At 39.7% G+C, this 115,343-nt stretch carries 99 protein-coding genes (2 of these 99 running past the window's edge); 52 read left to right on the top strand and 47 right to left on the bottom strand.

Annotated elements, in window-relative coordinates:
- From L2567_RS14950 to L2567_RS14935, 4 genes are all read left to right on the top strand, one after another.
- A protein-coding gene (locus tag L2567_RS14950; RefSeq protein WP_235298607.1) for an RNA polymerase sigma factor crosses the window boundary here: on the top strand, positions 1–118 show its 3' end. 452 nt of this gene lie to the left of the window's left edge; the window shows 118 of its 570 coding nt (coding positions 453–570); its start codon lies off the left edge, out of view; the stop codon is at positions 116–118.
- A complete protein-coding gene (locus tag L2567_RS14945; protein WP_235298606.1) occupies positions 108–809 on the top strand; it encodes a tetratricopeptide repeat protein in 702 nt (233 codons plus the stop codon). The genes L2567_RS14950 and L2567_RS14945 overlap by 11 nt, the downstream gene beginning before the upstream one ends.
- Before the next feature lie 83 nt (positions 810–892).
- A complete protein-coding gene (locus L2567_RS14940) occupies positions 893–1,345 on the top strand; it encodes a protein-disulfide reductase DsbD domain-containing protein (protein WP_235298605.1) in 453 nt (150 codons plus the stop codon).
- Positions 1,346–1,355: 10 nt separating this feature from the next.
- Entirely contained in the window at positions 1,356–3,854 is a 2,499-nt protein-coding gene (locus tag L2567_RS14935; RefSeq protein ID WP_235298604.1) for a protein-disulfide reductase DsbD family protein, read from the top strand.
- 56 nt (positions 3,855–3,910) lie between these two features.
- Here L2567_RS14935 and L2567_RS14930 read toward each other — a convergent pair whose 3' ends face one another.
- Positions 3,911–4,927 carry a hypothetical protein gene (locus L2567_RS14930; protein ID WP_235298603.1) on the bottom strand — a complete coding sequence of 339 codons (1,017 nt, stop codon included), beginning with the start codon at positions 4,925–4,927 and terminating at the stop codon, positions 3,911–3,913.
- Positions 4,928–4,980: 53 nt separating this feature from the next.
- Between L2567_RS14930 and L2567_RS14925 the strand changes: the two genes are divergently transcribed.
- Positions 4,981–5,955 carry a polyprenyl synthetase family protein gene (locus tag L2567_RS14925; protein WP_235298602.1) on the top strand — a complete coding sequence of 325 codons (975 nt, stop codon included), beginning with the start codon at positions 4,981–4,983 and terminating at the stop codon, positions 5,953–5,955.
- A gap of 19 nt (positions 5,956–5,974) precedes the next feature.
- Here L2567_RS14925 and murA read toward each other — a convergent pair whose 3' ends face one another.
- From murA to L2567_RS14900, 5 genes are all read right to left on the bottom strand, one after another.
- Positions 5,975–7,291 (bottom strand): UDP-N-acetylglucosamine 1-carboxyvinyltransferase, encoded by a 1,317-nt coding sequence (gene murA / locus L2567_RS14920; protein ID WP_235298601.1) that lies wholly within the window; start codon positions 7,289–7,291, stop codon positions 5,975–5,977.
- A 165-nt stretch (positions 7,292–7,456) separates the two neighbouring features.
- On the bottom strand, positions 7,457–8,116 hold the full coding sequence (locus L2567_RS14915) for a DUF4290 domain-containing protein (protein WP_235298600.1): 660 nt from the start codon (positions 8,114–8,116) through the stop codon (positions 7,457–7,459).
- 27 nt (positions 8,117–8,143) lie between these two features.
- Entirely contained in the window at positions 8,144–9,982 is a 1,839-nt protein-coding gene (gene glmS, locus L2567_RS14910) for a glutamine--fructose-6-phosphate transaminase (isomerizing) (protein ID WP_235298599.1), read from the bottom strand.
- A 7-nt stretch (positions 9,983–9,989) separates the two neighbouring features.
- Positions 9,990–11,363, bottom strand: a complete 1,374-nt coding sequence (locus tag L2567_RS14905; protein WP_235298598.1) for a DUF4270 family protein — start codon at positions 11,361–11,363, stop codon at positions 9,990–9,992.
- Between the two features lie 36 nt (positions 11,364–11,399).
- The gene (locus L2567_RS14900; RefSeq protein WP_235298597.1) at positions 11,400–12,230 is read right to left on the bottom strand and encodes a glycogen/starch synthase; all 831 of its coding nucleotides are present in this window, start codon (positions 12,228–12,230) and stop codon (positions 11,400–11,402) included.
- 248 nt (positions 12,231–12,478) lie between these two features.
- Here L2567_RS14900 and L2567_RS14895 point away from each other — a divergent pair, with 248 nt between their 5' ends.
- Together L2567_RS14895 and L2567_RS14890 are read left to right on the top strand one after the other, a co-directional pair.
- A complete protein-coding gene (locus tag L2567_RS14895) occupies positions 12,479–14,431 on the top strand; it encodes a beta-galactosidase (RefSeq protein WP_235298596.1) in 1,953 nt (650 codons plus the stop codon).
- Positions 14,432–14,448: 17 nt separating this feature from the next.
- Positions 14,449–15,894 (top strand): sodium:solute symporter family transporter, encoded by a 1,446-nt coding sequence (locus L2567_RS14890; protein WP_235298595.1) that lies wholly within the window; start codon positions 14,449–14,451, stop codon positions 15,892–15,894.
- Between the two features lie 4 nt (positions 15,895–15,898).
- Here L2567_RS14890 and L2567_RS14885 read toward each other — a convergent pair whose 3' ends face one another.
- Positions 15,899–17,281 (bottom strand): DUF819 family protein, encoded by a 1,383-nt coding sequence (locus L2567_RS14885; protein ID WP_235298594.1) that lies wholly within the window; start codon positions 17,279–17,281, stop codon positions 15,899–15,901.
- A gap of 84 nt (positions 17,282–17,365) precedes the next feature.
- Here L2567_RS14885 and L2567_RS14880 point away from each other — a divergent pair, with 84 nt between their 5' ends.
- A complete protein-coding gene (locus L2567_RS14880) occupies positions 17,366–17,752 on the top strand; it encodes a YkvA family protein (RefSeq protein ID WP_235298593.1) in 387 nt (128 codons plus the stop codon).
- Here the strand turns inward: L2567_RS14880 and L2567_RS14875 are convergent.
- Complete coding sequence (locus tag L2567_RS14875; protein ID WP_235298592.1) at positions 17,742–18,350, bottom strand: hypothetical protein; 609 nt, start codon at positions 18,348–18,350, stop codon at positions 17,742–17,744. The genes L2567_RS14880 and L2567_RS14875 overlap by 11 nt on opposite strands.
- A 217-nt stretch (positions 18,351–18,567) precedes the next feature.
- Here L2567_RS14875 and L2567_RS14870 point away from each other — a divergent pair, with 217 nt between their 5' ends.
- Together L2567_RS14870 and L2567_RS14865 are read left to right on the top strand one after the other, a co-directional pair.
- The gene (locus L2567_RS14870; RefSeq protein WP_235298591.1) at positions 18,568–19,770 is read left to right on the top strand and encodes an aspartate aminotransferase family protein; all 1,203 of its coding nucleotides are present in this window, start codon (positions 18,568–18,570) and stop codon (positions 19,768–19,770) included.
- Positions 19,771–19,901: 131 nt separating this feature from the next.
- A complete protein-coding gene (locus L2567_RS14865; RefSeq protein ID WP_235298590.1) occupies positions 19,902–23,354 on the top strand; it encodes a pyruvate carboxylase in 3,453 nt (1,150 codons plus the stop codon).
- Positions 23,355–23,381: 27 nt separating this feature from the next.
- On the opposite strand, the gene L2567_RS14860 is transcribed toward L2567_RS14865, so the two are convergent.
- The 8 genes from L2567_RS14860 to L2567_RS14825 form a co-directional block, all read right to left on the bottom strand.
- The gene (locus L2567_RS14860; RefSeq protein WP_235298589.1) at positions 23,382–23,852 is read right to left on the bottom strand and encodes an acyl-CoA thioesterase; all 471 of its coding nucleotides are present in this window, start codon (positions 23,850–23,852) and stop codon (positions 23,382–23,384) included.
- The gene (locus L2567_RS14855; protein ID WP_235298588.1) at positions 23,852–26,551 is read right to left on the bottom strand and encodes a helix-turn-helix and ligand-binding sensor domain-containing protein; all 2,700 of its coding nucleotides are present in this window, start codon (positions 26,549–26,551) and stop codon (positions 23,852–23,854) included. The genes L2567_RS14860 and L2567_RS14855 overlap by 1 nt, the downstream gene beginning before the upstream one ends.
- A 30-nt stretch (positions 26,552–26,581) precedes the next feature.
- Positions 26,582–27,082 (bottom strand): dihydrofolate reductase, encoded by a 501-nt coding sequence (locus L2567_RS14850; protein WP_235298587.1) that lies wholly within the window; start codon positions 27,080–27,082, stop codon positions 26,582–26,584.
- A complete protein-coding gene (mrdA, locus tag L2567_RS14845; protein WP_235298586.1) occupies positions 27,083–28,939 on the bottom strand; it encodes a penicillin-binding protein 2 in 1,857 nt (618 codons plus the stop codon).
- Positions 28,940–28,941: 2 nt separating this feature from the next.
- The gene (locus L2567_RS14840; RefSeq protein ID WP_235298585.1) at positions 28,942–29,463 is read right to left on the bottom strand and encodes a rod shape-determining protein MreD; all 522 of its coding nucleotides are present in this window, start codon (positions 29,461–29,463) and stop codon (positions 28,942–28,944) included.
- Complete coding sequence (mreC, locus tag L2567_RS14835) at positions 29,456–30,268, bottom strand: rod shape-determining protein MreC (RefSeq protein WP_235298584.1); 813 nt, start codon at positions 30,266–30,268, stop codon at positions 29,456–29,458. Before mreC ends, L2567_RS14840 begins: the two co-directional genes overlap by 8 nt.
- A gap of 48 nt (positions 30,269–30,316) precedes the next feature.
- Positions 30,317–31,348 carry a rod shape-determining protein gene (locus tag L2567_RS14830; protein ID WP_235298583.1) on the bottom strand — a complete coding sequence of 344 codons (1,032 nt, stop codon included), beginning with the start codon at positions 31,346–31,348 and terminating at the stop codon, positions 30,317–30,319.
- 135 nt (positions 31,349–31,483) lie between these two features.
- Entirely contained in the window at positions 31,484–32,755 is a 1,272-nt protein-coding gene (locus tag L2567_RS14825; protein ID WP_235298582.1) for a M16 family metallopeptidase, read from the bottom strand.
- 99 nt (positions 32,756–32,854) lie between these two features.
- On the opposite strand from L2567_RS14825, the gene dnaN reads away from it, so the two are divergent.
- The 7 genes from dnaN (at position 32,855) to L2567_RS21340 (ending at position 39,567) form a co-directional block, all read left to right on the top strand.
- On the top strand, positions 32,855–33,970 hold the full coding sequence (dnaN, locus tag L2567_RS14820; protein ID WP_235298581.1) for a DNA polymerase III subunit beta: 1,116 nt from the start codon (positions 32,855–32,857) through the stop codon (positions 33,968–33,970).
- A 13-nt stretch (positions 33,971–33,983) separates the two neighbouring features.
- Positions 33,984–34,556 carry a nicotinate (nicotinamide) nucleotide adenylyltransferase gene (gene nadD, locus L2567_RS14815; protein ID WP_235298580.1) on the top strand — a complete coding sequence of 191 codons (573 nt, stop codon included), beginning with the start codon at positions 33,984–33,986 and terminating at the stop codon, positions 34,554–34,556.
- A gap of 9 nt (positions 34,557–34,565) precedes the next feature.
- On the top strand, positions 34,566–36,905 hold the full coding sequence (porZ, locus tag L2567_RS14810) for a type IX secretion system anionic LPS delivery protein PorZ (RefSeq protein WP_235298579.1): 2,340 nt from the start codon (positions 34,566–34,568) through the stop codon (positions 36,903–36,905).
- Between the two features lie 50 nt (positions 36,906–36,955).
- A complete protein-coding gene (locus tag L2567_RS14805; protein WP_235298578.1) occupies positions 36,956–38,038 on the top strand; it encodes a lysylphosphatidylglycerol synthase transmembrane domain-containing protein in 1,083 nt (360 codons plus the stop codon).
- On the top strand, positions 38,035–38,811 hold the full coding sequence (locus L2567_RS14800; RefSeq protein WP_235298577.1) for a nitrilase family protein: 777 nt from the start codon (positions 38,035–38,037) through the stop codon (positions 38,809–38,811). Before L2567_RS14805 ends, L2567_RS14800 begins: the two co-directional genes overlap by 4 nt.
- A 52-nt stretch (positions 38,812–38,863) precedes the next feature.
- A complete protein-coding gene (locus L2567_RS14795; RefSeq protein WP_235298576.1) occupies positions 38,864–39,076 on the top strand; it encodes a hypothetical protein in 213 nt (70 codons plus the stop codon).
- Positions 39,077–39,336: 260 nt separating this feature from the next.
- Positions 39,337–39,567 carry an IPTL-CTERM sorting domain-containing protein gene (locus L2567_RS21340; protein ID WP_406626699.1) on the top strand — a complete coding sequence of 77 codons (231 nt, stop codon included), beginning with the start codon at positions 39,337–39,339 and terminating at the stop codon, positions 39,565–39,567.
- A gap of 33 nt (positions 39,568–39,600) precedes the next feature.
- Here L2567_RS21340 and ddlA read toward each other — a convergent pair whose 3' ends face one another.
- Positions 39,601–40,683 carry a D-alanine--D-alanine ligase gene (gene ddlA / locus L2567_RS14790; protein WP_235298575.1) on the bottom strand — a complete coding sequence of 361 codons (1,083 nt, stop codon included), beginning with the start codon at positions 40,681–40,683 and terminating at the stop codon, positions 39,601–39,603.
- A 111-nt stretch (positions 40,684–40,794) separates the two neighbouring features.
- On the opposite strand from ddlA, the gene L2567_RS14785 reads away from it, so the two are divergent.
- A complete protein-coding gene (locus L2567_RS14785; protein ID WP_235298574.1) occupies positions 40,795–43,035 on the top strand; it encodes an efflux RND transporter permease subunit in 2,241 nt (746 codons plus the stop codon).
- A 34-nt stretch (positions 43,036–43,069) separates the two neighbouring features.
- A complete protein-coding gene (gene amaB, locus L2567_RS14780; protein WP_235298573.1) occupies positions 43,070–44,599 on the top strand; it encodes an L-piperidine-6-carboxylate dehydrogenase in 1,530 nt (509 codons plus the stop codon).
- Positions 44,600–44,646: 47 nt separating this feature from the next.
- Here the strand turns inward: amaB and L2567_RS14775 are convergent, their stop codons facing one another.
- A complete protein-coding gene (locus L2567_RS14775; RefSeq protein WP_235298572.1) occupies positions 44,647–45,066 on the bottom strand; it encodes a hypothetical protein in 420 nt (139 codons plus the stop codon).
- Positions 45,067–45,153: 87 nt separating this feature from the next.
- Positions 45,154–45,402 (bottom strand): hypothetical protein, encoded by a 249-nt coding sequence (locus L2567_RS14770; protein WP_235298571.1) that lies wholly within the window; start codon positions 45,400–45,402, stop codon positions 45,154–45,156.
- A 181-nt stretch (positions 45,403–45,583) separates the two neighbouring features.
- On the opposite strand from L2567_RS14770, the gene L2567_RS14765 reads away from it, so the two are divergent.
- From L2567_RS14765 to L2567_RS14755, 3 genes are read left to right on the top strand one after another with little or no spacing between them, the layout of a single operon-like run.
- On the top strand, positions 45,584–48,595 hold the full coding sequence (locus L2567_RS14765; RefSeq protein WP_235298570.1) for a DUF1553 domain-containing protein: 3,012 nt from the start codon (positions 45,584–45,586) through the stop codon (positions 48,593–48,595).
- Entirely contained in the window at positions 48,592–50,022 is a 1,431-nt protein-coding gene (locus tag L2567_RS14760; protein ID WP_235298569.1) for a DUF1501 domain-containing protein, read from the top strand. Before L2567_RS14765 ends, L2567_RS14760 begins: the two co-directional genes overlap by 4 nt.
- Before the next feature lie 37 nt (positions 50,023–50,059).
- On the top strand, positions 50,060–51,406 hold the full coding sequence (locus L2567_RS14755; protein ID WP_235298568.1) for a c-type cytochrome domain-containing protein: 1,347 nt from the start codon (positions 50,060–50,062) through the stop codon (positions 51,404–51,406).
- Between the two features lie 58 nt (positions 51,407–51,464).
- Here the strand turns inward: L2567_RS14755 and L2567_RS14750 are convergent, their stop codons facing one another.
- Complete coding sequence (locus L2567_RS14750; protein WP_235298567.1) at positions 51,465–54,608, bottom strand: hypothetical protein; 3,144 nt, start codon at positions 54,606–54,608, stop codon at positions 51,465–51,467.
- A gap of 224 nt (positions 54,609–54,832) precedes the next feature.
- On the opposite strand from L2567_RS14750, the gene L2567_RS14745 reads away from it, so the two are divergent.
- The 3 genes from L2567_RS14745 to L2567_RS14735 all read left to right on the top strand — a co-directional run bounded on the left by L2567_RS14745 (position 54,833) and on the right by L2567_RS14735 (position 57,349).
- The gene (locus tag L2567_RS14745; RefSeq protein ID WP_235298566.1) at positions 54,833–56,365 is read left to right on the top strand and encodes a GH3 auxin-responsive promoter family protein; all 1,533 of its coding nucleotides are present in this window, start codon (positions 54,833–54,835) and stop codon (positions 56,363–56,365) included.
- Positions 56,352–56,681, top strand: coding sequence for a hypothetical protein (locus L2567_RS14740; protein ID WP_235298565.1), 330 nt, complete (start codon positions 56,352–56,354; stop codon positions 56,679–56,681). Before L2567_RS14745 ends, L2567_RS14740 begins: the two co-directional genes overlap by 14 nt.
- 122 nt (positions 56,682–56,803) lie before the next feature.
- Positions 56,804–57,349 carry a tetratricopeptide repeat protein gene (locus L2567_RS14735; protein ID WP_235298564.1) on the top strand — a complete coding sequence of 182 codons (546 nt, stop codon included), beginning with the start codon at positions 56,804–56,806 and terminating at the stop codon, positions 57,347–57,349.
- 42 nt (positions 57,350–57,391) lie between these two features.
- Here the strand turns inward: L2567_RS14735 and L2567_RS14730 are convergent, their stop codons facing one another.
- Together L2567_RS14730 and dinB are read right to left on the bottom strand one after the other, a co-directional pair.
- Positions 57,392–58,210 (bottom strand): hypothetical protein, encoded by an 819-nt coding sequence (locus L2567_RS14730; protein ID WP_235298563.1) that lies wholly within the window; start codon positions 58,208–58,210, stop codon positions 57,392–57,394.
- A gap of 149 nt (positions 58,211–58,359) precedes the next feature.
- Positions 58,360–59,598, bottom strand: a complete 1,239-nt coding sequence (gene dinB / locus L2567_RS14725) for a DNA polymerase IV (RefSeq protein WP_235298562.1) — start codon at positions 59,596–59,598, stop codon at positions 58,360–58,362.
- Positions 59,599–59,688: 90 nt separating this feature from the next.
- Between dinB and L2567_RS14720 the strand changes: the two genes are divergently transcribed.
- Entirely contained in the window at positions 59,689–60,471 is a 783-nt protein-coding gene (locus L2567_RS14720) for an XRE family transcriptional regulator (protein ID WP_235298561.1), read from the top strand.
- A gap of 91 nt (positions 60,472–60,562) precedes the next feature.
- Positions 60,563–62,026: a M20/M25/M40 family metallo-hydrolase gene (locus L2567_RS14715; protein ID WP_235298560.1), complete on the top strand. Its 1,464-nt coding sequence runs from the start codon at positions 60,563–60,565 to the stop codon at positions 62,024–62,026.
- Between the two features lie 27 nt (positions 62,027–62,053).
- Here L2567_RS14715 and bshA read toward each other — a convergent pair whose 3' ends face one another.
- A complete protein-coding gene (bshA, locus tag L2567_RS14710; RefSeq protein WP_235298559.1) occupies positions 62,054–63,193 on the bottom strand; it encodes an N-acetyl-alpha-D-glucosaminyl L-malate synthase BshA in 1,140 nt (379 codons plus the stop codon).
- Positions 63,194–63,318: 125 nt separating this feature from the next.
- Between bshA and L2567_RS14705 the strand changes: the two genes are divergently transcribed.
- Together L2567_RS14705 and L2567_RS14700 are read left to right on the top strand one after the other, a co-directional pair.
- On the top strand, positions 63,319–64,209 hold the full coding sequence (locus tag L2567_RS14705; RefSeq protein ID WP_235298558.1) for a MerR family transcriptional regulator: 891 nt from the start codon (positions 63,319–63,321) through the stop codon (positions 64,207–64,209).
- Positions 64,210–64,279: 70 nt separating this feature from the next.
- Positions 64,280–64,945 (top strand): YceI family protein, encoded by a 666-nt coding sequence (locus L2567_RS14700; protein WP_235298557.1) that lies wholly within the window; start codon positions 64,280–64,282, stop codon positions 64,943–64,945.
- A 433-nt stretch (positions 64,946–65,378) separates the two neighbouring features.
- On the opposite strand, the gene L2567_RS14695 is transcribed toward L2567_RS14700, so the two are convergent.
- Together L2567_RS14695 and L2567_RS14690 are read right to left on the bottom strand one after the other, a co-directional pair.
- Positions 65,379–67,187 carry a glycoside hydrolase family 2 protein gene (locus L2567_RS14695; RefSeq protein WP_235298556.1) on the bottom strand — a complete coding sequence of 603 codons (1,809 nt, stop codon included), beginning with the start codon at positions 67,185–67,187 and terminating at the stop codon, positions 65,379–65,381.
- A gap of 115 nt (positions 67,188–67,302) precedes the next feature.
- The gene (locus L2567_RS14690; protein WP_235298555.1) at positions 67,303–67,845 is read right to left on the bottom strand and encodes an HD domain-containing protein; all 543 of its coding nucleotides are present in this window, start codon (positions 67,843–67,845) and stop codon (positions 67,303–67,305) included.
- A 293-nt stretch (positions 67,846–68,138) separates the two neighbouring features.
- On the opposite strand from L2567_RS14690, the gene L2567_RS14685 reads away from it, so the two are divergent.
- Positions 68,139–68,318 (top strand): hypothetical protein, encoded by a 180-nt coding sequence (locus tag L2567_RS14685; protein ID WP_235298554.1) that lies wholly within the window; start codon positions 68,139–68,141, stop codon positions 68,316–68,318.
- Positions 68,319–68,418: 100 nt separating this feature from the next.
- Here the strand turns inward: L2567_RS14685 and L2567_RS14680 are convergent, their stop codons facing one another.
- Positions 68,419–69,954 (bottom strand): hypothetical protein, encoded by a 1,536-nt coding sequence (locus L2567_RS14680; protein WP_235298553.1) that lies wholly within the window; start codon positions 69,952–69,954, stop codon positions 68,419–68,421.
- Between the two features lie 584 nt (positions 69,955–70,538).
- Positions 70,539–70,892, bottom strand: a complete 354-nt coding sequence (locus L2567_RS14675; protein WP_235298552.1) for a four helix bundle protein — start codon at positions 70,890–70,892, stop codon at positions 70,539–70,541.
- A 59-nt stretch (positions 70,893–70,951) separates the two neighbouring features.
- Here L2567_RS14675 and L2567_RS14670 point away from each other — a divergent pair, with 59 nt between their 5' ends.
- On the top strand, positions 70,952–72,412 hold the full coding sequence (locus tag L2567_RS14670; protein WP_406626708.1) for a sulfatase: 1,461 nt from the start codon (positions 70,952–70,954) through the stop codon (positions 72,410–72,412).
- A gap of 199 nt (positions 72,413–72,611) precedes the next feature.
- On the opposite strand, the gene uvrA is transcribed toward L2567_RS14670, so the two are convergent.
- The 5 genes from uvrA to recO all read right to left on the bottom strand — a co-directional run bounded on the left by uvrA (position 72,612) and on the right by recO (position 80,098).
- The gene (gene uvrA / locus L2567_RS14665; RefSeq protein ID WP_235298550.1) at positions 72,612–75,434 is read right to left on the bottom strand and encodes an excinuclease ABC subunit UvrA; all 2,823 of its coding nucleotides are present in this window, start codon (positions 75,432–75,434) and stop codon (positions 72,612–72,614) included.
- 20 nt (positions 75,435–75,454) lie between these two features.
- On the bottom strand, positions 75,455–76,276 hold the full coding sequence (locus tag L2567_RS14660; protein ID WP_235298549.1) for a purine-nucleoside phosphorylase: 822 nt from the start codon (positions 76,274–76,276) through the stop codon (positions 75,455–75,457).
- A 16-nt stretch (positions 76,277–76,292) separates the two neighbouring features.
- Positions 76,293–76,700: a DUF5606 family protein gene (locus L2567_RS14655; protein WP_235298548.1), complete on the bottom strand. Its 408-nt coding sequence runs from the start codon at positions 76,698–76,700 to the stop codon at positions 76,293–76,295.
- Positions 76,701–77,377: 677 nt separating this feature from the next.
- Entirely contained in the window at positions 77,378–79,372 is a 1,995-nt protein-coding gene (locus tag L2567_RS14650) for an alpha-ketoacid dehydrogenase subunit alpha/beta (protein ID WP_235298547.1), read from the bottom strand.
- A complete protein-coding gene (recO, locus tag L2567_RS14645; RefSeq protein WP_235298546.1) occupies positions 79,373–80,098 on the bottom strand; it encodes a DNA repair protein RecO in 726 nt (241 codons plus the stop codon). It abuts the gene before it with no gap.
- Positions 80,099–80,368: 270 nt separating this feature from the next.
- On the opposite strand from recO, the gene L2567_RS14640 reads away from it, so the two are divergent.
- The 5 genes from L2567_RS14640 (at position 80,369) to gldD (ending at position 84,535) form a co-directional block, all read left to right on the top strand.
- On the top strand, positions 80,369–80,899 hold the full coding sequence (locus L2567_RS14640) for an RNA polymerase sigma factor (protein ID WP_235298545.1): 531 nt from the start codon (positions 80,369–80,371) through the stop codon (positions 80,897–80,899).
- 74 nt (positions 80,900–80,973) lie between these two features.
- On the top strand, positions 80,974–81,996 hold the full coding sequence (gene mutY / locus L2567_RS14635) for an A/G-specific adenine glycosylase (RefSeq protein ID WP_235298544.1): 1,023 nt from the start codon (positions 80,974–80,976) through the stop codon (positions 81,994–81,996).
- A gap of 22 nt (positions 81,997–82,018) precedes the next feature.
- A complete protein-coding gene (locus L2567_RS14630; protein ID WP_235298543.1) occupies positions 82,019–82,510 on the top strand; it encodes a single-stranded DNA-binding protein in 492 nt (163 codons plus the stop codon).
- A gap of 34 nt (positions 82,511–82,544) precedes the next feature.
- A complete protein-coding gene (gldE, locus tag L2567_RS14625; protein WP_235298542.1) occupies positions 82,545–83,954 on the top strand; it encodes a gliding motility-associated protein GldE in 1,410 nt (469 codons plus the stop codon).
- Positions 83,951–84,535, top strand: a complete 585-nt coding sequence (gene gldD, locus L2567_RS14620; protein WP_235298541.1) for a gliding motility lipoprotein GldD — start codon at positions 83,951–83,953, stop codon at positions 84,533–84,535. The genes gldE and gldD overlap by 4 nt, the downstream gene beginning before the upstream one ends.
- Here gldD and L2567_RS14615 read toward each other — a convergent pair.
- Positions 84,532–85,992: a carotenoid oxygenase family protein gene (locus L2567_RS14615; RefSeq protein ID WP_235298540.1), complete on the bottom strand. Its 1,461-nt coding sequence runs from the start codon at positions 85,990–85,992 to the stop codon at positions 84,532–84,534. The genes gldD and L2567_RS14615 overlap by 4 nt on opposite strands.
- 96 nt (positions 85,993–86,088) lie before the next feature.
- Here L2567_RS14615 and L2567_RS14610 point away from each other — a divergent pair, with 96 nt between their 5' ends.
- Complete coding sequence (locus tag L2567_RS14610) at positions 86,089–87,834, top strand: thiamine pyrophosphate-dependent enzyme (RefSeq protein WP_235298539.1); 1,746 nt, start codon at positions 86,089–86,091, stop codon at positions 87,832–87,834.
- A gap of 51 nt (positions 87,835–87,885) precedes the next feature.
- Here the strand turns inward: L2567_RS14610 and L2567_RS14605 are convergent, their stop codons facing one another.
- Complete coding sequence (locus L2567_RS14605; RefSeq protein ID WP_235298538.1) at positions 87,886–88,770, bottom strand: diacylglycerol/lipid kinase family protein; 885 nt, start codon at positions 88,768–88,770, stop codon at positions 87,886–87,888.
- Positions 88,771–89,117: 347 nt separating this feature from the next.
- Positions 89,118–90,029, bottom strand: a complete 912-nt coding sequence (locus L2567_RS14600; RefSeq protein ID WP_235298537.1) for an XdhC family protein — start codon at positions 90,027–90,029, stop codon at positions 89,118–89,120.
- A gap of 201 nt (positions 90,030–90,230) precedes the next feature.
- Between L2567_RS14600 and L2567_RS14595 the strand changes: the two genes are divergently transcribed.
- The 4 genes from L2567_RS14595 to L2567_RS14580 are packed head-to-tail and all read left to right on the top strand — an operon-like array spanning position 90,231 to position 93,333.
- A complete protein-coding gene (locus L2567_RS14595) occupies positions 90,231–90,491 on the top strand; it encodes a MoaD/ThiS family protein (RefSeq protein WP_235298536.1) in 261 nt (86 codons plus the stop codon).
- Positions 90,484–91,500 (top strand): WD40/YVTN/BNR-like repeat-containing protein, encoded by a 1,017-nt coding sequence (locus tag L2567_RS14590; RefSeq protein WP_235298535.1) that lies wholly within the window; start codon positions 90,484–90,486, stop codon positions 91,498–91,500. The genes L2567_RS14595 and L2567_RS14590 overlap by 8 nt, the downstream gene beginning before the upstream one ends.
- A 10-nt stretch (positions 91,501–91,510) precedes the next feature.
- Complete coding sequence (locus L2567_RS14585) at positions 91,511–92,086, top strand: nucleotidyltransferase family protein (RefSeq protein WP_235298534.1); 576 nt, start codon at positions 91,511–91,513, stop codon at positions 92,084–92,086.
- A complete protein-coding gene (locus L2567_RS14580) occupies positions 92,083–93,333 on the top strand; it encodes a hemolysin family protein (protein WP_235298533.1) in 1,251 nt (416 codons plus the stop codon). Before L2567_RS14585 ends, L2567_RS14580 begins: the two co-directional genes overlap by 4 nt.
- 1 nt (position 93,334) lies before the next feature.
- On the opposite strand, the gene L2567_RS14575 is transcribed toward L2567_RS14580, so the two are convergent.
- The 6 genes from L2567_RS14575 to L2567_RS14550 form a co-directional block, all read right to left on the bottom strand.
- The gene (locus tag L2567_RS14575; RefSeq protein ID WP_235298532.1) at positions 93,335–93,973 is read right to left on the bottom strand and encodes a CatA-like O-acetyltransferase; all 639 of its coding nucleotides are present in this window, start codon (positions 93,971–93,973) and stop codon (positions 93,335–93,337) included.
- A complete protein-coding gene (locus L2567_RS14570; protein ID WP_235298531.1) occupies positions 93,970–94,662 on the bottom strand; it encodes an HAD family hydrolase in 693 nt (230 codons plus the stop codon). The genes L2567_RS14575 and L2567_RS14570 overlap by 4 nt, the downstream gene beginning before the upstream one ends.
- A 5-nt stretch (positions 94,663–94,667) precedes the next feature.
- Positions 94,668–95,819 carry a PQQ-dependent sugar dehydrogenase gene (locus tag L2567_RS14565; RefSeq protein ID WP_235298530.1) on the bottom strand — a complete coding sequence of 384 codons (1,152 nt, stop codon included), beginning with the start codon at positions 95,817–95,819 and terminating at the stop codon, positions 94,668–94,670.
- A 9-nt stretch (positions 95,820–95,828) separates the two neighbouring features.
- Positions 95,829–96,446, bottom strand: a complete 618-nt coding sequence (locus L2567_RS14560) for an NUDIX hydrolase (protein WP_235298529.1) — start codon at positions 96,444–96,446, stop codon at positions 95,829–95,831.
- A gap of 160 nt (positions 96,447–96,606) precedes the next feature.
- Positions 96,607–97,398: a uroporphyrinogen-III synthase gene (locus L2567_RS14555; protein ID WP_235298528.1), complete on the bottom strand. Its 792-nt coding sequence runs from the start codon at positions 97,396–97,398 to the stop codon at positions 96,607–96,609.
- A 12-nt stretch (positions 97,399–97,410) separates the two neighbouring features.
- Positions 97,411–98,406 (bottom strand): DUF4271 domain-containing protein, encoded by a 996-nt coding sequence (locus L2567_RS14550; RefSeq protein ID WP_235298527.1) that lies wholly within the window; start codon positions 98,404–98,406, stop codon positions 97,411–97,413.
- Between the two features lie 125 nt (positions 98,407–98,531).
- On the opposite strand from L2567_RS14550, the gene L2567_RS14545 reads away from it, so the two are divergent.
- From L2567_RS14545 to L2567_RS14535, 3 genes are read left to right on the top strand one after another with little or no spacing between them, the layout of a single operon-like run.
- Positions 98,532–99,785 (top strand): sensor histidine kinase, encoded by a 1,254-nt coding sequence (locus tag L2567_RS14545; RefSeq protein ID WP_235298526.1) that lies wholly within the window; start codon positions 98,532–98,534, stop codon positions 99,783–99,785.
- Between the two features lie 2 nt (positions 99,786–99,787).
- Positions 99,788–100,483, top strand: a complete 696-nt coding sequence (locus L2567_RS14540; protein WP_235298525.1) for a response regulator transcription factor — start codon at positions 99,788–99,790, stop codon at positions 100,481–100,483.
- Complete coding sequence (locus L2567_RS14535; protein ID WP_235298524.1) at positions 100,484–101,452, top strand: hypothetical protein; 969 nt, start codon at positions 100,484–100,486, stop codon at positions 101,450–101,452.
- A gap of 8 nt (positions 101,453–101,460) precedes the next feature.
- Here the strand turns inward: L2567_RS14535 and L2567_RS14530 are convergent, their stop codons facing one another.
- Genes L2567_RS14530 through dtd form a run of 4 tightly spaced genes read right to left on the bottom strand, consistent with a single transcriptional unit; the run spans position 101,461 to position 104,391 of the window.
- Entirely contained in the window at positions 101,461–102,843 is a 1,383-nt protein-coding gene (locus L2567_RS14530; RefSeq protein WP_235298523.1) for a Gfo/Idh/MocA family protein, read from the bottom strand.
- Positions 102,840–103,604 (bottom strand): creatininase family protein, encoded by a 765-nt coding sequence (locus L2567_RS14525; RefSeq protein ID WP_235298522.1) that lies wholly within the window; start codon positions 103,602–103,604, stop codon positions 102,840–102,842. The genes L2567_RS14530 and L2567_RS14525 overlap by 4 nt, the downstream gene beginning before the upstream one ends.
- Positions 103,601–103,939, bottom strand: a complete 339-nt coding sequence (locus tag L2567_RS14520) for a nucleotide pyrophosphohydrolase (protein WP_235298521.1) — start codon at positions 103,937–103,939, stop codon at positions 103,601–103,603. Before L2567_RS14520 ends, L2567_RS14525 begins: the two co-directional genes overlap by 4 nt.
- Positions 103,939–104,391 (bottom strand): D-aminoacyl-tRNA deacylase, encoded by a 453-nt coding sequence (gene dtd, locus L2567_RS14515; RefSeq protein WP_235298520.1) that lies wholly within the window; start codon positions 104,389–104,391, stop codon positions 103,939–103,941. The genes L2567_RS14520 and dtd overlap by 1 nt, the downstream gene beginning before the upstream one ends.
- Positions 104,392–104,520: 129 nt before the next feature.
- Here dtd and L2567_RS14510 point away from each other — a divergent pair, with 129 nt between their 5' ends.
- Positions 104,521–105,507 (top strand): hypothetical protein, encoded by a 987-nt coding sequence (locus L2567_RS14510; protein WP_235298519.1) that lies wholly within the window; start codon positions 104,521–104,523, stop codon positions 105,505–105,507.
- Between the two features lie 2 nt (positions 105,508–105,509).
- Here the strand turns inward: L2567_RS14510 and L2567_RS14505 are convergent, their stop codons facing one another.
- Both L2567_RS14505 and L2567_RS14500 read right to left on the bottom strand, forming a co-directional pair.
- A complete protein-coding gene (locus L2567_RS14505) occupies positions 105,510–106,043 on the bottom strand; it encodes an aminotransferase class IV (protein WP_235298518.1) in 534 nt (177 codons plus the stop codon).
- A gap of 46 nt (positions 106,044–106,089) precedes the next feature.
- On the bottom strand, positions 106,090–107,052 hold the full coding sequence (locus L2567_RS14500; RefSeq protein ID WP_235298517.1) for an aminodeoxychorismate synthase component I: 963 nt from the start codon (positions 107,050–107,052) through the stop codon (positions 106,090–106,092).
- Positions 107,053–107,197: 145 nt separating this feature from the next.
- On the opposite strand from L2567_RS14500, the gene L2567_RS14495 reads away from it, so the two are divergent.
- From L2567_RS14495 to recA, 7 genes are all read left to right on the top strand, one after another.
- On the top strand, positions 107,198–110,869 hold the full coding sequence (locus tag L2567_RS14495) for a family 16 glycoside hydrolase (RefSeq protein ID WP_235298516.1): 3,672 nt from the start codon (positions 107,198–107,200) through the stop codon (positions 110,867–110,869).
- Positions 110,870–110,928: 59 nt separating this feature from the next.
- A complete protein-coding gene (locus tag L2567_RS14490; RefSeq protein ID WP_406626707.1) occupies positions 110,929–112,062 on the top strand; it encodes a Gfo/Idh/MocA family protein in 1,134 nt (377 codons plus the stop codon).
- Positions 112,063–112,132: 70 nt separating this feature from the next.
- A complete protein-coding gene (locus L2567_RS14485) occupies positions 112,133–112,609 on the top strand; it encodes a DUF4920 domain-containing protein (protein ID WP_235298514.1) in 477 nt (158 codons plus the stop codon).
- Positions 112,606–113,217 carry a trimeric intracellular cation channel family protein gene (locus L2567_RS14480; RefSeq protein ID WP_235298513.1) on the top strand — a complete coding sequence of 204 codons (612 nt, stop codon included), beginning with the start codon at positions 112,606–112,608 and terminating at the stop codon, positions 113,215–113,217. The genes L2567_RS14485 and L2567_RS14480 overlap by 4 nt, the downstream gene beginning before the upstream one ends.
- Positions 113,218–113,361: 144 nt before the next feature.
- Positions 113,362–113,703, top strand: a complete 342-nt coding sequence (locus L2567_RS14475; RefSeq protein ID WP_235298512.1) for a hypothetical protein — start codon at positions 113,362–113,364, stop codon at positions 113,701–113,703.
- Between the two features lie 225 nt (positions 113,704–113,928).
- Positions 113,929–114,459, top strand: coding sequence for a dihydrofolate reductase family protein (locus L2567_RS14470; RefSeq protein WP_235298511.1), 531 nt, complete (start codon positions 113,929–113,931; stop codon positions 114,457–114,459).
- A gap of 272 nt (positions 114,460–114,731) precedes the next feature.
- Positions 114,732–115,343: the 5' portion of a recombinase RecA gene (recA, locus tag L2567_RS14465; protein WP_235298510.1), read on the top strand. Its footprint extends 423 nt past the window's final position; only the first 612 of its 1,035 coding nucleotides appear in the window; its start codon is at positions 114,732–114,734; its stop codon lies off the right edge, out of view.

Here is a 115,343-nt window from a genome sequence, read left to right as displayed (position 1 = left end):
TATTGAAGCGCTCATGCATGAGCTCGATTATAAGAATGAGAATGTTGTAAGAAGTCATAAGTCGCGATGTCTCAGAAGCCTAAAAGAATTAATAAAGGGTTATGAAAATGGAGGATAAATTTCCTTTGATAGACGCGTATCTCACGGGTCATATCTCCGACAAGGAAAACCAAGAATTAAACGAGCTTAGGAAAATTCCTGAATTCGAACAAGAATTTCAATTTCGTCAAGATGCATTTCTGACTGCTAAGGCCCTGGGCCGTAGAGAACTTAAATCCAGATTGCAAAGCCTGGATCAACCAGCTAAAGTAATTCGGTTCAGAAATTGGTGGGCTTTAGCTGCTGCGATGATCCTGCTACTTCTGGCTGTACCATTTCTATTTGATCATTCCCCTTCGGATAAACTGTATGCAGAGTTCTATAGCACACTTCCTAACAAAATAGACCCAATCACCCGGGGAGAAAGTACCAAATCTGAACTTAGACCTGCCTTAATTGAATATGAGAGAGCAAATTATACCACAGCCCGACAACTTTTCGAGGAAAAGAGAGAACTCAACCCTGATGTGGAAGTATATATAGCAATAACTCATCTCGAAGAAGGTCAATTTAATGAGGCCATAAAGATACTTCAACCCATATCTGAAAACTCTGGAGCCAGGTTCCGGCAGGAGGCCAAATGGTATCTTGCGCTTGCCCATTTAGGAAATTCTAATAAAGACCAGGCAACTGCCCTGCTTCAAGAGATTTCTAAATCTCAAAGTATGTATCAAAATAGGGCCAAGGAACTACTTGCTAAATTGTTGTGATTGAGTTGTTAATAATCAATTAAAAGGCAATCTCCAAAGGCTTTATAAGGTTTTAATCATTATTTTTGCAGGAAATAATGAATATGAGAGCCTTTGCTATACTTTTAATTTTTGGGTTTTTTGGCAATGCCAATGGGCAGTCAGACATGCCTGACCCGGTTAAATGGACATTCGAAGTTGAAAAAGTCAGTGAGAATGAATACAAATTGTTATATAAAGCCGATATAGAACAAGGTTGGGCCATTTATTCCCAACATATAGAAGAAGGTGGACCTATTCCCACCAGCTTTACTATTGAGGAACAAGATGGTGTAGAACTGGTAGGGGCAGTCGTGGAACCCGCCGAAGTAGAAAAGAAATTCGACGATATTTTTGAAATGGACTTGATCAAAATAAATGGCCCCGCTATCTTTTATCAAATGGTCAAAACCACCACAAGCGCTCCCACTATCAAGGGCTTTCTCACTTATATGAGTTGTGATGATTCAAAATGTCTGCCTCCTACAGATGTTGACTTTGAATTTGTAGTCCAATAAATAAGAAAACATGATTAGATTTTTAACAATAAGTGTTGTCCTGCTTTTCTCTTTAGCTTCACATGCCCAAATATTAGAACCGGTCAAGTGGTCATTCGATTCAAAGAAAATTTCTGAAATGGAATATGAATTGATCTATACCGCCAAAATCGATGATGGATGGAATGTCTACTCGCAAGAACCTAATGAGGATGGCCCTGTACCTACTGAAATCATATACGAAACTGAAGGTGTAGCGCATGAGGGAATTGGTAAAGAGAGTGGAAAAAGAAAGGAAGGTATAGATCCTATTTTTGAGGTCAATGTGGTCAAGTATCTTTCTGAGGAAGACTTTGTAATTACCCATTCAGTAATCGTTCCTGATGGTGTAACCTCAATAAGCGGTTATTTGACCTACATGGCATGTGACGATACCAAATGTCTGCCTCCTACAGATGTAGATTTCAATATCATCCTTCAAAAAGGGACCATCGTAGAACAAGATGCTATTGGCAATGTAACCGGTGTGACCGCTGTTAGATCTAATGACAAGGTATTGACACCAGTCTCATGGACCTTTGATATAGAAAAATCCAGCGACCAGGAATACATCCTCAAGTATATTGCGAAAGCCGATGAAGGATGGACGGTCTATTCTCAATTCACGAATGATGATGGCCCTATACCCACTTCCATTCTATATAATGAAGCTGACTATTTTTCTGTCACAGATAAATCAGTGGAAAAGGGGCACAAAAAAGAAGGTATAGATCCTTTTTTTGATGTAGAGGTCATCAAATATTTATCCGATGAACCTTTTGTTATTGAACACCGGGTGAAAGTCACGGATCCTTCAAAACCTATTTCAGGTTCTTTAGAATACATGGCTTGCGATGATACCAAATGCCTGCCTCCTGACTTGATTGATTTTGAATTCATACCCGCATCGTTGAAAGGTGCTACCGTATCAATTTCTGATGAGGAGGTAGAAGCCATAGCAGCTTCAGGTAACAGTATAGATAATACCATCCCTTCCATAGTGGCTTCATTAGAAAATCCAACGGCTGAATGTGGTGGAATACAACAACTCAGTACCAATCTGTGGTTGACTTTCTTTTTTGGATTCATCGGAGGTTTACTGGCTCTTCTGACACCATGTGTATTTCCTATGATCCCTTTAACGGTTAGTTTTTTTACAAAAGATACCAAAAGAAAAGGATGGGTTAATGGTGCCATTTACGGAGCATCAATCATCGTGATTTATGTCGCTTTAGGCATCTTAATTACCGCAGTGTTCGGTGCTGATTCCTTGAATCGCTTGTCAACCAATTGGATTGCCAATGTCATCTTCTTTTTAATTTTTGTGTTTTTCGCATTCTCTTTTTTCGGATTTTATGAAATTACGCTACCATCATCATGGTCCAACAAGAGTGATAGAATGGCCGATAAAGGTGGTTTTATAGGGATCTTTTTCATGGCTTTTACCCTGGCGATCGTTTCTTTTTCCTGTACTGGACCCATTATCGGGTCTGCCATCGTTGAATCTGCTAGCTCTAAAATTGGTCCGGCCGTCGTTATGACCGGTTTTGCCCTGGCATTAGCGATACCTTTTGGTCTGTTTGCAGCATTCCCGGCCTGGCTCAATTCTCTCCCAAAATCGGGTTCCTGGATGACTTCTGTTAAAGTGGTATTGGGTTTTCTGGAATTGGCACTGGCATTTAAATTTTTATCAGTCGCAGATTTGACTGAACATTGGGGATTCCTGAGATATGAGCTGTTTATCGGGATCTGGATTGTCATTGCTATTTTGACAGTTCTGTATTTGTTGGGATATATCAAATTTCCTCACGATGCACCTGTTCGAAAAATAACTCCGGTTAGGTGGGGATTTATAGCATTATTTGCAGCATCTGCAATTTACCTGGCAACAGGATTTCAAATCAATGAGGATATTAAAGCCTATGATTCTAAAGAACTTTTAAGCGGTATTGCTCCTCCTGCTCAATACAATTTCTTTCTTGAAGAACCAGAACTAGACCCAGAACTAAAATCTCGGTTCTCTTCGTATAAAAAATGTGCGAATAATCTCGATTGCTTTACAGACTATTACGAGGGTATTGCCTATGCACAGGAAGTCAATAAGCCGGTTTTCCTGGATTTTACAGGTCATGCTTGTGTGAATTGCAGGAAAATGGAGGAACATGTTTGGGTTAAATCAGAGGTCCACTCAAAATTAAGTAATGATTTTGTTCTTGTTTCCCTCTACAGTGATGATTCCCAACCGCTGGAGGAAAAGAAATATTCAGTAGTTCAGGAAAAAATGTTGAGAGATGTGGGTAACATGTGGTCTGATTTTCAGATTGCAAATTTTGGCTCCAATACACAACCATTATACGCTATGTTGACGCCACAAGAAGAAGTGATTGGTTTGCCTAGAGGATATGATCCTAATTATCAGGAATATGTAGAATTTCTAGAGTGCGGACTCTCCAATTTTGAAAAGAGAAAGGAGATATTAGGGAGCAGATGATGCATTAATACTCATTTGATTCCTGCTTCCAATAAGCAATAAGAGATTTTTAGCCTTTATGCGAAATGTGTCGTAAGGATCAGGATGATCATTACGATATGCAGCACTTCTGCCAGCATAGAACTCTTCATCTTTTCATAACTCAATCCTATAAACATGGAAAATGGGATGGCAAGTATCAATAAATGGGTTGCCGAGAGACCATTGACAAAAAACGTAATAACTAAGCTAAAAAACATGAACCAATAGATGATGTCAATCTTTTTCTGTACCTGAATCGCATTTTTCATCGTATAATTGTTATACCTGGCTATAACAAAAATGACAACCAATCCTATGGCGGCGAGATATAAAATGGACTCCAGACTTAATCTCCAGAATAAACTCAAAATTCCATTTCCAAATTGAAAATATTCCCATATCAGATCCAGCTCACCATGCCAGTAATAATAAACACCAGCCAGAAATATTGGCACAAACATCCCAGACGTTAAGATTAAAATCTCGTTTAACCTGAAAGATCGCAATATCAAAATTGAGATCACTGCCAGTCCCCAAAGACTGACATTCCCCGAATACAGTAATAAAGCAAAAGCAAGATGCAATCCGGTATTGAATATTTTAATCGCGAACTCATGGGTCTTATAAATCCCGTTAATGTTAAGAAGAGCCAATAGTATAAAAAAGCAAGAAAGTAAAACCGGAGAGCAAATCATCCCACCTGGGATACCAGCTGTAAGTAGTATAAAAAATAATCCGGGAAGCAAAGTTTGATACTTGGATATGCGGTTTTGTATGATATGACGATTGACGAAGTTCGCCGCAAGAAACACAATGAAACAAGCCAGAATATTCTGAAATATTGCAGATTCTAAGACATTTGTAAATAAATACTTGGAAAAGGGCGTATCATGCGCTTGAACTTCATACCTCTCAGGATGGATCAGCGAGTGTATCCTTATTAGAAACGTGTAAGGAAGTAACAATAAGGTCGCGAAAAATTGATTCGTCCTGAATATTTCTATCACGTGATGAAAAGTACTTTGACCTACATACGGAAATAATAATGCCAATATTATCCAAGCCGATAAATCTCCATATATTTGGCATTCACAAAAATGGATCGATGCCACTTTCCTTAAAGGAAATTAAAAAGCCGGTACAGGCTGACCTGGAAGCCTTTCAAAAGCACTTTAGACAGTCTATGAAAAGTAATGTCAGGCTCCTCGACACCATTACTTATTACATCGTGCAAGGAAAAGGAAAGCAGATTCGTCCGTTGTTCGTCTTTTTGTGTGCAAAGCTTTTCGGCGAAATCAATGATTCCAGCCATGATGCCGCCAGCTTTATTGAAATTTTGCATACTGCAACACTCGTACATGACGACGTAGTAGATGATTCAAGTAAAAGAAGAGGCTTGTTTTCGATCAATGCGCTATGGAAAAACAAGGTAGCAGTTCTGGTAGGAGATTTTCTATATGCAAAGGGGTTCTTGCTAGCGCTGGAAAATGAGCAATTTAAATTGATAAAAATTGTCTCTACCGCCATTAAAGAAATCATAGAAGGTGAAGTACTGCAATTAGACAAAGCAAGGAGACTTGACATCGATGAGGAGGTCTATTTTGAAATCATCAGGCAGAAAACAGCTTCGCTCATCGCAGCTGCTTGCGCTGCAGGTGCTTCCACAACTTCTGATGATCCCGAGGTCGTAGAGAAAATGAGATTATTTGGTGAAAATATTGGTATCGCTTTCCAAATCAAAGATGATCTCTTCGACTATGGAGAAGATGACATTGGCAAACCTACAGGTATTGACATCAAGGAAAAGAAAATGACATTGCCTCTGATTCATGTATTGAAAAACTCTGATCGTTCTACAAAACGCTGGATCATCAATACCGTGAAAAGACACAATAACAATAAAAAGAAAGTCAGAGCACTTGTGGAATTTGTAAAAGAAAAGGGTGGGTTGACCTATGCCCAGGAAGCTTTGGATCGATACCACAAAATGGCCATTGACATATTACATACTCTGCAACCGTCTCCTGCCAGGGATTCAATAGAAAACCTGGTTCATTTTGTCATCAGTCGTACGAAGTAATTCGATGACTTCTTGAATATTATAACTCGACCCGCTGAATATTGGCACCCAAAGCATTCAGCCTTCCATCGATATTCTGATACCCTCTGTCAATTTGCTGAATATTATGTATCGTCGAAGTACTGTTAGCTGACAATGCAGCAATCAAGAGCGAAACCCCTGCCCTGATATCCGGTGAACTCATGGAAATACCCTTCAATTGAGTTTTTCTTTCCAGTCCAATAACAGTCGCCCTGTGTGGGTCACATAGTATAATTTTTGCACCCATATCAATGAGTTTATCAACAAAAAACAGCCTTGATTCAAACATTTTTTGATGTATCAAGACACTACCACGAGCTTGTGTAGCCACTACCAGCATTATCGAAAGCAAATCCGGCGTGAATCCGGGCCATGGTGAATCATAAATGGTCAGAATGGATCCGTCTATAAAACTTGAAATCTCATAAATATCCTGCGCTTCTACATGTATGTTGTCATCCTGAATATCTAGTTTGATACCCAATTTTTGAAATACCGATGGAATATTCCCCAGCTCTTTGACAGCAGCATTCTTGATCAATAGCTCAGATTGAGTCATGGCAGCCATGCCTATGAAACTACCTATTTCGATCATATCCGGAAGCACGCGGTGTTCGGTGCCTTTCAGTGAATCTACTCCTGTTACTTTGAGTAAGTTGGATCCGATTCCTTGTATCTTGGCGCCCATTCCCACTAACATTCTGGACAACTGTTGTACATAGGGTTCACAAGCTGCATTGTAAATGGTGGTTTGACCCTCAGCCAGAACCGCTCCCATCAATACATTTGCAGTACCGGTCACCGAGATCTCATCCATAAGCATATAACAGCCTTTGAGTTTTTCAGCATACACATAGTAATCGTCGGTATCTTCATCGAATTTAAACTCTCCTCCCAATTTCTGAAAGCCGATAAAGTGTGTGTCCAGCCGCCTTCTCCCTATTTTATCTCCACCAGGTTTGGGCAGATAAGCTTTTCCAAATCTGGCGAGTAATGGTCCTATCAACATGACAGAGCCTCTGATTTTCTTTGCGTCATTTTGATATTCCTCAGATGAGAGGTAATCCAGATCAACTTCATCAGCTTGAAAAGTATAGTGACCTTGCGAGTGTCTTTCTACCTTTACACCTAATCCTTTAATCAAGTTGATGAGTTTCTTGACATCCAGAATCTCGGGTACATTGGTAATCTCCACTTTCTGATCGGTCAGTAAGACTGCACACAATACCTGCAGCGCTTCATTCTTTGCTCCCTGGGGTTCAATTTCTCCTTTTAATCGGGTATTTCCTTCTACGATAAAAGCCTCGTTCGACATATTTCTAAATTTTGTTCAGATTCAACAATAACCAGAAATTCGATAGCTCTTATAAATGAAACACGAATGTAATGCTGATTATTATTCACTATGGCTGGAATGTAATAAAAAAAGGCGCAACTATTCAGTTACGCCTTCAAATATATTAAAATATTTTATAATGTATTATCTTCTCTTATTTCTATTGTTAGAGTACCTTTTATTGCTGTTTTTCCTATAGTTCTTTCTATTACTGGAACCACGTCTACTGCCACTACTATTGGTGTTGGTATCACGATCATCTTTTCCAATATTAAGATTGTAGTTATCTGCTAACTTCAACTTCCCTTTTGAAATTTTTTCAAGATCCTCTATGATGATCTCGTCACTAACATAGTGTTCTCTGTTCCAGGTTCTGTAGGCCAATTTCATATATCTTGCAATGGTTTCGGCAAATGCGTCCTTCTTAGGGCCCTCCTCCATCGCGATCGCCTTTTCTATTAAAGCCATCACATTACTTCCATAGTGGCGATACCTTCTAACAGTTCTAGGATAACTAAGTGTCTCTGGCTTGACTACGTCTTCCTTGGCAAGAATAGAATCCTCAGGAGCATCTACTTCGATATCGTAATCCGCAATTCTCAATAAATGGGACCACAACTTCGCCCTATAGTTATTAATGTTTTTATTATCAGGATTCATCTGATACATTAAGGCTACAATTCGTTCTGCATACTTCTGCCTTTGCTCCTTGTCTTCGACAGTCTTAGCATAGTTGATCAGGTTTTGAACGTTTCGTCCATACTCGGAAATAACCAATGGGTCTTTTTCCGTGTTATATTCCATGTTTTCCATATTCTTACTTAATTCTTATTATTCAACAGTTACCGATTTCGCTAAATTTCTCGGTTGATCTACGTTACATCCTCTCATCACTGCAATATAATATGCGAGCAGTTGAAGAGGGATTGCTGACAACAATGGAGAGAAAACATCATCTGTATTCGGGATCTCGATTGTAAAATCGGCAATTTTTTTAATTTCAGTATCACCCTCTGATACTATGGCAATTACAATGCCTTTCCTGGCCTTCACTTCCTGTACATTAGAAAAAATCTTTTCGTATGCATTCTTGTTGGTAGCAATAACAATTACGGGCATGTACATGTCTATCAATGCAATAGGTCCGTGCTTCATTTCTGCTGCTGGATAGCCCTCGGCATGGATATAGGAAATTTCTTTTAGTTTCAAAGCCCCTTCAAGAGCTATAGGAAAGTTGTATCCGCGACCCAAATATAAAGCATTTGAAGCACTTTTTATCTCAGAAGCAATACTTTTTATGTGTGCCGCCTGCTGAAGTACCTTTTTGACCTTTTGAGGAATCAGTTCGAATTCAGATATCAAAGCCTGGAAATTCCTTTCTGAAATCGTACCACGCTTATGGGCCAGATCCAGAGCCATTAAGGTCAGCACGACCAATTGACTTGTAAATGCTTTGGTAGATGCGACCCCAATTTCCGGTCCGGCATGAATATAGGACCCGCAGTCGGTAATTCTTGCAATCGATGAACCTACATTGTTTACAATCCCATAGATCAAAGCCCCTTTTTCCTTGGCCAATTCCAGGGCTGATAAAGTATCCGCCGTTTCTCCGGACTGCGAAAGTGCAATCACCACATCCTTAGGTCCAATAATGGGGTTTCTGTATCGGAATTCTGAAGCATATTCCACCTCAACGGGAATCCTTGCCAATTCTTCAAATAAGTATTCTGCAATTAATCCAGCATGCCAAGATGTTCCACAAGCAACAATAATGAATCGCTCTGCATTCTCAATTCGATTGTAGTGATCCTGCATTCCACCCACTTTCACCCAACCTTCACCGGCATTGATCCGTCCCCTCATGGCTTCATAGATAGATTCATCTTGTTGATATATCTCCTTCAACATGAAATGATCATATCCGCCTTTTTCTATTTCTTCCAGTTTTAAATCTACCTGCTCGATATGGTAATCTACCAGCTTGTTGTCCAGTGATCTGATCTGAGGATTATCATCTCGTGAAATGGTGACCACTTCATCATCATCGAGGTATATAATTTGATTGGTGTATTTGATGATGGGGGTTGCGTCTGAAGCGATGAAGAACTCATTATCACCGATACCTACCACTAACGGACTCGATTTTCGAGCTCCTACTATGATATTGGGATGCTCTCTGTCTATTACAGCAATGGCAAAGGCTCCAACTACTTTTTGTAAAGCATATCTCACTGCAGACTCTAAATCCAAATTCTTTGATTCCTGTATCTGCTCAATTAAGTGTACTAAAACTTCAGTATCCGTCTCACTTCTGAATTCATGGCCTTCGGAAATGAGGTATTCTTTGAGTGTTCCGTAGTTCTCTATGATTCCATTGTGTACTAAAGCCAAACGGTTATTGCCGGAATGATGTGGATGGGCATTAATATCATCAGGTTTACCGTGAGTAGCCCATCTGGTATGACCAATGCCAATGGTTGCGTGGGAGTTTACAGCTTCTTCGAACTTTTCGAGCTCACTGACTTTCCCTTTCTTTTTAAAAGTTTTGAGTTCGCCATTTAACAACGATATGCCTGAACTGTCATAACCTCTGTATTCAAGCCTTTTTAATCCTTCCAGTAGTATTGGGAATGCTTTTCTTTCACCAATGTATCCTACGATACCACACATGAATTCTCTATTTAGAAAAATTAGCTTTCAGCCTCATAGGGAACTCTGAATGCCCAGGGCCAAAAATAATAGAACGTCCAGGCATGGTCACTTTATTTCTTGGAACAATTCTTAATCGCGTTTTGGGATTGCTGCTGCCTAATTCCTGAATCGCATGCAAAGAAATGATGGCGTTGTACTTTTTGATCGTCATTCCATTAAGTTGCACATCCTCTAGTGTTCCCTCGAAATAAGAAGGTATACCTAAGTTAAACGCAACGATGGCATCTTCAATGGGAACCAAATCTCCTTCTTCATTATATTCTTCCAAAACGATACTTTCTATAGGAGCATGAATGTCTTGAGAGGCACTTTCTAGTACATAAAACTCCAACTCCATTCTATTAATCAGAAAGCCATCCAACTGATCTGTGGATAGCACAGGAAGTTCCAATTCCACTACTGGCCCTGCCATTCCCTGAAGAAATACTAAACTATCACCCTTCTCATCATCATCCAAAAATTCTTCGACTATTGCATTTTCAGTATCATGATTGTAATAATTATGCCTTACACCCCTAAGTGGAAAACGATAATTTTTTCTAAGTGTATCTTCTCTATAATAAATATAAATATTGTTGTTAGGTGCCGCACCGCTACTTAATGTATTGAAATTGAAGCCGATTGTAGAACTGTTGTTCGGAGTGCTCTTTATACTGATTCCAGGCGTGTAGTCCAAAAAAGCCTCCGGGGTATGAACCAGGAGTGTGTCGTCAATCATAGCCTGAGCCCAGGAGTTGTCCAATTTCATTCGAAACTGATTGCTCACCTTAATGGTATCATTGGGTTCAATGACAATAAAAGAATCTCTGGGTGATGGCACAAATGATCTACTTCCTATTAAATCAGTAGCAGAGGGTCTGAAGGTTGAAAATATTTTATTTCCGCTTGGCAATGCATTCTCCATTACCCTAACCTCTATATTGTGAGTCGTGGTAGAATCTCCATAAAACCCTGCCTGGTTGTATTCCATGACTAATACCACTGAATCTAACCTTACTTTTGTTTCCAGCCCATCTTTAATGAATCTAAAATCTGGTGGTATAACAGTACCACCTAATTGTGTCAAAAGCGAAACATTGGCGTAAGCCTCAGCAGTGGTTTCTCCAAAATAGGGATCTCTCAATTGACCAACCATTAAAGAAGTGATGCTTGCGGCACCATCATAGGTTACTACAGAATCGACATTATTTGTGAAAGCTTTTATGTCGAAATCATCTCTAAAAGAGAGTTCTATACTATCTGGTATAAAGAGATCAGCACCAACAAGACTAGACTTGCTGCAGGCGTAAGTAATGGTAATGACCACGAATGCGGCAAAACTGTACAAAAATATTCTCATACAAGATTATAAATGATTAATGTGTTACGGACAGAGCTATTCTGCTTCCTCCTCTTCTTCCTCTTCTAACAGGCTCTTGTAAAAGTCAAAGTAAACCGGAGGTGCTTCATCAACTGGCACAAAGTCCAATTTTGTCTTTCCTGACTTTTCTATCAACTCATTAACGGAATCATCAAGCGTTTCGCTTCCTTGAATGATGATATCAGAGTTTTTGATGGCTCCTGCATGTAAATTGATTCCATTTTCATCACTGAAAGATTTTAAATCAGATTCCTCCAGATTATTGATCATGGCTTTCTCCAGGAATTGGTCAGAAAAAGTACCACCCATGGATTTATTGTAGACAGAATAGATCACCTGAGCATTTTGAAAAATAGGTTCGTCTTTATAAACTGTTTTGAGATAAAGCGGGACCAATGCGGTCATCCAGCCGTGACAATGAATAATGTCCGGCGCCCATCCAAATTTCTTTACCGTTTCCATGACACCCTTGCAGAAGAAAATCATTCGTTCCGAGTTGTCATCAAATGGTTCTCCGTCGGCGTTTTTGAAAACAAATTTTCTTTTGAAGAATTCTTCGTTATCTAAAAAGTACACTTGCATCCTTGCTCCCGGAAGAGAAGCCACTTTAATAATTAAAGGAAAGTCATCGTCATCTACGATGATGTTCATTCCGGATAATCTAACTACTTCATGAAGACGATGCCTGCGCTCGTTAATCGATCCAAATTTCGGCATCAATACACGAATTTCATATCCTTTTTCCTGTGTATATTGTGGCAGTTTTCTTACCAATTTCGAAATATCATCAGCGACCGTATAAGGCTCCATCTCCTGAGTGACAAAAAGAATTCTCTTCTTACTCATACCTAACTTACTTTTTTTACAAGAGATTAAAAATAGCGTGCAAAGATAAGAATTTTTCTTGATTGTTACATAATCCTCTGAAATTCAGTATGGCTACCATTTTTCTTGCCAAAATATATTACAACTTCAAGTTCTCTTAAAGTCGATTTCTTATAAATGATTACATTAGTTCCTTTTATAGAAAGTGTGATAGACATTAGATATTTTACATCTTTTTCTACCTATATTTCTTCCTTGACCTCTTATTTATGACAAATTTTATCGTAAGACCTGAGCTAGGTGTGTGCTATTACCCAGAGCAGTGGAACAAACATTTATGGGTAGAGGATATTGAAAAAATGAAAGCTTTAGGACTGTCATGGGTGCGAATAGGTGAGTTTTCATGGTCAGAACTCGAACCCATACCCAACGAATGCTCATGGGATTGGCTTGATGAGATCATAAACCTCTTGGGTAATGCAGGATTGAAAATCATTTTATGTACCCCTACAGCTACACCACCAAGATGGATGATTACCAAATATCCGGACCTTTTAGCCGTAGACAAGGATGGAAAAGCCAGAATCTTTGGATCACGAAGGCATTATTGTTTCTCTCATAAAGGTTATCAATGGGAGTCTCAGCGAATTACCGCATTGCTGGCAGAACGATATGGAAAGAACAAGTTTATAGGTGCCTGGCAAACGGATAATGAATACGGCTGTCATGACACCATCATTTCATATAGTTTATCTGCACTGAAAGGTTTCCAAAACTGGCTTGAACAGAAATACCAGAAAATAGAAAAACTAAATGAAGCCTGGGGAAATGTTTTTTGGTCCATGAAATATATGTCTTTCGCTGAAATCCAACTTCCGAATTCCACTGTCACAGAACCGAATCCTGCCCATGTCCTGGATTTTAGAAGATATTCATCTGATCAGGTAGTCCACTTCAACTTGCTACAGTGTAAAACCATTCGCAAACACTCCGACTTACCCATACTTCATAATTATATGGGTAAGATTATTGATTTTGATCATTTTGAAGTCGGCAAAGATTTAGAGATAGCCAGCTGGGACAGCTATCCACTAGGTTTCCTGGAAGATAGAGTAAATGCCAGCGAAGAAGAGAAAAAATACTATCAGCGACAAGGTGATCCCGATTTCCAGGCCCTTCATCACGATCTTTATCGTGCTGTAGGCCACATGAGATCAGAAAACCCTCGATGGTGGATCATGGAGCAACAACCAGGACCAGTAAACTGGGCACCATTCAATCCCATTCCTCATAAAAATATGGTGCGTCTATGGTCTTGGGAAGCTTTTGCACACGGTGCAGAAGTGGTAAGTTATTTTCGATGGAGACAAGCACCGTTTGCCCAGGAACAAATGCATTCCGGATTGCAAAGACCTGATCGCGAATGGGCAACAGCCAAAGATGAAGTAGAAAATATCACCAATGATTTGGAAAAAATTCGAGAAATTGAGCATACCGATGCAGAAATTGGTCTCGTCTTTGATTATGAATCTTGTTGGGCCTGGCAAACACAGCCACAAGGCCAATCATTTGATTATTTTGAATTGATATTAGATTATTATCGGGCTTTGAGAAAGCTAGGACAATCTATAGATATTATTCCTGCGAAATTCCCGGAATTCAAAAAAAGAAAAGTCATCATAATTCCTGGACTGTTTTGCTGGAACAAAGATCTTTTGAAGGAGATTAAAGCCTTCAAAGGGAAAATCATCATTGGTCCAAGGTCAGGGTCTAAAACAAACCACTTTTCTATCCCCGAAAATTTAGCCCCTAATATTCCCGGATTTGATTGCAAAGTTCACGAAGTCGAAAGTCTAAGGGCAGGAGAACTGATTTCCTTAGAAGACGGCAGTAATTTTCATTCCTGGCATGAGGTGCTCCATACTTCTGAAGAGATCATTGTCAAAGCTTTAGACGGCACACCAGCTGTTATCAGAAAGGATAACTTGATTTACATTGGAGGTTGGTTAGATCAAAAAGGAATGATGAATCTTTTTTCAAAAATACTTGAATCGACATCCATTCAAGCCTATACTTTAGAAAATGGACATCGCATTAGAAAGACAGCTCACCATACTTTTCATTTTAACTATGGCCTGGATAATGTGGCAGTTATGGGACATTCATTGAAAACCGGAGATATTTTAGTATTAGATACTAAGACAAATCAAAGAATAATTTAATCATTTATTAATAATCTGTGGAGTTACAAAACATACAAGTCGTCGTCTTTCTCGGTCTTACCTTACTGATTGCCATTGTGACCTTTTGGTTTTGCAGAGGCGCCAGACAAGGAGAAGATGGAACTCAAGAATATTTTCTGGCAGGAAATGACCTCAAATGGTATTTCGTGGCCGGTTCTATTACTTTGACAAATCTTTCGACGGACCAGTTGGTAGGAATGAATGGCAATCAGATGGCCTTGCTGGCCTGGTGGGAGTTAGCGGCTGTCGCTGGGTTGCTCATGCTCACTTTTATTTTTCTACCCATTTACTACAGATATGAATGTACAACCACTACTGAATTACTTGAAAAAAGATATAACAACCAACATATCCGCGCCGTCATTTCTGTCTTATTTCTTTTAGGTAACATATTCATCTTCCTACCTGGTGTCCTGTATGGAGGGTCCTTGTTTATGCAAAGTATGTTTGGCATCGATTTGAATCTGTACATATTAGCTGCTCTTTTCGCGATTGTTGGAGCCATTTATGCCATCGTAGGTGGATTGCGTGCGGTAGCTGTTTCTGATACCTTTTCAGGCATATTGCTTTTAGGCCTTGCCATTTTGGTTGTCTTTGTATCTTTACGCGCAATCAATTTTGATTTTTCAGGCATTCCGCAGGAACGGTTAACTTTGATTGGTGGACCTGCTTCCGACATACCTTTCAGTGCTTTATTTACGGGAATGATTTTCATCCAGATGTTTTACTGGTCTACCAATCAGACCATTACTCAACGTGCAATGGCTTCTCCGACAGTTAAGGAAGCACAAAAGGGCGTGCTCTTTGCTGCCTTGATTCGCTTGCTGATAGTTCCGCCTATCATTGTTCTGCCAGGAATCGTAGCATTTAAACTATACGGAGACATTGGAGATGCAACGTACGGAACAATCGTTGGTGATCTGCTCCCTTCTTTTCTCTCAGGAGCATTCGCTGCAGCCATTGCAGCAGCTGTATTGACTACTTTTAATTCGATTTTAAATGCATCTGCTGCCTTGTGGGTATGTGATATTCACAAAACCTATTTTAACAAAAATCCAAATGTTAAAAGATTGTCTCTATGGGTCTCAATAGCCATGGTGTTGCTTGCATTCATGATGATTCCTATTTTTAATAATCCGGAATCAAGCCTTATAAATACCATGCAAACTTTATTTGGATTATTGTCAATGCCCATACTTTCTGCATTTATTGTCGGACTACTGTTTAAGAATGTTAACCCTTATGCGATGATCATCGCTGTTGTATTTTCTGTATGTCTGTATGCTTTTTTCATTTTTGTATGGCCAAGTTTGCCAGGAGGTGGCTATATACATATGATGGCTGTGACCTTATTTGCTGGAATTGCAATGGCATTGACAGTTAACAGACTTGTGTTCAAACAAAATGCAATTTGGGATGCTAACCGGATTTTTGCAGACTAGTGATTTATCCCGAAACGCCCTGCATCAACATTGCACAGATAATAGCTCCATAGGTACCCATTGCATAACCTAAAACTGCCATCAATACACCCACGGGAGCCAATGCCGGATCGAATGCCGACGCCACAATCGGCGCACTGGCAGCGCCTCCCACATTGGCCTGACTGCCCACTGCCACAAAGAAATACGGAGCCCTGATAATCTTACTGACAATAAATAAAATCAGTACATGAACCATCATCCAAACTATTCCGATCAGAAATAACCCGAGATTATCAAAGATCTCTCCCACATTCATTTTCATACCGATCGTAGCTACCAAAATATAGATAAACACTGTTCCCCAGCGACTCGCGCCTACTCCTTCAAACTTCCGAGCTCTTGTAAATGAGAGTGCCACACCAACTGTTGTAGATATGACGATCAACCAGAAAAATGAACTCATTAAAGAATTGAGCCGCAGAGACTCCAGACTTTCTTTAAAACTAGCCATCCAGGGCGTAATGACATCTTTTCCCCAATGACTCACGGCTACTGCTCCAAATGCAATGGCCAACAGAATAAAAACTTCTCTTGTAGTCGGAACCTTTTCTATGCTCGAGCGATAATCCGAGACCCGCTTCTTCAATTCTTCAATAGCAGAATTATCAGCCTTTAACCAGCGATCCAGCTTATCTGAAAAATTGATCCCGAATAGCAGTATGCCCATCCATATATTGGCCACCAATACGTCGACTACAATCATAGAAGCAAACAAGCCATCTCCAACCTGATAAATCTCCTTCATTGCCGTCTGATTCGCACCTCCACCAATCCAGCTACCGGCAATAGTTGACAATCCACGCCAGATTTCACCTGCTGAAGAATCGATCACTCCGGGTGCAACGTAAGAAACGAACAACAACGCAATGGGACCACCAATGATGATTCCCAATGTTGCCGCAAAAAACATGATTAAAGCTTTTGGACCCAATCGCATGATGCCCTTAAAATCAATTCCTAAACATAGCAGCACCAAACATGCGGGTAATAGATATCTACTAGCCACAAAATAGAGTTGGGAATGACCTTGATGAGGTTCCAATTGAGCAGTGGTAGCGCCAGCATCACGTAGGAATGTCGTAATCTGATCATAGCTCATATTGGAAAAGTCCTCCATCACGCCCAACTGACCTGCCAGTTCATAGACCGATTCCGTGTACCAGTGTGGCGCTATTAAACCCAATGGCCAGTTTAACAATGCCGGAACAAAATAACACATCAAGACGGTCGGTAAAAAGGTATAAAATCGTTTCCAGCTAGGCAAACTCGAAGTATGAAAAATAAATGCAAGTACAATTAATAACAACCCGAGAACTACAGCATCATTGGTGAAAATCGGCTCCATCGACTTCGTTTATTTGGGAGCAATATAGCAAATTACGGCATCCAAATGAACTAAACCTATGCTGTCAATGGTTATTATTGCAGTATGCTGGAAAAATTAAACAAATACAGAAAGTCTTTCAATGCCAATAAGTTGCTTAATAAGCTTCCGAATTACTTGAAGACGATTGGCATCAAAACCATATATACGGTTCTCTTGCTTTTTAAAGCATATCAGAGAAAAGAAACACCGGCCTGGGCGAAAAATATTATTCTTGGAACCATCGGTTATCTACTCAATCCTATTGATGGAATTCCAGATGTGACGCCATTTTTAGGTTTTACTGATGATGTAGGAGTTATCAGCTTCGGCCTGGTTTCTATCGCTTGCTACATTGATGAAAATGTTAGGAAAGAAGCCAAAACACAATTGGCCAAATGGTTTAGCGACTATAATAGCGAGGATTTAGAAGAGGTAGATGCTAAATTTTAGCAATTTTTATTTTCTTCTTTTTAAGTAGGTCAATGGTAGTGTGGAAATAGATCATCCAAGGAAAACTGCCTGAAAGAACCGCTAACCCAAATATAAGTGGTGAGACCTCACCAATTATCAGTTCATGGAGAGATAGAAATATCAAAGGAGTGAGTACAACCGAAATGATCAAAAGCAAGATATTCCTCGTTAATCTCAAATCAATAATCCGAAGATTTAGGCTTTGAAGAATTGTTAAGTCAGTTTTGGTCAATAAATGATGGGTTTTATTTTCGGTAAGGTTTACTCTACTGACTTCTTTGGTTTTTCTGGTCATGAGTATTTTACTGATGGGAAAAAATCCGGCAGTTAAAATGATACCTAATAGTCCAACCCATAGTCCTTCAAATAAAATATGGACCAAAAATATGGAGGCAGAAAAGATCATAAAATATCGAGAAGCCCATAAAAAGAAGGTCTTGTCGTTTTGTTCTCTCAAATCCTGTAATATTTCTGATTGTTGATGGTATGCATCTCGCAGAGATTCGTCTACTTCGACGGATTTTTTAGAAGCCGAAAGTTTAGCCGCAAAATCGTGATACATATCTAGATTTTCCATCATATCAAAAGTAAGTCAAATTTTTCAGTGTTTTGTAGCGTGATTGAAAATAGTAGTGAACCTATCCCGCTTTAGGACTCGCATCATGACTTGCAAATTCCATTGGCTAGCTGCCAATCAGTACAGAATTCGCAAAATTAAATGCCTCCCCTCCTGCACTGCAAATAAAATACTTCCTAACTTCGCAGCTAACCTTTATTTTTCAAGAAAAACAGCCATGCCCAGCATTCGACAACTCTTTCTTTCTCATGTTGCCAAAACCAATGAAATGCCTCTGATGCTCGAAATTGATCGGGCAGAAGGGATTTACATTTATGATAGCAAAGGGAAAAAATACTTCGATATGAACAGTGGCATCTCCGTCAGTTCACTAGGCCATTGTCATCCCGCTGTCGTTAAAGCTGTCAAAGATCAGGTTTCCAGACACATGCATACCATGGTTTACGGAGAACACATTCAATCTCCTCAAGCCTCTTATGCATCTTTATTGACCTCCCAACTGCACAAACGACTTGACCTTGTCTACTTCGTAATGACCGGTACGGAGACCGTAGAACTGGCAATGAAGTTGGCAAGAAAACAGACCGGCAGAACTGAAATTATTGCTTGCCGAAATGCTTATCATGGAAGTACCTACGGAGCCGAAGCCTTAAGAAGTGACACTGGGTTCACCATGCATTTTGCGCCAGGTGTTCCAGGGGTAAGACACATCAACTATAATTTAGTTGAAGACCTGAATAAAATCACCAAAAGTACCGCAGCTGTGATCGTCGAACCCGTTCAGGCAGAGTCAGGAGTCCATCCACCACTGGACAATTATTTACTTCAACTAAAAATTCGTTGTGAAAAAGTAGGTGCACTTTTTATTTTAGATGAGATACAAACAGGATTTGGAAGAACAGGAGCACTATTCGCACATCAAAAATACAATGCCATTCCTGATGTATTACTGATCGCCAAGTCGATGGGTGGTGGTATGCCGATTGGTGCGGTCGTTTCTTCAGAAAAAATCTTCTCTTCAATGATCAAGAATCCTGCTCTTGGACACATTACCACCTTTGGAGGTCATCCTGTGAGTTGTGCAGCAGCGCATGCCACATTGACAACAATACTGGAAAACGAGTTACCTGAAAAAGTACTGACTAAGGAAGCCCTGATCCGAAGAACACTTCAACATCCCATTATCAAAGAAATCAGAAGTTCCGGTTTGATGATGGCTGTAGAATTGACCAAAAGGAAATATCTTAAACATGTCGTGGGAAAGTGTATGGACCTGGGATTGATCATAGACTGGTTTTTATTTAACGATCGCTCCTTCAGACTAGCTCCTCCATTGATCATCACTGAACAAGAAATAGATGAGGCTTGTAAGATTATACTTGAAGCCATGGACTACGCTTTTGAAAAATACAATCATTAAGCGAAATTTTTGCCCTGTCTTCAAACACATGCATTCAATATGCTTTTAAATAGCTCCAATATCTTAACTTTGGTGGGCTGACATTTGCAGATGTTCTGCTATTTTTTCAATCTTTTATAAATATTAATACCTTGACTGAATTATCCATAAAAAAACTACTTGTTGCCAACAGAGGTGAAATTGCCATTCGTGTTTTTCGTGCTGCCTCTGAACTGAACATAAGGACAGTCGCACTATATACCTTCGAAGATCGCTTCTCATTGCATAGATATAAAGCAGACGAAGCTTACCAGATTGGTGCTAAAGATGACCCATTAAAGCCATATCTAGACATCGGTGAAATCATCAAGATCGCTCAAGAAAACGATGTGGACGCTATTCACCCTGGCTATGGTTTCCTTTCAGAAAATGAAAACTTTGCTCAGGCTTGTATTGATGCTGGTATTAAATGGATCGGACCCAAGCCCGAAGTCATGGCAGCATTAGGTGATAAAATATCTGCTAAAAAAGCAGCGAAAGAATCAGGTGTTCCCATCGTTCCCGCCAGCGAGGGGGAAATTAAAACTGCTGAAGAGGTAAGGAAAACAGCTTCTGAAATTGGTTATCCGGTTATGGTCAAGGCTGCATATGGTGGTGGTGGTCGAGGAATGAGGGTGGTTCATTCAGATGATGAAATTGTTAAAGCTTTCCAGGAAGCCAGTGGAGAAGCCGAGACAGCATTTGGTAATCCTGCCGTTTTTGTAGAAAAATATATTGCAGATCCCAAACATATTGAAGTCCAACTTCTCGGAGATCAACATGGCAATTTGGTCCACCTATTTGAAAGAGATTGCTCTATTCAAAGGCGGTTTCAAAAAGTAGTGGAAATTGCACCAGCGACATCATTAAAGCAAGAAACAAGAGAAGCACTCTATCGTCATGCTCTGGCCATCGGAAATTCAGTAGGTTATCAAAATGCAGGAACGGTCGAGTTTTTGTTAGATGAAAATGAGAATATTTACTTCATAGAAGTGAATACCAGGATTCAGGTAGAGCATACCATCACTGAAGTGATTACTGGTGAAGACATCGTCAGAAATCAAATATTAATTGCTGCAGGTTATCCTCTATCTGATCCACGCATTGGTTTGGGTAAGCAGGAAGACATTACATATAGGGGAGTAGCCATTCAATGTAGAATTACGACAGAGGATCCTTCTCAAAACTTCAAACCGGATTATGGAAGACTGGTGGCCTATAGGAGTGCCAGTGGCTTTGGGATTAGGCTGGATGCCGGAAATGCCTATGCAGGTGCCACCATATCACCGTTTTTTGACAGTATGTTGGTCAAAGTAACAGCTTCGGGAAGTTCACTAACAGATGCAGCAGACCGACTTCATAGGGCTTTAAGAGAATTTAGGATTAGAGGTGTTAAATCAAACATTTCATTCCTTCTAAATATCCTTCGGGATCCGGGCTTCCGTTCCGGAAATACAACTGTTCATTACATTGCTAACCATCCGGAATTGTTGACCCCACCCAACTGGAAGGATAGGGGAACAAAACTTATCCGATATCTAGGTGAAGTGAATGTAAATGGAAATCCGGACGTCAAGAAAAAGGTGGATCAGGTCGAATTCAAAGATATCAACATACCGGAACCAAAGAACAGTGAACACAAACCGGGAACCAAACAATTGTTGACTGAATTGGGACCCGAGAAATTTGCCGACTGGCTGAAAGACCAGAAGCCTATTTTATATACAGATACAACCTTCAGAGATGCCCACCAATCATTACTGGCAACCAGAGTAAGGACCATGGATATGCTGAATATTGCGGAGCAATTTTCTAAGGACCATGGACACGAACTCTTTTCTATGGAGGTTTGGGGTGGCGCTACCTTTGATGTTTCTATGCGCTTTTTAAAAGAGAGTCCATGGGATCGATTGAAACTGCTAAGAAAGGCCATTCCCAACACCTTGCTCCAAATGCTACTAAGAGGTTCAAATGCTGTGGGATATAAGGCTTATCCTGACAATCTAATCGAAGCTTTTGTAGAAAAATCTGCGGAAACCGGGATCGATGTTTTCAGAATCTTTGATTCTATGAACTGGTTAGAGGCCATGAAGACAAGTATAAAGGCTGTCCGAGACCGCACGAATTCCATTGCTGAAGTATGCATTTGCTATTCAGGTGATGTAATGGATAAAAATGGAAAGTACAACATCGCCTATTATACGGATATGGTGAAAGCTGTCGAGGATAGTGGGGCGCACATCATAGCCATCAAGGATATGGCCGGGCTGCTTAAACCTTTGGCAGCAGAATACCTGATCAAAGAATTAAAAAATCATACTAAGCTTCCCATTCATTTGCATACCCATGACACCTCATCCATTCAGGCAGCTACCTACTTAAAAGCCATTGATGCAGGTGTCGACGTGGTGGATGTAGCCATAAGTGCTCTTTCTGGTTTGACGTCACAACCTAATTTTAACTCCATCGTCGCTATGATGGAAGGACATGAAAGATCAGGAAACATTGACCTCCAAAACCTAAACAGATATAGTAATTATTGGGAGGAGGTACGCAAATATTATTATCCATTTGAGACGGAGTTAAAAGCAGGAACTGCGGAAGTATATGACCATGAAATTCCTGGCGGACAATACTCTAATCTCAGGCCTCAGGCCAGATCCATGGGACTTGAAGATCAATTTGACACCATTAAAAAGAATTATGCAGATGTCAATGAAATGATGGGTGGGATGATCAAGGTCACTCCTTCATCCAAGGTCGTTGGTGATATGGCGATGTTTATGACTGCCAATGGTTTGACTGTGGATGATCTGAAATCCAAAGGCGATAAGATAGCTTTTCCTGATTCCATGATTTCCATGATGAAAGGTGAATTGGGTCAGCGAGCAGAAGGTTGGCCTAAGGAATTCCAGGCCAATGTGCTTAAAAATGAAAAGGGCTTTACGGACAAACCGAATGCCCATCTGGAAGCCATCGATTTTGAGAAGGAATACCCTGTATTTCAAGAGCGTTTTCCAGAAAAGAACAGCTTTCTCGACTTTTTAAGTTTTAGTCTTTATCCCAAAGTTTTCGAAGACTACTACACCCATATTGAGGACTTTGGCAATACAGAAATGTTACCCACTCCTTGCTTTTTTTATGGTTTAAAGCCCAATAATGAAATCACCGTCTCCATTTCCCGTGGAAAGAATATTTTAATCGAATACCTCAATACAAATGAGGCCAGTGAAGATGGAACACGACTGGTTATTTTCAGAATCAATGGGGCCATCAGGTCAGTTTTGGTTAAAGATGAAAAAGTGAAAAGTGAAGTATCTGTCCATTTAAAGGCCAATGGTGAAGGGCAAATTGGCTCCCCGCTTCAGGGAAGCTTATCAAAAGTACTTGTCAAACAAGGACAGAAGGTAGAAAAAAACGATCCTCTTTTCATTATAGAAGCCATGAAAATGGAAAGTACCATCACTGCACCCTATGATGGTGTCATTACCAAAGTGCATCTGGGAAATCGAACCATGGTCAAACAAGATGACCTGGTTTTAGAAATGGACAAAGAGTCGAAATAAGCAATACATTGAAAATATTGCGAAAGTTTACAAGGGGAAAGCTTCCTGATCCCGCAGCTCCTCTTTTTTGAGCACTCGGAATCGATCAGACTTGCTCATATTTTCAAGTGCCGACGCTAATTCTAATGGCGGAGTGGCAATCCTTCTTTGTTTTTGGTCAATAATGGCGAAAAGTGTATAAGCTAGAAAAGTGTTGGTACCATGTTGGTCATAGATGCGCTGCTCAAGCCTGATCATTCTCCCATCTTCGGAAGCACCGCTGTTCCACAGTTTGACCGTGATCTCTTCATCTGGCCGTATTTCTTTAAAGAAATAGCTCTTTTCCCAAAGGACAATGGGACCCATCCGCAACTTTTCCATCTCTTCAAGTCCAAAACCATTTTCCACAAAAAAACTCATTCTTGTGTCCGTGATATATTTGACATATGCCGAAGATGTCATATGCATATTCAAGTCTATTTCAGACCACCTCACTATATAATGCTTACTATAACTCATTAAATATTCTTTAAAAATTCAGAAAGGACTACGTCGTTATCCAACTCCAGTTTCTTTCTCAGTCTGTATCGACTGATTTCAACTCCGCGCACCGTTATGTCCAGTATAGGGGCTATATCCTTGGTTGTTAAATCCATTTTCAGAAGAGAACACAATTTGATGTCCTTTCTGGTAAGGCTTGGATATTTCATTTTTAATCTGGCGATGAATTCAGGGTCAGGATGGACATTTTCACTGACCCTACTATTTTTAGATTTTAATTTCTTGATCAATTTTCTAATGGCTTTTCTGACTTCGGCATCCTCATTTTCCTCATGTAATTTTTCCAATTGCTTTGAAATGTCGTTTTCGTTCATCGCACTGATCAGTTGTGCACTAAGGATCTCATTTTTATCACGAAGTTCCTCAATTTCTTTCTTTTGCATATCCATTAAAAAGGCTAGACGCTTATTCTTTTTCTTTCGTGACTTCATGATAGACCACATGATGAAGAATAAAATAACAGCGATAAGTAGTAGTACCCCTAAAACAATATATTGGTTCATTTCTTTCATAAACCAATCCTGTTCTATCAATACTGGAACGACCAATGTATTACTAAGCTCATTAAATCCATAGTGTGCTCTTACTTTAACCGTATTCTTTCCCCCTGGCAAGCCAATGGTCAGTTGACTGGAGGAGGTTTTCTCTGACCAACCGGTTTCATTAATGTTATAGGAATACATAACTATGTTATCAACATCCGAATAGTTGGTGCTGAATTTGAAAGTAATTTTTTCACTCTTCTTGGGAAATATAAAAAGCTCACTAGCATTTGAAGAAGTCAAAATTTTTCGATCGATCAATTCATCTTGTCCATTGTAGTTTTCCAGCCCATAAAGATGGACCTGAAATTTGATCTTCCCTTTAAGTTGACCTTGGTTGAGAAACACAAATCCACGATCTCCTGCAAAAATCATTTTGTCATCGTCGAGAGATTGTACGAAAGGCTGGTTTAAATTAAGATGTCTTTGCAAGTATGGCAAAGCTTGTTTTTGAGTTACTTTCTCCACTCCTTTATCAATCACCTTCAAAACTCCGGATTCTACTTCTGACACATACCATATATTTTCATACTCATCTTGATACAGGTATGCTATATCATTAAGATCACCGAAAGCACTGTTATAAGTGGCACTTGCTTCAAATCTGCCTATCTTTTCATTGAATTCAAATATGCCTTGATTTGAGGTAATGATCGGCTTTCCATTGATAAGAAAAATTCCATTGATGTCTTCAGGGGAGAGATTGTTTATTGGAAATATCGTAGGGCTAATAGCCATTAATGTCGGATCGTAATTCAGTAGAAATATGCCTTGTACCTGGCTATGTACCCATATTCGATCACGCTCATCCTTGATGATTTGATTGACTTCTTCTTCTATTCCATACAAATGGTTAAGAAAATTCCATCTGCCATATTGTTTTTCATAAAGGTTCAAACCAGTCGATGAAGCCTCAATCATAGTTGCACCGTCATCCAGAATCAGAACAGCATACGATGTGCCATTGGTGTTAATTTCATTGATCCTTCCATTATATAAATCCAGCCCGTTTTTGTCAGAAATCAAACATTGACCACCATCCAGATAGAAACTATAGGTAAAATCATCGTTGATCTTGAGAGGCAAACCCCCGTTTAAGAAAGAAGTTTCATCTGACCGATAGGCTCCTCTCTCTGTTCCTATAAATACTTCGTTTTCAAACTTGAGTATCGCCGTACCTTGTTCATTCAGTGCATTGATCAATTTTACAGGAGAAGAGGTCCGCAAGGAGGCAATACTCTTGCCACTTGTGATCCAAAGATTGCCTTCCTGATCGCCAAATAAATGATCAATATCCTGTCCCATATTCATCGCTCTAATAAGTGACCCATTGGCATCTAATTGGTACAAATCTGATCCCGATGTAACAAAAATACCTTGAGCATTGGCAACGACATGACTTACGTCCAGCTTTCGAATCCAATCGACTCCCTCTCGACTCCAGGGAAAAAAATTGTCTCCATCGTAAATGACGACATTATCCTGAAAAATGAGAAGAAAGCGACCATTTTCCATTTCTACAATGGAAAGTATCTGATCCTTAGCGTAGTCATCGCTATTGTTGATTTTTCTGAAGTTATTGCCAGCAAATAGATATAAGCCGCTATTCTGTCTTTGAACGATCAGATCCCTATTTAATTTGCCTGCGAAGATGACATCATCATAATTAAAATCTACCACATCCTTTCCAACCCTCAATATTCTACCATCCAGGTGAACATAGCTTCCAGAATTTACAACTATAAGTTGATGTAGTTGGGCAAAATCCAATTCAGAATAGAATGATTCGCCAAAAGATATGAGGGAATCGTTTTTAACTTTGCCAAAGAACTGCTGATTTCCCACCCATAGCTCTCCATTTTGTGCTGTTTCGATGTGTGAAATCTTTTGAGTCCAGGGACCATAGTCTTCCCATTCTCCTTCTTTCAATATCTTCAATCCGTAATCACCTCCACTGAAAATATTCCCAAATGGATCCTGGGACACGACATAGGAATTTGAATCTAAAACATATCTCACTAAAGGATAAGTACCATATCCATTACCCAGTAAAGGGATGGTGAATAAGAGCAATGAGAAAGTAAAGGGATTCAATTTCAGCGTTTTAGCTATCAAAGTTAAGATTTTGATGTAATACTCAAACGCTTACTCAGCAGCCTTTCTTTCGTAAACTTTAAATATAAAATCATAAGGATTGTTTTCATCCTTGCGATGTTGTTCCTCAGAGACTAATTCCCACTCTTTGTAATCAACCTCAGGAAAATAAACATCTCCTTCGATTTCAGCATCGATTTCTGTAATATAAAACTTATCCCAATAGGGCATGCTTTGTTTGTAAATCTCACCTCCTCCGATGATGAAAGCTTCTTCCTCACCATTGTCAAAAGCTATGGAAAGTGCTTCTTCGATGGAGTGGGCTACCAGGCTATTGGATACGATGTAGAAAGGATCTCTGGTTAAGATAATATTGGTACGTTTTGGGAGTGGATTACCCATGGCTTCAAAGTTTTTCCGGCCCATGATGATGTGGTGATTCAGCGTCGTTCTTTTGAAGTAACGCATATCCTTAGGTAGATCCCACGGTATATCGTTGTCTTTACCTATCACTCCGTTTTTAGTTACAGCAACTATACTCGATACAATCATTTACGTTTTTTCTTCTTCTTCCAATAAATACGCATTCAGCATCCGTTCCAAAAGCCATTGGCGACTCGGAGAAATCTCTTTGTGAAGATATTTCTCAATCATCAAACTGGCTATTGGTGCAGCATAAGTTCCTCCCCATCCCGCATTCTCGATGAAAACCGCTATAGCAATTTGTGGATTATCTTTTGGCGCAAAAGCAAAAAATACAGAGTGGTCTTTTCCATGAGGGTTCTGTGAGGTTCCTGTCTTACCACAAATCTCGATATCCGGCACTCTGGCCAAGGTCGCTGTACCTGATAAGATGGCATTTTCCATACCTTCGATGACCGGCTCGTAAAAATCCTTATTAATATTGATTTCGTTTTTGATTTTATACTTATCAGGGATATCGCTTTCAGCACTTGAAAATGATTTGACTAAATGAGGATTATAGTAATATCCTCGATTGGCCAGAATTGCAGCCAAATTAGCCATCTGTACCGTTGTCAACTCCAATTCTCCCTGACCTATCCCAAGTGAAAGGATCGCGCTTGCTCTCCAGGATGCCCCATTTTTATTATACAAATTGTCAAAATATTCAGAACTCGGCAGATTGCCTTTGCTTTCATTGCTAATGTCCACTTCCAATTGATCTCCAAGCCCAAATCTCTTGAGATAATCCATGACCATATCGAGGCCCTTGCCAGGATTAGTATACCCATATTTTTCGACCATTTCTCTCATGATCTGATAGAAATACGAATTACAGGAATATTGGATCGCCCCTGAAACTCCCCATGCTTTATTATGTGCATGACACTTCTGATAAAAATTTCTGGAAACCCTGTATGTTCCATCACAGGGAATACTCCTGGAAGGCGTGGCGATGTCTTCCTGCATAGCAATTAAGGCCATGACAGGCTTGATAATGGAGCCAGGTGGATACTTGGCCTGTACGGATCGATCAAACAGTGGAATATTCATGCTATCCGTTGACAACGCCCGGTATACACTATCTCTATTGTTAGAGATAGACATATGATTCGGGTCATAGGATATGGAGCTTAGCGCTGTTAGTATTTCCCCGGTCTTCGGTTCGATCGCCACTATGCTACCTCTTTTATTGGCCATCAGCGCCTCCCCGAATTCCTGCAAATCTAAATCCAAACCTGTCACAAGATAATCACCCGGAACAGGATATTCGTTGAGATTACCACCATCAAAGACTTCAACATTCCGTCCCAAGTTGTCTCTTAGCATATATTCCACACCTTTAGATCCCCTCAACTCCTCTTCATACATTTCTTCTAGTCCCACTAAACCCACGAAATCTCCCAGTGCATAAATACCCTCGGACTGATCTATTTGCTTTTGATTGACCTCCCCGAGATAGCCTAAAACATGGGCTGAACTGGAATGTGGGTAAGACCTCACATTTCTCATTTCTGTAAAGAATCCCGGAAACCTGAACATGTGCTCCTGTAAAGCAGCATATCGTTCAGGAGAAATATTATTGATGACTCTAAATGGTGTAGACTTACTAAATCTGGGATCTCTCCAGTTCTTATTGACCAGAATCTCAAAGGTCTCTTTATCGATATCGAGCAATTCACAAAACAAAGTGGTATCCATACTTGGGTCCATTTGATTGTAAATCAGTTTTAATTCATAGTTAGGCTCATTGGCCGCGAGCAGCTTTCCATTACGATCATAGATCAGTCCCCTGGTCGGATAAAGCTTCTTTTCATTTAGCGTTGTCTTTCTGGCCATGTCCTTAAAAGAGGAGTCAAGAAGCTGAATTTGGGCAGCCTTGAGGGTAAGTATTACTGCGCTAACAATAAACAACCCAAGGATGATATTTCTTTTTGCTTCTTCCAATGCTAGTACTTAGGTCTGATAATAAAATGATATATCAGGATAAATATAATCGATATAATAAAGCTAAATATTGTATTCAACACAATGTCAAAGATGAAAACAAACGAGAATGCCTCCATGGAGAAGTACCACAGAAAGTGTGCAAAGGTAAGAAGTGAAGTGTAAATGACAATCCATGAGATATCAAAATGATAAAGACTGGGAACTTCATTGATATTGTAGCCTCCTTGTGGCTCTAGAAACTGAAGAACGGGCTTACGTAAATAAGCTGTAAAAACGCATGCCGAAGCGTGAACACCCGGGCTGTCATAAAAAAGATCAACCCCTATCCCCATAAAAAGTGCAACCAATAGTATAGACCACCTGGGCATATTGAGCGGAAGCAGAAGAATAAATAAATGATAAATAATGATATGTATATAGTCAAATTCACCGGCACTCAGATCTATTCCTTTTAGAACCAAACCCTGAAGGAGCAGAAAAATGAAAAACCGGATAATATTTCTGACGACCGTATTATTCATTCAATTCCAATTCTAATTGCTCTTCCGCTTTTAAATTTTCAATCACATAAACGTAATCAAGCTTTGACAAGTCATTGTTGAGCTCCACCTCTAACGATAGGAATCCATTTCTTTTGTCAGTCTTAACCTCCACAACCGATCCAACATAGATGTCTGGTGGAAAAATGGTAGAGTAACCGCTGGTAACTACTGAATCGCCTACTACCACCTCTACATGAGGAGGAACCGCATTCATCGTTAATCGTTTGATACTTTTGCCATCCCACTGCAATTCACCTATTTCATTCGTCCTCTTCAGGCGAACCGAAATGTTCGTTTGTAGATTTAGTAAAGATAAGGCAGTGGCATAGTTAGCGGATACATCGTTCACTATTCCCACCAAACCTTCATCGTTGATAACACCCTGTCCTTTCACCAGTCCTTGGTTCCTACCCTGGTTAAGCGTCAGTTTGTTGTTTTTTTGCCTGATGGAATTATTGATTACCGCAGCGGAGATCAATTTGTATTTTTGAATAGAATCTGTTTTTTCTGGGGGCAGGTCAATGTTGGTTTTCAAATTGATAAGCTCTTCCAGTAATTTGCTGTTTTCTTCAGCCAACTGTTCATTTCTTTCTCTGAGCGTCAGGAAGTCTGTAAAATTATCGTAGCGATTAACCAAGCCAGAAGTCAATAAACTACTGGAATTGAGATAGATGCTTTTCTGCTCCTGATTAAAATTGACAATTAAATAGATGCAAAAAAACTCCAATATGATGAATAGAATCAAGTTGCCTACTCGAGCAAATAATTGTAGAAGATTCTGCATTCATAAATTTTATTCGACACCAATGTGATGTGCTAATAGGGTACAAAATTAAATGCTTTTTCTGTCAATTAAAAAAGTAAATCTTTTTGCATTTTTGATCGCGATGCCTGTTCCTAAAACTACAGCCCTTAAAGGGTCTTCAGCAATATGCACCGGAAGCTTGGTTTTTTCTGCGATTCTTTTATTTAAACCACGTAAAAGTGCACCACCTCCGGTCAGATATATTCCTCTTTTATAGATGTCTGACGCTAATTCCGGGGGTGTGTCCTCCAGGGCTTTTAATATGGCTTCCTCTATCTTGGCAATCGACTTATCCAAAGCCTCTGCAGTTTCTTCATAAGAAACATAAACTTGCTTTGGAATTCCCGAAATCAAATCACGACCATTGACCGCTACTTGTTCCGGTGGTTCATCCAACTTTGGAAGCGCAGAACCTATGTTGATTTTTATGCTTTCAGCAGTTCTTTCACCAATCAGCAGGTTGTGCTTTCTTCTCATGTGCTCCACAATATCCATTGTAAATTCATCACCTGCCGTCCGGATGGATTGATCCGTTACAATTCCTGAAAGCGCAATGACCGCAATTTCAGTAGTTCCACCTCCTATATCAATAATCATATTACCAATCGGAGCTTCCACATTGAGTCCGATTCCCAATGCTGCAGCCATAGGCTCATAGATCAGATAAGTCTCCTTGGAATCCACGTGATCAGCAGAATCAAAGACCGCTCTTTTCTCTACTTCCGTAATTCCACTTGGAATACAGATCATCATTCTCAAATGAGTAAAGAACCGCTTCCTTTCAGTGATCTGATTAATCAGTCCCTGAATTAACTTTTCAGCTGCCTGAAAATCTGCAATCACTCCATCTTTTAGTGGTCTGACTGTCTTTATATTATCATGTGTTTTTTCATGCATTTGCATGGCCTTAGAACCCACTGCAATCACTTCACCCGTTTTTCTGTCTATGGCAACAATAGATGGTTCATCCACAACGATTTCCCCATCCTGTATGATCAGTGTGTTTGCAGTTCCAAGATCTATTGCTAGTTCCTGCGTGAAAAAATTGAAAAATCTCATTTATTATTCTGTATTACAACGCATTTTTAAATCAACCGCGAAAATTACGCAAAAAGAAATTAGCAAATCGGTAATAAAAGCTAAATTAGTCCTAAACGCTTCACAACTTGATATATCTTGCAAAATGTGTACCAATTAACCCACGCGTACCAGCCACATATTGTCTTCATTTAAATACCTGTTAGCCAGTACATTTAGATTTTCAGTTGTCACATGCTTGATGGTATGCACCAAATTGTTAAAATAGTTCTCATCTAATCCTGATAACACGATTGACTTAAGCAGCCTTCCTGAATTAAATGGTCCGTCGATAAAATTCAGTATTCTGCCTAAAAGATAGTTTCTGACCATATCCAGTTCTTCAATTCCTATAGGTTCCTCTCTTAGTAACCTCAATTCCCTAAAAATCTCATCAATGGTCTTTTCGGCAAAATCTGCATTCACCTCTGTGCCAATTAGCAGAAGGCCGTCGTGCTTCATGACATCTACCTCCGAATAAATATTGTAGGTATAGCCCTTGTCTTCTCTGATATTAGACATCAACCTGGAGCCAAAGTAACCACCTAAAATAGAATTCAGTACATATAATCCGGGGTAGTCAGCATGATTTCTATCAAACACCCGACGTCCCAGCTTAATGGCAGTCTGAAAATCTTTATCCGATTCAATGATCAATTTTTCGGGATGTGGATCGATTAACTGAGGAATCTTTTCACGTGGATTTGCAGTTCTAAATCCATTTCCAAAAAAGCGATTGCAGGCAGCTATATGCTCATCCTTTACCATTCCACTCAGAAAAATAAAACAGTTGTTGGCACCATAATTATTTTCATAATGCTGCACAAGGTCCTCCCTTAAAAGTGCACCATAATCTGAAATTTCCGAATTGTATCCATAGGGATGTTCCTTTGTAAATATGGACTCTGTAATGGTTCTGTATGCAATTACATCATTTTTAACCAATTCTATTTTTAACCGTTCTGAATTGGTCTGAATGTATTTTCTCAACTCATCCTCCGGAAAAAGCGGCTCCATGATGACCTCTCTTAATATAGGAAGCAGGATTTCGAAGTGCTTGGTCAAGCAAAATAATGAAATGGAACAACTGTCCAGGTTTTCACCTGTCCGGATTGAGGCCCCATAATAATCTACATGATCGACGATTTGTCTGCTCGACATCCTAGAACTCCCTTCCTTGATTTGATTGTTACAAGCTCTGGAAACCACCTTCTTCTGTTCGTAAGTTCTGCCTGATTGAAAGACCACCTCTATTTTAATGATCTCCTGGGTGCCCTGAGAAATCGAATAAAGTGGTACACCATTATCAAGTGTGCAGAAGTTGTATTTGGGAAGACTCACCTGCTCAATGGTGTGGATTGGAGGCCCGTATTTTCTTAGATTTTCCATCAGCACGCAAAGAACTTAAAAAAACTTCATACCATATAGCTAATAGTTAGGAATTATGGTATTAAGAATTATTTTTGTGGTACTTTAAAATAAGTAAATATGAAATTTTCCGTTTCCTCATCTGAATTGCTAAAAAATCTACAAGTCGCCAGTGGAGCAATCGGTTCTAATCCGGTCCTTCCCATTCTTGAGGATTTTTTATTCGGAGTAAAAGAAAACGTACTAACCATTAGAGCAACCAATTTAGAAACGACCATTGTCACCGAGATGAATGTCAATGCTGATACGGATGGTTCGGTCGCAGTACCAGCGAAAATTTTATTGGACACCCTGAAAGCCCTTCCAGATCAACCCATCACTTTTGCACTAAACGATGATAATCGAGCGATAGAATTAACATCAGCTTTTGGAAAGTATAAGTTGGCAGGTGAAGGTCCTGAAGATTTCCCTGAATTACCTGAGGAAGAGGATACGAATAGTATTACCATCAATACTGAAATACTTTCTAAAGCGATTAATAAAACGCTTTTTGCAACCAGCAATGACGAGCTGAGACTGGCCATGACCGGCGTTTTCGTTCAGATCGATTTTAATAAAATCATCTTTGTTGCCACAGATGCGCACAAATTGATCAAATACACTTTTGGAAATATTAGTAGCGACCAGGCCGCTTCTTTCATCATCCCTAAAAAGGCCATGACACTTCTTAAAAATGCAATTAGCAGGAAAGAAGATGTGGAATTAAGCTATAATAAAACGAATGCTTTTTTCAATTTTGGAGAAACCAAAATCATTTGCAGGCTAATCGACGCTAAATATCCTGATTATAATGCAGTCATTCCTGTAGATAACCCTAACGATATGCTAATTGGCAGAAATGATTTTCAAAAATCTCTGACCAGGATTAATATTTATGCCAATAAAACCACTAATCAGGTTATTTTGAATATTAACGATGGTTCATTGACCATCTCCGCACAAGATTTGGACTTCAGCAATGAAGCGACAGAGCAGTTGCCTTGCAATTACACTGGCGAGCCTATGAATATTGGCTTTAATGCCAAGTTTATGATTGAAATGTTGAACGTGATTGAATCGGACGAGGTTAAATTAGAGATGTCTACGCCCAGCCGCGCCGGCATCTTACTGCCTACAGAGGAGGAAGAAAATGAACAGTTGCTCATGCTGGTCATGCCTGTGATGATGAGTCATTGACCTAAACCAACTCATGAAAATCGGACTTTATTTCGGGTCGTTTAACCCAGTGCATGTCGGCCATATGATCATTTCCAGTCATATGCTTCAATACACAGATGTCGATCAGGTATGGATGGTGGTCAGTCCACATAATCCTCATAAAGAGAAAAAGTCTCTGGCTAAAGATTATGACAGACTCCATTTGGTCACATTGGCCATCGGAGACAATCCGGGAATCAAGGCCTCTAATATTGAATTTTCTCTGCCGAAACCATCATACACCATTGATACATTGACCTATCTGAAAGAAAAATATCCTGACCACATCTTTAGTCTGATCATGGGAGGAGATAACCTGTCTACTTTTCATAAATGGAAGAACTACGAATTAATTCTAAGAGATTACGATATTAAGGTATATCAACGACCATCCTACGATTTGGGTGAACTCCAAAATCATCCCAAAGTCTCTATCGTTCCAGCTCCAATGCTGGACATATCCAGTAGTTTCATTAGGAAATCTATAAAAACTGGCCATTCCATTCAATATTTAGTCCCCCAGTCCGTTTTCGAATATATCGATTCGAATAAAATGTATACTTAAGTCCTGCGAATGGGAAAGACTACGCTAATCTGGCTACTGCTTTTATTGAATTTTTCACTTTTTAGTCAGACAAATCTAAGATTCGGAGAATGGGAATCACACCTACCCTATCAACGTGGCTTGTCTATCACGCAAAGCCCTAACAAGGTATATTTTGCTACTGACTTCTCTATTATGAGTGTCGATAAGGAAGACTTTTCGCTGGAGTTTATGAGTAAGGTAGAAGGGTTGTCAGAAGTTGGCATTTCTGACTTGAAATACGACGCCGCTTCAGGAAATATTCTGGTTATTTATAACAATCAGGAAATGGATGTGATCACTGAAGAGGGTGTAATCAATATTCAGGACATCAAAAATAACACCGGTATCATACTGGATAAGAACATATATGATGTGCATTTTGATGGAGCAGGAACAGCCTATTTATCGACTGGATTTGGAGTGGTGTCTTTTGACATGCAAAGCTTTGAGTTTGGCTTTACCACTCAAATGGAAATGGCCGCATTTGCTACAACTACTCAGGGAAATTTTCTATACGCAGCTACGGAAGATGGATTATACAGTCTCGACTTGAGTAAAATGATTAATTTCTCTGATTTTGCCAATTGGAAATTTTTAGGTGCAGATGTGGGTTTGCCTATGTTGTATGAGTTAAATACAGTTAAATCACACCTTGGAAATTTGTGGTTGTTATTAAATAATGAAATTTGGACGCAAGACCCGGAGGGGCACTTTGATGTAGCGATAACTTCTGAACAAGGTGAAAACTTTGAATTTATTAGCGATGAAGGACCGGAGCTGATGATCGGCTCCCGATTTGACAATAATAAATCGTTGATTCGGTATGTCAATGAGGAAGGAATCATACAGCAAGGAACCCTGGATTGTGCGAATCTGATAACTGATGCTGTTAGAGATGAAAAGGGTAGGGTATGGTATGCCGATGAATGGAGAGGATTTCGATATACAGAAGGCTATGATGGACAATGTAGAAGAGTGTCCACAAAATCGATTTTTTCTCATTCCGTAAGTGAAATGTTGGTAGATGACGGAATACTCTATGCCACTTCCGGTGGAGTGACTGATGCCTTCAATTTTCTCGCGAACAGAGATGGGATCTATATTTTAAAAGAAGGTCAATGGACCAATTACAATGAATCCAATACTACCGCCCTAAAAACAGCTGATCTTTTAAATGTTTACACGATTGCCAAAGATCCTGAAGATGGACATCTTTTCCTTGGATCATTTTATTCCGGATTGTTAGAAGCAGACTTTGATGAAAATAAGTTTACACACTACGATAGCGAGAATTCTCCGGTCATAGGGTCCCCTTCTTTTCCAATAAGAGAAAAGGTGGCAGGATTGGCATTTGACGATAATGAAAACCTTTGGATTTCCGCACATGAAGCAGAGAAACCACTGGTCGTTTTGAGTAAAGAGGGGAACTGGCATAGCTATAATGTGATCACAAATTCAACGCTTGGCCAAATTACGGTCGATGATTTTGGAAATAAATGGATTCAGGTCACAGGAGGAGCAGGCGGTGTTCTGGTCTATAGCGATAAGGGCGAAGTCGCTAATCCTACCTTACATCAACAACGTTTTATCAATTCCGGAAATTCAGAATTGCCAACCAATGTTGTCAATTGTATTGAAAAGGATCTGGATGGCACCATTTGGGTCGGTACCGGAGAAGGCCCTGTGATTTTTGGTTGCGACCCTTTTGCACCAGCTGACAGTAGTAATGCCTTTACCTGTAGGGGTAGTATTGAGATCGTCTTTGAAGATAGCATTCCAGCAAGGCTTTTACAGACAGAAGATATTCGGGCCATAGGAATTGATGGCGGAAATCAAAAATGGTTTGGTACCAGAAATGGGATATTTGTGCAGTCTCCCAATGGAGTGGACAAAATAGCCAGATTTACATCTGAGAACAGTCCGCTCTTCAATGATAACATCATAGATCTGGAGTATGACCCTCAGACTGGTAAAATGTTTATCGCGTCTGACGGAGGCATTCAGGCTTTTCAAACCATGACAACAGGAGCCAGTGAAGTCAGACATCAAAGCAAAGTTTATGCCTATCCTAATCCAGTCAGACCCAACTATGAAGGGCTAATCGCTTTCAAAGGACTGGCAAGAGACGCGACCATTAAAATCACGGATGTGGCTGGTCAATTGGTCTACCAATCGGATGCCCTGGGCGGGACAGCGACATGGGATGGAAGAGATTACAGCGGCAGAGAGGTGGCCTCGGGAGTATATTTGGTTTTTAGCAATGCCAATGAGCTTGGGAATAATGATAATCCTGATACAGCGGTCACAAAAGTTCTTATTGTTAGATAGTTTCATTATTTTTTTGCATCTTTTCTCATCTGATGTATGACTACTGAAGATTGAGAGGGAAAAAAAATATAGACACTACTCTTCGTAAACTGCGAATAAGCAGAATCATTTTACCGATCTGCATAGGGATCAGTGTGGTTTGCTATTTGTTTTGGTCGCACTTTGATATACAAGCCTTTAAATCCATCGATTGGGGATACCAGGTGTTCGCCTGGCTTCTACTAGGTGTTCTCTTTTACGTTATAAGACATCTGGCTTACTCTTATCGCCTCTTTATCCTTTCTGATAAAAAACTGTCATTGAGAAAGTCTGCAGAACTAATATTTATCTGGGAATTCGCAACAACAATTTCACCTACTAGCCTCGGTGGGAGTGCTGTTGCCATGATCTTTCTTTCACTGGAAAGGCTAAAAACAGCCAGAGCTGTTACCATCGTCTTATATACCATAGTCCTGGACACCTTCTTTTTTGTTGTCAGTGTTCCATTACTACTAACTATTCTGGGGCTCAATGTTATCAGACCCGAAATTTTTACCTGGGATGATATGAATGGTTATGGCATCACATTCTTCATCGTCTTTGCTATTATGTTGACCTATGGATTCATTTTCTACTACGGCTTATTCCACCGACCAGATCAAATTAAAAAATTGATGGCTTTTTTTGCCAGACGACGGATATTAAGAAGGTATAAGGAAAAACTCATTCAGACAGGTCAGGACATTGAAAATAGTTCTCGTAGATTAAGAGCAAAAAGTCCGGATCTACATATCAAAGCCATCCTAGCTACCTTCACCGCCTGGATCTTTAAATTCGCATTGATGTTTTGTATCATTTATGCCTTTATCGATACCGTCCCAAGGACCCTGTATCATACCTTCATGATTTATGGACGATATGAGACCATGTGGGCCATTACAGCTGCTAGTCCGACTCCTGGAGGCTCAGGGCTGGCGGAGTATCTTTTTGGAGGCTTCTACAGTGACTATGTTCCGCTTTCTCTCGCCGTGGTTGTAGCTTTTACATGGAGAATCATTGCGTACTACACTTATTTGATGGCAGGAGTAATCATTGTACCAGCATGGATCAGAAAGATTTATAACAGGAAGAAAAGTGTAAATTTGGGAGAATGAAAATAGCATATATTCAATATGACATCGCGTGGGAATCTCCAGGTGAAAATCGACAGCGAATCGAGGGCATGTTAGAAGACCAAAATCAGTCTTTCGATTTGTTGGTACTTCCTGAGATGTTCACCACCGGGTTTAGTATGAATACTGAGAAAAATTCCGAAACCATGGATGGTCCTACACTGCTGTGGATGTCACGATTGGCCTCAAAATACGAATCGGTAGTGACCGGCTCGATTATTATTGAAGAGGAAAGTAGTTACTATAATCGATTGATCTGGATGCGGCAGGATGGTTCATATGAATGTTATGATAAACGTCATCTCTTCACTCTGGCAAAAGAACATCATCACTTTTCTGCTGGTCGTAGAAAATTGGTGGTAGAGATGAATGTAAGAGGCATAGATTGGAGAGTTTGTCCGCTTATATGTTATGATTTGAGATTTCCGGTTTGGTCGAGAAATACTGAAGACTACGATCTTTTAATTTACGTTGCCAATTGGCCTCAGAAAAGGGAATTTGCATGGTCCCAACTATTGATAGCGCGGGCTATTGAAAACCAATGCTACACAGTGGGGGTAAATCGAGTGGGTACTGATGGAGTGAGTATCCCATATTCCGGACAAAGTGTGGTACTGAGGTATGATGGCCAATGCATCGTGGAAAGTGGATCTTATCAGGGTGTTTTCTATGCCAATGTTTTGAAAGAAAAAATGGTGGGCTTCAGACGCGCCTATGGATTTTTAAGGGATAGGGACAATTTTTCAGTAAAATAATTTTTCTTTCTCAGAGATTATCAGCATTTTCATCTCTCAAAGTAATGTCCTTATGAACCCAAAAGTTAATTCTTTTTCTCTTGCTTTTATTATAATCTTTTTTCTTTTAAGCTCTGGTACAGGTTTTTCTCAGCAATCATTTGACCAAGTAGATGGTGCTGCATTGATGAAACCTATGAAAGCAAGTTTATTTCCTCCTACTGCACAGGTTTTTACATTCAATGGAACTATAGAAAACTCTGCTCCCACAAGAATGCAAGATTAAGTAGAAATGGAGTTCCATCAACTTGTGATGCACCCAAGAATTGTGAAATTTTTACGAATGGCAATTTTCTGTACAATACTCACACCTTTACCAATCCCAGTGCTTATCAATCTGCCTGCGCGGAAATTGCACTATCTGCCCTCTGTTCAAATGCAAATTTAACACTCAATATATATGATGGCTCATTTGATCCAACTAACATTTGTACAAACTATCTTGCTGATCCAGGACTTTCGACTGGGATACCTGCTAGCGATATCATGTTATCCTACGAAATTCAACCTCGTCAGACAATAGTTTTAGTAATATCATCTTCAAATCCAGGTACTGTTTGCACAGATAATGGCGGATATCAAGTGACCATAACAGGTATTTTTCCATTTGACGTTCCTACATTAGGACAATGGGGGCTGATTATCCTAGCATTGGCTTTGCTTATTTTTGCAGTTGTTTTCGCAAGAAAAAGATTGTTCGCCCTGAGGGCCACTTAATTTTATTTCCGCACACGAATTTGAGTGAGTTTCTTATCTCGCTAACGCCATCTCCTGCTCGTGTCTCTCCAAAGCGTAATGAATAAGTTTGGTGATCAATTCCCGTTGTGATATTCCGGAATATTCCCAAAGTTTAGGGTACATAGAAATCGAAGTAAATCCAGGAAGTGTATTGACTTCATTCACAATCAAAGAACCATCCTCTTTAAGAAAGAAATCAACCCTGGTCAGGCCGCTCAACTCCAATAAAATATAAGTTTCGACCGCTGCTTCCATCATTCTCTTAGTCGTTGATTCATCCAGATCAGCAGGTATGCCCAATGCTGCACCATCTTCATCCACGTATTTATTTTCGAAAGAATACCATCCAGACTTAGGCATAATTTCACCAGGTACTGAAGCAATTGGTTCATCGTTACCCATGACTGCAACTTCTATCTCGCGACCTTTGACCTTTTCTTCTACAATGACTTTTCGGTCATACTTAAATCCTTCCTCCAAAGCTTTTTCAAATTCTTCTTTGGTCGTTGCAAAGGACACTCCGACTGAAGAACCTAGATTAGCCGGTTTGACGAAAAGCTCATGGCCCAATCGATCGACCACTTCTTCATAAGAAGGATTGCGATTACTTCCTTTTCTAAAGGTGAAAAAATCAGCAATGCCAATTCCTCCATCTCTTAAAATTTTCTTCATAATATCCTTATCCATCCCAATTGCCGAACCGAGAATGCCACAACCCACACAAGGTAAGCCTGCCAGTTTGGCCAGTCCCTGAACAGAGCCATCTTCCCCGTAAGTACCGTGTAAAACAGGGTAAACCACATCGACTGAACCTATCGATTCTGAAGCATCAATACCAATTATACTTTGGTCATTGTGTGATAATACGACTTCCTCCCCCAGTTCTCCCAGTTGTATTTGTTTTGGATCATCCGGATTGAGTAGCTTCAGAGAATCGCCATTGATATGCCATACCCCCTCTTTACTAATTCCAATAAGAATCGGTTCAAAAAGATCACGATCGATAGAATTGACCACATTTTTTGCAGAAAGGAGGGAAATCTGATGCTCTGCGGAACGTCCTCCAAAAAGAATAGCTACTCTTAATTTTTTCATCTTGCTAAGGATATAAACATCGAAGATACGAACTTTGTCCGTATTAAATTGTAAGTACTGTGGGCATTGAAAAGTGTAAGTCCACGAAAATATTAAATACATTTGCGGCTGATGTTGAAGAAAGTAAGAATCCCGATAATCGTTGCCTTTGCCTTAATGGCCATCTATAGTTTGACGTTCATACCCAAATTGAATTTTCAGTTTGATTTTGAATCTTTTTTCCCAACAGACGACCCGGATCTGGCTATTTTTAAGGAGTTTATCAAGGACTTTGAAACCGACGATAATTTTCTACTGGTAGGTTTTAAGCGCGAAGAAGGGATTTTCGACCGACAATTTTTAGAGGACTTGCATGAATTTACGGTAAGGTCCCGGGAGGTTCCTCATGTCTTAGAGGCCGAGTCTATCACCAAATTCTCCTATCCTGTAGCCACCCCTTTTGGCGTAACCGCCATTCCTGCCATTGACATAGACGACCCTTCCAAGTATCCTCAACAGAAAGAAAAGTTATTAAAGGACGAAAGGCTCATTGATTATTTGATATCAGAGGACGGAACAGCCACAGTAGTTGCCTTGAAGACCGTAGATGCTATTCGACTGGATCAGTCTTATGAATTGCTGGACTCCATCGAAAGCCTGATCGCTGAGTATGATTTTCAGGAAAACCATCTCTTAGGTAGGGCAAATTTCCAAAAGGAGCTCGTCAGAATGCAAATTCGTGAAATTTCTGTAGCCACCATTATTGCCGGAGCGCTTGTCTTTTTCGTGATGCTCTTCATTTACAGAAAAGCACTTACAGTTACCATCGCATTGATTTCCATAGGGCTCGGAATGATTCTTTTCATGGGCTATCTGGGCATTTCAGGTCAGGAGCTGAGTGCCATGACCGGACTCTATCCTATTCTAATGATCATTGTAGGAACCTCCGATGTCATCCATATCATGAGTAAATACCTCGATGAATTAGAAAAAGGCAATGCTAAAAGAGAATCCATCATCACCACGATTAAAGAAATCGGACTGGCGACATTGCTTACCTCAGTAACCACAGCAGTCGGCTTTACTACTCTTTTGACCAGTAGAATCTTACCCATTAGGGAGTTTGGGATCAATGCTGCAATCGGTGTGATGATAGCTTATGTAACGGTGGTTCTATTTACCTGTACGCTTTTGAGTTATTTCGATCTTAATCAATTGACTTCTCCGAAAACAAGAAATGACTTCTGGGAAAAGTGGATGACCAAAGCATATCAGGCTTCCTTTCATAAAAAGACCATATGGGCATCTACCGTAGTTTTTTTAATTTTTTGCGCGGTGGGCATTTCAATGGTTACAACCAACTATAAAATTGAATCCAACCTTCCTATTGGAGCTAAAATAACTGAAGATTATCAATTCTTTGAGGACGAGTTCGTGGGTTTTAGACCCATTGAAGTTGCAGTCACGACTGACGGCGATATATATGACTATGAGGTAATGAGTGAGATCAATAAGGTCGAAAATAAAATTAAAGATTTGGGTTACTTCAAGGCCATCCGATCTCAGACCTTAGTATATAAGAGTATCGCACAAATGTATGGAGGAAACAAAACTGAGGCTTACCAGTTTCCCGGGACTGAGGCAGAATATGAAAGGTACCAACGCATTGCATCCAATATTCCAAAATTGAGTAATAATATTCTAGTGGGTAAAAATGCAAAGAAGGCCAGGATCATTGCACGGATGAACGATATGGGAGCAGACAGTACCAAAGCCATAGTGGATAATCTGGAACAATGGATCAATGCCAATACAGACACATCGATGGTTCGGTTTGATGTGACAGGTACATCCATGTTGCTGGATAAAAATGTGGAATACGCCCGAAGAAGTTTACTAACAGGACTAGCCATTGCTATTGTTATTATTGGTTTTCTAATGGTCATGTTATTTAAAAATATTAAATACCTGATCATTGCTCTGGTCCCGAATTTATTCCCTTTGCTTTTTGCTGGAGCGGTCTTAGGATTTTTAAACATTGAATTGGAGGCAGGTATCACCATTGTTTTTGCCATCATATTCGGTATTGCGGTGGATGACAGCATTCATTTTCTAAGCCGATTTAAACTCGGTAGATTAAAAGGTTATTCCATTGAAAAATCCTTAAAGAATACCTTCTTGGAAACGGGTAAGGCAATATGTATAACCAGTATCATTTTATTTTTTGGTTTTATGGTTTTGCTTTTCTCCATTCACCCACCAAGTCGATCTATAGGCATCCTAATAGGAATTACCCTTGTAACTGCATTGTTAAGCGATTTATTTATAATACCTTTGCTGATCAGATTATTGATCAAGGAAGAGAAAGAATAAGGGATCGAATTCGCTTCCACTAAACAAGCCACAAATGAATACTAATTTTTTAAAGCAGTTAGGCTTAAATAAGTCTAATGAAGGAACCTGGACAGGAAGAAAATCTGTCGGAAAATCAACAGAATTTATAGAATCTTATTCTCCTGTAGACGGGAAACTGATTGGGAAAGTAGGCATCACCTCGGAAAAAGATTATACGAAAGTGGTGAGAAAAGCAGAGGACGCCTTTAAAAAGTGGAGAAAAGTACCTGCTCCTAAAAGAGGAGAAGTCATCCGACAGTATGGTGATGCCTTAAGAGAAAATAAAGATGCATTAGGTCGCCTGGTGAGTTACGAGATGGGTAAGAGTCTTCAGGAAGGTTGGGGTGAAGTGCAGGAAATGATAGACATCTGCGACTTTGCTGTGGGTCTTTCCAGACAATTATACGGTTTAACCATGCATTCTGAAAGACCTGGTCACAGAATGTACGAACAATGGCACCCCTTGGGAATAGTGGGCATCATTAGTGCTTTTAATTTCCCGGTAGCGGTTTGGTCCTGGAATGCCATGATCGCCATGGTCTGCGGTGATGTATGCATTTGGAAGGCAAGTGAGAAAACCCCTTTGTGTGCCATAGCCTGTAATAATATCTTTCAGAAAGTATTAAAAGCCAATAAGGTACCGGAAGGTGTCAACTGTATAATCAATGGTGATTATAAGGTAGGTGAGTACATGACTTATGATCCAAGAGTACCGCTTATTTCTGCTACTGGTTCATCGCGAATGGGCAAAATTGTAGGATCCGTAGTTGCTTCCAGGCTTGGTAAAAGTTTGCTGGAATTGGGCGGTAACAATGCCATCATCGTCACTCCTAATTCAGACTTAAATGTCGTGCTTGCCGGAGCAGTATTTGGTGCCGTGGGAACTTGTGGTCAAAGATGCACATCTACCAGGAGGTTGATTATTCACGAATCCATTTATTCAAAAGTATCTTCCCAATTGAAGAAGGCGTATAAACAACTGAAAATAGGCAATCCATTGGACCCTAATATGCATGTTGGTCCTTTGATTGATAAAGATGCTGTGGAGGCCTATTTAAATTCCATCAAGGCAATTAAAGAACAGGGAGGAAAAATGCTGGTTCCGGGAGGAGTGCTTAAAGGAGACGAATATGATTCCGGATGTTATGTTAAACCTTGCATCGCTGAAGTTGAAAATCATTATAAGATCGTTCAGCATGAAACATTTGCTCCGATTCTTTATCTGATTAAGTACAACGAACTGGAGGAGGCTATCCAGATGCAAAACAACGTTCCACAAGGTCTATCCTCAGCGATCATGACGAATAATCTTAAAGAAGCAGAGCTATTCTTGTCCAGTGCAGGTTCAGATTGCGGAATTGCAAATGTCAACATCGGTACGAGCGGTGCTGAAATTGGAGGAGCATTCGGCGGAGAAAAAGAAACTGGTGGCGGTCGTGAAAGTGGATCAGATGCCTGGAAGGCTTATATGAGACGACAGACCAATACCATCAACTACAGTGATGAGCTGCCGCTGGCGCAGGGGATTAAATTTGATTTGTAACGTCATAAATCTCGAATAGGGGATGCAAACATATTGTTAGGCCGTAGTTATACTTTTCGATCTACACGATCGATAATCATATTGAACCTTTTCAGTAATTCACCTCCTATGATGCTGTTTTTTTGGTTCCCGATTTTACCTTCAAAAAACCCAATGTGAAGGTTTTCAAATTGAAAGTCTTCGAGCTCAAATAGAGGCAAAACGGATTTTTTCTTTTTAAGAACATTTCCATAGGAATCTTTAAGTGCTGTCTCGCTGACAACCTCCAATTCGGACATCCCTGATCTGGAAGCAAATCCGTCATCTAAAAGGATGGTGCCCGAATATCCAGAATGGATAAGAAATGGATTCGAGTGTTTCTTTTGTCCATTATAACAGTGGCCATTGACATACATAAACCCAGATTCCACATTGATGATATATGCAAGGTATTCAGTGACATCAGGTAAGTCCTCATGTATGACCATCAGTTTTTGATCAAAGTTGAGTTCGATCAGTTTTGATCCGATCTCTAGTGTATTATCTTTTGCAAATTTAACTTCACCTTCACCACCCTACGCTTTACCTGTTGTAGTTGTCGTTGTCAATTTCTTCTTTAATTGGCTTAACGCTTTCGTAGTAACAGAAATACCGTCAGCAGCAGTATGGAACATTAATCTGAGGGAATCTTCGGTATTCAATACAGCATCGATAATAATATTGTTATATGCGGTTAATTCAAAAGGAATAGTATCTGTTTTTTGACTGTGTCCAGAATGGATACCTATGATTGAAATGATCAAGAAGGTAAACTTCCGGCTCAAAATCTTCGCATAATTAAGATGCTTTAGAACTAATACCCGTAGTAACCCAAAATGCAAACTTGTCAAATTATATCTATTACTTCGAAAGACTTTAGCCTTTTCCTCATTACACCTTAACTTTGTCCTCATTGAAAATTCTAACTTTTCACGAATATCAAGAAAAATTTATAATTTGAGTTCCATGAAGTCATTCCGATCAACTTTTCTTTGGTATTTACTTGCGATGAGTGCATTCTCATGTCAGCGCAGTATTCCACCTGAAGTCGGAATGCATTTGAGTAACTTAGATAAAAACATTTCCTTTAACAATGAGGTAAAACCTATCCTTTCCGATCGTTGCTTTTCCTGCCATGGTCCGGATGCCAATACCAGAAAGGCAGAACTGCGTCTGGATCAGCGCCCTCCGGAAAAGGTCTTTAATCTGATACTTGACCGGATACTCAGTGAAGATGCAGAAATTTTAATGCCACCACCGGAAAGTAAGATGGAACTTACTGATGTTGAAAAAGCTACACTTGTTCAGTGGATCAAACAAGGCGCCAAATATGAGAAACACTGGGCTTTCATACCACCAGAAAACGAAGAGGTCCCAGAAATTGCCCAAGGATTTACCGCTTACAATGAAATAGATCACTTCATCACGCAACGATTAGAAGATGTCGACTTAAAGCAATCACCAAAAGCTGACGAAGAAAGATTGCTGAGAAGGGTGACTTTAGATCTCACTGGTCTGCCTCCCACCATTCAGGAGATAGATGCATTTCTGGCAGATGATGCTCCTAATGCCTATGAAAAAGTGGTCGATCGACTACTCCAGTCGGAAGAATATGGCGAAAGAATGGCTATGGAATGGATGGATGTGGCCAGATATGCAGATTCGCATGGCCTACACGCTGACGGATATCGAATGATGTGGCCTTGGCGAGATTGGGTCATTAATGCATTCAATGAAAACCTTTCTTATCAAGATTTTGTGACCTGGCAAATTGCGGGAGACATGATTCCTAATGCAACCTACGAACAAAAACTTGCAACGGCATTTAATCGAAACCACTCTATGACAGGTGAGGGTGGAGCGATCGATGAGGAGTATAGGCTAGGCTATGTGTATGACCGTACGGAAACCTTTTCTACGGTATTTCTTGGATTAACTACTGGATGTGCAAGATGCCACGACCACAAATTTGACCCTGTTTCTCAAAAGGAATACTACGAGTTGGCAGCCTTTTTTAACAATGTAAAAGAGTTGGGGATGACCGGAGATGACGGAAATTATGGCCCCATGTTGGCTGTGATTTCTGATGAAAAGAGAAAAGAAATAGAACAATTATCAACCGAAATCCAAACGCTCTCTGAAAACGAGGTATATGCCATAGAAGAATTCATTGACCTAAAGGAACAAGAGCCCATTTTTCACGGAAAAGTAAATGAATTGAAAGATGGGAAATTAGATCAAAATAAAAATTTTACGACCCGCTCGACTGCAGATCTCGTAGAAGGCTTCGAAGGAAATGCTGCATTGCTAACTGGAGAATATGATGAATTAAATATTCAGGGCATCCCAGATTTTCAAGCCCATGAACCATTTGCAGCTTCCTTATACATCAATACTACTAAAAGAGATTCGCAGAAGACTCAGACTCTGATGGGAACCTCGGGCAATAAAAATAATTTTTGGCGAGGTTGGGATTTCTTTCTTGACGATCAAAACAGATTGAATGCCAGGTTGATTAATAGCTTGCCACATAATTATATCCATTCCAGATCTAAGGATTCCATAAGGCTGAACGAGTGGACGAAGGTAAGCTTTACATATGATGGCACTGGATTGGCAAAAGGTATTGACTTTAAGATAGGGGATCAGGACCAGAGCATAGAGGTCGTTTATGACCAATTGTATAAATCCATTCATCCCATCAAATCAGGAAGTCATGAAAAAGAAGATCGTAAAACGATTAAAGTAGGTAAATCCTACAGAGGATTTACCGGCGAATATGGTGTTTTCAAAGGAAGAGTAGATGAAATTAAATTGTACCATTTCCCTAAAAACGATCTGTTGCGAAATAAAGTAAGAGCCAAATTCGAAGTCTATGACAAGGTAGAGGAAGTGATGGTCATGGAGGAAATGCCAGAACCAAGGGTGGCTTATATGTATAACCGGGGAGAATATAATCAACCTTCTGAACAAGTTCATGCCTCAACTCCTAAAATACTGGGTAGTTTCCCTGAAGCAAGCAATAGAGACCGCCTGGGTTTAGCTCAATTGTTGTTTGCCCCGGATAATCCATTGACAGCAAGAGTTACCGTGAACAGATATTGGCAAATGATATTTGGAGAGGGAATTGTCGCGACTCCTAATGATTTTGGATTGCAGGGAGCCAGGCCCACCCACCCTGAACTGCTGGATTATCTGGCCATTCAGTTCATGAAGCATGACTGGGACATGAAATGGTTGATGAAAAAAATGGTGATGTCGTATACCTATCAGCAAAGCTCCAACCAAACCACCATTCTACAGGAAAAAGATCCAGAAAACAAATTGCTGGCGCGTGGCCCATCCTTTAGAATGCAGGCTGAAATGATAAGAGATAATGCCCTGGCAGCAAGTGGATTGCTGAAGAAGAACAAAGGCGGTGAAAGCGTGAAACCATATCAACCGGAAGGATTATGGATCGAAAAATCTTCTTTTTCTCACATCCTATTGAGATACGAACCAGACAAAGGGGATAGTCTTTATAGAAGAAGCCTTTATACTTTTTTGAGAAGAACTTCACCCAATCCATCCATGACCATATTTGATGCGCCCACCAGAGAAGTTTGCGTGGTCAAAAGGGAGAATACCAGTACACCATTGCAGGCATTGGTGCTTTTGAATGACCCTCAATTCGTTGAAATATCACGCATCTTGGCAGAAAGAATTCAGGAAGAGGCAGGAAGTTCATTACCAGATCAAATTCAATATGCATTTCGACTTGCTACAGGTAGAACTGCAGATCAAGAAGAGATCAATTTATTGAAGGAGTTGTATGAGCGTCAATATAAATATTATATTGATCACGAGCAGGATGCAAAGGATCTTATATCAGTAGGTGAATTCCGTGTTCCTGATCATTTGAGTCCCTCAAAAACTGCTGCATTGACCTATGTTACAAGCACCTTAATCAATCACACAGAATCATACATGAAAAGATGAGTCATTGCGGTAAATACGGACGGAGGGAGTTTCTAACGAAAACATCGTTAGGTATCGGTGCTATGGCCCTGGGCTCCATTCTTAATCCTTTAAAGGCCGGAAGGCTGCGATCCAACAACCCTATGATTGGGCCTCACTTTGCTCCAAAAGCCAAAAGAGTCATTTATCTTTTTCAGAGTGGCGGCCCTTCTCATATGGAACTTTTTGATTATAAGCCGCTCTTAAATCAAAGGGAAGGACAAGACATTCCAGAAAGTGTCCTTCAAGGTCAACGCCTGACCGGGATGAGTTCTGGGCAAGCTTCACTTCCTTTGGTAGGTAGCCGATTCTCGTTCAATCAATACGGAGAAAGCGGCATGTATGTATCAGAATTGATGCCCTATACTTCGGAAATCGTAGATGAGTTATGCTTCATTAAGTCGATGCATACCGATGCCATCAATCATGATCCAGCGGTCACTTTTATTCAGACAGGTTCTCAATTTTCCGGAAGACCTTCTATTGGAGCTTGGACCAGCTATGGTTTAGGTTCAGACAATGAAAATCTGCCGGCTTTTGTAGTGCTTATTACCAAAGGCAAACAGGGAGGTCAACCCCTATATGCCAGGCTGTGGGGCAATGGTTTTCTACCTTCACAGCATCAAGGCGTTCAATTTAGAGCTGGTAAAAATCCAGTACTTTTCCTGGAAAATCCTTCAGGAGTCTCGTCAGAAAACAGGAGAGAACAATTAGACTACCTAAACAAGCTGGGTAAAATCAGCTATGACGAAAATCTCGATCCGGAGGTGTTATCGCGCATGGAACAGTATGAAATGGCATATCGAATGCAGACCAGTGTTCCCGAAATCATGGATACCAAAGGGGAGCCAGATTATATCTATGACATGTATGGAGAAGACAGTAAAGAGCCGGGTACTTTTGCGGCAAATTGTTTGCTGGCAAGAAGATTGGCGGAAAGAGATGTAAAATTCATACAACTATATCATCAGGGTTGGGATGCTCATGGAGGGCTACCGAATCTGATGAAAAGGCAATGTAAGGAAACCGATCAAGCCAGCGCTGCATTGATTAAGGACTTGAAACAACGAGGCTTGCTCGAGGATACGTTGGTCATATGGGGAGGTGAATTCGGCAGAACCAGTTACTCTCAAGGGCAAATTACGACAGACAACTATGGCAGAGACCATCATCCTAAGTGCTTTACCATATATATGGCTGGAGCAGGAGTGAAAAAAGGTCTTAGTTATGGTACAACAGATGATTTTGGCTATAATATTACTTCCAACCCCGTTCATGTTCACGATTTTCAGGCTACATTAATGCACCTCATGGGTGTAGATCATGAACGGTTGACTTTTAAATATCAGGGCAGGAGATTCAGGTTGACGGATGTCCACGGTCACGTCGTCAAGGAAATATTATCCTAATAAAAAATGAGCAGAATGCATCAGACAATCACAATCTATGGAATTTGATTTTTCGATTTTTGTAGGGCGTTTTCATCCCCTTTTCGTTCACCTTCCCATCGGTATTATCATTGTAACTTTGGTGTTAGAGGTCATTGGAAAAGCAGGTAAGAATACACTCGCATGGCTTTGGTTTTTTTCCTTTGCTACAGCACTCTTTAGCATCTTTACAGGATGGCAGCTGACCCAGGGTTCAAGTTATCCGCAAGATTCATTGTTCTGGCATAAATGGTTAGGCATCACTGTTGCTGCAATTTCGGCTGTGCTATGGCTACTGACTGCCTTTACTGAAAATTACAAGCATAATGCCACTTGGATACTTAAAGGAGCGCTTGCCATTATCTTATCTATTGGAGGTCATATCGGTGGACAGTTGACTCATGGAAATGATTATCTCGTAGAAGCTGCTCCCGGTTTTATAAAAAACTTGGCAGGTTATGATGTTCCTAAGCCACTTGATCTTTCCAATATACAATCTGATTCAATTGTGGCTTATCAACACCTCATTTATCCTGTTTTAGAGCAAAAGTGCGTACAATGTCACAATCAAAAATCAGCAAGTGGTAATCTGGATATGACAACCCCACAAAGCCTTATGGAAGGTGGTGATGGAGGTGAAGTGATCGCTGCAGGTGACGCTTCGGATAGTGAACTGTTTAGAAGAGTAACACTGAGTCAAAACAATATTAAATTCATGCCCACCAAAGGTGTTCCAATGACTTATTATGAAATGGAATTACTAAAATGGTGGCTGAATTCAGGTGCAGATTTCGAAGCAAAGGCTTCTACCTTAGAAATGAGTACAGATGTGATCAAAGGCATTCAGAAAAAATATAATGTGGATTTCTCTCCGAGACCCTGGTACGAGAAAGAGCAAGGACCAAAATTGGATACCTCAGCCATAGAAGCATTCGCCAAAAGTGGGTTCAAGGTTACAGATTTAAGCGGTAGCGATAACTTCTTAGAAATTGGTTTAGTGGGCAATGAGGTCAATGGCAGCGTTGATTTCGGTAATATATCTGAAAATGTTTTGATTCTAGACCTCAAGAATTCAAATCTTGAGGATGAAACTTATAGTAAGATCTCATCTCTAAAAAACTTGATTCGACTGCAATTGAATAATACAGACACTGACTCTGACGATGTATTGAAAATTGATGCCTTGCCCAGGCTGGAGTCGATAAACTTATATGGAACGCAGATTGATGATAGGGCATTAGAGCACTTGGCGAACTTCCCCTCACTTAAAAGGGTTTATACCTGGCAGACCAATGTGACGCCTGGGGGAATAGCACAACTCGCCTCTAAAAGACCTGATATTATTGTGGAAAATGGCATCAATTAAAAATGCCAATGTTTAGGAAAGTTTTTGACATATCTTTCTCAAACATTGGCACCTAATTTTACCAACCCGGAATCAAATTCAAACCAAAGGTTCCTCTCGCGCCATCCTGTATGGGTATGGCGAAGTAAGGCTCTGCAATCAAATAGCCAAATAGATTTACCCTCATAGACAAGCCTGCCGACATTAAAAGCGCGGGCCTCCTGGTTTCCACTGTAGTAGTAGGAATGCCATCATTTCCAATTCTTGTTACCTCCACTACTTCTCCATCTCCAGTCAGATGCGAAAATTCATCAAAACTGATTCCTGCATCATAAAACAAAGCCAGATCTGTGAAAATATATTTAGAGCCAATTAATGACAACTGTTTTGGTCCGGTAAATGGCATTCTAATTTCGCCGCTGGCCATGAAAACTTTTGTTCCCAAGACCTGTCCGAAAGCCACATCATAATTATTGAGAAGGTCTGTGGCACCATTGAATAATGAACCATATCCCCTGACAAATCCCATTTGACCTATATAAAACGGATAAATGCTATTGACCTCCTGTTCAAATCTGGAATAAGCAAAACCTCGTAAAGCAAAACTGAATGGTTTGGCCCACCAGTACTTTCTGGCATCGACTAATCCACTAAGATAATTATCAGTACCATAGTGCTGTTCAAAGCCTATTCTGTATCGATGACCTTTCAGAGGAGAGGTCAATCCAAAGTTGGAGTTATCTCCTACCAAGGCAATGTTAAAACTTTCTTTCCATCCCTTGACCAAACTAAAGTACCTATCAAACTGGATTCGATCACCCACAGGAATTCTTTCTCTATCCTGAAAAACTTGTCTGCTAAAACCTCTAACCTGATCATATTGAAGATAATTAGTGTAAAGATCTTGTCTGAAACTCCTGTAATTCACTTCCAGACCAGCTTCTAATCGTAAACTTTTAGAAAATGGAAGGTGGGCAAATACGGTCGCCCCATCGTCAAATATTCTAAGGATATTGAGATTTTGCTTCACATTGTAAAAGAAACCATTGGGAGCAGTTTCGCCATCCGGATTCACTTCAAAGTTCTGGAATCCAGTCCGAAGAGGAACGTGAGAAAGCCCCACACCATAAGCGATCTTATTTTTCCTATTAATATAGGTTACCCTTCCGCCAGCATCGTAAATTTCTCCATTCAATGCCGCCTGTACAAAAATCTGATTGTTTCCTAAAATATCACCGAATAACATATCTATACCTCCTGCCAGGCCGGTATAGTTGCCAAAGGTTGTGTTGCCCACAGCAACTCCTGTACCACCACCAATGTAGTCTAATTTAAATTTTGGCCTATAACCCACTTCCTTATAAACCTTGAGATCTGAAATTCTCATGGCTCGATCCATCACTTCCAGTTGATTGTTCACCAACTCTCTCCTATTTAATCCCTGAACAGGAAGAGTTCCGGCATCAAAATTTACATCGTTAGGATTTACAGGTCTGTTCAGTAGATTGTCGCTGGTGGTCTTATAAATATTGTATTTATGATCGAAATAATTGGTCATCAAAACCCGGTCTCTTCTTCGGGAAGCAGCAATTGCCGGAGAGTATTCTGTGATCCCACTTATTCCTACTATCAGATCAGTCATCTGTAGAACTTCACCTGTGTTAACCATGTATTTATACATATTTCTATAACCATCGCGGTCGGATAGAAAGTAAATATTACCCTCGTGGTCAAACGTAGGATTGAGATTATTAGCCCCTCTGAAAACATCCAGAATGACACTTTCTCCGGTTTTCAAATTTCGTATGGCAATATCAAAGGTGTATTTTCCATTTGTGGTACCATTTCTGACCGAGTTTTCGTCCGTAGCATAAGTAATAAATTCCCCTGTTTCATCACTGCTCGTGTGTATTTCGCTGAATATGTCATCAGTAATTTTACTCGCACGATTTCTCCTGATGTCATATAGGTAAAGGTCCGTCTGACCTTGATCCATACCGGTCAATACGATTTCATTGCTATTCGGTGTCCATGAAGGATTTGTAAAAGCAGGAAGATCAGGGATCTTGTTGGAGCTTACGGTTTTTCCTGTCTCCACATCCTTAATGACCAAAATATTTTGACCTCTGCTAAAAGCCACATAAGCGAATTGCCTACTATCTGGGGACCATGTACCTGCAGACTCCAGGAAATTAATATCATCGATATGGCTGTCCGTTGATCTGGAAGAAATCCTTCTGATGATCTCACCTGTTTGTGCATTGGCCAGGTACAATTCTGTAGAAAACAGATCTTTTTCTGATAAGAAAATGACATATCTGCCATTCGGACTTAATGCGGGCGACACATTCATTCTACCAGCATTGTCCTCGCTAATTAATTTTTTTCCGATGAAATCCTCTTTCTTGTCCCTGACATACTTATTGAAATGGTTTTCCAATGCACTGACCCACTGGTTGTCCAGATTGTCAATCGACATGTTCAGCACGGAATCAGCGGCTGCCGCTAATCCATATTTCGCCGTCATCATAAACATAGGCTCGATCACATCATCTCCATACACTCCTGTTAAAAAGGACCAAAAGGCCTGACCATAGCGGTATGGAAAGTATTTAGGATTGATTAAGTCCTTCAACTCAGGTATGTCGTCACTTACCACCGCATCTCTGATCCACATTGCAGTATAAGTATCCGAATCACCCTTAGACATGTACTCTGCCAAGCCCTCCACCATCCAAAGTGGTAAGTTTTGCAAATTTTGTAAACTCGTGCTATCTCCGGTGATGATTTTGTGGTATTGGAAAGCATGGACCAATTCATGTCCAAGAACATGATTTGTTTGTTGCGTTGTAAAGGTAATCGGCATCACCACCCGATTTTTCAAACCTTCTGTGACCCCACCTGTTCCTATTCCGATGGATCCCGAAATGGCATTAGTTTGCTGAAAATCCGCATGATTATTGTAAAAAATGATTGGATTGTTTTTCTCAAAGGTGTCCTGAAAAATTCTGGCATGCATTCTATACCAAAGCTCCGTCTGGAGCGCAAGTTGCTTAAGCAAATCAGGGTTTTCCAGGTAATGATATATGTCGAAGTGCTCTGTTTCCTGAACGTGAAAATCAAAGCTTTTATAGCGTGGCTTATTTTGTCCAAAATACTGTGCTTCGACAGTGATGATCGACCCTAAAACCATAAGCATGGTCCATATAATGTGTTTTCTCATATCTCTATTATTATAGTAGGATAACCAATTCATATACTTAAATCATCTAAGATTGGTTCGACCTAAAGCCTCAAAAATCAGTGACTTAAGTACATGCTATAACATATTTCAATAACAAATGATTATGTTAAATCAAGTCTCAGGAATTATTTAATATGATTTTAACAGAGTTTAATATTTTATTTGGATTGCTATCTTTATTGCCTGGATAAAAGGGTATATCATTGAAAGCAGTATTTAACAAGATCATTAGCACCTATCTGGAACGACGGTACCAAAGCGTACAGCATTTCATGGAGCACCCTATCCAGACACAATTGAGAACTTTTAATTATCTGATTGGTAAAGCTTCTAATACTGAGTGGGGAAAAAAACATCAATACAGTTCGATCAATTCCAGAATAGAATTTAGAAATAAGGTGCCTCTCAATGAGTACGACGATCTGGAACCTTACATTTTAAGAATGATGAATGGCTCTTTCAATATTCTATGGCCTGGATTCGTAAATTGGTATGCCAAATCATCCGGAACTACATCCAGTAAAAGCAAGTTCATTCCTGTTCCTAAAGAAAATCTAAGGGGGTGTCACATTAAAGGATCCTGGGATGTGGTTACCCTGCTATACAAAGGACGAAGCGATGCTCGTGTTTTTGAACGAAAGAATTTGGTCATGGGTGGTAGTCTCAGCAATTATGAGAAAAATCATATGACCACTTACGGAGACATCTCAGCCATCATGTTGTATAATATGCCACTCATCGGACGACCCTTTTATACTCCAGATTTTAGGACGGCTCTGCTTCCTAATTGGGATGAAAAGATTGAAAAAATGGTGCAGATTTGTTCTAAAGAGGAAGTTACCATGTTTGGCGGAGTACCATCCTGGACGATCGTACTGTTCCGTAAAATACTGGAAGCGACAGGAAAAGACAATATCCTGGAGGTTTGGCCTGAAGTTCAAGCCTATGTACATGGTGGAGTAGGGTTTGAACCCTACCGAAGCACTTTTGAACAATTTATCCCAAGTGATGACTTCACTTACCTGGAAGTCTATAATGCATCAGAAGGATATTTTGCCATACAGAATGATCTGAAATCTAAGGATTTGCTACTATTACTGGACAATGGGATCTACTATGAATTTCTCCCTATGAGTGAATTTGAGCAGGAAGATGCCAGGACCATTACGCTTGAAGAAGTTGAACTGGATGTCAACTATGCCATGGTCATTAGTACCAATGCAGGACTTTGGAGGTATATGACCGGTGATACGGTTAAGTTTACCTCTTTACAACCTTATAAAATCAAGATAACTGGTAGAACCAAACATTTTATCAATGCTTTCGGAGAAGAAGTCATGGTGAGTAATACTGACAAAGCTTTGGCCATGACTTGCAAGGAATTTGATGTAGAGATTGCCGACTATACCGTAGCTCCGATCTACTTTAGCGAAGGGACCAAAGGTGGTCATCAGTGGTTGATTGAATTTGAAAAAAATCCCGACAACCTGACGGATTTTAGTGAGCACCTGGATCTCAACTTACAAAAGGTGAATTCGGATTATGAGGCCAAACGTTATAAAAGTATGGCCCTGGAAAATTTGACCATTGAAGCACTTCCAAGGCATACTTTCTATAAGTGGATGGAAAAACGTGGTAAATTAGGTGGTCAGAATAAAGTGCCACGGCTCTCTAACAATCGGAAGTACGTGGATGATATTCTTAATTTTATGTCGGAGGTTCATGGATATCAATAGCGAATCATACCTGCAGATCAAAGGTGCCCTGGAGATTCCCAATCATGCCAAGGAAGAAATGAGTGAAGAGGAGATGGTAATCCAGATCGAGCGAAGAGTAGCTGAATTGATGGAACAAGACTTTGGATTGTTGATGAGCTATCTATATCGATTGGACGTTTTAGAACCTCATATCAATGGATGCCTTGATCCTGAATCCCCTATTCATCCGTATACCTGTTTGGCTCATTTAATCTGGAACAGACAAAAACAAAGGGTCCAAACCAAATTTAAATACCGTTCTGATCATGATGTAGAAGAAGGTTGGGAATGGTAGGTACTGACCTAAATAAGAATAGGGCGACCAATGAAAAAGGAAGTGCATAACACGCCGGAGAGAATATACTGAAAGCCTCTGTTTTCAAGTATGAAAAGAAAATTTGAAAAAAATTGCAAGACATGGAAAAGAAAAAAGGACCGAAAGGTAAAAGCACTTTAAGAAGAGCAATACTTATCATTATAGGTATCTTACTTTTGGCTGCCTCCATCATTGGGTATAACTTGGAGAAAACGAAAAAATCTCCTGAGGGTATATTTGCAGCACATTATGAAGTGTATCCGAATGTATACCATCCGGTAACTGTAGGGAACAGTGACCTGATGACCAGGGCATTTGCGGCATACGAAAATAAGAATTTTAAAGAGGCTGCCGAATTGCTGGAAGAGCGAATTGCTACTAGTTCAGCCATACCACTAAAGTTCTACCAGGCAATCGCTTATGGAGAAATGGGAAACCTCCCTCTTGCCATAAAAAATCTGGAAAATATTCGGAGGTTTGATTCACCCTACATTGCAGAAAGTTACTGGTATCTAGGACTGTACTATACCAAACTTGGCAACAAGGATGCTGCCGTGAAACGCTTGCAGGAATTCTATGAACATTCTGACAATCCGGAAAGAAAAAAAGAAGCTGCAGATATCATTCACACGCTGCAAGGCGATTAATCGATTACTGCATTCATTATTACAATATCGCTGGAAGAGATCTTACTGTGTCTTACTGTTACTAGAGGTCATTATTTTTCTTCTAATCTCCTGACGCGCTAAATTCGCACCTTCTTCCGTTTTCCGATTGGCTTCCTCTGCATTACCTAGCATGTCGAAATATCTGGTCGGATCGTCCAGCATCAAATCCTCAATCGATTTGTAGTGATCTACTGTGGCATACCGCTCCTTAAATTCACTACCGTAGGGCATCAGTTTTCGTAAAACGACCCAGCCCTCTAACTTGTCATCAGCAATCCTGGCTTCATGGACAGGACTCCAGATGGACTGAACTTCTACGAAGTCGTCCGGGGTATAACCCTCATTAATCACGAAATAATTAAACTTGGCATATTCCCATGGTTTATCCTCTTCATCATTATCCAACATTTCATCCATTAATTGCCATACCTCCGTCTTGACCAAGGTTCTGGAATCTACCGTTTTGTTGTAGATTTTCATTTCTTCTTTCGACAGGATCGAGTTCAGATCTACTTGTGAAAATGCATTGTCAATAAAATTAGAGTACTGCTTGGGATCCTTGAAAGAAATTCTTGTCACGTAATTATAATCATATTGGTCACCACTTGGAGAGATCACTTCCTCTACAGTCCATAACTGATACATATCTTTTTTGATATTAGCCTGGTGAATCTTTTTCCAGACTCGCTCTACAGCCAGATAATCCTCCACATGGCCAGGCTTTACCTTCATGTAATCTACCCTACTAATGCTTCTGGATTGTTCTATTTGTCCATAACCCGAAATAGTGAAAAAAGTTAAGCTAAATGTGATGGTGAGAATTGCAAATACCTTACCCATGGCTCGTATTTTAAGATTAGAGCAATATCGCGTAATGAAATATACACTTTATTTGTTTTATTTCCAAAAAATCATTATTACCTATTGCAATTTGTTTTATTGGGAATATTATATACTTCTATTAGACTAATTATATGATATAATTGCACTTATGGTGTTGTGTTTAATTCCTTTGCATACTTCGCCCCTAGCAAAGATCCTGACCTGGATATATTAAGAGTTCGACCCATACTGTGTGCCAACTTGATGGCTTCGCTCCCATACTTTCTACGAATGTGATCCAGGCTTTGAAGCAAGTCGATTTCCTTCTCGCTTTCATCAAAAAGACTAATCTGATATTTACCTCTCACCAATCCAGAGAATCGGACACCCACTAAGCGAATCAATTGCCTTCGCTCGTATAGGTTGTCAAACAGTTCTTTAACCGTAGCAATCAAGAATTGATCGTTGGCCGTATAACTGACTTTCTTTTGACGTGTATACGTGTTAAAGTCTGCATATCTGATCTTTACTGTGATACAAGAACACAACTTTTCAGAAGCCCTTAACTCAAATGCCAGCTCTTCCACCATTCGCATCATAAGACTCTTGATGCTATCCAGATCCAAGGTATCCTCTGTAAATGTACGTTCTTTAGAGATAGATTTTTTCTCCGTATACGGAATCACAGGACTGTGATCAATCCCTTGTGACTTGTTCCACAAATCCCTACCCAGTTTACCAAATTCTCTTTCCAGCAGTCTCACCGGAATTGCTCCCAGCGTTTCCACCTTCTTAACGCCCATGAAGCATAACTTTTTATAAACTTCCTTGCCCACCCCTGGAATTTTTCGGGTAGACAAAGGTGCCAGAAAATCCTTTTCATAACCTACTGGAACAGTCTTCTCGCCATTGGGCTTACCCTCACCAGTACCCACCTTAGCTACCAATTTATTGACAGAAAGTCCAAATGAAATCGGCAGTCCAGTTTCCTTCATGATCCTCGTACGCAAAGCACTTGACCACTGTTGGCAGCCAAAGTATTTATCCATACCACTGAGGTCCAGGTAAAACTCATCCACTGAAGCTTTCTCAAAAATAGGTGCCTGTTCGGCAATGACTTCAGTGACCAAACCGGAGTAGTAAGAATAGCTATCCAGATCCCCTTTCAGCACGATCGCATGTGGACACAATCTTTTGGCTATTTTCATCGGCATGGCAGAATGTACGCCGTACTTTCGTGCTTCGTAGCTACAGGAAGCCACCACTCCCCTATTGCTGCTGCCACCGATCAATAAGGGCTTGCCAGCGAATGATGTATTTTTAAGACATTCTACCGAAACAAAGAAAGAGTCCAAATCAAGATGCAATACAGATCGATCAAACAATTGCGTCGCTTTTATCGTCATTTTATGTCGATTTAAAAGGCAATATCCGTATTTTTGAATCAATTTGCAAGCCATAAAATTAGGATTTCCGACAAAACCGACTTAATTTTGATGAATTTTACAACATATCAGCAACTTATGCTTGCAGAAAATTTAAAATATCTTCGTAAAAAAAATAAACTGTCGCAGCAGGAGCTGGCAGATACGATGAATATTCCCAGAACGACATTAGGGGATTATGAACGTGGCAAGACTGAACCTAATATTGAAACCCTAATTTGCTTTGCCTCTTACTATGGAATCAATTTAGACCAGCTGCTGACTTCTGACCTTTCACTCCAGGACTTTGAGATCATTAAGAACGAGGACTTTCGAGTCTTGGCCATTTCAGTTGATGCCGACAACAATGGAAATATTGAATTGGTGGACACCAAAGCAGAGGCCGGATATCTGGAAAGCTTCAGCGATCCTCAATACATCAAAGATCTGCCAAAAATTCAGTTTCCCAATATACCAGATGGCACCTACAGAGGTTTTGAGATCGAGGGCGATTCTATGTTGCCCATGGAACCTGGAAGCATTGTCCTTGCCTCATACGTCGAAAATCTCAGTCAAATAAAAGATAACAGGACTTATATCATCGTGGGAAGAAGTGAGGGTTTGGTCTACAAGCGAGTTGTACGTAATGAGAGTAGAAGATCATTGATTCTCATGTCAGACAACCCCATCTATGCACCTTATGAAATTAGTTATGGAGAAGTTGCAGAGATCTGGCAGTATTATGCCCACCTGAGCTTTTCCGATAAGAAACAGCAATTAGATAATCGCGTCGAAGAACGGATTATTGAAATTCAAAAAAATATAGAACAGATGAAAGATCTATTGCAAAACTGACACTTTCGTTGTGAAAATATTTGCCTTGTAACGCTCCGGGCCTCCGATAATTCGTTAAATTTTATAACTTCATTTACATTGGTCCTTCCAAATGAAAAAATTTATCGTCATATTATTGGTTGTTTTGATGACACTCACCCTCTTTCTAGTTATCAAAACCATGTTATACCAGGCCCCTGAAGATTCTACTTATGAACATCTGCATATCGACGTTGCAGATGAAGCTGTACAGAGGTTTGCCGCTGCCATTCGCATTCCTACCATCTCCTATCCCGATAGAATTGATACTTCGACCATGGAATCATTTTTGAAATACTTATCGAACACTTTTCCCTTGGTTTATCAGCATCTGGAAGTTGACACGGTGAGTGGATTTAGCTTGATTTTTAAATGGAAAGGTTCGGCTCCAACCAAAGATCCAGCCCTTTTTCTGGCCCACATGGATGTCGTACCTATTGATGAAGCGTCTGCTGCAAGTTGGCAATTTGAGCCATTCGCTGGGACCATTCAGGATGGTTACATTTTAGGGCGCGGCACCATGGACGATAAAGGTTCTGTGATCAGTATCTTAGAAAGTACGGAGCGACTATTGAAAGAAGGTTTTCAGCCAAGAGAAAGCATTTATTTTGCATTTGGCCACGACGAAGAAGTTGGTGGTAATAACGGCGCCGTTAAGATTGCCCACCGATTTCAGGAGCAAGGTCAGGAATTTAGTTTTATCATCGACGAAGGCCTGGTGGTCATTACGGATGGCTTATCAGGTATACAAAAACCGATTGGCTTAATTGGGCTGGCAGAAAAGGGCGCTATGAGTATGACCCTTTCGGTGGACCTGGACAAAGGTGGCCATGCAATGATGCCACCCAAAGAGACTGCCATAACGATACTCAGTGATGCGTTGGTCAATCTAAAAAACCATCCACCGGCAAGTCGATTTAACGCCTCCGTAGAAAAGATGTTTGAGTATATCGGACCTGAAATGAAGTGGCCTGAGAAATTATTTTTTGCCAACCAGTGGCTATTTAGACCTTTGATTGAAAATAGTTTAAGCAAAAGCAATGCAGCTAATGCCTTGATTAAAACCACATTGGCACCCACCATCATCAAAGGTGGCATCATGGACAATGTGTTGCCCTCGCATGCCGAAGCCACGATTAATGTTAGAATAGTTCCAGGAGAAACGGTAGCCTCGGTAGTGGATTATGTAAGGGATGTCATCGACGACCCCCGGGTAAAGATTAGTGCTGAAGCTGTCAATCAGCCCCGAAATCCTACTGCAATTTCTCCTACAACTAATGATGAATTTAAAACCATCAGAAAAAGCATCTATCAAGTATTCGGAGATGTAGTGGTGGCACCTGGGCTGGTCATAGGTGGTACAGATTCAAGACATTATGCAGAAGTATCAGATGCCATTTACAGATTTATGCCGGTGATGGTTTCCAATGTAGACCTGGAAGGTATTCATGGAGTCAATGAGAAATTATCGGTAGAAAACTATAAAAGGATGGTTGCCTTCTACGAGAACCTCATTAAGAATTTTAATCGATCCTGAATTAAGGCCACATTGACCTAAATCCTCCTATGCCTGAGCCATCATTTCCTCTATGACTTTCTGATAGAAAGATTCGTATTTCGGCAGAATATTATGGATATCGAAAGTTTTCGCATGAGCATATGCTGCTTCACTAAACTTGGAATGAACCTCAGGATCCTGCAAGATTTCTATGCTTCTTTTGGCCATTCCATCTACATCACCTACCGGCAGAGTATATCCAGTCTGACCATCAAGATTTAACTCCGGTAAGCCCCCGGCGTTGGATGAAATCACGGGAACGCCACAGGCCATCGCTTCCAAAGCTGCCAGTCCAAAACTCTCATTCTCTGATGGTATAATAAAGAGATCTGAAACAGCCAAAAGCTCCTCGACCGCAGACTGCTTGCCCAGAAATCGGATGTGTTCGCACAAACCCAGCTTTCTGCACAATTGCTCCAGGTTATTTCGTTCAGGACCATCCCCGATCAAAAGCAATTTCGCACTCATTTTTTCACTTACCTTCGCAAATGTCATGATGACGTCTTCTACTCTTTTGACCTTTCGGAAATTAGACGTGTGGGCCAGAATCTTCTCTCCTTCCGGGGCAATGGCCATCTTAAAATGGTTCTTGTCCAGTTTATTAAACCGTTCAAAATCAATGAAATTATAGATCACTTTGATATCATTGGTAATATTGAAGCTTTCGTAAGTTGCTTCTTTTAGATGGTTAGAAACAGCGGTGACTCCGTTGCTAAAATTAATACTGAATTCTACCACCGGGGAAAATGCAGGATCATTTCCTACCAGAGTAATATCCGTACCATGAAGCGTCGTGACAATCGGAATGTATTTACCCCTGCTTTTCAGGATTTGCTGGGCCATATAAGCCACTGCAGCATGAGGAATAGCGTAATGTACGTGTAGGATATCCAGGTTCTCATGAAGGACAATATCCACCATTTTAGAAGCCAGTGCCGTTTCATAGGGCTTGTATTCAAACAATGGATATTCGTATGTACTTACCTCATGGTAATAGACGTTTTCCATAAATGGAGTAAGACGTGCCGGACGCTTATAAGTCATGAAGTGCACTTGATGACCTTTTTTTGATAATGCAATCCCCAGTTCAGTGGCTACAACACCGCTACCTCCAAAAGTAGGATAACAAACTATTCCTATATTCATTCAATTATATTTTGTGATAAATTTACAGATAAAACGACAGGACGTCATAATATCGTCAATACATTCACTGATATGAACATTTATTCGACCAATATGTTTGTTCTACAATAAATTAAACTAAAGCTTTGGTAATATATTCGATAAAAGACCTGGAGCACCTGGCGGGTGTGAAAGCCCATACCATACGGATATGGGAGAAAAGGTATAATATCGTTGAACCGAAGCGTACCGATACCAATATCAGGTACTATCTTGAAGACGATTTACAACATATCCTTAATGTTGCACTCCTGAATAATCACGGTCACAAGATTTCTCACATCGCCAGGATGGACAAAGAGGAAATTGCCAAAAGGGTGGCTGAAATCTCTCATTTTGATAATGGATTGGAAGATCGGATTGACTGTCTGACCATGTCCATGATGGAGCTCAATGAATTTAAGTTCAACCGTATCATTGAAGCCAATATAGATCAACTGGGATTCGAACGGTCGATGCAGGAAGTCATTTTTCCACTGTTAGACAAATTGGGAGAACTATGGATTAGTGGTTGTATTAAGCCACTGCATGAAGTATTCGTTTCGGAAATCATCAAAAGGAAGATCATCAAAGCAATTGATGAGCTGCCGATCAATACTGACATTACCGTGCCCTCGTTTTTAATCTACCTGCCTATCAATGAATCCGCGGATTTGAGTTTACTTTATTTGCATTACATGTTAAAAAAAGAGGGACTAAGGGTGACCAATTTGGGGAAAGGTGTAAAAAAAGAAATGGTCATAGAGACTTGCCGCATTCTCAATCCCAGATATGTGGTACTTTTTGCCAATGAGTCGTTTGAAAACAATAGCTTAGAGCCCTATTTATATGATCTTTGTCGTAATATCAATGGGTCAAAGGTACTGGTAACAGGTTATCAGCCTATTATGCAAAACATAAAAACATCCGCTAAGGTTAAGGTACTATCTAGTCTCGAACAAATTCTAGATTACTGCAGTAATCAGTTAGCAAGCTGAAATACAGAGGGTTTAGGCCAATGTTTCAGTATTTAAAACAAAAATTTTTAACAAAACAATATAGCTAATTATGAAGATTCTATTTAAATTATCACTGATGGTCTTTTTGCTGGGTTTCCTTGCTTCATGTGGACCAAAGGGAGAGAAAGCAGGTGCCGGTGAAGCAGGCGAAGTCGCCGAAGAAACCGGAAAAGAATATGCAGTGAATGCGGCAAACAGTAAAATAATGTGGGAAGGTTCTAAAGTAACCGGATCGCATAATGGAACCGTCGAAATTTCAGATGGTAGTATCGCTATGGAAGATGGTACCCTTACAGGTGGCAGTTTTACAATCGACATGTCCACCATCGAGGATGAAGACTTAGATGGTGATATGAAGGCCAATCTTGAAAACCACTTGAAAGGAACTGTAGAAGGTAAGGAGACTGATTTTTTCAATGTACCTAAGTATCCAACCGCTAAATTCGAAATTACCAAAGCGACAAAGTTGATGAATAATGATGACGCCAACTACATCGTTTATGGAAACTTGACTTTAAAGGATGTGACTAAAGAAATCAGCTTCAGAGCCAATGTGAATGAAGTCAATGGTCAGATTAAGGTGAACACTCCTCAATTTACGATTGACAGAACAGAGTGGGGCATCAAGTATGGATCTGCTAAATTCTTTGATGGTTTGAAGGACAAGGCGATTGCTGAGGAAATTGGTTTGAAGGTTGATTTGACAGCTGGATAGGAAAAATTCATCAGGCTTAACGCTGTAGAGAATATAAAAGCCCTTGGTGATATTTTATTGCTAAGGGTTTTTTATTGGTTGGTATTTGCGATTTGCAAATTCGAGCTGATTACTAAAGACTGACATCTGACTACTGAAAACTAACATCTGCCCCATCTCTTAGAGAGCCACCTGCGCTGCTAAGCCTCGCTCAGCTCTCAGAGAGAAAACTGACTATCAACTGACATCTGACTACTGAAAACTAACATCTGCCCCATCTCTTAGCGAGCCACCTGCGCTGCTAAACCTCGCTCAGCTCTCAAAGAGAACTCTTGATTTTTTACTTCTGAAAACTGACATCTGACTACTGAAAACTAACATCTGCCCCATCTCTTAGAGAGCCACCTGCGCTGCTAAGCCTCGCTCAGCTCTCAAAAAGAAAACTGACTATCAACTACTTACCACCAACTATTACACCCCTCACCATCTCATTCACCTCTCTGACCCGATCCACATCCAACTTATCCACCTCCCGATCATAAGTCATCAACCCATTGACCTCCCCCTCCACATCCGTCGTTTGTGTATAAATGGCTCCTGAAAAGCCGACTTTCACCAGGTCGGCCAATTGCCTGGCATATTTGACATACTCATCCGTCGCCTCCTCCGAGCTCTGAAATTTAATGTATCCCCAATTGCCATCACGGTTCCATAAATGACCCTCTACTGGCAAACCTATGCCTCCATATTCTCCTAATACATTGACCCTGGTCGCATCGTACAGATACATTTCAGGATTAGGATAATGATGGATGTCCAAAATGTCTCCTGTCTGTATATGATTGCCTCCACTCGCTGAATTAACCAATCTGGTAGGATCCAAAACCTCAGTCCATGCAGTAATTTCTTTGGTTTTAAACTGTCCCCATGCTTCATTGAAAGGCACCCAAACTACAATAGAGGGATAAGAATATAAAAATTCGATGATTGCCTCCCATTCCTTGCGATAAATTTGCTCAGACTCCGCACTTCTTACATTCTCGTTTCCATCAAACATTTTGCGCATTTGCCAACCCTCATTTCGATCGCCATTCGGCATATCCTGCCAGACCAGCATACCTATCTTATCGCAGTGGTAATACCATCTTTGCGGCTCAACTTTGACATGTTTACGAATCATATTAAAACCATATTCCTTGGTCTTTTCTATATCATACTTTAGCGCTTCATCCGTGGGTGCAGTATAGAGTCCATCCGGCCACCAACCCTGATCCAAAGTCCCATATTGGAAATAATCCTGATTGTTCAGTTGCATCCTGACTATTCCCTGCTCATCCTTTTGGGTTGAAATCTTGCGCATCGCAAAATAACTTTCCACCTCGTCTAAAATCTCACCACCTCTGATCAATCGAATGCTACAATCATACAGGTGTGGTTGCTCAGGCGACCAAAGTTGAGGATTTTCGATAAACAGCTCAGCTGATTCACCTACAGCTGCTTTACTGCTTGAGATCACCGTTCCATTTTCTAGCGCCTTTACTTCAATAATGTCACCGAACTGAGCCCCTCCTGCATCGACCTGGACTGCCACTGTATTCTGATCAATATCAGGCGTGAGTTTGATATGATCAATTGCCACTTCAGGCACATGCTCGATCCAAACGGTTTGCCATATCCCTGTCACCGGTGTATACCAGATCCCTCTTGGATTAGTGACCTGTTTACCTCTGGGTTGAGGTCCATTGCTGGTAGGGTCCCAAACTTTTACGACCAATTCTTGATTGCCTTCTTCCACAAAAGGTGTAATATCAAAGTTAAAAGGATCATATCCACCCTCGTGTGCGCCGATCTTGATGTCATTTAGCCACACATCGGCTCTCCAATCCACGGCTCCAAAATGTAAAATCACTCTTTCCTTCCAATCTTCAGGGATATCAAAGCTGGTCTGATACCAAACTTCCTTATCCTGACCCACTTCCTTCATGACACCCGATAGGCTAGATTCTACTGGGAAGGGGACCAAAATTTTTCCATCCCATTCTTTGGGACGAGGAGCACCATATTCAGTGATCGCGTGGTCCCATAGCCCATTTAAACTTTGCCAATGATCCCTTTTCATGATAGGTCTGGGATATTCCGGAAGAGGATTTTCAGGATCCACCTCACTAGCCCATGAGGTTTTAATTTTATCACCTGCAGGCTGCCATTGAGCGGACAATGTCAGAAAAGTAAAGCACAACAAGATGGCATATGCTAATTTCATAAGTCTTGATTTTTAGCTGAAAGTAAGGAATCTAATGCTAAGACACAATCTGTATATACCCTCTGTTTGCTATTTTGCAATCCAGTTATAGATTCTCAAGTGAATGCAAATTCTATTATAAATCACCAAAAAAACGAATCAGATTAGCAACATGATCATCAATACTCACACCCAGCTTCTCACAGCCCATATAAATGGTTTCCCGATCAATTTTAGCGGCAAAAGCCTTTGATTTCAATCGCTTCTTAATCGACTTCACACTCATCTCTCCAAAGGGGACTGGATTCATTTTTTGGTAAGCATAATAAATTCCGCAGATTTCATCGCAGGCAATCAATGCAGCAGCAAGCCTGGAATCAGGCGAAGTACGAAAACCATTGTGTCCGAATGCGTGTGCTTCTACAGCATGAATGAATTCTTCAGGATAGCCCCATTTTCTAAACCATTCCAATGACCTGGCCGGATGAGTTTCGGGATACTCGTCATAGTCCAAATCATGCAGATATCCCGTCAAAAACCATAAATGGGCATCTTCGCCAAATTCATGAGCATATCCTTCCATTGCTGTGGCGACCATCAGTGCGTGATATCGTTGATAGCTGTCCTTTACATGATGTTCTAGTAATTTTTTTGCCTCTTCTTTAGTGGGTAAACTCATGAATCTATCTAAAATTGTGAGGCTTGAAGATAAAAATAAAAAGTGTTTAGATCGCTACTACTTTTATACAGCGGAGTAACAGGTAATGCGCTCGATTCATATTTGATGCAACATGTATATCAACCTTCCGCAGTTTATACCATCTTTTTCATTTTAAAAATGAGAGTAAACCAAATGATAGTTATTCATCATGCGCATTTCGGCCTAGATTAAATGAGTTGCTGCGTGTAAAATGAAATTTAACTGATGACTTTTCAAGGAACTCTATTATTGCTTATCTTTGTTTCACTAATATGGAACAAAGAGTGACCATTATAAAAAAAGATTCTGATGATCCTAATATTGCTTATTGGGCTTCACAAACACCACAGGAACGCTTATCTTTTTTAGAAACGATTCGAAAAGAAGTCATAAAATCGAAATATGGAATTGACCCCGGATTTCAAAGAGTTGTTAACATTATTAAACGATAATGAAGTTAAGTATCTAGTTGTAGGAGGCTATTTTAGCAAATGCGGAACAATTAGAAAAAATAAATAAAATTGGATAGCTAATAATAATGATAAAAAGTGTTTATGTAGATGCTATCCCCTTCTGTTGCTCCAGCATTTCGATGACCAGATCGTATAAGGTTTCGAATGGTATGACTTCAAGGTCAAGGTTGTGATAGGATAGTTCAAACGGATGTTCATCTAGGCGTTTTCTGTATTTTTCAACGTATCGATGCCATCTTATTGGATGGTAATCCGCATCGGGGAGCTTGGTGAGCATTTTAATAAAACAGTTAGATCGAAAAGTGTGATCACTTCTAAGGTATCGGTGACTGTACATATTCAGAGCATCTAATCTGTCAATGATCTGTCCATGCTTTTTATTCTGGACCAGTAGAATCATCTGTATAATGAGAATCGATATGTTAACTCCTCTTTTGTCTTTAGAGTAGGTGGGAACGTCATTTAAAAATCGGTTCAGTCTAAAAGGTCTCAGCGGTTCTTGATCTGATTTTTCCGGGTCTATTTTCCCCAATTCAACTAAGAAATGGATGTAGGCTTCTTTTATTTTGAAAAGTTGAACGAGGAGAGGTAACGTTGACTCAAATTCTTCTTTTGAAAAAACTATACTTAAGGCTTCGTATGCTTTAAGATATAGTTCACTATTAATATATGTTGCAAATAAATAGTTATAGGTTGAAAACCAATTACTTGTTCTTGGATCAGTAATTTCTAGATTCTTTTTAAACAGATTCTGAGCCTCAGCATAATTGTTTGATAAGAATTGGCCTAAAGCTTCTCTAGTCCTTAATGTATAGTCAGCATCAACTGATTTTATTCCCTTTTTCTTATAAAAGGCTATTCCCTCTTGAGCAACTTCAATTAAACTTTTATAATTTGAAAATTCTAAATAATAATTTGCCTGGTATAGGAATGTATAAAGATTAAATCTTGTTGTTTTAATTGATTTTTGTAATAATCTCATTTCCTTTATTTTTTGTAAATGAAATTCTGTGAATTTACTATCAACCCCAGTCTTATTTTTCATCATTGTAAGACCAAAATAACCATATAGCTCTTCTACTTCTTGCTCCGCTGACAATGCTTTTAAGTAATAATCTCTCTTTTTCCTATAGCTTTTATATTTTTTAAGATTGCTGGTGTATGAAGCAAAGTGTGTTGTTAAAATAGAACTTAATAGATAATTGAGATCCGTGAATTCAAACTTTGATGTCACTTTCAAAGTTTTTTTTGCTAAATCAATGGCAACTAATCGTTTTCTATTAGCTAGAAGAATTTTTATGGCTGCATAATTTTTATAACTGTTCTTTCCAGCCTCGAAGATGTCTTTGTAATTTGGTCCACTTTGATCAATAAAGAATATTGAATTTAATAACCTTTTGTACAATCTGTTTTTCAACCTATTTAAAGTTCCTAATTTACCATTACCGTTATACATTAATGCCAAAGCATCATGATCCGTCTTCACTTCTCCACTAGCGATAGCATCATATAATATGGTCATCTTGTTATTGGGGTTATTTAATTCATCAATTATATTAATTTGATGTAGCTTTTGTCTGGTTAATAGATCTGTAAGCGAGATTAAGTGCTCCATTTGAATTTATAATTAATTGTTTTATAGCTGTTTATGAATAAACTTACAATTTAATTCGCTATTTAGATTGTCCAATTTATATATATATTGTTATACTTTAAAACATAAAATAGGCTCATATTTGTAATATCAATTGATAAAAGCGCAGTTTTATTTAAATTAAATTTCATAATTAACTGCATTCCAATAGGTTAGAGTTTATGGAAGCTCTATTTATAAGCGAATACGCTTGTCCTTAAAGTAGTTCAAGTGTTATGTTTTGTTCACATAGTAGTCATTAGATTTGTATTATCAGTTAAACAAATTAAAATTACTTGCTATGGACTTTTATGATATAATGTGTATGTTTTGTTCTTCTATCATTGACGATATAGGATCATTCTAATAAAATAAACTAATTACTAATTACTCTTAAGATATATATTCTATTGTTCTCATTTTAGGTTTTAAGGGTGTTAAATGGCTTGGCTCTCCTCAACGCGAGGAGGGTCATTCCTTTTTATAGTAAATACAAAGCTTTTACGATTTTCGTTGTTCGCTCTCCGCTATTTGCACAAAGAAAGGCTTGAACTCAAGAAGCTTTTTTATGCAATTACTTTTACTCTAAGTGAACTGATTCCTCTTTGAAGTTTGTTAAGCATTTCAAAAATTTTCCTGAAATCTTCCACTCTTATATATTTTAAGTCTCTACAAATCATTAATTGAGTTTCTAATTCAAATGCTGAACCCATAGATATACTAAGATAATATGCAAAATTTGTCTCAGTTTCTCTACTGCAACCTTCAGCAATATTTGAACAAATGGAAATACTACACCTCCTCATTTGACTCACTAAGCCAAATTTTTCTTCCTTTGGAAAATCAGCTGATATTCTATAAATCTCAAGAGCTAAATCTTTTGATTCCCACCATATTCTTAGCTTTCTAAAATTCCTCATAATCTCTTAGTGTTAATATTTAGTATTTTGTTACCCATAAACTTGTCAAATTGAGCAGAATTTCTCCAGCGAACTTCGAACAGCTAAAAGCGAACATCTTTTTTCTTTCATTTACCATTCTCATTCTCCTCCCTTTAAAATCATATACCCAACAACCCAACATCCTCTTCATTATCTCGGACGATCTAACAACCACCGCCGTATCTTCTTATCAAAACGGACTTTGCCTAACACCGAACATTGACCTACTGGCATCCCAAGGAACAAAATACACCAGAGCTTACTGTCAATACCCCGTTTGTGGACCATCCAGAGCCTCTATGCTATTTGGTTACTATCCCAATACAACTGGTACTTATGGATATGTGAGCGGAAGAGAAAATGTGGGACCCGATAGAAAATCATTACCCCAACTGTTTAAAGATAACGGCTACTACACCGGCAGAGTCAGTAAAATCTATCACATGGGAGTGCCCATTGACATAGAAAAAGGAAGCGACGGACAAGACGATGAAGCATCCTGGACAGAAAGATTCAATAGTCAGGGTCCGGAATGGAAGGCCGAAGGTGAAGCAGAACTAGTCCAGAATAACCCCGATGGTTCCATCGAAAGAAAAGGGGGAAATGTGATGACCATTGTGAAAGCAGAAGGCGAAGATGCGGTACATTCAGATGGAAAAACAGCAGAAAAAGCCATTGAGCTCATTAAAAAACATAAAAATAAACCCTTTTTTCTGGCAGTAGGACTGGTCAGACCTCACGTTCCTTTTGTCGCACCAGCCCAATACTTCGATCCCTATTCATCTGAAAACATTGACCTCCCTGAAAAATTTCCGGAAGACTGGAAAGACATACCAGAAAGAGGTATTAATTATGTGACCAGTGTCAATGGCGAAATGTCCATTGACCAGCAAAAGAAAGCAGTCGCCGGGTATTATGCATCCGTCAGCTTTATGGATGCCCAGGTGGGGAAAATACTACGCGCTCTTAAAAATGAAGGACTAGAAGATAACACCATCGTCATTTTTACCTCCGATCACGGTTTCCATCTGGGAGAACACGATTTTTGGATGAAGGTCAGTCTACACGAGGAGTCCGTTAAGGTTCCGTTGATCATAAAAGTACCAGGAAAGCAACCACAGGTATGCCATTCTTTTGTTGAACTCTTAGACCTTTATCCGACCATTGCGGAATTAGCTGGCTTGAAAGTTTCGGAGGAACTGCAAGGAAAAAGTTTGGTTCCAACATTGGACGATCCCCTTTATAAAGTTAGAGACATGGCGTTTAGCGTTACACAGGGCGGTCGATCTTTTCTTTTGAGGACGGATCAATGGGCGTATATTCAATATAATGAAGATGCTTCTGCAGGTATAGAATTGTACGATATGAAAAATGACCCCGGCCAATACCAAAATCTGGCAAATGACCCTAAGTATCAGAAAGTAGTTAACATGTTGCAGGAAAGATTAACGAAAAAGTTAGAGGATGTTCGGGGAATTGAATTGGGGGAAGGAAAATAGGGTTTGTCGACATCTTTCAAATGAATTTGTAAGGACATGACATTATTTAGGTCCCATGATATGTCTGCAGGTTTCAAAACATTTTGTAAGTCCATCAACAGATAAGCAGATCATAATTTAAATTTGCAAGTCCTATGGCATTGCTGTAAGTTGCCTGATAAATTTGCAAGCCCTATAGCATTAGATCCCAAAAATTCTTTTATTTCAATTCAGTCGCCAAAAATCGAGCAGTCTCATTCTTGTCCTTTATTTTCAACATCTTTTCAGGCGTACCGTTATATACAATCTTGCCTCCTCTCGAACCACCATCCGGACCGAGATCCACAATACGATCAGCCACTTTAATGATGTCCATATTGTGTTCTATCACTAACACCGTATTGCCTTTATCAACCAGTCGATTCATGACCCGAATCAAATGTTGAATGTCTTCAAAATGCAAGCCAGTGGTTGGTTCATCCAGAATATATATCGTGCGACCAGTATCCCTTTTGGATAATTCTTCAGCAAGCTTAACCCGCTGTGCTTCGCCTCCTGAAAGCGTTGTAGCTTGTTGGCCTAAAGTAATATAGCCTAAACCAACATCCCTAAGCGTTTTTAATTTCCTGTAAATCGAAGGAATATTTTCAAAAAACTTGGTCGCTTCAGCAACCGTCATGTTTAAAACATCTGAAATGTTCTTGCCTTTGTAGATAATTTCAAGCGTTTCCCTATTATATCGCCGACCTTGACATTCTTCACAATCTACATAAACATCCGGTAGAAAATTCATTTCGATCGCTCGTTGGCCTCCACCTCCACACACTTCACATCTGCCCCCTTTGACATTAAAAGAAAAACGACCAATCTTATAACCTCTAATCTGTGCTTCCGGAACTTTGGCAAATATTTTTCTAATGTCAGTAAATACACCGGTATAGGTCGCAGGGTTAGATCTTGGCGTTCTCCCGATGGGCGACTGATCTATTTCGATGACCTTATCCAAATGCTCTAATCCCTTTATAGCGTCATATTCCAATGGTTTCTTAACGCTCTTGTAGAAGTGCTGTCTCAAAATAGGATACAGCGTCTGATTGATCAGTGAGGACTTTCCACTTCCTGAAACCCCTGTGATGCATGTCAAGGTTCCTAGCTCAATTTCAAGCTTTTGATTTTGAAGGTTGTGGCCTTTAGCTCCTGTTAAAATAAGCTTCTTCCCCGTTCCTTTGCGACGTTTCTTAGGCACCTCAATGTCTTTGCGGCCAGCCAAATAATCTGCGGTAATACTGTCAATTTTCATAAAATCTTCCGGACTGCCTTCAGCAACGATATCTCCACCAAGTTCGCCGGCTCCGGGTCCTAAATCAACAAGATAGTCCGATGCCAGCATGATGTCCTTATCATGCTCCACCACTATGACGGTATTTCCAATCGTTGTTAAGTTCTTTAAAGCTTTAATCAGGCGCTGGTTATCTCTCTGGTGCAAACCGATAGAGGGTTCATCAAGAATATAGGTAATACCCGTTAATTGAGATCCAATCTGAGTGGCCAGCCTTGTTCGCTGAGATTCACCTCCGGATAGTGTCCGGGTAGGGCGATCCACACTTAAGTAGTCTAATCCCACTTCAAGAAGGAAACCTAACCGATCTCTGATCTCTTTAAGCACATCTTTAGCGATGGCCTTCTGCTTATCAGACATCTTCGCCTCCACAACATCGAACCATTCTTTGAGTTCCGATAGATCCATAGCTGCCAGTTCACCGATATGCTTGTCAGCAATTTTGTAATGCAATGATTCCTTCATTAATCGATAGCCATCACATTCAGGACAAGTCACGACTTCCATAAATTCCTCAGCCCAGGATCGAATTTTCTCCGAAGAAGAATCTTCATACCACCTCACCAACATATTGACCAACCCTTCCTCAGCCAAATTGTAAACAAAATCATGTGAAATGCCGGGAACCTTTGATTTAACCGATTTGTCTCCACCATGCAAAATGGTTTCAAGCGCTTTCTCGGGAATTTCCTTGACTGGTGTGCTGAAACTGAACTTGTATTTTTTTGCTATGGCTTTGAGTTGCTTAAAGGTATGGGTGTCCCTCACCTCTCCGAATGGCGCAATGCCCACTTCCTTTATACTTTTGGAATCATCTGGTATCACTTTCGACATGTCCACAGAGTTCACTGAACCTAATCCCCGACATTTTTTGCAGGAGCCATAGGGAGAATTGAACGAAAAGGTATTGGGGGAAGGTTCTTCGTATGAAATACCGCTTTCCGGATCCATGAGACGCTTGCTGTAAGGCACTATTTCGTCCTTCTCCATGTCGTGTATCATAACAAAATCTGAGGACATTCTGTAAGCCATTTGCAAAGAGGCCCTAAGCCTATCTCGCTTCCCCTCTTCTACTTTTATCCTGTCGATGACTACTTCAATATCATGGACCTTGTATCGATCAACTTGTAGACCAGGTTTTAGGTCAATGATTTCGCCATCAACCCGAACTTTAGTAAAGCCTTTTTTGAAAGTTCTTTCAAATAATTCGCGGTAATGCCCTTTCCTGGATCTGATCAATGGTGCCAGAATACTGATTTTGCGTCCTTCATATTCCTCAAGAATGGTTTCAAAAATCTGATCCTCTGTATATTTGACCATTTTCTTCCCCGTCACATAAGAATAGGCGTCAGATGCTCTGGCAAAAAGCAATCTCATGAAGTCATAGATCTCAGTGGTAGTGCCAACGGTAGATCGCGGATTCCACGCCGTTGTTTTTTGTTCAATGGAGATTACTGGGGACAGACCATTGATTTTCTCCACTTCCGGCCGGTCCATACTGCCAAGGAATTGACGAGCATAGGCTGAAAAAGTTTCCATATAACGGCGTTGGCCTTCCGCATAAATGGTATCAAAAGCCAGGGAGGACTTTCCACTACCCGACACGCCGGTAATGACAACCAGCTTATTTTTAGGGATATTGAGCGAAATTTCCTTCAGGTTGTGCTCTTTAGCCCCGATTACTTCTATATCATTTGTGCTCACGCGCGCAAAGTTTGCAAAATTTATGAAATAAGCGCTGTTAAAAGTGTCGATAATTTCGAACCAGAGCGCTCAGCTATGTCCATGACCGATTCAATTGTTGTTTCTGTAATTCGATCTAGTGGATAGCAAACATTAGAAACAATGGAGACTGCAAATATGTTCAGACCACCATGCTTGGCTACCAGGACCTCCGGAATGGTTGACATCCCTACTAAGTCACCTCCCATCCTATGGATCATTTCGTATTCTGCAGGTGTTTCCAAATTGGGTCCGGGGAGGGCATAATACACCCCTTCCTTGATGACCATGTTGGTTTGGGATGCGATTTTGTGTGCTTTCGAACGTAGTTCAGTGCAATAAGTATTCTTCAAGTCCGGAAATCTTGGTCCAAAGCGTTCATCATTCTTGCCTCTTAGCGGATTATCCGGCATCTTATAAATATGATCACGAATGATCACCAGGTCGCCAGCGTTAAAATCGGGATTTGTTCCCCCGGCCACATTGGTGATATATAGATTTTGGATGCCCAACCGTTGAAATACACGGATGGGAAAGGTTACTTCTTTCATGGAGTAACCTTCGTAATAATGAAATCTGCCTGACATGACGATGATGGGTGTTTGATTCAAATGGCCGATGACTAATTTACCAGCATGGGAATCAACTGTAGTTTTGGGGAAATATGGTATCTCCTCATAGGGGATCTCTTTTTGTATGTCAATGTTTTCAATGAATCCCCCAAGACCAGTACCAAGGATAGCGGCATTTTTAACGCTCTGATCCATGGCATTTTTAAGAAATTTTACGGCTTCTTGTACCTGATCAAAGTGGGATTGGGTCATGGATTATGAGTATTGTTTATTCCTCTTCGTCTTTTGAGCTGAAATCGAGAATATTGCGCTCGTCGAGAAAATTATACCATTTGATCACTTTCTTAATATCACTGACGAAGACTCTATCTCTATCGAAGTCCGGTAGTATTTTATCGAAGTAGTCGAAGAGCACCGGTGCTGGTTCATTTGCCGAAGGGATTGGATTTTCTTGTGCCTGGTCATTCATGCTTTTAAACACATCACCAATAGCTACTGCATCGCCGTATGTGTAAATCGCAACCGAGCCAAGTGGGGTAAACTGGTGTTTTCTCATGGTGTAAAACTTGGTTTTTTTGGTATCCATATCAGCGACCAGAAGTCCGTTATTTCTGGTAGCAACGAGTTCAAAGATTCCTGGTTGCCCACTGACGGCGACGTATTTTTCTAAGTTCATTGTAATTCAATTTTATGGTGCGAAAGTACTTATTCTAGTTCGTATTTTATATAGTTTAACGAATTGGATTGTGGTTTGGTGTTGTTGAATGTTCGCTATTTGTTGTTGGCAGTTCGGGATTCGGAGTTGGGGGTTTACGAAATAAGAATATCGAATCTCACCTACTCATCCCTTGAAGAGCTTTCTGCGCTGCAAAGCCCGGCGGCAGCTCTTAAAGGTAACAGCCAATTGAGAATAACGAGTTTCGAATAGCGAAGCCCGGCTCCTTATCCCTTAAAGACCTTGCTTCTCTACAAAGCTCTGCTTTAGCTCTTTAAGGGAACAGCAAAAAGCGAATAACGAATAACGAGTTTCGAATAGCGAAGCCCGGCTCCTTATCCCTTAAAGACCTTGCTTCTCTGCAAAGCTCTGCTTTAGCTCTTTAAGGGAACAGCAAAAAGCGAATAACGAATAACGAGTTTCGAATAGCGAAGCCCGGCTTCTTATCCCTTAAAGACCTTGCTTTTCTACAAAGCTCTGCTTTAGCTCTTTAAGGGAACAGCAAAAAGCGAATAACGAGTTTCGAATAGCGAAGCCCGGCTTCTTATCCCATAAAGACCTTGCTTCTCTGCAAAGCTCTGCTTCAGCTCTTTAAGGGAACAGCAAACTGCGAATAGCGAGCTTCGAATAGCGATAAACTAATACCTCAAAATCCTTTCAACCGCCTCTTCCAACCTGAAATCTGCCATAAATACTTTTTCAAGTTCTCCAGAAAATGGGATCGGTGTATCCAAACTAGCAACTCTCATTAATGGAGCATCCAGGTGCTCAAACAAATGCTCTGCAATGTAAGCGGACAATTCGCCGGCAAGTCCACCCAACATACTGTCTTCATGAAGTAAAATGACCCGATTGGTTTTACGCACCGTTGCATCAATCGCTTCATAATCTAAAGGTGATAGTGTCCTTAAGTCCAATACCTCCCCATCAACATCCAACTTCTCTATGCATTTTTGTGCCCAGTGAACTCCTAGGCCATAAGTAATGATTGAAAAATCTTTGCCCTCCCTAGCCAATCGCGCTTTTCCTATTTCCACCGTATATGATCCTTTCGGTACCTTGCCGGTCACCGAGCGATACAGTGCTTTATGTTCAAAATATAAAACCGGATTCGGATCTACAATTGCGCTAAACAATAGCCCCTTGGCATCTATAGCATTAGAAGGATACACAACTTTAAGTCCAGGCACATGTGTGAACCATGCCTCCGTAGATTGAGAATGAAATGGTCCTGCTCCCACTGATCCTCCGGTCGGCATGCGAATGACACAGTCTACATGCTGTCCCCACCTGTAGTGTAGCTTCGCCATGTTATTCACGATTTGGTTGAAACCACAGCTTACAAAATCCGAAAACTGCATTTCAACCATGGACTTATATCCTTTGATACTTAATCCCACAGCGATTCCTAATACTGCACTTTCACAAATGGGCGTATTTCTGACCCGCTCCTTACCATATCGATCTACAAATCCATCGGTAATCTTAAACACTCCTCCATATTCCGCAATATCCTGTCCCATCAGGATCAAATCATCAAAAGTTCTCATTCCCTCATCCAGTCCTGAAGATATGGCATCTATGAATCTAATTTCCTCAACCTCTTCTGAAGGTAGTTTTTCGATGACTGCCGAAGACTTGAATACATCTTCCATCTCCATTTCACTGTGTACAGGATCTGTAAAATGCTCAGTTGCAGCTAATTCAGCCTCTATCATTGACTTAAATTCAACTCTGATGTCCAAAATGTCTTCTTCTGTGAGTAACCCTTCCTCTAAGAGAAATAATTCATAGTTCGTGATGGGATCTTTCGATTCCCATTCTGACATTAACTGATCGGGGACATACTTGGTACCTGATGCCTCCTCATGTCCTCGCATTCGAAAAGTCATACATTCTACTAAAACTGGTCGAGGGTTTTCACGAATAGACCTCGCCAAATTAGAAATGGTCTGATAGACCTCTAAGACGTTATTACCATCTATGGTTAGTCCCTCCATACCATACCCTACAGCTCGATCAGAAAGCCTTTCACAAGCATATTGCTCGGAAACAGGTGTAGATAGCCCGTATCCATTATTTTCGATGACGAAAATGACGGGAAGGCTCCAGACTGACGCCATATTTAATGCTTCATGAAATTCACCTTCACTTGTTCCCCCTTCACCAGTAAATGCAAGGGCGACATTTTCTTCGCCAGACAATTGATGAGCCAGGCCTACACCTGATGCCAGGGACAGCTGTGCGGCCAGGTGTGAAATCATCCCAACTATCCTATATTCCTGAGTTCCAAAGTGAAATGAACGATCTCTACCTTTCGTAAAACCTTCTACCTTTCCTTGCCATTGAGCAAAAAGCCTGTGCAAAGGTATACCTCTTGAAGTAAACACTCCGAGATTCCTGTGCATCGGAAAAATGTATTCCTCCTTCTTCATGGCTAATGTGCACCCGACTGCGATGGCTTCCTGTCCTATACCGGAAAACCATTTGGAAATCCGACCTTGTCTGAGAAGGTTTAGCATTTTCTCTTCTATCATTCTCGCCTTCAACATCTCGCGGTATAATTTCCGCATTTTCTTTTTTCCGACTTGTTCAGATTGATTAAATATACCTGGAGAATAGCTGCTTGACATTTAAGCTAAAATTTCATTAAGAATTTGATATGTATGTAATTCTTTCATTGAATCTATATGTAATTTATAGAATAGGATCAATTTATCAAGAATATTTCTTCGCTCGACATTGGTTAAAGACAATTCATGCACATATTCTCTTTCCTGCATCATTATATCATATAGGCTTTCAGATTCGGTGAGGTCCAGGAAATAGTGATGATCAGGTGTATCGGAAATAAATTGACCATCCATCAAATCAAAATAAGGATAATTAACACTGAAATTATCTCTTGGCTGTATTCCTATTTCACCTGCTAATTCAATCATAAATAACAAATGAGCATTATTGACTGAAGTTGGAGTCTGATCCAGAAATAAAAACCATTGAAAGATAAAACTGAACAGTTTGGGATTCTCCTCGTCATCTTTGAGCACATTCTTCAAAACTTCAATCATAAACATTCCAACGGAGGAGCGAAGAATTTCAAATGGAATTCTTTGATAAAGATGAGCGCTGGAAATCTCTTTAATTCTGAATAATCCTTTAGTATTTTTATGGTATGCTACAAATTCCACCAAAGACATAATCTGACAGAGGCCAGCTTGCGTTTTCGCCTTTTTATTGCGTACACCACCTATAATATAACTGTTCAAACCATAATCCCTAGAATAGATATCCATGATGAGACTGGTTTCTCCATATTTCATGGACCTGAGAATGATTCCTGTTGTTTTTATGAGCATATAAAATTCGAAGATAATTGAATTTAAAAGAACCATTAGATGGGTAACCTCCACCTGACTTGTTAATGAATTGTAAATAAAATCATCACAATTTTATCGGAAATCATCATTTTCGAGCAAAATGCGCTAAAAAATAATTTTCTGTGAATTTTTTTCACGCATTAAGCGATTGAATGTCAATAACTTACAATATCATGCACAAAAAGTCTCCCAAAAGACTTCTTTTTTGTTTAAGTTTTATTTATATTTGTTAAACAAAAGTAAGGAAATATGTCCACTATAGAGTTCGATACAAAATTAGACAGCCTTTCAGGTTTGCTTCATTCCTTTGCATACAACTTGACAAAGAACACTGAAGATGCAAAAGATCTGTATCAGGAAACTGCATATAGAGCGATTACTAACAGAGATAAGTTCCGACCCGGTACAAATTTCAAAGCCTGGTTGTTTACAATAATGAAGAACATCTTCATTAACAACTATAGAAGGAAAGCAAAAGCAAATACAATTATCGATTCCACTGATAATATGTATTTCATCAATAGCGGAAGCGCCACCATTTCAAATGATGCACATTCCAATATCTTGATGAAAGAGCTTAAGAATATGATTGCAAGTTTAGAAGACTCTATCAGAGTGCCATTTGAAATGCATTATCAGGGTTTCAAGTATCAGGAAATAGCTGACGATTTAGATTTGCCTCTGGGTACTGTTAAAAGTAGAATCTTCTTTGCCAGAAGAGCTTTAAAAGAAATGATACACAGACAATTTGGCGACCTCCATACAGCCAAGGCAGTTTAGTAATATTTAGGTTAATTAGGTTAGATCAGCGCAGGATTAATACTATCTTGCGCTGATTTTTTATTTATATAATCATGTCGTTTTCCACCTCTCTCTATCGTTGGCATTCCTCCATTGACCGACAACTGCCCTGGAAGACAACCGACGATCCTTTCTTTATCTGGCTTTCTGAAATCATTCTCCAACAAACTCGCGTAGAGCAGGGAATACCCTATTTCCTTAAATTCAGAGATCAATATGCCAATGTCCACGAGTTGGCTGCAGCTTCTGATGAAGAATTGATGAAGTTATGGCAGGGACTAGGTTATTACAGCAGGGCCAGAAATCTCCACAAGGCCGCAAAGCAAATTGTGAAAAATGGTGGACAGTTTCCAGATAATTATGAAGGTCTTCTCGAGCTTCCCGGAGTTGGCCCTTATACGGCCGCTGCAATTGCTAGTTTTGCATACAACTTGCCCACTCCTGTCATCGATGGAAATGTCACCCGGGTGATCAGCAGGATTTTTGGTATTACCGAAGGCATCGACACCCGAGCTGGAAAACGCATGATCATAGAAAAGCTACACTCTGTTTTCGATGCAACAAATCCCGCCAAGTTTAATCAAGCCATCATGGATTTTGGTGCCTTGCAATGTACTCCCAAACGTCCAGATTGCCGGATTTGTCCATTTAGCGATGGTTGTCTGGCCTATGCAAACCGCTTGGTTGAAGAAATTCCGATCAAAATTAAGAAGGTCAAAAAGAGTAAAAAAACCATCCATTACGCTATCATTCAGGAGCATCAACAACTTCTAATTAAAAAAAGAGTTCAAAAAGGCATTTGGCAACATCTGCATGACTTTCCCGAATTAGATAAGCATTTGCGGATTATTGACGACAATGGTTTGGATTTAGAAGGTAAGCAAATCAAGGTGGATGGACCTTTCAAGCATGTTCTAACCCATTTGGATCTGAAAATATATTTTCATGTGATTGAAGCTCAAGAGCTTAAATTAAAAAATGGATCACCTTATTTCTTGGTAGAAAGGAAAAACTTGCAGAAATTCGCGTTCCCAAAAATTATTGATTGGTATTTAACCGAGAAATCGATATATTGAAAGATATAAAAACAGACTTGAAATGGTAAATAAAGTTATTCTAATAGGTAACCTGGGAAAAGATCCCGAAGTGCGGCATTTGGAAAGTGGTAGTGTTGTAGCAAAGTTTTCTGTAGCGACCAATGAGAACTACAGAGATAAAAATGGTGAATGGCAGACCTTAACAGAATGGCATAATATAGTGGTATGGAGAGGACTTGCTGAAAGAGCAGAACGCTCTCTGAAAAAAGGAATGCAGGTATATATAGAAGGAAAATTAACCACCAGAAAATGGCAGGATAGTAATGGTAATGATCGTTACACTACAGATGTAGTGGCTAATTATCTTCGAATTCTTGAGAAAAGAGACTCTTCTGGAGAATACACTTCCAATAATTTCCCGGGAGAAGAAGATGAAGCTAAAAGCTACAGAGGTGACAGCAGTGAAAAATCTGTTTTTAACCTTTCTGATCAGGATAAAGAAAAACCTGCCGCTCAAGATTTTTCTGGAGTTGAAGATGATCTTCCATTTTAGATCATTGTGTTTTTTTTAACGAAATCATAAAATCTTGGACGCAGAACCTCCTCCCGAACAGGGGTTATTTTTTCTGAACATCATATTTTTATTGGCTATTAACTGGGGCCTGATTGGGCTGTTTGCAACACTGTTGTTGCTGCTCATCAGTTCGGCATTAATTTCCGGATCAGAAGTAGCTTTCTTTTCATTGAATAATAATGATGTAGAAGGCCTTAAGAAGGAAGATGGAAATGACCGTCTTATTAAGTTACGCGATAAGCCAAGGTCTCTATTGGCGACCATACTCATCAGCAATAATTTTATCAATATTGCCATCATTATTATTTCAGATCTGATTTTAAGTGCCTTGTTGCCAGACGGTTATTTCGATGCCTGGTCAGAATGGTTGCGACAGCATGTTTTTTTCCTGAATGGCGTTTCAATTCCAGCCATTTCTAATGCCATTATCTTTACCATCACCGTTATTGGTGTCACCTTTTTATTGGTTTTATTCGGAGAGGTACTTCCCAAAATCTATGCTAATATTAACAAAATAGTCTTTGCAAAATTTATGGCTGTCCCCCTTTGGGTTTTGATGTTTGTTCTGGGTGGTTTTAGTAAAATACTGGTCAGTTGGTCTAACAAAATCGAAAGTCGTGTGGATAAACACAGAGGCTCAGCGAAATCATGGCTGAAAGATGACATTGACAAAGCCATTGACCTTACAGTCAGTAAAGAGGAAAATGCAGAAGAAGAGGCAGATATACTCAAAGGCATCTTGAAATTTAGTGATGTATTGGTAAAGCAGGTGATGACTTCGCGAATGGATTTTGTATCCATCGACTACCAGACTAATTTTCGGGATATGCTAAAAGTGGTCAAAGAGACCGGTTTTTCGAGAATTCCCGTTTACAAGGATGATCTGGACAACATCGAAGGTATTCTTTATGTAAAGGATTTGCTGGGACACACAGATGAAGCAGAGGACTTTACCTGGCAAAAGTTCATCAGAAAGGAAATGCACTACATTCCTGAATCCAAGAAAATAAACGAACTGTTAAAAGAGTTTCAATCTAAACGTCTGCACATGGCCATTGTAGTAGATGAGTATGGTGGCACTTCAGGCATTGTTACCTTGGAGGATATCATGGAGGAAATCATTGGTGATATTAGAGACGAGTTTGACGAAGAAAGAGATATTGAGTATCTGAAAATTGACAAGAACAACTATATTTTCGAAGGTAAAACATTGCTTAATGACGTTTGCCGTGTCATCGGAGAAGATTTGAATGTCTTTGATGAAATAAAGGGAGAGTCGGATTCACTGGCCGGGCTTTATTTAGAAGTAACCGGAAAATTTCCGAAGGTCGATGGCGAATTGGATCTTGACCCCTATAAACTTAAAATCGTATCCATGACCAATAAAAGAATAGAGAAGATTAATTTAATGATTAAGCGATGAGATGGATTTTAGCAGTATTTGTTTTGGTCAATGTGTGGGCTTGTGACAGCGAAGAGGTCTATAATCCCAAGCCCAGGTCTTTCCCTAAAATCAATTTTCCAGAAAGAAACTATGTTACCTTCGATAAGGATTACTGCGATTTTACCTTTGAATATCCTGACTACGCCAATGTTGAGAAAGAACAGTTCTTTTTTGGTGATCAACCGGTTGATGAATGTTGGTTTGATCTACATTTAGAACCTTTTAATGGTGATTTGCACTGCAGTTATATTCCTTTGCAAGACCGTGCTCATTTTGATAAAATGGTCAATGATGCGTTTACCATGGTGGGAAAGCATAATATCAAAGCCCAGTACAGAGATGATTTTCCTATAGAAAAAGGAGATGTCAGTGGCATGCTTTTCGAACTCCAGGGAGATGTGGCCTCTAATTTCCAGTTTTACCTGACCGATTCTACCGATCATTTTTTCAGAGCCTCGCTTTATTTTAACAGTAAAGTTTTTCCTGATTCCATTGCTCCTATATATAACTTCGTCAAAGAGGACATGTTGCACATGATTGAAACCTTTGAGTGGAATTAATTGAGGTAACTCCCGTGATATCCAAAAGGCAATACCTCCGGTACGATTGCTCTACCCAACTCCTCCATAGACGCTGCATCTAATACTAACAGAAAGGTATTTTTGGCATCGGTATCCAAAACCACAGATACGACCACTCCGTCATCTTCCGCTTCATTGTCTGGAGAAGGGATGAAAATGGGCTCACCCGGATAACAATGTTCATGATACCATTTTTTGGAATCACCTGTTTCCACATCTATTTTTGTAATGTCGTCCAAGAAATTTCCAGAAACTGTATTTCCAGCACCGTATACATATCGATAAGGCTTGCTGTTATACTTTTCATAATAAATCCTGGGAAGTTCGATGAGCTTGTCTGATAGCCTCTTCAGCTCCACTTTTTGGTTGGGCTGATTTAAATCTAAAGTCGCCCTGGATAAATATCCGGTTGCATGGGTCGGATGATTAGACCTTAGCTCTGCTAAATATAAACGATCCAGCACTGAGGCATCCTTAAAGGCTACAAAATCCACATGGATTTTCTGATCCTCTTCGTAGGCATTAACATGATGAAAGCCAAAAACAGCATCACCTTCCATGGTGACCAGTTCGCCCGAAGCTTTGGAAAAAATTCTGTATTTAGTCCCTAATTCCGGTTTCCAGTGATAATTTTTAATCAGAGGTTTATTGAGAAAGGCCAGCTCCATTGGGTTAATGGTTTCTGGAAATTCAGTAACGATGATGTAATTTTTGCTCATCCCTATGCTGTGCATGTAAGAGGGATTTCTAGTTTTCATCTCAGCGAATACCTTTCGCTCCCGGTCATCAGGCTTCATCTTAAATAGGGAATATTTACTGACCGGACCAAATTTCAATAAGTAACTATATACATAACCTTCATCGTCATAATGGGGATGTGCTGGCTGAATATGGCCCTTCAGATCATCAGAAAACTCAAAATGACCTAGCGTTTCTAGTGTTTCCTTATCAAATGCTATGGGTAGGGGAGTTTCAGAGGTGGCCAGATTTTCATCTCCATAGGTAATGATGCTGATATTGCCGTTGTCTGTCGACCTTGGTGGTACAAAAAATGACTTCACTTTTTGGAAGAGGGTCTGGCAAGGATCCGTAGCAAATTCTTTGATACAGACCTTTCCATTGATCTTCCCCAATTTATAGGCGTCACTTTCCAAAAATTTGTTGTGATAAGATACTTTGCCATTATTAAAGGCAAATTTATGAAGCATCGCCTGACCATCGAACCAATGATTGTAATTTTGTTTTTCCAGCTCATATAATGCAGGACCTGTTCTGATAAAAGCCCCTTCCAGCCATTCAGGAATGTCTCCCTTAATTTCTAAGTCCTCGTATTGGACTTCCTTGTCCTGTGATTCGAAGCCTGGAGCAAACTTTGCAAATTCTCTCGCCTTCTCTTTGCTTTCTTTGCCTTTCTTGTCAATGGGTTTTTTTTTCATTCAAATTTGGTTTCAGCAAACAATTAGACTTGCTCTTCAATAAGGATACTAATTAAAAGACCCCATTGTTTCCATAACACAATAAAAATTAGAGAAATGGCCGCTAATATTTCTTCCTTCATATGTGATAAATTAGAAGAAGTGGGAGTTCAGCACGTTTTCGGTGTCACTGGAGACGCATTAAATTACTTCGTCAAAGCGATCAATGAAAGTGAGGCACTGCAATGGGTAGGTGTCAGACACGAACAGAATGGTGCTTTTGCTGCATATGCCCAGGCATGTCTGTCCCAAACATTGGGTGTGTGCGCCGGAACGGTAGGTCCCGGGGCGCTCCATTTGGTAAATGGTCTTTACAGTGCAAAGAGAGAGCGGGTTCCAATGCTTGCCATCACCGGTCAGATAGAGTCTTCCCGGCTTGGGACCAATTATTTTCAAGAAGTAGATCTCAAAAAGATATTTGATGATGTCTGTGCGTTTCAAGCCATCATTCGCACTCCGGAAGATGCCGTGCGAAATGTTCAAAAAGCCATAAGAATTGCTTTGTCAGAAAGAACCGTTTGTAGGATAGAACTCCCTGCGGACTTGGCAGACATTGAAATTGACCATCAAAAATTTTCCCATCATCCACTAAATCCAAAATCAACACTTCATCCTGATATTCAGGATATTCGAAAAGCTGCTAACATGGTCAATGAAGCAGAGCATATTACCATTCTTGCAGGTTCAGGTTGTCGACATGCTAAAGAGGAGGTACTCGCATTATCTGATAAAATCAATGCGCCTATTGTATATACCTTGAGATCCGCAGATATTTTCGATATGGAAACTGATCGGGTAGTAGGTCAAACGGGTTTAATTGGCAACCCCAGCGGCTATCAATCAATCATGAATTGCGATTTATTGTTAATGGTAGGAACAGATTTTCCTTATGATGAATTTTTGCCTCATGAAACAAATACCATACAAATCGATATCGAATCAAGAAACATTGGAAACAGAACAAGTGTACAGGTGGGAATCCATGGAGATGCAGGACAGAGTGTCAAAATGTTGCTGAAGGAAATTGATAAGAAGACAGACCAACAATTTCTTGATAAATATCGAGCGTCTTATTTGGATTGGAGAAAAGAAAAGAGCAAAGAAGCTAGCCCGGAAAACATCACTGAACCCTTGAATCCTTTGCTTTTTACGAATATGGTCGATTACCACGCTCATGACGATGCTATTTTTACTTTAGATACCAGTACAGCGGCCATATGGGCATCCCGCACCATGGTTTTTGGAAAAGAAAGGCGCATTCTGGGCTCTTTTAATCATGGAAGCATGGCGGTGGCATTACCCGCTGCCATTGGAGCACAAATGCTCTTGCCGGAAAGGGAGGTCTGGGCACTAACCGGCGATGGAGGTTTTGTAATGGCGATGCAGGATTTTATAACCGCCTGTGAACTTAAACTTCCCATCAAAATCATCATCTTTAACAACAACGAACTGAGTCTGATCAAACTGGAAATGGAAAAAGCCGGGGAAGCTCCTAATTATGATTCCTCTAAATTGACCAATCCTGACTTTGTGGCATTTGCTGAAGCGTGTGGTGGAGAAGGCGTTTCTGTGAAAAAAGGTCATCAATTAGAGGAAGCGGTTCTTAGGGCGAAAAATAGCGCCGTACCTTTTATCATCGATGCTCATGTCAATAGTGGAAAAATCCCACTACCTCCACACCTGGGTGTGAATGACACCATTCAATTGATGAAATCAAAATTGAAAGAAATAACAAAAGGTTTGAAGGGGGAAAAGAGCCAATTGGAAAACATGATTAATGAGTTAAAAGGATTTTTGTCCTAGCTGGTTTACTTTGATGGTTGTTCAAATGTTTTAAAAACATAACCCATTTTGTCAATTTAGGATTTGCAGTTCCTGTTTCACTATCTCAATGCTAAATGGGGTGTTGCCTAAGATCTGGCCATCTATAATCAAAGTGCTTTCATTGTCGTCTTCCACAGCAAGCTTTTGAACCTGGTGATACTCCACGAGTGAACTTTCCAGGTGGGTCCCATTGAAAATCTTTGAAAACAGACCAATTAATTGCATCCGACTCGCACCTTTCAGCAAGACAATATCTAAAAGTCCGTCATCCAATCTTGCACGCGGAGCAATCTTCATTCCATTGCCTGTATGAATGGTATTGCAAGCCAGGAAAAAAGACGTATCACCTGAAAGTTCGGTAGTACCAAACTTTAGAGAAAAAGGCCAGCTTGGATTTCTGATGATTTCTTGCAAAGAAGCCACATTGTATCGCTGTCCTCCAAGAAATTTCCATCGCTCTGATATTTGGTTGATGGTCGAAGGCAGCCCCCACCCCACCACATTGAAGGCATAGAATAATTCGTCTCGACATTCTACCTTCATCAAATCAATATTTCTGATTTTTTTCTTTAATATGCTTTTAATCGCTTTTGCAGGATCGAGTTGTTCCAAATCATGTAAGAGTGAGTTTCCGGTACCTGCAGGAATTAGTCCAATGGGTATTCTGAATCCATCACTTCTGGATAACATTCCATTTACAAATTCATTCAAGCTTCCATCACCACCTACTATGATTACACCTTCAAAATCGAGTAATTCAGCAGCTCGGGCTTTGTCCATGATAAATCCCCTACGCATTGAAACATTGACCTCAGCCTGCCAGCCCACCTCTTTCAAAAGACCTTTTAGTCTGTCGAAAATTTTCAGTCCTTTTTTTCGACCACTCACTGGATTAATGATCACCAAACATTTCATCAGACTTTGACTTTAGTTTCTAGCGTCTTGAATAAATCACCCATTGATTGAGAATATTGACGACATATTCGATCATTAGCAGCCCCATTTTCTATTGCAAAAGTTTGGTTAACACTCTCACTTGCAGCGTCGTAATTCGTGCAAGTTAAAAAGAACAGAGAAGAGAAAGTCATATACATTCGTTTAAAAGCTAAAGCTAAAAAATAGAGTACACATGTTATTTTGCATAGCGTGGAGAGGTATCACTTTTAGGATCTAATATTGCGAATGAATAGTGTATCTGGCAATTCATAATTTTAATTAAAACGTCTGATTCTCAATGATAAAGGTCAATAAATTATGCTTGCTCATGAATTCTTTACTTTAATAATTTCAGCCATAATGCTTAGTGCGATTTCCTTCGGAGTCTTAGAATTGATGTCTAGTCCTATCGGAGCCTGGATTCGGTCGATTAACTTTTGGGTAAAACCTGCTTCCTGCAGTCTGGCAACTCTTTTGGCTTGCGTGCGTTTGCTACCTAATGCTCCTATGTATGCTAGAGGTTCATTCAGCAATAATTCTAGGGCATTGTCATCTATTTTAGGATCATGAGAAAGGATGACTGCGAACGTCTCCTTATCCAAGGGATAATCACTCAGCACTTCTGAAGGATATGCTTCAATGATCTGGTCGGGGTGTTCATCGAAATTAATGTTCTTGGCAAAAGTTGCACGTGGATCTATTACTATGGTTGTGAAATCATAGAACTTGGCAAGATGGATCAAATCTGAGGATATATGTGCTGCCCCTATGATTAACATGAGTGGCTTTCTACTAATCCTATGTGAGAAATATGCCTCTTGGTCAATGGCCTCTTGGTCAATACTACTATTACCCGATTTTAAATGAGTATTCCAGTAGAAGGACTCATTACTTCTTATCTTGTTAAACAACTCAGTTCTAAATTTTCCCTTATCAAGGGGTTGAATGTATACATCCAGTTTGCCTCCACAACTCAAGCCTACCATCCATGCTTCTTCGTCTGTAACCCCATAATGTTCCATTTCAGCACTACCAGTACGAAGTATTTCTTTCGCAGCTTTAAGGACTGACCCTTCTACACAACCTCCACTTACGGAGCCATACATATGGTAATCCTCGTCTATGATTAGCGCTGATCCTACAGGTCTTGGAGAGGACCCCCAGGTTTTCACGACACGAGCAATTACTATTCTTTTCTGCCTTTCAAAATTTTCGAAGTGGTTGATGAATTCTCGCATTTTTGCTGTCTTTTGAATTAATAAATTCTTGTAGTATCAAAGGAAATGAACATGTTTAAAAATAGCTTTTTAATTTCATCTTTGACATGCTTTTGTTCTTAGTATTCCATTCTGCTTTCTGATCAATACATCCAAATCTGATTTAAAAGCATTAACCACCTGAAAGCCTACAAATCAACAAATTCACTATCTTTACATGACATGATTAAAGTTCATTTCACATCTGCACTTTCGAGATTTTTCCCTAATCTCAAAACCATAGAAGTGGATGCCTCCACTATACCTGAGGTTTTAGAATCAGTCGAGATACAATATCCGGGAATGAAGTCTTTTCTTTTAGATGACAGTGGAAATCTACGCAAGCATGTCAACATTTTCATCGGTGAGGAAATGGGGAATCTTCATTCCGAAATAACTCCAGGTGATGATCTTTTTGTTTTTCAAGCGTTGTCTGGTGGTTAAAATACGCATTGGTACTTCAAAAGGCTTGGTTACTTATGAAAATGGCATAGAAATGAGTTGCCAATACCCCGGACTTAATGTTACCGCATTTCATAATGATTTTGTCGCCATCGCTCACAAACATTGGGGCGCTAAGCTGTTTCGAAGTGGGATTCCTGTCTCTGCTCCAGTATTTCCACAAGGCTCGAAAACCGTCAGTGGACAAGCCGCCAACTTGAGACAAATTTGGCACATCAAAGAGGGTGGAGAAAAGTATCCCAACAGACTATGGATAGCAACTGAGCCCGGAGCATTATTCAGAAGTGATGATCTGGGAGAATCGTGGAAAATAGTGGAGGGCCTTTGGAATCATCCTACAAGAATAAATGGCCAACACTGGTTTGGTGCCGGCAAAGATTTGCCCTTTATCCACTCCATTATCGTTCATCCTGAAAATAACGATTGCATTTACGTTTCTGTTAGTTGCGCGGGCATTTTTAAAACCATGGATTCGGGTCTAACCTGGGAAATCATGAACGACGGCATGCGAGCTGAATATCTGCCTAATCCTAAACCAGTAGCAGGTTACGATCCACATCAAGTGCTTATGCATCCTAAACATACAAATGTGCTTTGGCAACAAAATCATTGTGGCGTTTATCGATCTACCAATGGTGGAGCACAATGGGATGAGTTGAGCAAACAATATGGATTTTGTATCGCCATTGACGACCAAGAACCCGATGAAGCATGGATCATCCCTGTCGAAAATGAAACATCCAGAATTCCTACCAACAGAAGACTCCAGGTGCTTCGTACCAGAGATAGCGGAATAAGTTGGGAAGACACCAGTAATGGCTTACCCAAAACCCCATTTTATGGAATAGTACTTAGGAATGGTCTTGTAAAAAAGGGTCGTTTTATGGCTTTTGGCACCACCAATGGAAATGTATATTGTAGTGACGATAAAGGTAAAACCTGGCAATGCCTTACCACCAATCTTACGAAAGTCAATTATATTAGTTTCTAAATATTGGATGATGATCAGCGGTATATTATTGGCAGCGGGAAACAGCAAAAGAATGGGTGAGGAAAACAAACTTTTACTCCCAATCAACGGGCAGCCTTTATTTGTCAATCTTGTCAAAGCACTAGAACAGTCTCAACTTGATGAACTCGTTGTGGTACTTGGCCATGATTACAAAGTCATGATGGATCTTTGCAAATCAAGTCGCTTAAAACTGGCTGTCAATGGAAATCACCTTGATGGGCAAACCACCAGCATTAAAGTAGGAATGCAACTGCTTAATCCTTCTACAAATGCCGTTATGATTTGCCTTTGTGATATGCCTCTGATCGATCATAAACATTTGGATGCCATGATTGATTCCTATCAAGACGATACGATTTTAAGACCTATGAATGGAAATAAACCGGGTAATCCCACTATTTTTCCAGGCAGCTTGTTTCAGGCCATCATGGAATGTGAGGACATGAATGGTTGTCAATCGGTCATCAAGGCCAATACGGCTAAATTAGTGACTTATGAAACACAAGATCCCGCTTACTTTAAAGATATAGATACTCCCGAAGAATATGCTAAATTTGTGTTATGATTATTTACATCATTATTGCACTGATCCTTTCCGCATTCTTTTCAGGCTCTGAAATTGCCTATGTTTCGGCCAATAAGTTGGGTATAGAAGTACAAAAAAACAAAGGAACACGCAGGGGAAAGATACTGGCTGGATTTTATAACGATCCGAGAAACTTTCTAAGTACCATGCTGGTAGGAAACAATATAGCATTGGTCATATTCTCTATTTTAGTTACTGAACTACTTCGTCCTCAGTTGTCTAACTGGGTTGGCGAGGGCTTGGTTTTCCTGGTCAGTACCACCTTGATCATAACGCTTGTGGTATTGCTTTTTGGGGAATTTATTCCGAAGACCATGTTTAGGGTATATTCTAATGAAATGATTTATGGAATGACATTCCCACTTGCCTTTTTCAAATATCTTCTGATTATTCCTACTTGGTTTATGACCGGTATTTCAAATTTTATCCTGAAGTATATCATTAGAATGCCTAATGAAGAGGTAGATCAGGCTTTAACCAGGTTGGATTTGGAATCATATGTGGAAGAAAGCTTTTCGGACGACAACGAGGAGATGGAGGCAGATATGTTTAAGAATGCTTTAAATCTAAGACAAGTCAAAGTTCGAGACTGTATGGTGCCTAGAAATGAAATCATTCATATTGATCGCAAGGCTAAGCCTGAAGAAGTTGTCAAAGCCTTTATTGAAAGCAGGCACTCTCGACTGGTGGTCATAGATGGAGACATCGAAAATATTGTTGGATATTTACATCACCAGCAGATGCTTGACAACCCAAAGCAGATTAAACATCTCATCCTAAAAATCATGTACGTTCCAGAGGCTATGAGTGCAAAAGATATGATGTCTAAATTCATTAATAGTGATACCAATATTGCTTGTGTTGTAGATGAGTTCGGAGGTACAGCCGGCATTATCACATTAGAAGATATTTTAGAAGAAATCTTTGGAGAAATTGAAGATGAACACGATTCTGAAGATTATGTAGACATCAAAATAAGTGAAAAGGAATTTCGATTTTCAGGTAGGCTTGAGATCAGTCATATCAATTATAAATATGAAAATATTAATCTTCCAGAAGGTGAATACCATACCCTTTCAGGTTATTTGGTGACCACCTCCGGTACCATACCAGAACAAGGTAATGAGCTGCAGATAGACCAATACAAATTTATCTTCGAAGAGGTAAGTGAAACCAAGATTGAAACGGTAAGGCTGCTGATATTAGATCAAAAGGAAGAAAGCTAATTCAATCTTTTAAGCCTTCATTCAACAAATTCTGGTAGTGCTCGAGGAATTCTCCAATATCCTTTCCATCTGCTAAAGCATGATGAACATGTACAGAAACCGGCATCCATTTCTCCCCGTGAATTTCATAGACCTTACCCACTGAAATTTTAGGACAACTATCTCCTGAATTGTACTTTCTGGCGTGGGAAAGACCTGTAAATTTTATCCAGGGCATGGCTGAAAAATGAATTACATTTGCAGGATTCTCAGGAGGAAACAATCTTCGATCGAGAGAAATCCTCGCTTTCTCTGCGTCAACATGAGTAGAAAACGTATGAAAATCTTCCGAGTAGGGTATAAAACTAAACCCAAAGGATTGATCCGTTCTCAAAATTACTGCAGATACGTGAACTTCTTGGTATAATCTCACTTCCTGATTGACCACCCTTAATCGGAATGCATTGGTTTGATTGACCGCCTGAAGACATCGGTGAAGATACAATTGAAAGAAAGACAATCCATTACGCTTAGCATCAACATATATCCTGGAAACATTGACCTCTACCACGACTCCTGTGAATGGCTCATCAAACTGCACAAAGAATTCATATTGCTCCTTTCTATGCCAGTTCTCTATATCAATGACTTCGTAGTTCATAAAAGGATTTCCAAGAGTTCTTTGATGTCTTCAATATGAGAAAACTTTTCATGCTCTATCTTGGACTCCACCTTTTCATACTCCCAGGTGGTGTGAAATGGAACATGCACAGCATAGGCTCCCAATTCTAACACAGGAATAATATCAGACTTTAAGGAATTGCCAATCATCAGAAATTGATCTGGTTTTACGTCAAGGTGGCTAATTAACTTCTTATAATTGGCCTCTTTTTTCTCAGATAGTATTTCGATATGATGAAAGTAAGCTTCCAGTCCTGATTTAATGAGTTTAGACTCCTGTTCTTTCAGATCCCCCTTTGTAGCCATTACCAACCTGTACTTGCGCTGAAGTCTATTTAAGACTTCTTGTACTCCATCTATTAAATGAACAGGCTTTGCCAACTGATCCTTTCCGATCTGTATAATTCTTTGGATGTCATCTGTATGGAGTCTTCCGTCACTAATTTCCATCGCTGCTTCGATCATGGAAATGATAAAACTTTTGACGCCATAACCTAATGAGGGAATATTACTTATTTCGACCCTTAGCAAAGCTCTATTGACATCATGCGGTGGCATGAAATCACTCAATAACATGGCGAATTTTTCTTCTGAATTACGGAAATAGGTTTCATTTTCCCACAGCGTATCATCCGCATCGAAAGCAATTACTTTAATCTGCTCTTTCAAAATAATTATCCTTCATAATATACCCGATAGATCGCATCAGCATAATCGTCAGATATCAGAATAGACCCATCTGGCAACTGCTCGATATCTACAGGCCTACCCCACACTTTGTCATTTTCATTGTTCAACCACCCTGTGATAAATGGTGTATATCGCACCGCATTATTATTTGCATCGAACTCGACTAAAATCACATCATATCCGATCTTTTTCTCTCTATTCCACGAACCATGGCGTGCTATAAAGGCTTGATTCTTATATTCAGATGGAAACATTTCTCCAGTATAAAATTCAATTCCAAGTGGAGCTGTATGTGGACCCAGCTTTAACACCGGAGCAATATAATCATCACAGGACTTGCCTTCCCCTAATTTTGGGTCAAGAAGATTACCCTGGTGACAGTAAGGATAGCCAAAATGCATACCTGCTTCCGTTGCTCTATTCAGTTCACATTCAGGCTGATCATCGCCCATCCAATCCCGACCATTGTCCGTAAAATACAGATCCCCGGTCACAGGGTGCCAGTCAAATCCCACTGTATTTCTGATTCCAGAATGTACAATTTCCATATTACTACCATCTGGATCCATTCTGGTAATGGTATTAAATATATCCTCTTCTGACTCACAAATATTACACGGTGCACCAACTGGAACATATAGCTTATCATCAGGACCGAATGCAATGTATTTCCACCCATGATGTTTTTTATCAGGATATTCTTCATTGATCACTTCGAAATCTACACCTTCTTTAATATTGTTAGCAATGTCTTTTACCCTTAATATTCTATTAACTTCAGCTATATAAAGATCGCCATTTCTCAACGCAACGCCATTAGGTAGTGTCAGATCTTCTAAAATAGTAGTCTTGCTATCGACCTTATAATCACCATCTGTATCCTTCAGTGCATAAACATTTCCTTCATTTCTGGTACTAACATACAGTGTGCCATCTGGACTGTAAGCCATGGACCTCGCATTAGTGACACCTTCAGCGTAAACATCAATTTTAAAACCTTCTGGCAATTGTAAAGTGTCTAATGGCAAATTACCCTCATAATCAGGTCCAAAAACCTTACTCGGTGGGTTGATCTTCGAAAAACAAGCCAATAAAATTCCGGAAGAAAATAAAATAGATATCAATAACTTAGTCATGTCTTAAATTTAAGTCAATATTTCAATAATTTCATTAAGCATCATCGATGTGGCTCCCCAAATGGTGTGATTTTTATATTTGAATATGGGAACATCTTTTAACACCATACCATTAGATAACTGAATTTCCTGTTGAGCTCTGAAACTATGATCAGTCAATGTTTCCAATGGGACCTCAATGATCCGCTCTACTTCAGAAACTTGTCTGGTAAAATTAAGTTCGGAATTAGCATACGCCAGAACTGGAAATACTTCAAACCTACTTACAGGAACTTTAAGGGGAGTCAACTCACCCAACACTTGCACATGTGAGCGATTAATTCCGATTTCCTCCTCTGCTTCTCTCAATGCCGCGTCCACAATATCTTTATCTCGAGTTTCTACCCTACCTCCTGGAAAAGCAATTTGCGAACTGTGTTTATCTTTTAAATGAGCTGTTCGCTGAATAAACACCATGTGCCATTCTTGCTGTTTTGGATAAATCAGGCTCAAGACGGCTGCTGGCGTGTAAGTATCTACTGTTTCTGCATACTGCTTTCGTCCACTTGGTGCCATTTGGTACTGAACCACAGGACCAGGAAGCGGTTGTTTTAGATTGAATTTAATCTTATCAACAAGTTCATCCATTCCAAGGAAACATTCGTCAACCAATTAAGTTTACCACCGACTTTGACTTCTGATAGGGGGACTTAGGGTAATGGATCTACAAAGCTGAATTACAATAATAACATGTACTGGCTAGGGCAGCGTAAAATTTCAAAATAAATCCACCTGCAACGTCCTACTACTAAAGTGGGTTGGATTTCTTTAGGTAGTTCTCAAGAGCCATGGTCATGGATGGCGACTCAGGAGAAGGTGCGTGAATGTTGATGGTCAGACCTCTATCTTCCACAGCCTTAGAAGTGCTGCTTCCAAAGACTGCAAGTCTGGTCTCATTTTGTTTAAAATGAGGAAAATTTTCGTAGAGAGAGTGTATCCCAAGTGGGCTAAAAAATACCAGTACATCATAAGTCACATCATCCAGATCTGAAAGATCGCTTGCAACCGTTCTGTACATCATGGCAGAAGTATAATTCACTTTGTTTTCATCGAGATATTCTACCACATCCTGGCTACCAAGGTTTGAGTTGGGTAGAAAAAATCTCTCTTTGTCTTTGTGCTTATTGAAATAGGAATGTAGGTCTTTGATTTTCCGGACACCAACAAAAACTTTTCTTTTTCGGTACACGATAAACTTCTGAAGATAATTGGCAATGGCTTCAGACAAGCAAAAATACTTTGTGTTTTGATCCATTTTTATTCTCATTTCTTCACAAAGTCTGAAGAAGTGCTCAATTGCGTTTTTGCTTGTAAAAATAACCGCAGTGTATTCATCGGGTCGAATTCTGTTTTTTCTGAATTCTTTTTCTGTGACCCCTTCTACGTGGATAAAGGGTCTCCAATCTATTTGTATGCCATATTTTTGTTCTAGCTTATAATACGGAGACCTTTCCGGTTTTGGCTGAGAAACTAGAATGGTTTTAATCGGTTTGTATTGGGTATTAGCTTTTGTGTCAGCTGATGTATCCTGTGCTCTCAAATCTTATAATTTTTAAATACTAAAGGAATTACTTAAAAATTTTACCAAAATAAAAATAGGTGCAATTTCGCAGGTGCAAAGATAAAGAAAAAAATGAAATGCGTGCTTTCTTACCAAAGTATATGCTTGTAGGCTGCCTCTCAGCAACCTCAGTAGATAGGAGATTACAATGAAAAACATACCTGTGTAGAGTGCCATTGTCGCAAAAAATTCTGGAGCATAAGCCAACAAGACATTGACAGGTATAAGCAATAATCCTAAAAAACAATTAAAGAGAATAATCATAAAGTTGTAATACGAAATTGTTTTTCGAAACGGAAAAACAAAACTCATAAAACCTAAGAAAAAATGCCGAAATACATAAATACCAAGAACAGAAATGAGGATTAAAACAAACTTTCCGAATCCACTTATCTCGTAAAAATGTCGAATGGCCAGATATAGATAAATTCCCAGTGAAAGAATGAATAAAATGTAAAGGATAAAAAAAAGCGCATCATATCCGGCATTATAATCTCTACTGACCAGTTTCGCAAAATTATCATTACTGATGGACCGATTAATTTTTTTAATAAACTCCCTGTTGATTCCAAGAATACTGGTAATCAATAAAAGCTGTAGAAGAAAAAACCAAAATAAAAATTTATTGGTTTGAAGTGGTGTATTCGCAATAATCTGTTCACTTACAGCCTCCGTAATTTCTTCTATCTGCGAATCACCCGATTCAGGTATGGGTTGACGCTTTTTATCCTTGGATTTAATGGGAATATGAGATACATTAAAAGGATTTTCATCGATGAGCATTTGCTGTCTCTGCTCGACAAAAGACTTTTCTACTGTATCCTGAACGATCTCCATAATGGCGCTAGAAGAATCAGGTGTAGGTGTGCTGTCAACAACCACCTCCTTCCTGTTCTGAATATCAAATGGATTTTCAGTCTGCGAATATCCCACTCGGACCAGCAACAGCATTATTACTACCAGGCTGCAAACTCGCAATTGCTTCATAATGGGCAAATATAAATGATCATCATGCTCAACGCTGCAAATTTGAAACCAAAAAGTGATAATAAGCTGTTAATATAAAATGGCACAGATGAATTCAACATTTATAAAGCTTATTTTTGCTCGCTATGACTAACAGTGCTATTAGAAAACTATTTGTCCTGGGGGCATTGCTCGTTTGTGCCATCATCATTATACAAGGCTACTACACTGTTAGGAACTATCAACTTAAAGACATCGCTTTTAATCAGCAGGTCCACATTGCTTTAAGAAGAGTAGCAACAAAACTAGCGGCATACAATGAATCCAAGCTTCCCAAGCAAAACCTTATCCAACGCATTTCATCAAACTATTATGCCGTAAATATCAATGATGAAATAGACGCTAATATTCTTGAAGATTTTCTAATCCGCGAATTTGAGGCTGTCTCATTAAATACCGATTTTGAGTACGCTGTATATGACTGTACCAGTGACGAAATGGTCTATGGAAATTATTGTGATATAGGTGAAAGTGGCATAACCTTACCCAATGAAGGCACCCTACCCAAATTTAAAAACCTCGAATATTACTTTGTCGTCACCTTTCCATCAAAAGCCAGTGTGATTTTGAGATCCATGGGACAATCTATCTTGTTTTCAATTATTACACTTTTAGCGTTGGGGTTTTTCGTTTACTCAGCATTTATTATTCTTAGACAAAAGCGGCTGTCTGAAATGCAAAAAGACTTTATCAATAATATGACCCATGAGTTCAAAACGCCTATTTCTTCAATGAAGATCGCCGCTGATGTTTTGGAGCAAAGCGAAAGCATTAAAAATGATGCTCGGCTAAAGAAATATGTAGATATTATAAAAAATCAAAATATCCGATTAAATTCTCAAGTGGAAAAAGTGCTGGACATCGCACGGATAGAAAAAGATGCTTTGAAACTCAATATCGAAAAAGTTAACCTTTCAGAATTAACTTCTGAAATTGTTGAATCTTTCAGACTAAAGATTGAACCTCAAGGAGGTAACATTGAACTGAAAAATAGCGATAGTCAAATATTTGTTGATGCTGATAAACTCCACCTGGGCAATGTGATTTATAATATACTAGACAATGCCATCAAATACTATAAAGACTTACCGGTCGTCAGTGTGAAATTGGATGCCACCATACCGTCGCTCAGTATTTCAGACAATGGTATAGGTATTCCAGAAGTCCACCTGAACAATTTATTCAATAAATTCTTTAGAGTTCCGACTGGTAATGTGCACAATGTCAAAGGCTTTGGTCTGGGTTTGTTTTATGTAAAAAATATTTGCGACGCCCATAAATGGGAAATCAAAGTGAAGTCAAAGGAAGGTGAAGGCACTACATTTACAATCAACTTTTAACTATGGATACAAAGGCAAAAATCTTTTACGTAGAGGATGATCAAACCCTGGGATTTGTCACTAAAGACAACCTGGAGTTGAGTGGATTTGAAGTCGAGCATTATGTAAATGGTAATCAGGCCATCAAAAATTTCGATCCCCTTGAGTATGATTTATGTCTGCTAGATGTAATGTTGCCTGGAATTGATGGTTTTGAGCTGGCTAAAAGAATAAGAAAACAAAGCATACAAATTCCCATCATTTTTCTGACGGCTAAATCGATGAAAGAAGATCGAATAGAAGGATTGCTGTTGGGAGGTGATGATTATATTACAAAGCCTTTCAGTATAGAAGAACTAATTCTCAAGATTAACGTTTTTCTAAGGCGCAAGGAGATCGTCGGTAATACCTCTAATTCTGAATTTGAAGTGGGTAAATACGTTCTGGATTACAAGAATCTACGTTTAAACCTTGGTGATACATCTAAAAAATTGACACTCAAAGAGGCAGAGCTGCTTAAGTTTTTAGTGAGCCACAAGAACCAGGTGGTGAAAAGATCTGACATATTGGTTGCAGTATGGGGAAAAGATGATTATTTTTTAGGTAGAAGCCTTGATGTATTCATTTCAAGGCTTAGAAAGTATCTAAAAGAGGATAATCACATAGAAATATCAAACCGCCATGGGGTGGGTTTTGTTTTTAAAATAGAAGAAGAATAAATGAAGTATTTAATAGTAGCAGTATTATGCTTGGCAGGCATCATTGCCATTTCCATCAGAGAAACAGATCTTACTGAGATAGCTGAAATACCGATAGATATTGTTAATAATAGTTCTAATACCGCTGAAGTGACAGGAAAAGATGAATTAAATCCGGAATGGAAAGAATATTGGTACTCAGGTGTTGCTGAGTTGTCAGGATATGATCTGGAGCAATCCAGGTATGGAGAAATTCATAAAGGTTCAGCCACCATGATATTTGTCACTGAGCCATTCTCACGAAAGAAACAAGTTAAACTCGACAATCCAGGTCCTGCTGGGAGTGATAAAGTTTCAGTACTCAAGCTCAATTTTACCAGAAATTTCTTGACCGGAATTTACCCTTACAGTCTGATGACTTCTGTCTTCAATCCGGTTAACACTGATGAATATCAAAATGCACTTAAACTTACGATGAGCGGTCAGGAATGGTGTGGCCAGGTATTTCTTCAACTCAATAAAGATGGAGGACAGTTTGATGTTAAAAGTTATTCTTACTTTGAATCAGAAGGGGATGAATTTTTCTCGGTCAATGGCGCCTATTTAGAAGATGAGCTCTATAATCTGATCCGATTTGATGCTGGACTTTTGCCCTTAGGAGAAATAGAGATTATTCCATCTGCAGTAGTTAGCCGATTGATGCACCAGGAACTCAAACCATACAAAGCCATCGCCAGACTACAAAAAACAGATTGGCGTGGAAAAGAGGTTAATGTATACAGCCTTAAATACTCTGAAAGTAATCGTATGCTTCGCATATATTTTGGTTCAGAATTTCCTCGTTTAATAGAAGGCTGGGAGGATACCTATGCTGGCTATGGCAGCGAACCTCTAACCAGCGTTGCTGTAAGAAAAAATACCATTCAACAGGATTATTGGAATAAGAACAGCAATGAGTTTCGCAATCTAAATAAGAAACTATACCAGTGATACTGGCCCTAATCTTTTAATTCCATTTTAACCGGATCCCATAATATAGCCTTGTTTTCAAAGTAACTTTTATTTGCCGCAAGAGATGGAGCTGCTGCCCTTAGACCAAACGTCGCATCTTCTACTACTTCTTCTTTTCCCTCAATAGCATTATACCAGTTCATGAAATGTGCCTTGTGCGCATTAAAACCTTCGGGTCTCTGAAAAACTACCTCTGAATCTTTTCTTACAGGTTTACTTGGATTTGGGTACTGAACATTGTACCACTCTTCAAAATGTTTTTGCTCGTTGGCTGAAAAGGTAGTGAATGAATCCCATCCACCATATCCTGGAGCATCACTCATTTTGCTTTGACTCAGGATAACACGATCTCCTTTAATTTCAATGACACCTTCCGTGCCAATGATCTTAAACTCGCCTCCTCCACCTCCACCATCGATGAAATTTACTTTCAACATCATATTAAAAGCAGGGTGCTGCTCAGATTCAGGATAATCAAACATGGCCAGCATCACATCAGGAACATCTCTGCCATCATCCCAATATCTTAATCCTCCTGAAGCATATATCTTCTCCGGTCCTTCACTATTCAAGATGTAGTGCATTCCTGAAAATAAATGAACAAAGAGGTCACCCGCCACACCAGTTCCGTAGGCTCTGTAGTTACGCCATCTAAAAAAGTGCTCAGGATTGAAAGGAACCTTCGGTGCATCTCCCAGATATAAATCCCACGCAATGGATTCTTCACTGGCATCTCTGGGAATAGAATACTGCCAGGCTCCATTTGCCGATTGTCTGTTAAAGGCAGCCTCTGCCAGAACCAGATCACCGATTACCCCCTCCCGATAAAGGTCTCTGGCTTTTTTATACACAAGACTGCTAACTCTTTGGCTTCCAATCTGAACTTTTTTTCCTGACTTTCTCTCTGCTTCAATTACTGATTTCCCCTCCTCTATATGGTGAATCATCGGCTTCTCAAGATAAAGATGATGACCAGAGGCCAATACATCTTTTGCTATGTGGTCATGCCAATGGTCGGTCGTAGAAACGATCACGGCATCCAGATCATTTCTAGCCAGTAAATCCTTGTAATTTTGATAGGTGTCAATGTGGTCTCCGAATACTTCCTTGGTTCTTTCCAGTCGACCCTTATACAGATCACAAGCTGCTATCAATTTCGCGCCTTCTACAGACGTAGCAGTTGTCACATTGTTAAAACCCATAATTCCCATTCCAATGGCTCCCAATCGTATTTCACGGTCTAATCTATAGGTTTGGTGATCTTGTAAAAAACTTATCTGCTCGGTTTTCAACCAATCGTTTCCCATTGCCGTCGCTACAAAGCTGGTCCCCGCCAGGGTTTTTACAAACTTTCTTCTGGATTGCTTCATTTGTATAAATTTTTAAGATTAGCAGAACTAAGGTCAATCATTAATTCACTTACTTTATCAGTCACATCATCGAAAAACCTTTTTCCCTTCTCAGGACTGGATCTTCTGGGATCTCCTATTCCGGTATCTTTAGTCACACTGGTCCATTGTCGCTCTGCCCACGCCCAAGACTCATTGAGTGCTTCTACAGTCCACTTTTTCGAGGCTCCATCTCCAGCTTCATTAAGCGGAGCAACAAGGTCTGGCGTGAAATGCATCATCAATGAAGTTTCCATTTCATCAGCATGATCACCATCTGCAATATCAAAATACTCAGATTTATTTAAAGCCTGAAACCAATTGCAAAAAGAAAGAAACATTTTTGGGAAATGCAGTCCGATTTCTCTAAGAATAGGTTTAAAATTGTTACCACCATGTGAGTTTAAAATCAAAAGCTTGTGGATTCCCTGCCTGTCCAAAACGGTCACTATATCTTCTAAAACCGCTTTCTGAGTACTGGGCATCATATTAATATCTAGCAGGACATCGGCCTGTCCGGTATTGACCCCAAAAGGAATAGTGGGGAGCACAATCACTTTTGCACCTTTTTGGTAGGCTTTCCTGGCGGACTCAGCTGCTATGTGGTCTGCTTCTATGATGTCCGTAGCGTAAGGAAGATGGTAGTTATGTGCTTCCGTTGCACCCCAGGGAAGTACTGCCAGATTAAACTCTTGTTCTTTAATGTATTTCCAATTACATTCAGCAAGCAAATAAGGTCTCATTTCTTTAATTTTTGATTTTTTTCATGTCTGCTAGCATCACGGTCTGTTTTTTTCTTTAAGTTTTTCAGCAGTGCAGCTTCTAGATCGATTTCCATTTGGTTGGCCATACAGATGAGTACAAACATTACATCTGCCATTTCATCAGCGAGCATTTCTTTTGCGGGCTTCTCAGGATTGACCTTGAATGATTGCTCGCCATATGTTCTGGCTACAATTCTGGCCAACTCACCCACCTCCTCTGTAAGCATGGCCATGTTGGTTAGTTCATTAAAGTATCGTATACCATAATCCTCGATCCATTTGTGCACCTTTTCTTGGGCTTCATTTATCTGCATTATGCCTTGTTTTTACTGTCAATCGATATGGTCACCGGGCCGTCATTAACAAGTTTCACTTTCATATCGGCACCAAAAATACCAGCTTTTGGCTGGATGGCGGTTTCTTTTTCCCATTGCTCTAAAAAATTATGATATATAGGGATAGCCACTTCAGGTTTCGCAGCCTGAATGTATGATGGTCGATTTCCTTTTCGGGTGGAGGCAAATAAAGTGAATTGACTAATGATCAAAATTTCACCTTGAATATCTAGCAAGGATTTGTTCATGACCCCGGATTCATCATTAAATATTCTCATTTGGCTGATTTTTCTGATGATCCAGGACGCATCTTGATGACTATCCGCATCCTCAATTCCTAAAAGGACCATCAAGCCATTTGAAATCTGATTGTGTATGGAGCCCTCGATTTTAACCGACGCTTCTGTGACTCTCTGTATAATTGCTCGCATATATTTTATGGTAATTGACTGTCTTAACTGTGTTAAAGTTTGGCTTTGTATTTGCAAAGCTAGGGGTATGGTGGCACATATTGTGTCTCTAAACCACATAAAATAGGAAGACGACCTTAATTATTTAATATGAAAACCCTCGTATTCTACTTTAAGAGCAGGGGTTTAGTCACCTTTTTAGCTCTATTCTTAACAGCTTCTATGCTGTCAGGGCAAAACCATGGCATTTATAAAAAGCTTTATTCTTCAATATATTTATCAAATAACGGATCTTCAGACTTTCTTAAAAAGTCCAGAAACCACAAACCTGCGTTAAAATCTTTGTCTAATAATTTCTATGACGATAAAAGTGCACGTTGCAGGTCAAAAGCTTATGCTCTATCCCGAAATATTTACAACTATACGGATAAAAAAGAATTGAAACAACAGGTAGTAGAAGACCATCTTAGCGCTTGCCTCAATGATCGAAGCCCTTATCTAAGATATAGACTGGGCAATCATTTGATTCAATTTGAGAAAGAAGATTTCAATGATATGTCAGTTACAATGATTAAGGAACTGATTGCCATTGATCAAAATAGAAAGCACTATGTAGTCTTAGCCGGCTATATGAACCTTGACGAAGCCATTCCGGATATATCTCAGTTTACGGAAGACGATATTATCAAAGAGTGGGATATTGTACAGGGCCTTGCCAGAGTAGGAAATCCGGAAGCACTCGCGATTTGTACCAAAATAATGAAAGAATACCCCTTGGATAAGAGATTTTTTGATAAACTTTTGCCCGGGCTTTCTTATACCAATGATCGTCAGATTTTCGACCTGATTATAGATGAAATACTTAGTGATGATAATACGGAACTCATAGGTCAAAGGTTAAAAGACTATCAGCGTTATTTTCTGCTGAAGAGCATCATGCCATTGATCTATGAATACCCCTTTAGCTTCGTCGATGAATCCCAACTTATGGAGGATGAGTTTTACCATCAGCTGGAATATGCGATGGACTGGTTGAGAAAGAACCGAGAAAGCTATACGCTGATCCACATGGAAAGTTCAATGCTTCAGAAAAAGAGTCCCTACATTTCTGATGAACTTACAACTTCTATGAAATAGTTTTAAAACAAACTAACATTTCGTTGAATTACCACAGAATCGTGACCAGTCCATTCCAATAAAGCATTAAAGAGCTTTATTCTATGAAAAGAATGAATAGTTTCTTTCGAAATATTTGCTTTAACTAATTTTTCGTTCATTAAAAGTTTGGATCTGTACGTTCCTTCTAAAAGCGGTTGGTTCGGCGTATACCAGATTCCATTTTTTAATACAGCAACATTGGCGTAAAAACTATCCGTCAACAAACCATTCTTAAAAATTAAGATATCGTCTGCCTTACCCCGCTGATTATATAATTCCTTTAATGAACTTCTGTCTGCATACTTATAAGTATAGTTCAGCTTATTACCATCTACCATTTTGAAAGATTGAGGCTGGCGAAACACATAATGTTCAAATTCAATTCTTTCGATCATTCTTCCATAAAGCACCCTGCATTTAACTATTCCTATTCTGAATTCTAGAGGCACTTCTATTACTTGCTTTAGGTCAATGTTTCTTATTTCTTGAAAATGATGATTTCTGGTGTCATTCATTCTGCGCGAATGCCCATCCAGATTGATACGCCGTCCATTATGTATCTTAATTGTTTCTAAAAACAGGCACATAGATCTTATCAATTAATTCGGAATACTCGCTGTTTAGCTCACTCATAAAGGTAATTCCCCCTCCACTTCTATAGTAATACTGCTCTCCCCTTCGCTCTATAAATCTGATCATCACACCTGAATCAAGGCTTTGTCCATCAAAATAGCCCATGATTCCGGTATAAAATCCTCGCTTTTCTTTTTCAGCTCTCTTGATGATTTCAACCGTCTTCTTTTTTGGAGCGCCCGATATAGAACCAGCTGGCAAAATATTTTCGAACATATCCCCCACACGAGTGGTCCAATCCTCCGGCAGATCACCGCTAATTTCGCTGGATAATTGATAAAGCTTCTGTTTTTCTGACTCTACTGTTTCCAAATACCTGAATTTTTTAACCATTACATTTTCAGAAACGATGGATAAGTCGTTGCGAATCAAATCCACTATGGTATAGTGTTCAGACAATTCTTTTTCATTAGCAATAAGTTTTAGCGCTGCATTAGGCACATTTGCATTCGCCGTACCTTTCATGGGATAACTGGAAATGATGTTGTTCTTAATCCTAATAAAGGGTTCCGGGGAAAAACAAACAAATTCATCCTTATAGAACAATTTATATTTTGCTTTTGAATTAAGAAAAACGTCGAATAGCGTGTGTTCAATTTTAATTTCGGTGGCTTTGGTGAGATTTAGTAAAAAACTATTGCCATAATGCAATTCCCTATGAACCAAGTCGAATGCTTCTTTGTATTCCTTAAAGGGAGTTCGGCCTTTTTGAATGTTGATTCTTTGCGAACCGTACTTTATATTATGATTCTTAATGCCATTGACATCAAAAAAAACATCTTCCCATTCGTTCTTTTCAAGAACCAGAATATTTTCCAATTCAAAGTCTACCATGAAGAAGAAGGGCGTTTTTTGGCCTCCTAAAAAATTCATTTTTTCAAAGCCATTCATCGATCGATTAAGATTTTAGGAAAAGAATTATAAATTTTGATGCAAAGAAAATGAATTTATTGAGCATTAGTTTTTAAAATAAGGCAACGCTCCATGTTTACTCTTTTATTTTCTATATTCAAGCTCTTAAATCATATAACATAGAATGCGTAATTATTGTAAATTTTTAATCCTCATATTAACCATTGTCACTCTTTTTTCATGTGGAAAAGACGAAGTAGTTGTAGAGCAAGACAGCAGGGCACATTCTCCATGGGTTTTTCGGTCTGTATTGGATGACATGCCCAGGGCAATAACCTTTGCTCTTGGCGAAGATTTATGGGTTGCCTATTCTACTGAAAATGCGTCACTATACAAAGCATGGAAAGGCTCGGTCGATTTTGATGGAGCAGTATATACTTCAGCGCATGGGCCCCAACCAAAGATCATTGGGGATGCATATATTGTAAATAATCATGAAAATCCGTGGAGGGTCAAGAATGGAGATGAAATAGTTGAGGTTGATGCAGCCTACAAAGGGCACAAGATGATGGGCAATCAAGCCATCATGATGTACGAAATCACTACTCCAAGTAATCAAAAAGTGCAGGTGACTGAGCGTCCGGAAATGGTTCGTGATGAAAGCGGTAAAGTAGGCTTTGAAAGAACATTCACTGTCGAAGGACTACCCTCATCATTGGAGCTTGGACTTCGAACCAATGTATCTTCCATCCTTATTCCCTCCAACGTCCAGACCAACAGTAATTTTGAAATTATCGAGAGTGAGGAAGTATCTATCGATCAAATCACAGCCTTGCAACAGGATGGAATTTTGTGGATGAATACCACTGGACCAACGCAATTGACTACGACTTTTGCTACCAAGCCATTGATTGAAAATACGAAATACAGGAAAAAGGCCATGTCTTCATCAGCGAATGAAGGACTTGCACTGATTTCAGCCAGCGATTGCAGAACATGTCACAATGTAAGAATGAAGACTGTCGGCCCTGCATACATGACCATCGCCAGAAGATATGCTGCGACAGAGGACAACATTAATTACTTAAAAGGAAAAATAAGATCTGGAGGCAATGGTGTGTGGGGAGAGGCCGTTATGACAGCCCATCCCAATATTCCTGATAGCGACCTCGAAAAAATGGTTGACTATATTTTAGGATTGGTACCTGAAAGTGAAAAAGCAGGTGGTTCGACTACAGGTGTTATTTCTGCGGATGATTACCTAGAGCCTGTTGAAGTATCAGAAAATGATTTGATCTTGGGTGCTTTGGTGAAAGTGTATAGAGCTAGTCCAGGCATTCAAATACTTCCAGACTACAGAACATTGACTAGTCCTATTATGGGTGGTATTATGCCCAACTTTGACAACATGAATGATGGAAAGTTCACCGACCTAAGAGATAATTTTATCATAGTTTCTGAAGGCTTTCTCCATATTGAAGAGGATTCTGAAATTATCTTTAGAATGTGGAGCGACGATGGGTCGAAACTCTATATAAATGATGACTTGGTGATTGATTTGGATGGCACTCACGGTGTAGAAAGTAAGGATGCGAAGGTAGGTCTTAAACAAGGTCATCATAAATTTCGCATTGAGTACTTTAATGGTGCAGGAGGAAAGTTCTTGTCATTTAATTGGAAACCAAAAGATGCCGGAGCATTCGAAGTGGTTCCCCCTGCAGTGATTTACCATAATAGAAATAAGCAATCGGAGATAGAAGGCTTGTCATTGCCAATGGCTTCTATGAATACCATACCCGGTGATAAATCAGTATTAACTCAGGTGCATCCAAGCTTCACACTTAGTCAGGCAAGACCTGTTTCGTTTATGCCAAAGGTCGGAGGCATGGATTTCTTACCAGATGGTAGATTGGCCGTGAGTACCTGGGATGAAGAAGGAGGCGTTTATCTTTTGAGCAACGTAACCTCTGGAAATCCCTCTCAGATTACAGTTAAAAAAATTGCTTCTGGTTTAGCAGAACCTTTAGGTTTGAAAGTAGTAGACGGTGAAATCTACGTAATGCAGAAACAGGAATTGACTAAGCTTGTCGATACTAATGGCGATGAGATGATCGATGAATATATCACAGTAAGCAATGACTGGGATGTTTCCACCAATTTCCATGAGTTTGGTTTTGGGCTGGAATATCAGGACGGTCACTTTTACGCTACACTCGCCACAGCCATATTGCCGGGTGGAGCCAGTATGCAGCCTCAAATTCAAGACCGCGGAAAGGTCATAAAAATAAACAAGGAAACTGGTGCATTAGAATTCATTGCAGAAGGCCTCAGAACGCCTAACGGAATAGGAATAGGTGTAGATGATGAAATCTTTGTTGCTGACAATCAGGGAGATTGGCTTCCATCCAGCAAAATTGTGCATGTTACAGAAGGGGATTTTTTCGGAGGTCGTTCTGTAGATTTCGAAGGTACTGCCAATCTTGAAGAAAAAAATCCTCTGGTATGGTTGCCCCAAGATGAAATAGGAAACTCACCCTCCACTCCCTCTTATCTGAATGTAGGCCCTTATGAAGGACAAATGATTCATGGTGAGGTCACGCATGGTGGAATTAAAAGAGTATTTGTTGAAAAAATAAATGGTGAATATCAGGGAGCGGTATTCAGATTTACTCAAGGATTAGAAGCTGGAGTAAATCGAATCGTATGGGGACCAGATGACGCTCTTTACGTTGGAGGAGTAGGGAATCCGGGCAATTGGCAGAATGTGGGTACAAATTGGTACGGATTGCAACGACTGGCCTATAACGACACCTCTACATTTGAGATGCTTGCTGTCCGATCTCGTTCTAATGGACTGGAAATCGAATTCACCGAACCCTTAAGACCTGGCGAAGGATGGAATACTAATGCCTACGAAATCAGTCAATGGTACTATAAACCTACTGCTGAGTATGGAGGTCCCAAGTTGAACGAATCCAGGCTTCCTGTAAGATCTGCAAATGTATCAGAAGACAGAAGGAAAGTGTTTCTGGAGATCCCTGGAATAAGACAAGGTTATGTAGTATATGTACATCTGGATGAAATGTTTGTCAGTGATATGAACCACGACCTTTGGAGTACTGAGGCATGGTATACCATGAATAATATTTCATCTCAGCCCGGATTTAGAACAAACAGGCCTTTTTCGATCTCCGACAATACCCTTACACCCGCCGAGGAAGAGACAGGATGGGAATTACTTTTCAATGGAGAGAATACAGATGGTTGGAAGGGATACTTGAAAGAACAACCAGGCAGTAGCTGGGTGGTGGAAAATGGCCTGTTGACCTTAAAATCTGAGCAGCAAGACGATGGCAGCAGGAAAGCTATAGATGGAGGGGACATCATGACAGAAAAAACCTATAAAGATTTTGAATTTACAGTAGACTGGAAGATCTCTCCTTGCGGCAATAGTGGAATCATCTATTTTGTGCACGAATCCGAAGAGTTCGAGAATACCTACCGGACAGGCCCGGAAATGCAGATTCTGGATGATGCTTGTCACCCAGATACTAAGTATCCGACACATCGAGCAGGTGATCTTTACGATATGATTGAAGGCAAATACAAAACCGTTAAACCTGCAGGTGAATGGAACACTTCCAGAATTGTTTCTAAAGATGGAAAAATCGAGCACTGGCAGAATGGACGCAAAATTGTGGAATTTACCATGTTCGACGACTCATGGAAGCAGATGGTGGCCAATTCAAAGTTTGCAGACTGGAAGGGTTTCGGTGAATATAATGTAGGGCACATTGCTTTGCAAGACCACGATGATCCGGTCTATTTTAAGAATATCAAAATCAGAAAGCTGTAAAGGACAGATTATAAGTTGATTAGTAATATTAAAAATATATTGTTTTGAGAAAAATAAGAATGGGTATGGTCGGCGGAGGCCGAGGGGCATTCATTGGCGGCGTACATAGAATGGCAGCTGCCATTGATGGTCAAATAGAGTTGGTATGTGGAGCATTTTCTAGCAGTGCTGAAAAATCTAAGCTCTCTGGAAAGGATTTGTATTTACCGGAGGAAAGAGTCTACGGATCATATGAGGAAATGATCATGAAAGAAAAAGAACTTCCTGAAGATGTCAGGATGGATTTTATATCTATTGTCACTCCTAATCATATGCATTATGGTCCAGCGAAAATGGCCCTTGAAAATGGATTTCATGTGGTTTGTGACAAGCCCCTGTCTTTTGATATGGATGAGGCTATAGACTTGGTGAAAATTGTCAATGATACCGGATTGATCTTCGCATTGACCCACAATTACACTGGCTACCCGATGGTCAAACAGGCTAAAATGATGGTAAGTAATGGCGACATTGGAAAAGTGCGAAGGGTAGTGGTTGAGTATCCGCAGGGTTGGTTAAGCACCAAGTTAGAAGATTCAGACTCCAAACAAGCTTCATGGAGAACCGACCCTAAACGTTCAGGGGCTGCAGGTGCCATGGGAGATATTGGTACTCATGCTGAAAACCTGGCAGAATATATCACTGATCTTAAAATAGAATATCTCTGCGCTGATTTGCATGCGCACATTGAAGGAAGACAATTGGACGATGACGGTTCTGTGTTACTAAGATTTGAAAATGGAGCTCGCGGTGTACTTTATGCATCTCAGATTTCCGCAGGAGAAGAAAATGCTCTCGCGATAAGGGTTTACGGTACCAAAGCTGGTCTGGAATGGCATCAAATGGAGCCCAACACTTTAGTCGTAAAGCATTTAGATAAACCTATGGAAGTCATGAGGACCGGTGTGGGAGATCTCTATGAAGCCGCAACAGCACATACAAGGATTCCAGCTGGACATCCGGAAGGATATCTCGAAGCTTTTGGTAACATCTACAGGAATTTTGCTAAATGTGTGCAAGCTCGCCTGGCCGGTGAAGAAGTAGATGCTGTATATAAAGATTTTCCTACTGTAGAGGATGGATTAAGAGGCATGCAATTTATAGAAGCAGTTGTGGCCTCTTCTTCCAGTGACGAAAAGTGGTATAAGATGTAATTTATTCCCTCCTTTATAAACTATTTTGCCAACTATTGTAGTTAGTTTTGTGGACTTAAAATTGAAGAAAATGAAAAATGTCTTATTCTTACTATTACTGGTTGCCCAAATAGCCTGTGCTCAAAGTAAAGAAGTTGGTGTGACTGATGAAGGTACACACTTTGGAGAGATGATGGATGCAGCAGGTGCGATATCCTATGATGAGTTGCTTAAAAAACTGGAGACTAACCAGGAATTGGAAAATGTCAAAGTGATTGGAAAGGTAGAAGGCGTTTGTCAAGCAAAAGGTTGCTGGATGAATATCGTTTCAGAAACACCTGATACAGAACCAATGTTTGTAAAGTTCAAGGACTATGGTTTCTTTATGCCCAAGGATATAGCAGGCGAAATTGTTGTTATGCGAGGTAAGGCGTACAAAGAAGAGACCAGTGTCGATGAATTAAGGCATTATGCTGAAGATAATGGAGAATCCAAAGAAACGATTGCGGCCATTACCGAGCCTAAAGTTGAACTTAAGTTTATGGCAGATGCCGTTATTCTGAAGTGAGCATCATATATGCTATTGACCTGATAGGTACACTTGTCTTTGCTATAAGTGGTGTACTTACAGGGATCTCTAAGCGCTTCGATATTTTTGGAGCATCCGTATTGGGCTTTGTCACTTCTGTCGGAGGAGGTACACTTCGAGACATGTTAACTGGCTCCTTGCCAGTATCCTGGATTCAGGACATCAATTATGTATTGATCATTTTTCTGGCAGTTCCGCTTGTTTACTTTTTTCGCAAGACCATTCTCAAGTTGCGTAAAACTATGTTTTTATTTGATTCCATTGGAATCGGATTATTTACGGTTTTGGGTGTTCAAAAATGTCTTGATCTTGGTTTGTCACCTGTTATCTGCGTTTTAATGGGTGCAATTTCTGCTGTTTTTGGAGGTGTTTTGCGTGATACGCTCTCTAATGAAGTGCCGCTCATTTTCAGGAAAGAAATTTACGCTACTGCTTGTTTATTAGGTGGAATGGTCTATTTATTTATGAGCAGTTTGTCAATACCATTATATATCGCACAAGCGGGATCTGTATTGATTATCATCGTTATCAGGGTATTAGCTGTTAAAAATCATTGGTCACTCCATATACACAGGGAAAGCAAATAATTTTTTTCTACGGTATTTTTTCAATTTCTGTTGGTTGAAAATGACTTACTTAAGCAATCGAAAAAATTGTAATGTTTTCATGTGGGCGTCTTGAACCGCCCGTGATGATTGCGTTTGGCACAATTTCTGCACCTTGAAAAGTGCATGAATATCGAGGAATTAAATAGAAAGCATTTTTTAGAAACAGACATGTTCTACCGAGTAGGATATGGACTTTCTTCGAAGTTACTGGATTATAAAAATGGTGTAATCTATCTCGAAGTAGTGATCGGAAGAAAGTGGCGCAAATCTCACAATGCTACTGCACATGAGCTTGGAAATTGTTGGCGAAAAACTCATCCTGAGCTTAATGCAGCCATTGGATGTAAAGTGTTCATTATTGATACCCGACGCTTTCCTTACAAGAAATCTCTCTTAAACTCTGGTATTCAGGCTGAATACGATTCACGAAAAGGCGTTCTATTTTCTGAAAACTATCTTAATTAATCTAAGCGCTCCTCAATTTTGCTATCCGGCCACTTTTCATTTAGGCTAATAACATCTTCTTATAAAATCCCTTTTTAAAGAAATCTGTTTTTAATTTTTTGATCCTTCAATTTATCATTATATCTTTAGGTCCATAAAATTTTCTTAGTCATGATTTCTTAGATTTAGTACTGAACACCATAGTAAATACTTCCATTCTTTTTTATCATACTAAATCACAGGAAATTGAAAAAAATTATCTATTACGTAGCCACCTCTCTTGATGGTTACATCGCAGGAAGCAATGAAGACATCAGCCTTTTCGTAGGAGAAGGAAATGGTGTAGATTACTATCTGGCTGACCTCCAAAATTTTAAAACTGTAATCATGGGTCGAAAAACCTATGAATTCGGCTATAAGTTTGGTATGAAACCAGGCGATCTGGCTTACCCACATATGAAACATTATATATTTTCAGACAACCTGAAATTCGAAAGCGCTTCAGAAAATATTGAAGTTGCTAGTCTCAGTGTTGAAAAAATCAATGAGGTCAAAGAGGAGTCTGAAACCGATGTTTATCTATGTGGAGGAGGTCAACTAGCTGGCTGGATGCTTGATCATGGGCTAATCGATGAATTAAAATTGAAAATAAACCCAATTATTCTGGGTGAGGGTGTTCCCGTATTTGGCAGTTCTAAACGGTCCATTAAAATGGAATTAAAAGAGCAGTTATCCTTCGATCACGGATTGATTATGAATACTTATTTAATCAATTAGATCTATATGTGATTCTTATTATTACTAAGAAATCTATCAGCGAAGTAGGTAGTAATACAGAAAAAATTGTTTTTCGAGAAAAATTTTTTCTTTTTTTGGTAACGCAATTCAACTTTCAGATACTAAAATAATTAAGCGCTTATCTCTGCTTTTGTACGATCCGGATAAACGTCCGGAAAAGTAGATATGATGATAATCATCAATAAGTTCTTGTTCTTGTCAAGTATATATTAAATTTGTACTTATATTTAATTCTTTTAATATTAACAATTATGAGTAAAGATAATAAGCTCAAAGCTTTAAATCTAGCTATGGCTAGCATAGAGAAGAATTATGGTAAAGGAACCATAATGAAGCTAGGCGATAAACAGGTGGTGGATGCAGAGACGATACCTACTGGTTCGCTTGGATTAGACATTGCTTTAGGTGTAGGTGGATTTGCAAAGGGGAGAGTAATCGAAATATATGGTCCTGAATCATCCGGTAAAACCACTTTGGCCATTCATGCTATTGCAGAATGCCAAAAAAATGGAGGTATTGCTGCCTTTATAGATGCTGAACATGCATTCGACAGATTTTATGCAGAAGCATTAGGCGTTGATACAGAAAACCTTTTGATTTCACAACCTGACAATGGTGAACAGGCGCTAGAAATTGCAGAAAACTTGATTAGGTCAGGCGCAATTGACATTCTGGTAATAGACTCAGTTGCAGCATTGGTGCCGCGAAGTGAGATAGAAGGTGAAATGGGAGATTCAAAAATGGGTTTGCAGGCAAGATTGATGTCTCAAGCTATGAGGAAGCTAACTGGCTCCATAGGTAAGACAGGATGCTGCTGCATTTTTATTAATCAGTTGAGAGAGAAAATCGGTGTGATGTTTGGT

Origin of the sequence: Portibacter marinus, assembly GCF_021533195.1 — a bacterium.
Taxonomy (GTDB): Bacteria; Bacteroidota; Bacteroidia; order Chitinophagales; family Saprospiraceae; genus Portibacter; species Portibacter marinus.
This window is presented reverse-complemented; position numbering and strand designations above follow the sequence as displayed.

What these genes read in the sequence shown, in the direction of transcription:
- L2567_RS14945 (WP_235298606.1), top strand. Translation starts at nt 108, where the DNA reads ATGGAGGATAAATTTCCTTTGATAGACGCGTATCTCACGGGTCATATC.
- L2567_RS14940 (WP_235298605.1), top strand. Translation starts at nt 893, where the DNA reads ATGAGAGCCTTTGCTATACTTTTAATTTTTGGGTTTTTTGGCAATGCC.
- L2567_RS14935 (WP_235298604.1), top strand. Translation starts at nt 1,356, where the DNA reads ATGATTAGATTTTTAACAATAAGTGTTGTCCTGCTTTTCTCTTTAGCT.
- L2567_RS14925 (WP_235298602.1), top strand. Translation starts at nt 4,981, where the DNA reads ATGCCACTTTCCTTAAAGGAAATTAAAAAGCCGGTACAGGCTGACCTG.
- murA (WP_235298601.1), bottom strand. Translation starts at nt 7,291, where the DNA reads ATGTCGAACGAGGCTTTTATCGTAGAAGGAAATACCCGATTAAAAGGA.
- L2567_RS14915 (WP_235298600.1), bottom strand. Translation starts at nt 8,116, where the DNA reads ATGGAATATAACACGGAAAAAGACCCATTGGTTATTTCCGAGTATGGA.
- glmS (WP_235298599.1), bottom strand. Translation starts at nt 9,982, where the DNA reads ATGTGTGGTATCGTAGGATACATTGGTGAAAGAAAAGCATTCCCAATA.
- L2567_RS14905 (WP_235298598.1), bottom strand. Translation starts at nt 11,363, where the DNA reads ATGAGAATATTTTTGTACAGTTTTGCCGCATTCGTGGTCATTACCATT.
- L2567_RS14900 (WP_235298597.1), bottom strand. Translation starts at nt 12,230, where the DNA reads ATGAGTAAGAAGAGAATTCTTTTTGTCACTCAGGAGATGGAGCCTTAT.
- L2567_RS14895 (WP_235298596.1), top strand. Translation starts at nt 12,479, where the DNA reads ATGACAAATTTTATCGTAAGACCTGAGCTAGGTGTGTGCTATTACCCA.
- L2567_RS14885 (WP_235298594.1), bottom strand. Translation starts at nt 17,281, where the DNA reads ATGGAGCCGATTTTCACCAATGATGCTGTAGTTCTCGGGTTGTTATTA.
- L2567_RS14880 (WP_235298593.1), top strand. Translation starts at nt 17,366, where the DNA reads ATGCTGGAAAAATTAAACAAATACAGAAAGTCTTTCAATGCCAATAAG.
- L2567_RS14875 (WP_235298592.1), bottom strand. Translation starts at nt 18,350, where the DNA reads ATGGAAAATCTAGATATGTATCACGATTTTGCGGCTAAACTTTCGGCT.
- L2567_RS14870 (WP_235298591.1), top strand. Translation starts at nt 18,568, where the DNA reads ATGCCCAGCATTCGACAACTCTTTCTTTCTCATGTTGCCAAAACCAAT.
- L2567_RS14860 (WP_235298589.1), bottom strand. Translation starts at nt 23,852, where the DNA reads ATGAGTTATAGTAAGCATTATATAGTGAGGTGGTCTGAAATAGACTTG.
- L2567_RS14850 (WP_235298587.1), bottom strand. Translation starts at nt 27,082, where the DNA reads ATGATTGTATCGAGTATAGTTGCTGTAACTAAAAACGGAGTGATAGGT.
- L2567_RS14840 (WP_235298585.1), bottom strand. Translation starts at nt 29,463, where the DNA reads ATGAATAATACGGTCGTCAGAAATATTATCCGGTTTTTCATTTTTCTG.
- mreC (WP_235298584.1), bottom strand. Translation starts at nt 30,268, where the DNA reads ATGCAGAATCTTCTACAATTATTTGCTCGAGTAGGCAACTTGATTCTA.
- L2567_RS14830 (WP_235298583.1), bottom strand. Translation starts at nt 31,348, where the DNA reads ATGAGATTTTTCAATTTTTTCACGCAGGAACTAGCAATAGATCTTGGA.
- L2567_RS14825 (WP_235298582.1), bottom strand. Translation starts at nt 32,755, where the DNA reads ATGGAAAATCTAAGAAAATACGGGCCTCCAATCCACACCATTGAGCAG.
- dnaN (WP_235298581.1), top strand. Translation starts at nt 32,855, where the DNA reads ATGAAATTTTCCGTTTCCTCATCTGAATTGCTAAAAAATCTACAAGTC.
- nadD (WP_235298580.1), top strand. Translation starts at nt 33,984, where the DNA reads ATGAAAATCGGACTTTATTTCGGGTCGTTTAACCCAGTGCATGTCGGC.
- porZ (WP_235298579.1), top strand. Translation starts at nt 34,566, where the DNA reads ATGGGAAAGACTACGCTAATCTGGCTACTGCTTTTATTGAATTTTTCA.
- L2567_RS14800 (WP_235298577.1), top strand. Translation starts at nt 38,035, where the DNA reads ATGAAAATAGCATATATTCAATATGACATCGCGTGGGAATCTCCAGGT.
- L2567_RS14795 (WP_235298576.1), top strand. Translation starts at nt 38,864, where the DNA reads ATGAACCCAAAAGTTAATTCTTTTTCTCTTGCTTTTATTATAATCTTT.
- L2567_RS21340 (WP_406626699.1), top strand. Translation starts at nt 39,337, where the DNA reads ATGTTATCCTACGAAATTCAACCTCGTCAGACAATAGTTTTAGTAATA.
- ddlA (WP_235298575.1), bottom strand. Translation starts at nt 40,683, where the DNA reads ATGAAAAAATTAAGAGTAGCTATTCTTTTTGGAGGACGTTCCGCAGAG.
- L2567_RS14785 (WP_235298574.1), top strand. Translation starts at nt 40,795, where the DNA reads ATGTTGAAGAAAGTAAGAATCCCGATAATCGTTGCCTTTGCCTTAATG.
- amaB (WP_235298573.1), top strand. Translation starts at nt 43,070, where the DNA reads ATGAATACTAATTTTTTAAAGCAGTTAGGCTTAAATAAGTCTAATGAA.
- L2567_RS14775 (WP_235298572.1), bottom strand. Translation starts at nt 45,066, where the DNA reads ATGGTCATACATGAGGACTTACCTGATGTCACTGAATACCTTGCATAT.
- L2567_RS14765 (WP_235298570.1), top strand. Translation starts at nt 45,584, where the DNA reads ATGAAGTCATTCCGATCAACTTTTCTTTGGTATTTACTTGCGATGAGT.
- L2567_RS14760 (WP_235298569.1), top strand. Translation starts at nt 48,592, where the DNA reads ATGAGTCATTGCGGTAAATACGGACGGAGGGAGTTTCTAACGAAAACA.
- L2567_RS14755 (WP_235298568.1), top strand. Translation starts at nt 50,060, where the DNA reads ATGGAATTTGATTTTTCGATTTTTGTAGGGCGTTTTCATCCCCTTTTC.
- L2567_RS14750 (WP_235298567.1), bottom strand. Translation starts at nt 54,608, where the DNA reads ATGAGAAAACACATTATATGGACCATGCTTATGGTTTTAGGGTCGATC.
- L2567_RS14740 (WP_235298565.1), top strand. Translation starts at nt 56,352, where the DNA reads ATGGATATCAATAGCGAATCATACCTGCAGATCAAAGGTGCCCTGGAG.
- L2567_RS14735 (WP_235298564.1), top strand. Translation starts at nt 56,804, where the DNA reads ATGGAAAAGAAAAAAGGACCGAAAGGTAAAAGCACTTTAAGAAGAGCA.
- L2567_RS14730 (WP_235298563.1), bottom strand. Translation starts at nt 58,210, where the DNA reads ATGGGTAAGGTATTTGCAATTCTCACCATCACATTTAGCTTAACTTTT.
- dinB (WP_235298562.1), bottom strand. Translation starts at nt 59,598, where the DNA reads ATGACGATAAAAGCGACGCAATTGTTTGATCGATCTGTATTGCATCTT.
- L2567_RS14720 (WP_235298561.1), top strand. Translation starts at nt 59,689, where the DNA reads ATGAATTTTACAACATATCAGCAACTTATGCTTGCAGAAAATTTAAAA.
- L2567_RS14715 (WP_235298560.1), top strand. Translation starts at nt 60,563, where the DNA reads ATGAAAAAATTTATCGTCATATTATTGGTTGTTTTGATGACACTCACC.
- bshA (WP_235298559.1), bottom strand. Translation starts at nt 63,193, where the DNA reads ATGAATATAGGAATAGTTTGTTATCCTACTTTTGGAGGTAGCGGTGTT.
- L2567_RS14700 (WP_235298557.1), top strand. Translation starts at nt 64,280, where the DNA reads ATGAAGATTCTATTTAAATTATCACTGATGGTCTTTTTGCTGGGTTTC.
- L2567_RS14695 (WP_235298556.1), bottom strand. Translation starts at nt 67,187, where the DNA reads ATGAAATTAGCATATGCCATCTTGTTGTGCTTTACTTTTCTGACATTG.
- L2567_RS14690 (WP_235298555.1), bottom strand. Translation starts at nt 67,845, where the DNA reads ATGAGTTTACCCACTAAAGAAGAGGCAAAAAAATTACTAGAACATCAT.
- L2567_RS14685 (WP_235298554.1), top strand. Translation starts at nt 68,139, where the DNA reads ATGGAACAAAGAGTGACCATTATAAAAAAAGATTCTGATGATCCTAAT.
- L2567_RS14680 (WP_235298553.1), bottom strand. Translation starts at nt 69,954, where the DNA reads ATGGAGCACTTAATCTCGCTTACAGATCTATTAACCAGACAAAAGCTA.
- L2567_RS14675 (WP_235298552.1), bottom strand. Translation starts at nt 70,892, where the DNA reads ATGAGGAATTTTAGAAAGCTAAGAATATGGTGGGAATCAAAAGATTTA.
- L2567_RS14660 (WP_235298549.1), bottom strand. Translation starts at nt 76,276, where the DNA reads ATGACCCAATCCCACTTTGATCAGGTACAAGAAGCCGTAAAATTTCTT.
- L2567_RS14655 (WP_235298548.1), bottom strand. Translation starts at nt 76,700, where the DNA reads ATGAACTTAGAAAAATACGTCGCCGTCAGTGGGCAACCAGGAATCTTT.
- L2567_RS14650 (WP_235298547.1), bottom strand. Translation starts at nt 79,372, where the DNA reads ATGTCAAGCAGCTATTCTCCAGGTATATTTAATCAATCTGAACAAGTC.
- recO (WP_235298546.1), bottom strand. Translation starts at nt 80,098, where the DNA reads ATGCTCATAAAAACAACAGGAATCATTCTCAGGTCCATGAAATATGGA.
- L2567_RS14640 (WP_235298545.1), top strand. Translation starts at nt 80,369, where the DNA reads ATGTCCACTATAGAGTTCGATACAAAATTAGACAGCCTTTCAGGTTTG.
- mutY (WP_235298544.1), top strand. Translation starts at nt 80,974, where the DNA reads ATGTCGTTTTCCACCTCTCTCTATCGTTGGCATTCCTCCATTGACCGA.
- L2567_RS14630 (WP_235298543.1), top strand. Translation starts at nt 82,019, where the DNA reads ATGGTAAATAAAGTTATTCTAATAGGTAACCTGGGAAAAGATCCCGAA.
- gldD (WP_235298541.1), top strand. Translation starts at nt 83,951, where the DNA reads ATGAGATGGATTTTAGCAGTATTTGTTTTGGTCAATGTGTGGGCTTGT.
- L2567_RS14615 (WP_235298540.1), bottom strand. Translation starts at nt 85,992, where the DNA reads ATGAAAAAAAAACCCATTGACAAGAAAGGCAAAGAAAGCAAAGAGAAG.
- L2567_RS14610 (WP_235298539.1), top strand. Translation starts at nt 86,089, where the DNA reads ATGGCCGCTAATATTTCTTCCTTCATATGTGATAAATTAGAAGAAGTG.
- L2567_RS14605 (WP_235298538.1), bottom strand. Translation starts at nt 88,770, where the DNA reads ATGAAATGTTTGGTGATCATTAATCCAGTGAGTGGTCGAAAAAAAGGA.
- L2567_RS14600 (WP_235298537.1), bottom strand. Translation starts at nt 90,029, where the DNA reads ATGCGAGAATTCATCAACCACTTCGAAAATTTTGAAAGGCAGAAAAGA.
- L2567_RS14595 (WP_235298536.1), top strand. Translation starts at nt 90,231, where the DNA reads ATGATTAAAGTTCATTTCACATCTGCACTTTCGAGATTTTTCCCTAAT.
- L2567_RS14585 (WP_235298534.1), top strand. Translation starts at nt 91,511, where the DNA reads ATGATCAGCGGTATATTATTGGCAGCGGGAAACAGCAAAAGAATGGGT.
- L2567_RS14580 (WP_235298533.1), top strand. Translation starts at nt 92,083, where the DNA reads ATGATTATTTACATCATTATTGCACTGATCCTTTCCGCATTCTTTTCA.
- L2567_RS14575 (WP_235298532.1), bottom strand. Translation starts at nt 93,973, where the DNA reads ATGAACTACGAAGTCATTGATATAGAGAACTGGCATAGAAAGGAGCAA.
- L2567_RS14565 (WP_235298530.1), bottom strand. Translation starts at nt 95,819, where the DNA reads ATGACTAAGTTATTGATATCTATTTTATTTTCTTCCGGAATTTTATTG.
- L2567_RS14560 (WP_235298529.1), bottom strand. Translation starts at nt 96,446, where the DNA reads ATGGATGAACTTGTTGATAAGATTAAATTCAATCTAAAACAACCGCTT.
- L2567_RS14550 (WP_235298527.1), bottom strand. Translation starts at nt 98,406, where the DNA reads ATGAAGCAATTGCGAGTTTGCAGCCTGGTAGTAATAATGCTGTTGCTG.
- L2567_RS14545 (WP_235298526.1), top strand. Translation starts at nt 98,532, where the DNA reads ATGACTAACAGTGCTATTAGAAAACTATTTGTCCTGGGGGCATTGCTC.
- L2567_RS14540 (WP_235298525.1), top strand. Translation starts at nt 99,788, where the DNA reads ATGGATACAAAGGCAAAAATCTTTTACGTAGAGGATGATCAAACCCTG.
- L2567_RS14535 (WP_235298524.1), top strand. Translation starts at nt 100,484, where the DNA reads ATGAAGTATTTAATAGTAGCAGTATTATGCTTGGCAGGCATCATTGCC.
- L2567_RS14530 (WP_235298523.1), bottom strand. Translation starts at nt 102,843, where the DNA reads ATGAAGCAATCCAGAAGAAAGTTTGTAAAAACCCTGGCGGGGACCAGC.
- L2567_RS14525 (WP_235298522.1), bottom strand. Translation starts at nt 103,604, where the DNA reads ATGAGACCTTATTTGCTTGCTGAATGTAATTGGAAATACATTAAAGAA.
- L2567_RS14520 (WP_235298521.1), bottom strand. Translation starts at nt 103,939, where the DNA reads ATGCAGATAAATGAAGCCCAAGAAAAGGTGCACAAATGGATCGAGGAT.
- dtd (WP_235298520.1), bottom strand. Translation starts at nt 104,391, where the DNA reads ATGCGAGCAATTATACAGAGAGTCACAGAAGCGTCGGTTAAAATCGAG.
- L2567_RS14510 (WP_235298519.1), top strand. Translation starts at nt 104,521, where the DNA reads ATGAAAACCCTCGTATTCTACTTTAAGAGCAGGGGTTTAGTCACCTTT.
- L2567_RS14505 (WP_235298518.1), bottom strand. Translation starts at nt 106,043, where the DNA reads ATGAATGACACCAGAAATCATCATTTTCAAGAAATAAGAAACATTGAC.
- L2567_RS14500 (WP_235298517.1), bottom strand. Translation starts at nt 107,052, where the DNA reads ATGAATGGCTTTGAAAAAATGAATTTTTTAGGAGGCCAAAAAACGCCC.
- L2567_RS14495 (WP_235298516.1), top strand. Translation starts at nt 107,198, where the DNA reads ATGCGTAATTATTGTAAATTTTTAATCCTCATATTAACCATTGTCACT.
- L2567_RS14490 (WP_406626707.1), top strand. Translation starts at nt 110,929, where the DNA reads ATGGGTATGGTCGGCGGAGGCCGAGGGGCATTCATTGGCGGCGTACAT.
- L2567_RS14485 (WP_235298514.1), top strand. Translation starts at nt 112,133, where the DNA reads ATGAAAAATGTCTTATTCTTACTATTACTGGTTGCCCAAATAGCCTGT.
- L2567_RS14475 (WP_235298512.1), top strand. Translation starts at nt 113,362, where the DNA reads ATGAATATCGAGGAATTAAATAGAAAGCATTTTTTAGAAACAGACATG.